Origin of the sequence: Thalassotalea sp. Y01 (genome assembly GCF_012932945.1) — a bacterium.
Classification (GTDB): Bacteria; Pseudomonadota; Gammaproteobacteria; order Enterobacterales; family Alteromonadaceae; genus Thalassotalea_A.
Genome location: NZ_JABBXG010000010.1, coordinates 1 through 115,343 on the forward strand (window position 1 = coordinate 1; position 115,343 = coordinate 115,343).

Sequence of the window (115,343 nt, forward strand, 5' to 3'; positions counted from 1 at the left end):
ATTCGGACGCGGGATGGAGCAGCCTGGTAGCTCGTCGGGCTCATAACCCGAAGGTCGTCAGTTCAAATCTGGCTCCCGCAACCAATTCTCTATATATATCAATCACAAGATTATTATAAACCTAGCAATGTTAGTTACTGCCGTGTCAGTTCGCTAATTCAGACCTAGGGCTCCCGCAACTAATTCTCTCTATATATATCAATCACAAGATTATTATAAACCTAGCAATGTTAGTTACTGACGTGTCAGTTCGCTAATTCAGACCTAGGGCTCCCGCAATCAACATGCATTTTATTCAGTTTATTTTTTGCTAACGTTACGTTTAGTTAGGTAGTGCATATAGAACCCTATGCCGATAATAATGAGCCCTACCATGGCATTAAGCGCCAATATATTGACGCTACAACCAACCATAATCACCCCGTGGCCAGCAATAGAAAAGCCAACCTGACTTGATGGTTTTGATTTTTTAGAATACAGCAATAAAGCCCCTACTGCCGCATAACAAAAAAGTACGATATAAAATAAATTAAGAAATGACATGACCATATCGCCTGTCTTTGTTAATAATATAAAAAGTTTAGTCGTGTAAGGTCGCTATGAAAATATACAGTCATGAGAGTCTTTGGCAGGTTCACCACCTTAAGAATTTGCTTGAAGCAGAAAACATAGGCTGCTTTATTAGAAATGATAATATGACAAGTCTCGCCGGTGAAGTACCGGCAACTGAATGTTGGCCAGAACTTTGGCTTAAAGATGAACGTCAATTAACGATCGCAGAATCGATTATAAAGCAATTGAATCAAACACCAGACCCGCAGCTTACCAAATGGCGGTGTGAAAATTGTCAGGAAGTCAATGAAGGTCAGTTCGCCATATGTTGGCAATGTGGTAACATGGCGCCTAAAACTATAACGACGTAATTTTATATGTTAAAAACTGGAACATACCGCCATTTCAAAGGCCAATTATATACCGTTCTTCACACAGCGAAACACAGTGAAACCGAAGAATATTTCGTGGTTTATCAACCACAATATGGAAATCGTGAGGTATGGATACGTCCATTAAGCATGTTCGACGAGACCATTGTTCGAGATGGTAAGCAGCTTAAACGTTTTACCTTTGTAGGCTAATGTAAAATAGCTAATTACGTTGCCTAATTAATTATGTCAGATAAAGTCGGACGCGATGGTTGCTCTTTAGGTAAGGCTTTGTAATCAATAACTAATTGTTCACAAGCTTGTCTTTTCGCCCCACACGTTGTCGTAATTCGTGTTTCTATCACGTCATTGACAACCCGTTTGTCGGTTTTAATATACGCAGGATACGCAATATGGTTTTCCGGAGCGAAACTCCATGTTGTTTTTTCATCATTGGAGTAAGCGACTAACCAACCTTGTTTCTTCGACATAGATACGGTTGCATCTAAAGACAAACGCTCTATTAGGCCTTTAATCACATAAGGTTTTGTTTTCGTGGTTTTTGGGAATGGATCGACAACGTCTTCGCTAGTAATACCGGTATAGGCAAAGATTGCTCCTAGCAAAACTAATATAAACATCCCTATTTTCATTAACACATCCCTATTATTCTTGAACCATACAAAGTTTAACAACAATTGATTTTAATTCACCTCAATTAAAAACCACCCGCGAAAACACGATAGGTAGAACATACATCCGCATACCTATCTTATTGGAGTGGTTATATATTAACCTATTCTAATGCTCTATGATAGCCATTTGTGATGATTAGCTTCTCTCCCATCCGTTATCCCTGCGTGGTCAAGATATACTTACCTATATTGCTATTGCGACTCATCAGTTGATGCGCTTCATCAGCCTCTTGCCAAGCAAACACACGATCTATGACCGGGCTTATTTGACCGTTTTGTAAGGCCTCATAAAAACGTTGCTTAAACCCTAAAACAAGGTCAGCTTTGTAAACATCGCTTCTATTTCGTAACGTAGATGCTTGTACTTTCGCCCTTTTAAACAACATTTTTGCAATATCTAACTGCTCACAAAAACGTCCGCCAAGGATGGCAAGAATAATGATTCGACCGTCAACCGCTAAAACATCAATATTCTTATTAACATTGTCGCCTCCAACAATATCGATAATGACATCAAACCCTTTTGGCTTATGCTGCTTTTTCCAATCGACAAAACTTTCTTGCCTGTAATTAATAACCTGATCGGCACCCAGCTCAATACACGCGTTTGCTTTAACATCACTGCTTACGGTTACTGTAACGTTGGCATTAATAGCCTTGGCTAACATGAGTGCCGCACTGCCAACACCGCTGGCACCACCGTGAATTAATACCTGTTCGTCAGGTTGTAAATCAGCTAGGCAAAACAAACTTTGAAAAGCAGTGAGATAAACTTCAGCAATGGCCGCACCTTGCACATAACTATAATGGTTGGGAATAGGAATGATATGATCCGCTTGGATAGCGACGTATTCTGCATAACCGCCACCGGCAACTAATCCACAAATTCTGTCACCGAGAGAAATGTTTGTAACATTCTCTCCTATTGCGACGACTTCGCCAGAAACCTCAAGGCCGAGGATATGAGATTCACCCACTGGTGGTGGATACTTACCTTGACGTTGCAGTAGGTCTGCTCGATTTACACCAATAGCGTGAACTTTGACTAAACACTGTTCTGCACTGATTTGTGGCTTATCGCAGTTAGCGAACACCAATTGCTGATTGTCATCTACGTTTATATACTGCACGACACGCTCTTTTTATTGTTTTCTATGAGTGTGGTACTTTACCGTGATTTAACCTATTGCAAAATGATTTATGTCCCTAGGATGGGTTGATTCTATCGCGACATTAGAAACATCGGCATCAGATGGGCCCTGTTTTAGCCAATCAAGCATCTGATTTACATTATCTTCTTCACCACACACCATGATTTCAATGCTGCCATCTTCTTGATTGTGGGCATAACCGCTTAATGCTAAATCAATCGCCATACTCTGTGCACTGGCTCGAAAATATACGCCTTGAACAACGCCAGTAACCTTAGCAATGTAACAAACTCTCATTTTTGATCCTTTTGTTATTTTCGCCTGAAAGTAAAATTGTGAAAGCAAGAGTCTTTGTTTACAATCAGTGCACTTATACTTGCTTAAGAAAATATAGTATGTCTGCACGAATTTTGTTAAATCCGGCCAGAGAAAAATCTCTACTTCGGCGTCACCCATGGGTCTTTTCAAAAGCGATTCAAAAAGTGATTGGTAAACCCATGAACGGAGAGACCATTGATATATATGATAGTAGAGGAAACTGGATTGCAAAAGGCGCATGGTCACCAAATTCACAAATTCGTGTGAGGGTTTGGAGCTTTGACCAAGAAGAGTCTATCGACCGCGAATTTTTTCTCCGCCGCATTAGCCAGGCGCAAGCCACGCGAATCAAACCGATTAGTGATGGTGGGCTTACAGGTTACCGTCTTATTGCCGGAGAATCCGATTATTTACCCGGTATAACCATCGATGTGTATAACAACATTATTAGTTGCCAACTGTTAAGTTCTGGTGCTGAATTCCATCGTTTTACCATCATCGATGTACTAAAAGAGCTATATCCCGATTATGCCATTTACGATCGTTCCGATGTCGATGTTCGTAAAAAAGAAGGCCTTGAGTTACATAAAGGTTGGCTACATAACGAATTAGACAGCACTGAAACAGAAATCATCGAGCACGGCTTGAGTATCAAAGTTGATGTTGAAAAAGGCCACAAAACTGGCTTTTATCTCGATCAGCGAGATTCTAGGGTTGCTGCGGGCCGTTATGCAAAAGATAAATCGATATTAAATTGCTTTTCTTACACCGGTACGTTTTCATTGCATTGTGCCAACGCTGGAGCGCGTTCCGTCGACAATGTCGACGTATCACAAACTGCACTAGACTTAGCCAAGCAAAACCATCAACTCAACAACTTAGATGATGGTCGTGTCTGCTTTATCAAAGAAGACGTGTTTAAATTGCTACGCCAATATCGCGAACAGGGAAAGACATACGATATGATCATTCTCGACCCGCCAAAATTCGCCGAATCTAAAGCGCAATTAAAAGGCGCCTGTAGAGGCTATAAAGACATTAACTTATTGGCTATGCAATTACTGAATCCTGGCGGTATATTATTAACATTCTCTTGCTCAGGTTTGATGGAAGCTAGTTTATTTCAAAAAATAGTCGCGGATGCCGCTTTAGATGCCGGTAGAGAAGGTAAAATCATAGAAAGACTGCAACAAGCGGCCGATCACCCTATCGCACTCTGTTACCCTGAAGGCTATTATTTGAAAGGATTAATTTGCCAAGTCGACTAGACTGTTCGAGCAATCATAGCAACGCGTAATGACTGGGTATAAAAAAGGCCGTTAATACGGCCTTTTCTTGTTGAATTATTCTGTATCTATTATTTGTGCGGCAAGCACGAACAAATCATTATTTTCTTGCTCACAGCGAACCACCTTCGCTCGACAGTCGGTTAGAGGAACCGACATTTGGTCATCATTATCGAGATGAATTTTAATTATCGTACCAATATCAACTGGATGGCCGATCTCCAGCGCTAATCCCGTTTCACTTATGTCACGGCAATTTGCCGTGGTGTCTATACTACTTTCTTCATCGATTAACGTGATAGTTATCTCTTGGTTAACCATCGTTCGAAAGCACATTCTGTGATCATCAAAACCTTGCTCAAATTTGTGCATAGGTACCTCATTTGATTAAATTGTGTTCTCAAAGCCTGTTTTATTTTTATACTTATGTACAAATCAAACACAAACCATAGCGTAATCATGTTATAGGTAGTTGTATCGTTAATGTCAATAACTTAACTAGGGTTTTTATAAAAATCTCTTACCTGCTTGGTTTAACAATGTATATTCAAATGACCATTAACATGGCCGCCTAAGTAATTATTTCCCTTGAAACTCAGCAACTTTATTCTTAATACGTTTATAGGAAACAGGCATATTAGTACCCAGATTTTGCGCAAATATAGACACTCTAAATTCTTCTATCATCCATCGTATCTCCAATTTAGTCTCATCTATCGGTCGATTTTTTGGTTGCTGCTGCAGTAAGTTTTTATACAAAGTCTCGGATTTTTCAACATCAAGCATTTTTAACCGATCTGAGTTCGGATCGACGGGTAATTTCTCCAAACGACGTTTAATTGCGTTTAAGTAACGCAGAATATCATCCAATCGATGAATACCACTGTTACTAACAAAGCCTTTAAATACCAATGCGTCCAATTGCTGTTTAATGTCGCCATGGGCCTGAATCATATTAAGTCCAACATTACCTTTGAGCTGCTTTGCGATTTCATGTCGCATCGTTAAAACTGTCTCTAACTTAATCGCAGCGGCTAACACGCTATCAGCAATTTCTGCACGAATAAAATCACGCGCTTTAGCGTATTCGGGTTCGCTATAAGGCACCATATTATGTTGCTTTAACAAATGTTGTGCACTGGCAACAATACAATCGTCAAGTAGGTCTGAGATTTTACCGAATGGATTAAAATACAAACCTAACTTTGCTTTGTTTGGTAATTTTGTCTCTAAATATTTTACCGGAGAAGGGATATTCAACAAAATAAGTCGAGTCGCGCCTTTAAGCATCGCATCAGCGGCACTTTGCTTATCTTCAAACAGTTCAATGGCGACGTCTTTTTTGTGATCCACTAACGCAGGAAACGCCTGAATGCTAATATTGGCCAGTTTCTTCTCATAAGACTTCGGTAGCGCGTTAAAATCCCATTTTACGATGTGTTGCTGTTCAATACCTTTTTCTGCCACTTGTTTAATAGACTCTTTAACCTTACCTTGCAATTGCTCTTGCAAAACCGTTAAATTACGGCCTTGTTTCAATAACTTACCTTTGTTATCTAAAATCTTAAAGTTCATACGCAAATGCGCATCAAGCTCATCAAAGGCAAAGCTTTGTTCAGGAATACGGATACCTGACATACGCAATAAATGCTTTTCTAAAGCGCTTATCATGTCACCTTGCTCAGGTGAAATCGCATCAAAACACGCCTGCGCATAGTTCGGCGCCGGCACAAAGTTTTTTCGAACTTGCTTGGGTAACGAACGTATTAATGCCGTTATTAACTCCATGCGCATAGCCGGTATTAACCATTCAAACCCTTTATCTTCGACTTGGTTTAACATACTGACAGGAATATTAGCGCTGACGCCGTCGTCGTCATTACCAGGTTCGAAGTTATACGTTAAGGCAATGCTAATACTGTCTTGTTGCCATACCTTAGGATACTCTGCTGTGGTTAACACCTGTTCAGAATTGAGTAATAAAGCCTTGTTAAAATGCAGTAATTTTGGCTGTTTTTTTGACGTGACCTGCCACCATTTATGCAATCCAGTCTGGTTAATCACATCATCAGGAATATGCCGTTGGTAAAATTCAACCAACACGTGCTCATCCACCAAAAAGTCCTTACGACGGGCTTTATCTTCCAGCGCTTCAATCTCTTTAACCAATTGCTGATTGTGCTTTAAAAACCCCCAATTCGCGTTAATATCACCGTGCACCAATCCTTCTCGTATCATCAGTTCACGACAGGTGTCTGGCTCAATTTTGGCAAATGCGACTTTACGTTTGGGAATGATCACCAAACCATACAAGCTGATTTGTTCAAACGCCATGACTTGGCCTTGCTTTTTATCCCAATGTGGTTCGGAATAGTTGCTTTTAAACAAGTGACCGGCTAAAGGCTCAAGCCAATGTGGCTCTATCTTTGCGCACATACGGGCAAACAGTCGACTGGTCTCAACCAGTTCCGCAGCCATTAACCATTTTGGGGTTTTCTTCGCTAAGCCCGAACCGGGAAAAATATAAAAGCGACTGTTACGGGCGCCCTTATACTCTCTATTTTCATCTAAGTTACCAATATGGCTTAATAACCCTGACAATATCGCTTGATGAATCAATTGGCTGGCACTATCGTGCTCCATATCAACAGACGAAAATCCCCAATTTTGCTCTTTGCAGGTTAACCTTAATTGGCTGATTATATCTTGCCATTCACGGATCCTTAGATAACTTAGGTACTCACGCTTACAAAGATTACGAAACTGGTTATTACTTAACGCGCGTTGCTGTTCACTTAGGTAATAGTAAAGGTTTAGCAAGCTGATAAAATCAGACTGCTTATCCTTAAAGCGCGCATGCTGTTGATCTGCCGCTTGCTGCTTCTCCATTGGCCGCTCTCTTGGGTCTTGGATACTTAATGCTGCAACGATTATCGCCAACTGTTCAACACAGCCGGTATCTATGGCGGTCATCATCATTTTCGCCAAACGAGGATCAACTGGAAATTTCGACAACTTGCGCCCAGCGTCGGTTAATTTTACTTGTTCTGCGTTGCCATCTTTAATAGCAGCAATCTCTTCAAGCAAACGCATACCGTCGTTAATATTACGTTTATCAGGTGCCTGAACAAACGGAAATGCCTCAATGTTACCAAGGCCTAGCGCCAGCATTTGCAAGATAACCGTCGCTAAATTCGTGCGTAGGATTTCAGGATCGGTAAATGCCGAACGAGATAAGTAATCTTCTTCAGAATATAAACGAATACAAACGCCAGCAGCAACACGGCCACAACGCCCAGAGCGCTGATTTGCACTGGCTTGCGATATTGCTTCGATTGGTAACCTTTGAACTTTGGTGCGATAACTGTAGCGAGAAATACGTGCGGTACCGGGATCGATGACATAGCGAATGCCTGGTACGGTTAACGATGTCTCTGCGACGTTTGTTGACAGTACAATGTTGCGACCTTTGTGTGGTGCAAATATCTTATTTTGCTCGGCAACGGTAAGCCGAGAAAACAAGGGCAATATTTGCGTATCTCGGTAGTTTTCATGCTCCAACGCCGACATCACATCTCGAATTTCTCGCTCACCATTGAGGAACACCAAAATATCCCCCATAGGTAGCCCAGACAGTTCATCTACAGCGCGTGTTATGCCTTCGATATAGTCGCCATCAACATCATCGAGAGGACGATAATGAATATCTACCGGATAGGTCCGCCCCGAGACTTCAACAATTGGCGCGTCATTAAAGTGCTTAGAAAAGCGTTCCGGGTCAATGGTCGCCGAGGTAATAATGACTTTGAGATCTGGGCGTTTCGGTAATATTTGTTTTACATAGCCTAAGATAAAATCAATATTTAAACTGCGTTCGTGGGCTTCATCGATAATCAAGGTATCATATTGTCTTAATAAACGATCCCTTTGCATCTCCGCCAGCAAGATACCATCGGTCATTAACTTAACATAAGTGTTGTCGGATACTTGGTCAGAGAATCGCACTTTGTAGCCAACCTGGTGACCCAATTTGCTATTCAGCTCTTCGGCGATTCGACCTGCTACCGTGCGTGCGGCGATACGTCGTGGTTGTGTATGGCCAATAAAGCCTTCAATACCCCGACCTAACTCTATACATATCTTTGGGATTTGTGTGGTTTTACCGGAGCCAGTTTCACCCGCGATGATAACCACCTGATTTTCACCAATGACTTTCTTAAGCGAATCAACAGCCTGTGATACGGGTAATTGTTGTGGATAGGTTACCTTTGGCAATCCCTGTAACAACAACCGTTTGCGTTCAATAGAATGTTCAATGGCTGCTTCTATAGTGGTTAGTGCGGCTTGTTTTTTATTATCTTTTTGAATTTTGTTCACGCCTTGCAGACGCTTTTTCAGTAAAAAACGATCACATAACCGAGTTTGCCCCAGTTTTGAGTATAATGAGTTAAGTTGAAAGTCTATCGCGGATGGCACTAATATATCCGAAGGTGTCGCTAAGAATTATCGCTCGATTTTAACAGTTCTTACCCAAATTGCATACGCAAGCCACTGTCTTCAATAAAAAAAAGCAGCTTATCAGCTGCTTTTTCTTTATCGTCTATAAAAACCTTTAATTTTGAACCTGATACAGCGCACTTATATGCGTATCGATGGCACTTAATACGTCGCTGCGACTAATGGTACCGAGTAAATTACCATCATCGTCAACCACAGGATAAACCTTAGGTTTATGTTGCAACATCGTTTGTGCAAGCTCAACAATACTGTCGTACGGTTTAACCGTTAGCACGTCTGTTCGCATTAAATTTTCAACTTCACAACAATGCTCTCGAAAGTAACCGGTTTCAAGTATCTTTTCTAGCACATCTGATTCAGATAAAAAACCGACTAAATTACCGTATTTATCCAACACTGGGCCACCAATCTCATGAGTTTTGGTTAACAAGCCGCTAGCCTCTTCAATTGGCATCTTGCGTCGAAACGTAACTGGGTGCGAATTTAAGTAATCTTTAACCTTTAATGACTCCATATCCCCTACCTCTGTCGTTATTATGGCTCCCCTTACTTTTAGATTAGCGCATTATTTGGAAATGCCTAATTTTCTTATGAAAATTATTAAAATACGGCACCTAATAAGGCAACTAATTTTATCCTAGAATAACCACGAATTAAGGCAAATATAAAAAACAAAATGTACTTAGTCTTTAAAAAATTGCAACCTGTGCCTGCTCACCTGCTTTTTGAGAGGCTCTATACATGCCTTTTGAGTTAAATGGCATCGAGATATTGCCATTTGCATCAATGGCGATAACGCCGCCACTTCCGCCGGCCTCGACTAATACATCATTGATCACCACATTTGCCGCTTTATCTAGCGTGATACCTTGATATTGCATACGCGCACAGATATCAGCAGCAACATGATAGCGAATAAAATATTCACCATGGCCTGTCGCTGATACCGCACAAGATTGGTTGTTTGCGTACGTACCGGCACCGATAATTGGTGCATCACCTACTCGACCAAAACGCTTAGCTGTCATACCGCCGGTTGAAGTACCTGCCGCTAGATTACCTTGTTTATCCAGAGCAACAGCGCCAACTGTGCCGTATTTATATTTGTTATCCAGACTTTGGTGTGCCGCTTGAAAGTTTTTTAATTCTGTTTCTTGCTGCTTAAGCTTTTCTTTGGCGTCTAATAATTGCTGGTATCTGTGCTCACTGTCAAAGTATGTGTTGTCCACTAACGCTAATCCTTGTTTTTTGGCAAACTGCTCCGCACCTGTACCACTGAGCATGACGTGTACAGAATTGTCTTTTACCTCATTGGCTAATGCTATAGGGCTTTTTACGGTTTTTACCCCACTGACCGCCCCAGCATTTAATGTTTTACCATCCATGATCGATGCATCTAATTCGTGCTGACCATCATAGGTATAGACGGCACCTTTACCGGCATTGAAGAATTCAGACGCTTCCAAAACCTGAATGGCAGCGATAATCGCCTCTGTGCTTGAGCCGTTGTTGTTGAGTATTTTATAACCCGCATTTACCGCTTGTTTTAGCTTGGCCTCATAGGCCTGCAGCTTTTCAGGTGTGAACTTACTTTTTTCGATGGTGCCCGCTCCGCCGTGAATCGCGATGGCAAATTGCTCGGCATGAGTCAAACCTGACAGCGTGATAGCCGCAGCGAATATTGAAGACTTAATAATAAAGGATTTTGCTCGGGATAATGTTGCCATGTGAACGTCTCTCGTTGTCTATCAGAAGATAATAATCGACTGTCAACATACCGCTTTTTTAGATAACAAGCAAAACCAACAACCGACACTTACCATAGTATCGCATGTACAGTGCATAAATATTCATCACTACAATTTATTTAAGACATAAACTTTTACATTTAGACACAACATCATGTGAACTAGATAAATAACACACCAATTACACACAATCGACACACACAAGCCATTAACTCGTTGTTATTTAACGTTTCTAATAGATATTAATTAAATATTCATCATGTTTTCATCAGGTTTTTAAGGTATGTATAGGCTTTAATTAAAGGGTCTTCAGCGCACAACTGAAAACAAACAAAACAAGTTGATGAGATAACTACTTATTCAACTTATATAAAGAAACAACAGATAAACATTAAACGGTAATTAAGAAAGGAAAACATCTCATGAAAAAGTTAACTTTAGCACTAGGTTCAGCAGCTCTATCAACCGCATTATTAGTTGCACCAGCAAGCGCAAATTCAATGTCTAGCTATATGGAAAATGCGTTAATCGATGTTTGTAAAGCAGCTAAGTCAAACAATACTATTCGTTTTAGCAACACTGTTGATAGCTATCGTTTGAAAACCGAAACTGTTGCGTTGAAAGTGGTATGTAATGGTGAAAATATTTCAGATTTTGCAGCGACACATGGCGCATATAAAACTGCAGATCGTTTAAATGAAGCATTAGGTGATGTAAGCATTGAAGATGTGGCATTAAACGAGACTGAAAAGTTTTATGTTAATTTCTAATTCAAACCTAAACAAATGCTCGCTTAGGTCTTAAAATCACCAGTCAATGACTGGTGATTTTTTATTGTGGTTTAGATTAAAACCTTGACGATAAATTTTGAAACCATACTAAGGCCATTAAGAAAATTCAGACCATCCTCAATCAAATGTTTAAATCACCCTCAAGCCAAGTTTTAGACGCTTTTTATGTGTCATAGGTATTAGACTGTCAATCAAACAGTATCAATGATAGGGTACGATTACTGAGTTTGAGCAAGCCAAATGCTAAGCGCGTCATTCAACAAAATTATTAATAACCGCGTCTAAGCTGTCGTGGTAACTTTTCTCAATCAGGGAATGAGGGAATCAGAGAATTAGACAATAGTGGAATATCAACCTGAGAGACTAAATGTTTATTAGCAAACAGCAAGTTAAATAACAGTTGATAACCAAAGCATTGGTACCACAGCCATTAAGTGACCGTGATTAAGGGTATGTTCAGCTCAGGCAGCGCCAACAATAAATGATAACAGCTATTATAAGAGAACCACCAAAAATTACTTTATTCCGCAACAGGATGTTGCTTAAGCTCACCATTAACGTTATTACTTTGGTCCACTATGGCTTGCTCTATATAGTTCTTCCATTGATTATAGCGTTCATCCGTAATTAACATTTGCAGCGCAGGATGCGGTCCTCCGTAACGATAATCATACCAATGCAACCAACCTTGGTTTAGTGCTTGGGAAAATAAGTCACCGGCTTTTTCGAGATCACCTTTAGCAATCCATAATATAACATCACTGATGCCATACCCTAAGTAGCCCATACGATTTTGGTTTTGTAATTGTTGTAACATGGCATCTGCTAACATTTGTACTTTATCGCTTTGCTCTGTTTGGCTAAGCGCATAAATATAGTCAATCTGCTCAAACAATAATGCTCGAGAGTATTTACCTTTGATATCATCAATATTTGCGAATGCGGTCTCGTAACGTTGCACAGCAGATCGAAAGTTACGCGTTAGCAATAATACTCTGGCGTAATGAAAGCGGCTGCGATAATTGTTATCGGTATCGGCCATTTGACAGCTTTTCTCAGCCTGAGAATACTGTTTTTGTAAAATTTCAACTAGGCAGTCACGCTGAAATGACATAATTGGCGATCCGGTGATATCAATTTTTTGATAATAGCGAATTGTCGCTTCCGGTTGATTTAAAAAATAATAACTGTCCGCTAGAATTTCTAACAATTGCTGGTTCGATTGATCCATGTCGATTTTATGTAAATGATTAATCGCTGGCGCAAATTTACCACTGTCGATGTACAGCTGCACTAACAGTTGATTAATGCCAAAATCTTGCGGATTACGTTTTACATAGTCCTCGAGCAGACTGATGCTTTGTGGTGTTTTATTTTGCTGGCTTTGTAATTTAGCCCATTGAAATACCGCAGCCGAGTAATCTATGTTATTGGCGATAACTCCACTTAATAACTCCCCGGCTTGTTGGTATCGACCATTAACCCGATACAAGGTTGCCAGTCGGGTGATTAGCTCAATATTATCCGGCTCTGCCTCAATTGCCGCTTTAAACTCGTTGATCGCTTGTGTCAGAGTAATGTCGTCATTTTGATAACGATACAGAGTGTTTGCACCTAAATACATCGCATCCTGTGTCGACTCTTGGCTTTGCTCTTCGAGTAATTGTTGCACCCGTTGTTTGCTGTCACCGTTTTGAATATCACCAACGCCTTTTAGATAGGTCCAAGCCAACTCTGATTTAAGGCGAGTTTCTTTGGGATAAGACAATAACGCGTTTTCCAACAAATTTATTGCCAGCGCATGATTTTCCTTACTATTAACCCGACGCAGCTCTCGCGCCTGATGTATTAAAATGGCCGCCTGTAAGCTTTTTAAAGACAAATTATGTAAATCCAACTGATCTTTATATGCAACGGTAATAAAGTAATTGATGGTTTGACTGATGTTATTTACCAATTGGTGATAAGCATCTCTATCGCCAGCAAAAGACTGGCTCCACAGTACATCGCCATTACTGCCATTAATAAAATGAAAGTTAACTTGATATTCATTAGCAATCTCTTGCACGCCGCCGCGAATAATAAAATCAATGCGTGCATCGCTAAGATCGAGTAATGAGTCATGATCAACAACCACATTGGCAGATTCAGAATTGCTTAGTGTGGTCATCAAGCGTTCAGACAATACTCTGGCAACCATCTCACTGGAGCCTCGGTTATCAACCGCAGTAAATTGATCAATTTTTAAATTAATTTTGCCATCAGTAACCGCGACGACTTCGGTTTTAAATAACTGCACACTAAACACAACCACCAAAACAATCAGTGTTACTATGGCGATTGTCATAGCGATAATAGGATTAATGCCTTGTTTTGCCGATGTTGACTGGCTAGATGCCAAGCTACCATTAGCCTCATCAATTGTGGGGTCGCTAACGTCTTCTAGCTCAAGCACATAACCGTGCTTGGGAATGGTTTTAATATATTTATGAACTTTGCCAGTATCGCCCAGTTTTTTACGCAATACCGATATAGCACGGGTGATCACCTCATCAGAGGTATAATTAGATTGCCAAACGTTTTCAGTTAGCTCTTCTCTGGAAATAACTCGATTAGCATTTTTCAACAGGTACACCAAGACATCCATAATCTTTGGCTCCAGGTGAATTGTCTGGCTTCCTTTCGTTATGGCTGACTTCTCGTGGAGGATGATCCACCCATCTAACACCAACGGCTGTTCGGTCGATTGCACGTACTATCCTTATACCACTCGCATGCAAACAAACAGATCGCCTAAACGGCGAAAGAGTTCAAAAACCGACGACTACTTGAACCAGATGTTTTTACCGAAATAACATGCGAGCTAGGGTATTTATTTCAGACGATACAAAAAACGCATCTGTAACTTTTATTACAACACCCTTAATTTTAGACCCTTGCCGCCTATTTTTCCCAAATAAAGCGCGTTCGTTGTTAAATGATTTTCCTATAACTCATTACCAAGATCATAAAAACGCCAAGTATTAAACAATGTTTAGTAAACTTGTATCATACTGACTTGCATTTAATTCAAGTGAAAGTGACTGTAAATGTTGCGCTAATTTATCCTGTTCTCGATTTAGAGAGTCCAAGGTAATGGTATTATCATCGAGCTCATACAACTGTCTGCAAGCCTGATAATAGAAGGTTAAAATAATCATAGCGTCGGTATTATTATCATCAAATGCCAGTGCTTTGATGGCTTTTAACTTGCGATATATTAGATTGATTTGCTGTTTAAGGCGCCATACATAATATACCTCGTGCATAAACTGGTGATGTTTGAGCTGATTAATCACGCTCAAACATATCATCAACGCCAACGCGACACCGAATAAATTCAACCAAAAATTATCCGCACCAGGCGCTGATATGAGTACGATAAGTGCTTGACCAATGCCTAACGCTAACAAGGCAAAGCTAATGATAAAAGCGATAATCACTTTGTTTAGGTGGGCTCGATATCGAGATTTGTTTATCTGTTGCAGTTGCATGTACGGTTAAATTTCCTAGTTATCTTCAATGGATTTGAGAATGCGTTTTGTTAAGCCTGATGCGCGACTGACTTTTATCGACACCGACTTTGTGAATACCGATTTTTGACAATACAATTCGATGTGTCTTTTAGCACGAGTGATCCCGGTGTACAAGAGCTCTCTTGACAACAAACGTTGCTGCCCTTCGCTCAATACCATAGCGACATTGGCAAATTCCGACCCTTGAGTTTTGTGGATAGTCATCGCGTATACCGTTTCATAAGCGGGTAATCTGGCCAATGGAATACGTCGAAAGTTTGACTGCTCTGGGAAATAAGCCACTAACGGCTGCCCTGGTTGCTGCCAAATAAGGCCTATGTCGCCGTTAAACAAACCAGTTGTATAATGATTTTCACTGATCATTATTGGCTTGCCATGATACGGCTTGTTGACATCATCAATGACGCCAAGTCGTTGCAAGGAGTGTTCAATATACTCATTTATAAGTTCAACACCCTGCTCCCCTTTGCGACTTGGGGTTAGGATCCTAAAACGATCCAAGGCCGCAAATGCTTGTTCAACTGTCTCGGCTGAAAATAGAGCTAAGTAGTGTCGCTTTATTAACGAGTACAAGAAGTCATTGAAATTTTTACATTCAGCCAATGAAACTTCACCGTCTTGATTACCACTAACCAATTGCCAAGCTGACTCCGCTTTAGAATCGATCATCATAGATGCCAACTTACCAATGCCACCGTCACCACTAAAACGGCGGCTTTGAGTTAGATAGCATAAGTAATCCAATGCGGGTTTGCTCTCAGTTAGACCATTAAAGTTCGCTGACATATTGCGCAAAAACGCTACATTCGTAGCACTTAGTTGTGTTTGACCAAAAGGCGCAATGTCGGCCAAGACACTGCCCGTTGCTACTGACGGCAATTGATTGGCGTCACCTAACATGATTACCCTAGCGCCATCTTTCAAGGCACGAAACACGCGACACATCATCGCCAAATCAACCATAGAGACTTCATCAATCAATAACACATCGGTGGTTAATTTATTGTCTTCATTGAACTTGAAATTAACGGAATTTGGGATCACCCCTAATAATCGATGAATCGTTGCAGCCTGCTCTGGGATGCGCTGCATTAACCCCTCATCAAATTGGCCACTCTGACGAAAACCATTAACCGCATTGGCTATTGATTCACTCAATCTTTGCGCCGCTTTACCAGTTGGTGCGATCATGTCGATTTGTAAACTATCGTCTAGCATCAGCAACGCCAACAATAATTTGGTAACCGTATAGGTTTTTCCCGTACCCGGCCCCCCAGCAATAATGGCCAAGGATTTATTCATCGCATTGGCTACGCTGACCGCCTGCCAGTCGATGTCATCCGTTGATTGCTCAAATAACGTGGCAATAATGCGCTGACAGTCGTTAACATCAACGGCAACTAACTCCTTACGTTTACGCTCTATAAAATTGGCCACCTCGGATTCAAAGCGCCAATATCGACGCAAATAGAGGTTTTCATTGGCATAACATATCAGTGCGCTGTCATTGTCACGATTAAAATAACCTTCAAGAAGTTGGTGCAAACTGGTAAAATCAGCAAACACAAAGCCAGTTTTAGGTGATTGCGGCGTGCTAGCAACACTATCTGACTCGGCATCAATAAACTCATGTCGATTTGCTAAGTCACGTATTCGAACGCAACTATGGCCACTACGATGTTTACTACTTAACGCCATAAACACGTGAAATAACTGGCTAATCTCCGTTTGCGTGTGTGCAGTGATGCGTTGTTTTAGTGAGTCTAAAATACTGCAAGCCAAGTAGTAATCGATGGCTTCTATGTCTGCCAGCTGTTCACTCGCCTGATAATAACTATCATAAGGTAAGGATGTTTTATTGGCCTGTAAAAAAGGTGAAATAAGCGTCATTTAACTATCCAAATCAAACAAGTTTAATTGTTGAGTGTTAGCCGCATCTGATTGTTGTGTAGAACCCGTATTGCGGTTCGCATCAGCATCAATTTGTTCAGGCTGTTGTTGCTGTTTTGTCACCGCCTGTAAGCGGGTTTTATCTGCGTCACTAAGCGATTCACCTTTAAATACTCGATCTAAACTTTCTATTAGCTGCTCAGATAATGGATTAAAGAATACCCCCTGCCGTTCAGTATTTGCACGACTCATCCCTCTCAAATACAAATAAAACACACCGCCAAAATGTTGCTTGAATTGATAATCAGCAATACGCTCTTGCAAATAACGATGTAACGCCAATGCGTAAATGAGAAACTGTAAATCGTAATTATGTTGGCTAATATGCAAACTTAGTTTCTCGGGATGATAGTCAGCCATGGTGTTGCCCAAGTGGCTGGATTTATAGTCACACACATAAAACTGAGGTTCTCTGTCTGGGGAGTCTTGTTTGGTAAAAATCAAATCAATAAAGCCGTGCATCATACCTTGTAGATCTTTACTTGAACTTAACGCAAACGGCTTTTTAATGGATGCTAATGTCGTTGTAGTATTTGCCGACACGGTGACCAAATAATCTTGCCTAAAATGATTAACCAACCATTGTAGAGATTGCGTATCAACGGTTTCCATTGGAAAATAAAATTCTGCTTCTTTTAGCGTTTGCGTCGCTGCAAGTGACGATAAACTGGTTTGCTGACGGTCAATCGGAGTCGCTAATACATCGTCCATCCAATCAAAAAATGCTGGTTCACTGTACTCGTTTGGTAGATTTACAATCTTACTCAACCTTGGACTGGCAACAAGTGGCCAATTGGGCTGGGTAAAATCACTGTACTCTAATATGTCATGCAGCAAATTACCGGTATTAGCGCCTTTAGGAAATGAAAACCTAAGATGCGATAGCCCTTGTTGGCGTGATGCCTGTGCGATTTCCGTTTCATCGCGCTCTGAATTGGCGCGACCAGAATGGCGCATATTTCGAGTTAAAGCCGAAAACGAGCTCAACCACCAATCTCGCTCGATGCGACCGGCAAAAACAGGTACGCTCAATTGCTCTTCGATAGCTTGTGTTATCTTGCCTTCAACAGGCACTATACCTGCTTGTAGGCAATAGTCGATACCACTTTGAGCGTTAAGCTCAAACTTGCTCAAAGCCGACGCGAAATCCTGATTTTTTTGCAATTTCAATGTTTGTCCAACAGGCGATAAATGATAGTCAGAAAACTGGACCAAAGGCATATAACATCGGTGTTTGGCCCGGGTTATGGCGACGTACAACAAGCGAATATCTTCAGCATAACTTTCGTTAGCCATTTGTTGTCTTATGCGCTCATCATTACCAACATGCCAACGAATGCCGGATTGTTGATCATAATATTTAAGGACTTGTTTAAGCGATGTGCCCTGCTTAGTTGGGTCTTTATGACGACTTGAGAAAGGGACAAAGACGATTGGATACTCAAGCCCCTTAGAACCATGTTGAGTTACAATTTGCACCAAATTGGCATCACTCTCTAAGCGCAACTCGGCTACTTCTGATAGCGGGTTGTGACACTGCTCAATAAGATATGATAATAATTGCTGCGGCAAGCGCATACGCTGCCAGGCCAGTTGCAACAACTCCAACAAATGAATCATGTTGGTTAATTGACGTTCGTTAACACCTGAGTTTTTCGGTAGATAATCGTGTAACAGTTTTAACCCCATGGCCATAAAGCCACGCTGCGACCACATTCGATGTAACTGTGAAAACCAACTTTTCACTTCTTCATAACGATTTTCATCGTGTTGTAAATCGGCAATTTGCTTTGCGTGAAAGGCAAAATATTGTGTCGCCAAGGCACTGATAAAGCGACGATCATCTTGATAATGAATGACCGCATCTAACACCGTTATAAATTGACGGGCAACATCTGAGTTAAACAGGTTGTCTCGCTGTGACTTATACACACTGGCGATACCCAAATCATTGAGGGCCTGCTGAATCTCACTTGCCTCAATAGAATCTCTAACCAGTACCGCAACATCCGCAGCTTTAATCGGTTGCTCACCTTGTTCAGCACGGATGTGCGCATTAAGCAACAATCGTTTGATTTCATTGGCGCACCATGCACTGATTTGAGGTCGAAAATCCCCGGTAACAAATCCAGAACGCATGTACTCGTCGGTATCAGTAAATTCAACAAATTGCAGTGCTTGGTAGTCACTATGTGGATCCTGCAAGCATTGTTTTGTTGCCAACACCGACGCCTTTACCGGTTGATAATCAATATCAAAACCAAACACATTTTGGTATGGCTTATCCAGTTGCCCACCATAAAACAAATGATTGTAGCCACTTATCATCTGTTCACTGCTGCGCCAGTTGGTGTCCATAACCCAGCGTTTAGACACTTGGTTCGCGGCATCAAGATAAGTAAATATATCGCCACCTCGAAAGCCATATATTGCTTGTTTCGGATCGCCGATCAGATATAACGCATACTGTTCAACGTTTTGCTGCGTTAAATATAAGTCTTGAACAATACTAAATTGGCGCGCATCAGTATCCTGAAATTCATCTATAAGTGCCACAGGATATTGCTGGCGCAACAACTCTGTAAGCGGCTTAGCAACAGCATTTCGCTCCGCTAACAAAGCTTTTTGTAACTGCTCTATCAAATCATCAAAGCTGAGTAGCTGCAATTGTTCCTTTTGCTTTAAAACACTGTTTTTTATCATCTTTATTGATATAAGCAAGACTTCAAACGCCTCAACCTTTGGTAACGCGGTACCAAAGCTCTTGATGATTTTCTCGATTTTTAGGGGTGTTTGGAATATGTCTTGCAACTGTGCCTTGATGTCTTTTTTATCTGCGGCCTTTGGCCAGCGACTTGATGATACAAACTTAAAATCAACGCTCTGCTCAAGGCAATATTGCAGTTGTTCTATTAACTGTTGTTTATTACTCGCCGTTAATGTCATATCGCTGTTTTCATCAACGGGCAGCGCCATCAATGAATCTAAAAACAACAGTAAATCTTGCCACTCATTTTGACGTTTCGCTAACTCTTTACCCTTTTTTGAGCTGATAAGGTGTTGGTCAATAAACGCCTCATGCGTTAGCAATTGATGTTTTGCCTGTTGTGCTAGTCGCACCAAGTTCAATGTAAAGTGCGCTATCGTTTCAATGCTCGGCAAGGTCTCTGCTCTGAGCAAGGGTAAAAACTCTTTAATATAATTTTCTGGTTCGGGCCAAAATTGCGTTAACAATTCAAACTCTGTTTGAGATTGTTTTGCCAACACCCGATAGGCATCTTGTACCGCTTGTAAGTACAGGCCACTGTCATCGGTTTCCATTTGTGCGGAAAAACTAAGACCTGAGGCGAACGCTTGCTCCGATAACACTCGTGAGCAAAAACCGTGAATGGTATAAATGGCCGCCAGATCTAGGTTAATCAATGCATGTTTAATCGCCACTTGTGCAAAGCTTTTATCAACACGTTTACCTAAAGCATAGAAATAGTCGTCTTCGGCATCCGTTGTATAGCGATCCCAGTTCGCCAGCGCGTCTCTTAGAAAATGATCTATGCGGCCGCGAATCTCTTCTGTCGCGGCTTTGGTAAACGTCATAACCAGAATATTCTCAACGCTTAATTGTCGCTCTAATAACATGCGCAAATACAATCGAGTGATATTAAAGGTTTTACCTGTACCGGCGCTGGCTTCAATTAAATGTGAGCCTTCAAGGCCAATAATGTGAGCTTGTAGATTTTCCACTAAAACCGCTCCTCAACATCATTCACTTGTGTCAACGAGACATTTTGCAATTGTAAGTGTTGAAACAAAGGACGAAAATGATCGATAAAGTCAGGCCATATACACTCAATATCAGGACACTCTGGAAAGAAATAGTCAATATATGGGTCGTCGGAAAAGCCACTACTATAGCCAAAATCATCCTTTTCCCATGCTTTACTAAAGACACTTTGCACAGGCATTTTATCGCTAAATTTCTGTCTGTTTATCATGTATTTAAATGCGATTTCAGGGTCGAGTAACAACGCCTGGTGCTGCCCTTTGATGTACGTCGCCAACCATTGGCTTAACACTTGTTTAGCATCATCCACCGCAGATAAGGTCGCAATATTGAGCTTGTCTTCTTTGTCCTGTTTGCCTTGACTGAAATAATAACCATAACTGGTGACATCTTTATCAGGGTGTTTAACGCAGGCAACCAAATGATTTAGATAGAGGCGCACCAAGTCTTTGCCTTTTAAACGGGCATGTCGATAGTCAACACAAACTAGCGAGTCTGCAACATCGAACGTTGCCATGTTAGCGTCAAGTTGTAACGGCAGAGTATCCCTCGCATCGTCAAGCTCTTTGTCGTCACTATAACTGTCCTTAATGTCGACACAGAGCACTAATTGCTGCTGGCCAATGTTATCTGGTTGATCTGGATTAACCGTTTCTCGCTGTAACGAAGGCGCCAAATGCTGTTCAATACTCAATGCGAAACTGAGCATTTGCTGTTGCCATTCCTGCATGGTTTCAGATGTGGTCGGTATATCAGGAAATTCTCCTGATTTGATGGCAAACTCTTTTTGCAAAGCGAGGTCTTGGCTAACATCGCCCTGCAATGACAGCTGCAGCGCCTCGCCCATAAACAGGTATCGACTTAAGCCATCAGCAGAAAACGGTTCAACGTCTTCAATTAAGGTATTGGTTTCATTAAACATTAACTTTAATTGTTGACGGGCAAAGTAACGACAAGGGTGTTGATAAAAGCGGATTAAATCATCAAGAGCCAAAGTCTCCGCTATAGTGACGTTCGACAAGGCGGAACTCGCCTCTTGCTGTTGCTCTGGCACCGAATCGAGTTTGGTTAACGCCAACCAGTTTTTATCGAAACTTGGAAATCGAGTGCTGGCAATATAGTTTTCTTTAGCAAATGCTTGCAACGGCAATTGCCTCAGTTGACTGCTACTTGCGTCAGAAATGTCCCATTTGTAGGCCGCGTGTAAATACTCCATCAACTCTCTAAGCACGATCGATGGTTGGCGTTCGTTATTGTTCTTTATGTCTCGGCCTTGATAACTTAAATATAAATGTTGCCGTGCCGAGATCATCGCTTCTAAAAACAGATACTTATCATCACCACGTCGAGACCTATCACCGGCTTTGGCATCACTTAATTGCATCAGATCAAAGCCAAGCGGGGTACGTTGTCGAGGGTATTCGCCATCATTTAGGCCTAGCACTGCAACCACCTTAAATGGGATGGAACGCATCGGCATCATCGAACAAAAGGTGATCTGGCCAATCATAAATTGTCGCCCAGGATCTGGCTGAGAAAAATGCTGATTTAAAAACTCTCGTATGACGTTTAACTCAATTGGCGTCTGATATGTTGCCTGCTCGGCGTATTCTTGCAATTGCGCTAACGCATTATTGATGATTTCAAGACCGTAGTCTCTGTCACTCGGTGCGAATAGCCGTTGCACTTGATTAGTGAGAAATTCAAACCATTGATTCGGTGTTTTCTTGCTATTTAGAAGGCGCTGCATCACCTGAAGTTGTTCAAGAAACAGAATGATTTTGCCGAGCAGAACCGCGTCATTACCTTCGACATTAGAGAGCACGACAGATTCATCTAACAACATATCTTGGTCAACGAACGCAAAGCCTTTTATTAACTTGCTAAGACCTTGCTGCCAGGTAAACTGATCCGTCTGTTGGTTTGATTCGAGTAAATGCTTTTTATGCTCGGCATCTAAGCCCCAATAGATATGTGCTTTTTGCAGCCAATCACTGACTTTATCAATGTCGCCTGCATGTATCGAGAAACGCTGCTGCACACTTTCTAATTGCAATAAAGACAATATAGAGGCAACAGAATAACGACCATCAGCCATGCTCAGCAATTCGCTAAACGCATGCACCAGTGGTTCGCTTTCTTTGCTGATGCGATCAGCGATAGAACATGGCAGAGGTGGTACTCCTTCGCCGACATCCTCCCAGCCACGCACAAACACCGAATCAATATAGGCCGCATAAGACTCGACTTGTGGGCACATCACAATCACATCTTTTGGCGTTAATTGCGGATCATCATTAAACAACTGCAACAGATAATCATGTAAGCCCTGCACTTCTCGCAAAGCACTGTGTGCGCTGGTTATGACAACCGAATCATCAACGATTGCTTGTGGTGATTGGCGTTTATCATACAGCGTTAAGATGTCTTTTTGCAGTCGCAACAGTAGCGACACATCACCCTCGGGTGACTCTTCACTAGTCTCGTAAAGTTCATCATAAAGCGGGATCTCGATGTTATTAATGTTGTGCAACAAAGAAAGAAATTCGCGCCCCTGTTGGCCTAAATTAGCCAACAATGGATTAACGCCTTCACTGCTTTGTATGGTTTCTGGCCATTTGCCTATATGCTGCAAGTACTGCTGTTTCGCCAACGCCTTGTCGGTTTGGATATCACCCCAGAATTCAAAACACGGGTTTAAATGAAACACGTGCACATCGATATGCTCAGACAACAAGTCTAAGAATTGCAACCACATCGGCGCCAACGCATTGATGCCAAACAAGGAAACTCGCGTAGGTAAAAGGTGCTTTAAGTCATCAATTTGTTGTTCAGCAATGGTCATTAAATCTTGCGGATCGTAGCTGATCTCTTGTTGCAAATGTTGCCATATCGCCATCTGCCATTGTTCGGTCTTAGCGAACAAGTGATCACTATCGGCAATGGCTTTTCCGTCACGCCAATTGCTCAACCATTCTGGTCGATAAATTAAATACTGTTCATATAAATCCCCCAGTTGGCACGCCAGTTGATAGCGCTTTAACGGTTGGCAACCTAAATTATCCTGCCAATAAATATTGGCGTCACGACAGCGCTCGTCAGCCAATACCTGATCAGATTGCAATAAGTTGTCTATTCGCCAGCTTAGGACTTCTCTGGAATACGGCGTTTGTTCAGGGAATTTGTCCTCACACAAGTTGCGCAACAATTTCCACAAATACTGTGCAGGTAACACAAAATCGCTGTTCATACTGATTTTATTGGCGTTTGCAACTTCCATATTAAGCCAATGCTGTAAGCCCTGACTTTGCACCATGACCACTTCTTTAGCCAATATAGGTAATGGCTTGAGATGTCGAATCTTTATAAACAGAGTCAGCAAATCTTCCATACGATTTGCCGGATATATATAAAACAAGATTTATCCTGAACTAAACAACAGCTTATGATATTGATTTAATCATAAAGCACAGCAATGCACTAGGCTAAACCTTCAGCTTATGGCATTAACTGCACAAATGTGCCGGTCATTGGTGAAGAACTCTGCAATTTTGCTAAGACAAACAGACTTATAGGGACAAGCTGGTCAGCAAAACAATAGATAAAGATGATCGGGTGTATTAAACGGCTCGACGTCGAATCAGGCTATTAAGACTGTCATCAAACAGCTTGCCGAGTAATGGAATAAAGGTAAGTTGATTGGAACAGGCGTAATACAAGCCAAAACCCCATAAAATCCATAATGGAATGGCAAGTGCCCAGCCTATAACCGGTATAAAACTTAAAATAACCCAAGTAAGAAACATACCCAGAGATTGGCGTAAATGAAATGCCGAAAAACGAGACGGGTTTTGCCCATGAAAAATCAACGCGATCACCCAACCAACAATGGTTAAATAGCTAATAATGGCAATGGTTCGCCCTTCTAGCTTGAACATATCATTGCCTGATGTTGCGTGTGGCATAATAACTCCCGAGGTTGCATTTCAATACCTTGTATCGTCATAATCAAAACAAGGTACTATAACTATGGAAAAAAGTGCCAAGATTGCAAGTGACAATGTGATGAAATAAATAAGAATTCGTAAATGACCGAAGACAAAACAATCTATATCCATCCGCTAGCGCGACGAAACCGCCTGTTTTTGATGACAGTCGGCAGTTTGTTACTGGGTTTTTGTTTATTGTTAGATCTGCTGTTTTGGCAAGCCTACAAACTGCAATTGATCATAGTTAACATGGCGGCATTGATTGTGTTTTTAGTCGGTTATTTGAAACATTTACAGCCTAAAATCAGTTATACCATCACACCTGAATGGCTTAGTTATCATCATTCATGGGGTCAATGGCGTTTACCATGGCACTCGATACGTCGTGTCGGCGAGATTAATGTACAGCTTCATATGCAAGCGCTGCATCTTCCCTTTGTCGGCATTGCCTTATCTGATGTTAGCCACTTAGCAAATTCAATATCGCCTCGTTTAGCGAACAAGCTTATTCATGAACAAAAGAATCTACTTATCACCGCAGTAAAAGCCGAACTAATAACTCAACAACAAGCGATTATATGCTTTGAGCCTTTTAAAATTAACGGGCAACGAATTACTGGCCCGATTGCGGCATTTTTACATCAATGTACCGTATTACAATCTGCGTATGGATTTCATTTGTATTTACCCCAAGACAGTTTCGATCGAGAATTGCCATCATTTATTGCGTTGCTGCAGCAGTGCCAGCGATATTCATCAACAAAAGCCTAATCTCACGGTGATTGAGTATTGCTTAGGCTCAATAGTTTAATGGTGTAATGGTTTAATCCAATGAGCTTAAATGTTCAGCATGGAAGGCAATATGCTGCTCAATAAAACTGCTAATAAAGAAATAGCTGTGATCATAGCCTTGTTGCATTCTCAGTTGCAGTGGGTAATTTGCCTTTACACACGCTTGTTGCAATAACTCAGGTTTCAATTGTTCAATTAAAAAATTATCCGCGGTGCCCTGATCGATAAGTAATGGCAATACCTTATTAGTGTGCTCAATAAGATAGCAACTGTCATATTGCTGCCACGTACCTTGCTTGTCACCTAAATAGCCCGCCAATGCTTTGTGTCCCCAAGGACAACGCATTGGACTGCATATTGGTGCAAACGCCGACACACTCGTGTATTTGTCGCGGTTTTTCAAGGCTATCGTAATCGCCCCATGCCCTCCCATTGAATGGCCAAATATAGCAGCCCGATTTCCGTCGACGGGAAAATGTGCATTAATCAAAGCCGGCAATTCATCAACAATATAGTCGTACATATTGTAATGTTCTGCGTATTCTGGCTCCGTCGCGTTTACATAAAAACCCGCTCCTAAACCAAAATCATAAGCGCCCTGTTCGTCATCCTTAACATTGTCGCCTCTAGGACTGGTATCGGCAGCAACAAGAGCAACCTGATATTTTTCGGCAAATTGCTGGGCGCCCGCCTTAGTGACAAAATTTTCATCGGTGCAGGTTAGCCCAGACAGCCAATATAATACCGGCACAGACTTTTGAGTCGCTTGCGAAGGTAAAAAGATCGAGAACGTCATCTCACAATTTAGTGTTGCTGCGTCGTGTTTATAGCGCAATTGCCGACCCGAAAAGCATTTAATGTCACTTAGTTTTTCCATAACTTATTTCTCATCATACAAAACAACGGATCGTATCGATTTACCTTGATGCATTAAATCGAACGCTTTATTAATATCATCTAATGGCATTGTATGAGTAATCAGATCATCAATGTTGATTTTATTGTCCATATACCAATCAACAATTTTTGGTACATCGGTGCGACCGCGAGCGCCACCAAACGCACTACCACGCCAACTTCGGCCCGTCACTAATTGAAACGGACGGGTTGCAATCTCTTGCCCTGCACCGGCAACGCCTATAATCCAAGACTCACCCCAACCTTTGTGACAACACTCCAACGCTTGGCGCATGACATTCACATTGCCAATGCACTCAAATGAGTAGTCCGCTCCCCCGTCAGTTAGCTCGATAATGGCATCAACGACATTGTCGACTTTGCTTGGGTTAATAAAATGAGTCATGCCAAAATGCTTGGCTAACGAGGCCTTGTTTTCATTTAAGTCGACACCAATTATTTTATTCGCGCCGACCATTTTAGCGCCTTGAATGACATTAAGGCCAATACCGCCGAGACCAAATACGACAACATTGCTACCGGGTTCAACTTTGGCATCAAACGCCACAGCACCAACGCCGGTTGTCACCCCGCAGCCGATATAACAGACCTTATCAAATGGCGCATCTTTACGGATTTTTGCAACCGCTATCTCTGGTAACACGGTGTAATTAGAAAAAGTAGAGCAGCCCATATAATGTAAAATCGGTTGACCATCTAACGAAAAGCGTGAGGTGCCATCTGGCATCAAGCCTTGCCCTTGAGTAGAACGGATTTTCTGGCACAAATTGGTTTTAGGGTGAAGGCAAAAATCACATTCTCGACATTCGGGTGTATAGAGCGGAATAACATGATCACCGGGCTTTAATGATGTCACACCGAGACCGACATCAACCACAACACCCGCGCCCTCATGGCCTAAAATAGCAGGAAAGGCACCCTCGGGATCATCTCCAGACAGGGTGAATGCGTCGGTGTGGCATATGCCTGTCGCTTTTAATTCGATAAGCACTTCACCGGCTTGCGGGCCTTGTAAATCGACTTCGACAACTTGCAATGGTTTTCCGGCAGCAAACGCTACAGCAGCTCTGGTTTTCATATACTATCCCCATAATGATGTATTTCACCCTATCTAGCTTAGTAGAATAAACATGGTTCGTACGATTAAATAAGCTGACTTTATGGTGAAATCGCAGCGTTTATCTTTAACCAATATCAAGCAAAATCAGCCAAACTAAACACTCGCCGATGACACATCAACAGCAAACCTATTGCCTAACAAGCAACAAGATAACGACTAACATGGGTATTATGGTTAATAAAAAACCTATAGATGTCATGAATAGCGAAAATTACGCAGATTTTTTGTTTATGATTAGACTTTTACAATCAGCAATTTACAATAACGCCATTAACCGTTTCAGGCTGACATATCAGGAAATACATTAAACATGCCACAAACAGATTCAAATAAGATAACACGTTATGATTATGACGCCATTGTTATAGGCACAGGCCCTGGTGGCGAAGGTGCAGCGATGAAATTGGCAAAGCACAACAAAACCGTTGCCGTTATCGAACGTTATAATCGTGTTGGTGGTGGCTGTACGCATTGGGGGACAATCCCATCAAAAGCCTTGCGCCAATCTGTCAGCCAACTTATACAATATAATTCAAATCCTTTGTTTACCGATGCGGAACAACCTAAACATTTGACCTTTCCGGATATATTGTCCCATGCACAATCGGTTATCGATAAACAAGTGCGCTTGCGTTCCGGTTTTTACAATCGCAATCGTGTTACAACATTTCATGGTCAAGCTGAATTTGTTGATGAACACAGCGTAAAAGTGTGTTTTGAAGACGGCTCTTGTGAAGTCATTTCAGCGGAAAATATCATTGTGGCTACAGGGTCTCGCCCTTATCATCCACCAGAAGTCGACTTTTCGCATCCTCGTGTTTACGACTCTGACAGCATATTGTCGCTTACTCATGATCCTCGTCATATCATTATTTATGGCGCAGGTGTTATAGGCAGTGAGTACGCCAGTATATTTAGAGGTCTCGACGTTAAGGTCGATTTAATCAACACCCGTGATCGATTATTAGCATTTTTGGACGATGAAATGTCAGAGTCTCTGAGCTATCACTTGTGGAATAACGGTGTCGTGATTCGTCATGGCGAGCAAATTGAAAAAGTCGAAACAACCGATAGTTCGGTTATCGTTCATTTGCAATCGGGTAAAAAAATGAAAGCCGATTGTTTACTGTTTGCCAATGGTAGAACCGGTAATACTGCTGAACTAAACTTAGACGCTGCCGGCTTAACCGCCGATGGTCGTGGCCAGGTCAGCGTCAATGAGGTATACCAAACTAAGGTAGATAGCATATACGCTGTCGGTGATGTCATTGGCTACCCTAGCCTAGCAAGTGCCGCCTACGATCAAGGTCGTCTTGCCGCCGGTGCAATTATCAACAAAGGCAAGACCAGCCGTTTGATCGCCGATATCCCGACCGGTATTTATACCATTCCAGAAATAAGCTCGGTGGGTAAAACTGAGTCGGAATTAACCGAAGCGAAGATCCCTTATGAAGTCGGACGCGCTCAATTTAAACACTTGGCACGTGCCCAAATATCTAACTCTTTAGTTGGCTCATTGAAAATATTATTTCACAGAGAAACCAAAGAAATACTCGGTATCCATTGTTTCGGTGAAAATGCCGCGGAGATCATTCACATTGGTCAGGCGATCATGCAGCAGGAAAATGGCGGCAACAATATCGAATACTTTGTTGAAACCACCTTTAACTATCCGACCATGGCCGAAGCATTTCGAGTCGCCGCATTAAATGGATTAAATCGTTTGTTTTAATGTTTTAGTCAGCTCGTGAACGCAAGCTGCGTTGATGATGTACTGCGTTTAATGACGAAATTGGTATCAATTTTTGTCAATAACACGAATTAATAACCTGCCAACAAAGCGCCGATTATCGGCGCTTTGTTGTTTTATAGAGCTAAACACGTCTTTATCTTATCTTCTGCTTACTTTCTTCTTTTCCTACTTTACAACTTTCCTACTTTCAGACGTTCCAGTTTGCTCTTAAATAAACTTCCTATTAGCCGCTAACTGGCAGGCCAATACCCCATCAGTGGCGGACATTAAGATTTACAACAATAATTAGGTGTAATTTTTTAACGTTGAGTTGCTCAATTTACGCCATGAACAAATCCAACAAGATATTATTACTGTTCGCCCATCCTTCGCAACGAAAATCCAGCGTCAATGTACCCATATTTAAAAAAGCAAAAGAGTTAGATTTTGTTACTGCCGTCGACTTATATGCAGAGTATCCCAGATTTAACATCGACATTTCCAAAGAGCAACAACGTGTTAAAGAGCATCAAGTCATCATCTTCCAGTTTCCATTTTATTGGTATTCGACCCCGTCGATATTGAAGGAATGGCAAGATCTGGTATTAGAATGGGGTTGGGCTTATGGTGCAACCGGCAACGCCTTGCGCGAAAAAACCTTTATGTGTGCGATAACAACCGGTGCCAAGGAGGATGCTTATAATCATGATGGCTTAAATCATTACACCATACGTGAATTATTGCAGCCTCTTAGGCAAACGGCGCGACTCACACAAATGCATTATTTACCGCCCTTTATGTTGTTTTCCAGCTTAAAAGCCAAAGATGAACAGCGATTAACGCCACACTTACAGCAATGGCAAAACCTTTTATTAAAGCTCCACCAAGGTGCATTTGACGTTAACCGCTTTAACGGCGTCAATATTATCAACCCGTTAATCGACGCCATGGCAACGCCAAATAGTGAGGGTAAGTCATGACAGGTTATTTTATTCAAGGTTTTATATATCTTGTTGCAGCGGTCATTTTTGTACCATTAGCAAAACGCTTGGGGTTAGGATCTGTACTCGGTTATTTGATAGCCGGTGTCATTATCGGTCCATTAACAGGCATTGTTGGTCAAGAAACCATTACCATACAACACTTTGCTGAATTTGGTGTGGTGATGATGCTATTTTTGGTTGGCTTAGAGCTCGAGCCTAAGAATCTTTGGCAGATGCGCAATAAACTGATTGGCCTAGGCGGTATGCAAGTTGTTTTAACCACCCTTGCTGTAGCATCCATTGCCTATTTTATCTTTTCCTTACAAGCGCAAACATCGCTCGCCATTGGCTTATTGTTCTCCTTATCATCGACTGCGATTGTCTTGCAAACCTTCAGTGAAAAAGGCTTAACCAAAACCATCGGCGGTCAAAATGCGTTTTCCGTGTTATTAATGCAAGATATCGCGGTGATCCCAATGTTAGCATTCATTCCTTTACTTGCGTTACCTGAGTTAGTCCAAGCGAGTCAATCATTGCAGCAAGCCGCAGAGCACCATGAAGAGATCAGCTTGGTGGCACACCTTCCCGGATGGGCTTATGCATTGACCATACTCGCCAGCATCACCGGCGTCTGCGTCGGAGGTTACTATTTAAGTCGACCGCTATTTCACTACGTGGCCAAATCTGGATTACGTGAAATTTTTGTCGCTACAGCATTGTTATTGGTGGTAGGCATCGCGGCATTAATGAGCTTAGTCGGATTATCACCAGCACTTGGTACATTTTTGGCGGGTGTTGTTCTTGCCAACAGTGAGTTTCGCCACGAATTAGAAAGTAACATTGAGCCTTTTAAAGGGCTGCTACTCGGCTTATTCTTTATTACCGTTGGCGCCGGTATCAATTTTGGCTTGTTATTCAATAATATTTTTACCATTGTTGCTATCACATTGACCTTGATGTTGCTAAAAATGGCGATTTTAGCAGGTCTGGCAAAAACCTTTAAAATCCATAAATCGGATACCTGGCTTGTCGCATTGAGTCTTGCTCAAGCCGGTGAATTTGGTTTCGTACTATTAAGCTTTTCGATACAAAACCACGTGCTACCAGCCGATATTGCCAGTACCTTACAGTTGGTTGTTGCCCTATCGATGTTTCTTACACCGTTACTGTTTATTTTTTACGATAAAGTTATTTTACCGCGTTATCAGCAAGCCAATCAGTCAGAAGATTTTGATGATATCGATACCAGCGGTTGTGTGGTGATTGCCGGAGCTGGCCGTTTTGGTCAAATCGTTAATCGCTTAATGATCTCCAATGATATCACCACCGTTGTTATGGACTATGAGGTTGCACAAGTCGAAAATATCCGCAAAATAAACGTCAAAAGCTATTTTGGTGACGCCACTCGTCCAGAGCTTTTGCACACCGCTGGCTTAGAAACCGCGCGGTTATTTGTTATTGCCATAGACCGCAAAGAAGAAGCCGTTGAATTGACCAAATACGTTACACATACCTACCCACATGTAAAAATATTAGTCCGCGCCTTTGATAAAGGTCACAGCTACGAGCTAAGTCAAGCCGGTGCAGATATCATCGTTCCCGAGGTATTCTATTCTGCGGTGGAAATGGGCGCACAAGCCCTAAGAGAAATGGGCCATCATCCGTTTGATGTCGAGCAAAAACGCAATGCTTACATTCATATTGACGAGCACGCATCTCGGCATTTATATGAAAACTGGTTAAAGCGCAGCGAAGGCGAACAGTATGGCAATGACTTCATTCAACTGTTTATCGAGTTTGAAGACAACATTATTAAAGCGATGAAGCATGATCGCATGGAAAATCATGATGTTACGGAACGTGGTTGGACACCACCTCCTAAAGATTATCAGGATGAACTGGATAAGCAATAAAATCAGTAGCTTACAAAGGAAATATCGAGGCACAGCCGAAACAAAACACGGTAACGCGTAACTGATATAGATCATGTGAAATGGTCAAATCACAAAAAAGCCAATAGTGATTCAACTCTATTAGCTTTATTGGTCTTTTAGCTTTAGCAGTGCAACATGATTGGCTTTATGGTTTTTGTCTATGTAAAAACATAACCGTAATACCCGCGAGAAATGACCCTGATGCCATGATCAACGCCACGGTTGTCAGCTCAAATCCTGCATTAAATAGAAAGCCTGGGATCATAGGCCCTAACACCGCGCCTCCACGACCAATACCTAACACTAAACCAGAACCAGATCCCAACACTGATGATGGAAACGATGACGCAAACAAGCCGAAAAACCCTGATATCGCTGCAAAGATAAACGCACCAGTAAAAAAGCCGATTTGTTTCATACTCGACAAAGTCTCGGTAAAGTAAGGGAAACTGGCTACGCCTATTGCAGCAGCGATCAAACACAAAATCATCAGTGGCTTTATCGCCACAAACCTTGCTATTACCCCCATACCGACGGAGCCAAGGACGCCACCTAAACTGATGACACCGAGCACTTGAGTCGCACTAGATGCTGAATGACCGAGGTCTGAGACTATGGTAGGTAACCATTTTACAAAGTAGTAATAGGTACCAACATTGGCGAAATAGGCAAAAATTAAAATACAGGTAATGAAAATCAATGAACCTTTAAACAAGCTTGCCGCGCCTACTGGTTCTGAATATTGTGAGTCTCTGATTTGTAACGCTAATGGCACGGAATGTTTTAGATTAGCCATAATGTTTTGAATACGTAATAGTGCCCCATCTGGGCGTTTACGTTCTAAAAAACTGATGCTTTCAGGGACAAGCGCGTAGACTAACGGAATAAACAATAGACTCATTGCCGCGCCTAGGTAAAAGGTAATGCGCCAATCGTATGTTTTGAGTAACGGTGCTAAAAAGGTTGCCCCTAGATAGACACCAAAAGCAAATCCACCAGCCACCAGAGTGACCGCCAAAGAACGGTTCTTATTATTACAATAATCCGATGACGACGCGGTTGCCGTTGCCAACAAACCACCAATACCGATACCGGTAAAGACTCTTGCCGCGCCCAATACCCAAACATTCGGTGCTAAGCCCGCGACAGCCATACCTAGTGTGACGATAGCTAAACCAATAAGCATGGTCGGTCTTCGCCCATGAGAATCCGCTATCGCGCCAAGAATGATTGAGCCTAAGGCCATACCGACTAATTCCAGTGGCAAAATAATGCCGAGAACCGCTTTCGATAAGCCCCATTCTGCTGTCATACCCGGTGCGGCAAAAGCAATCGCCAATACATCATAGCCATCAAGCGCCAATATACCGACGCAAATAGCGACTATATACCATTGTCTTAGTTTCATTGGCTCTTGCTTGATAATATCAAGAGCACTCGCTCGTGTTGTCATAACCTCTCCCATATAACAATTTTTATTTGCCTTCGGTTTGGTACCTCAGGCTGTGCGCGTTTTATTATTCGTTTTTAATATTTATTTTTATTCGTTACGCACAATTAAAAATTCATCATAGGGTTATTTTCATTAAAGAAACTGGTTATAAACGGCAATTATGATGCTAAAGTAAATGCAAACATGGCGACAGATGACCATGTGAAAGCCAAAAACCTTGGCGACAAACGTAAAAATCCCCCAACCATACATGATTGAGGGATTAAAAAATAACAATGTTAACGCTTAGCTCTTAGCCTTTAGCCCTTAGCCCTTAGCCCTTAGCCTTTAACATTAACCAATGACGAGCCAGCAATATCATTAATAGCCACAGCATAAATTGCCAACTAAAACGGCCACCAGAATCATCATCATCGACCTTTATGGACACCGCCGCTGTCGACTGACTGCCAGCATTGTCTTCTATGGTATAAGTAAACGTTTCAGTGCCACTAAAACCTGACACAGGTGAATATAAGAACTCGCCATTATCGGGCGCTAAAACGCCTTGTCCTTGATAATCAAATGAAACGATTCGCAGCGCGTCATTTTCACCGGCTTCGATATCGGCATCGGTATCATTCGCCAACACATTAAGACTTATATTGTTAACGTCTTTATCAATACTGTAGCTGTCTTGATTGGCAACAGGGATATCATTAACCGGTTGGATGTAGACACTGATCGGATACGTTGGGCTATCTTCCTGACCATCGTTTACTTTTACGGTAATGGTTACATAGCCATTAACATGTTCGTTAAACGTGATATTATTGTTGTCCACGCTATAAACATCGCCCGCTAATATGGTTAAGGTAAATTGTTGTGGGTAAGAATTGTCCGCATCTTGCACGTATAAATCATTGAGATCGATTTCAATTGATTGATCTTCAATAATAGTTATTTTCTTTTGACCAATAATTTCTGGCACGTCATTGCGCGCTGAAGAATTTGATAAGGTGAACGCTTTCGACAAGGCAAAGAATGATGGCGTTGAACAAGCGACTTTAATGTGTGCTTGGTCAGTATTAATGTTTGGCACGATCACCATTTCACTACCATCATTGGCTGTATCACGTGCGAGAAGGTAGTCAAAACTATTACCACCATTGGCAGAAAATAGAATATTCACTTGCTTGCATTGCACCTCACCCTGATCGGTGTTTGCAACTTGCCATTGTACAGGTGTCTCTCCTTCATCACTCAACACGGTTGACGCGTTTGGCATATCAATTGTAAACGGGCCTGCATTATTATCGACTCGAACCTGGATATCCTCAATGGCAACGCCACCACGTTGATCACGTGCTGTCACTTTAAAATTTAACGCGCGGCGAGTAGTTGGGTAACTTTCACCAACCATCAAGGTATTGCTGGTAATGCTTAACAGCGATGGAAAATAACGGTATGACAGCGCCGACGGCTCAATCGAACGAAAAATTGGTCGAGAACCGTCATCTTTCATACCATCTCGGTCAAATGACCCATTGCCTAAATCAAATTGTTCGAAGCCATAGGTGATTAAATCGCCATCAGCGTCGCTCGCTTGCGCCTCTATCATAAACGGGGTTTGTTTGGGGATCACAAAACTAGATGCGACTTGTAGTTCAGGTTGGTTATTGCTTTGTTGCCAATCAACGCCGCAACTGTTGCCAATATCATATGGATCATCTGTCAAATATTGGCGTATTTCCAAAATCGAATTAACGTGAAAGTAATCATCTGAATTTTGCTGTAAGTTGGTATCATCACAAATACCCGCATAAGACATAATGGTAGAGCCACTGCCTGGTTCATAGGCTGATTGTGAATAACGATTACCAGAGCATGAACCACTCAAACTATTAAAGCTATGTTCAGCCCCTAACTGATGTGCCAACTCGTGGGCAACAAAATCGATATAAAAACTGTCTAAGCTCGGGTTATTGTAGCCGCTCACCCCAACCGCCTTCCAAGCGCCTACATCGTGATCAGATAAACTAAACAAGTCATTATCACAAACCACTCCTACCCCTGCTAAACCACCTGCGCTGGTTGTTAGAACATGACCAATATCAAAATATTGATTACCAACCATAGTGGCTAATACTTTAGGGTTTTCGTAGACATCGCCATCGTCATTTTCAAAAGGATCATGGCTATGATCGTAGTTTCCCGCTTGATCTTCTGGCGCAATATAGAAACCGTTATCGATACGCTCAGATAAGACAAAATCGACCGCTAATTCACGGCTGTAGATCTCATTTATACGACTCACTAAATTGACAATAGCGACCAACACTTGTTGCTTACTGTTGCCAAAATAAGCGCTGTATTCAGATGTTGTGGCAAAGGCAATTCGATAGGTTTTATTGACCGGTTCTAGACTGTCTTTAGCGGCAAGAGCGGCATCAACGCCTACTTTATTGCGTAGCATTTCATCTTTGATCAAACTCGATGTCTTGGCACCGTTACGTTTTTCGCTGACTCGGTAGTAACCCGCCTGTTGCATCGGATCTATATAGGTTGTCTGGCCTTGGTGACGAAGGGTTGCGTACAAACCATTGGGGCTTTGGGTTATTGAACCAAGTTTGACACCGGTTTTGATATTGACCGCATCGAAACTGCGAATATCAGGATATTTTTGTTGCAAATTTGCCGGTATCAGCCTATTCGATTTCAAACGGACATCGACAATAGCGCCATTTATTAACGGCACACTAAACACAGCATCAGCATGAATTGACAGGCTTGATTGATGTAGAGACAGCTGATAAACACGACTATCGGTTGCTTCAGCAAGTTCTGCTTTTGCCGATGTTTGTTCAACCCAAACGGGTCCAGTGTCGCTGGCTGCGAATACATTTATTGAAAAGAATACAACAAACACAATGGCACAATTATTTTTTTTAAATGACATAGAGTTCTACAAGCAAAATAACACGAGAAAATGGATACAACTTGCTTTAAAAAAGCTCAAATATTTGAGCCTTCTTGTTATTCAAGTATTGGCCAAAGCCGCGTATAACACAAAGTGCAGAGCAGACTATTATTTAAACCTGTTATTATTCAATCGTTTAGACATTATAAAATGGTCGGTGGGTTAACCTGTCGCAGATCAACATTGACTCGTTAAAAAGCAAGCCTTAATTAGCGATTTTAAATAGACAGTATGATAGAGTTACAACTCAGCATTTACGTTGGTTACCATCCAACGGACAAAAACAATAATGATAAACCAACAAGTTATAACAACCGATGCAAACAGTACCCGAGCAATCTCAGCCAACCCTGCTTTTCCATGACTATGAAACATGGGGCGTATCGCCTAAACTCGATAAGCCATCGCAATTTGCCGCCATTCGTACCGATCTTGATTTAAACATTATTGGTGAGCCTGAAGTATTTTACTGCCAACCGCCAGCAGATTACTTGCCTAACCCAGTTGCCTGTTTGGTCACAGGGATCACACCGCAGAAAGCGCAACGTGACGGCGTAAGCGAGGCGGAGTTTGCGAAACGTATTCATCAACTCTTTAGCGTAGCCAATACCTGTGTGGTTGGTTATAACTCGATTCGTTTTGATGACGAAGTATCTCGTTATCTGTTTTATCGCAATTTCTATGACCCGTATGCCCGCGAATGGAAAAACAATAACAGTCGTTGGGACATTATTGACATGGCACGCATGTGTTACGCGCTTGCACCAGAAGGCATAGAATGGCCAGTTGGTGATGACGGCAAGGTCAGTTTTCGACTCGAGTTATTGACCGCAGCGAATGGCATTAGCCACGAAGCAGCCCATGACGCGATGAGCGATGTCTATGCGACGATTGCTTTTGCTAAACTCATCAAAGAAAAGCAGCCTAAGCTGTATAATTTCATTTTTTCTATCAGAACCAAGCATAAATGTGCCGAGCATATCAATGTCTATGAGATGGCACCTTTTCTGCACACCTCAGGCAAAATCGCTCGAGATCAGCGTAACACCAGCTGGTTTATGCCAATCGATGTCGACCCAGTAAATAAAAACGCCATCAGTTGTATCGATTTATCTAAGGATATCTCGCCATTATTAGAACTTGATGCTGAACAGATCAAAGAGCGTTTATACACTCGTCATGATGACTTAAAGGCTGAAGGCAAATTGCCTGTTGGGCTAAAACAAGTGCACATTAATAAATGTCCTGCTGTGGCACCAGCCAAAGTATTAACACCGGAGCGTGCAGCGTTAATCGGTATCGACAGAGAAGCCTGTTTAGAAAATTATAAACACATTAAACAACACGCAGAAGAGATCAAAGATAAGTTACAACAGGTCTTTGTTCGAGATTTTGACGGCGTAAAAGACGATCCGGAATACGCCTTATATTCTGGCAGCTTTTTCTCTGCCGGTGATCGTGAAAAGATGAATGAAATTCTGCATATGCCAGCGGAGCAATTAGGCAGTTACCCTTTCAATTTTGCCGATGAACGACTCGATACCTTGCTGTTCCGTTATCGCGCTCGTAATTACCCTTGGACTTTGTCCGCAGAAGAACAACAAAAATGGCAGTTGTATTGTCAGAACAAACTGCAGTTGGGTGAAAATGGCTTAAGCCTTGACGAATATATGATTGAAATTGAGAACCTAGTGCATGAGCATGAAAGCGATAGTGGCAAAATAGAGATATTAAAAGCGCTCTATCAGTATGTACAAGGTTAATCTGGCAAATTGATACCTCAAGCTACGAGCCTTATTATTTAGAGTTAATTGTTTAGATCTACATTGTCGAGATGTATCAAGCTCGTGGCGTGTTTAAATAAAAAAGGCAGCTCTAAGCTGCCTTTTTTATTGTTGATATTATTTATCTTTAAGTAATGCTATCAAGCTTGATGTATCCCACCGATTACCACCCATGTCTTGCACTTGTTGATAAAAGCCATCGACCATTTTTGTCATCGGTAACTGAGCATTGTGTTTCTGCGCTTCTGCAAATGCGATAGACAAATCTTTGCGCATCCAGTCTACGGCAAAGCCAAATTCATATTCGCCGGAATACATGGTTTTATAGCGATTTTCCATTTGCCAGCTACCAGCAGCGCCTTTAGAAATGGTTTCAACCAAGGTATCCGCATCCAAACCTGCTCGTTGGGCAAAATTTAGCGCTTCACTTAAGCCTTGTACCACACCTGCAATGCAAATTTGATTGGCCATCTTAGCAATTTGACCATTACCTACTGGCCCCATTAACTGGCTAAATTTGGCGAATGACGCCATAACCGGCTGCGCTTGTTCAAACACCTGTTTCTCACCGCCACACATTACCGTTAACTGGCCATTTTCTGCACCAGCCTGACCTCCCGAAACCGGCGCATCTATAAATTCGACACCTTGCTGTTTTGCCGCTGCAGACAACTCTCGAGCTAATTCTGCCGATGCAGTGGTGTGATCGACTAAGATAGCGCCTTGTTGCAGACCAGCTAGAACGCCGTCGCTGCCCAATACCACTTGACGTACATCATCATCATTACCGACGCAAACAAAGACAATATCGGCCTGCTCACTGGCAGACTTAGGTGTATTTGCAAATTTACCCCCGTATTGTTCTGTCCACTGTTGTGCTTTGGCTGTCGTGCGGTTATATACAGTCACGTTATAACCGTTGTTTTGCAGGTGACCTGCCATTGGATAGCCCATGACGCCAAGACCAATAAAGGCAACGTTTTTCATAGTTTTTCTCTTACATGATATTCAGGTTTGAACAAAGCGCGTTAAGCTTTATCAGTTGTTTATATGTCAATGATAAATACGCACGAGTGTGCTAGTGTAATTGAAACAGTGATCAGACAACAATAAAAATATGAGTCAATTATACGATTTTAGTGTTACCAATAATAAAGGCGAAACCGTCCCGTTATTAAATTATCAGAACAAAGTACTTTTGATCGTCAACACCGCTAGCGCATGTGGTTTTACCCCGCAATATGACGGTCTTGAGAATCTCTATCAGGCCTATAAAGACAATGGTTTAGCGGTATTGGCTTTTCCTTGTAATCAATTTGGTGAACAGGAAAAAGGCTCAGACGATGAAATTCGCAATTTTTGTGATTTAAATTTTCATATTAACTTTGATTTATTTGCCAAAGTCGATGTCAATGGTGACAAAGCAGACCCCTTGTTTGATTATTTGACGCAACAGGCGAAAGGTATTTTAGGCAGCAAAAAGATTAAATGGAATTTCACTAAGTTCCTGGTCAATCGCCAAGGCGAGGTGATCAAACGTTATGGTTCGATTGTTAAGCCTGAAAAGATTGCCAAAGATATTGAGCAACTACTATAGATGCCCTACTCATTATTTTAAGCATTTTTTTGAGCACTGCTCTATGGCTCGTTAACAATTGACAGCAGCTTACGCAAAAGAAAGCCAAGCAAAACCCAAAAAACGCCTCACTTTGTGAGGCGTTTATTTATTAAAGTTAAAGCTCATTATTTAGCATAGGCTCTACTCTACATGAGATTAGCTCAGTTGTAGAAACGCTTTGCCTTACATAAACAATTTGTCGTGTAGGGTTTCAACCACTTGATTTGCATCGTTTTCTGCAACCAAGAAACACAGGTTATTGGCGCTTGCGCCATGACAAATCATGCGCACGCTGACATCTTCAATGTGGTTAAACACGTTACTGCCTAGTTGTGTCGTCGATTGTAAATTATTGCCAACAATGGCCACTAGCGACAGCCCATGTTCTACGGTAACCTCACACAACTGCTCAAGTTCTTCTAACACTTGCTGATTAATCAAAGCTTGGGTAGAACCTGGTGGGTTATCAAATGTTAAGGCTACTGAAATTTCTGACGTGGTGATCAAGTCGACACTTAACTCATGCTTAGCCAATATCGCAAATACTTGCGCCAAAAAACCACTGGCATGTAACATCGCTGGACTCTTTACGGTAACCAATGTTTGTTCTTTGCGCAGTGCAATCGCACGATAGGTTGGTTTTGATTCAACATGTTGACGGATTTGCGTGCCACCGGCTTGCGGTTCACGAGATGAACCAACAAACACAGGAATGTCCGATCGCATCGCAGGGATCAAGGTTGCAGGATGGAGAATTTTGGCGCCAAAGGTTGCCATTTCCGCCGCTTCACCAAAACTGATTTCAGGTATGGCACGAGCCGAGCTGGCTATGCGTGGATCGGTGGTAAAAATACCTACCACATCGGTCCATATCAATAAGTCATCTGCCTGACATGCTTCTGCTAATAGTGCCGCCGAATAGTCTGAACCACCTCGCCCTAACGTTGTCGTATTGCCTAATCCGTCTTGACCGATAAATCCTTGTGTAACAATTACATGCTGTTGCAATAACGGCAACAATTGCTGCTCACAATTTAACGCCAATGCCTCAATATCAACCACAGCTTTACCGTATAGACTGTTAGTACGCATTACTTGACGAACATCAAAGGTCAAACCATTAACGCCAATACTGCGCAGAACTTCGGCAAACAAAATCGAGCTCATGCGCTCACCACAGGCCAAAATAGAATCCGTGGTTTTTGCTGTTTGCACTGTATTTTGTTGCTCAACAAGTGCCGTTAAGTGCTCTAACACCTCGTCAATTTGACGATTTAATTGCAACTCTGCTGATAATTGTTGCGTAATATTGTATTGAATACCGCGAATTTGATTAATGATGTCTTGCTGCTCTTGGTGCGATAGTAATTGTTGCGACAAAGTCACTAAATGATTGGTAACTCCAGCACTGGCTGATACCACAACAACTTTGGTGCTTTGGTTATCTTTGATGATGTTGGCGCAGCGCAACATAGCATCGTAATCGGCAACACTGGTACCGCCAAACTTGGCAACATTTAACATTTGAAATTCTCCCTAATTAACAGAACACCCTATTGCAACGTCAGTTTTTTAATACAATAACAGACTTCTAAAGCAATTGGCGCTGTTTATAAACTACATAAGGAAGAGCATGACTGATAAGCAAGGAATAGGAATCTTGACGTTTTCAGCCAGAAGCTCTCCACCATCTATTGGTGACAGTCATCAGGATTCAACCGTAATGACCGAATGTACTTTAACCACCTAAAGTAACACCCTCGGCATTAGTCCCCCTCAATGATTGTCATAAGCTGATGGTGCTTCAAATCATTTACCTGGCTAATGCTACCTCTTCTGGTGTTGTGTAGATAATTTGAGTAATAACTCTACAGCAACGCAAGCTATTAAACCGCAAGGGCGATACAAAAGCAATATGGTATCGACTAAAAATCTGCAAAATTAACATATTTTTGCAATTTTTCTTCGAGTTGTTAGGCAATTAGCGAGATTTACTTAGGTGCTTTATCAAAATTTCGGTTATGCTAAAAATAAATTTTTGATGGGCTTTTCATGGATTGGTTTTTACTAAAAAAACTTATTGGTCAATTACTGCAACCAATGATCTTAATTTTATTTTTGATGCTGTTAGCGTTGCTTTTGTTTCATAGTCGACGACATGTTGCTCGCGTTAGTTTATTTCTTGCCACGTTGTTTTTGTTCGGGTTTTCCTTTATTGGTGTCAGCAACTCACTCATAGCCCCTTACGAGCAACGCTATCCAACCTTTAGCCAGCAGCAACAACGTTTAGACTATATTGTCATCTTAGGTTGCGGGCATACCAGTGACGACACACTTGGCGCCTCGCAACAATTACAAATCTGCTCATTGCAACGTATGGTTGAAGGCATGCGTGTCGCCAACTTGCACCCAGAAGCAACCATCATTACCTCCGGTGCGGCATTTTATGATAGCACCAGCAATGCACAAAAGGTGAAACAAGCTCTGATTGAATTAGGGTTTAGTGGTGACATAATCACTAATGACCAAGCTAAAGATACCGAAGACGAAGCGATGTTATTAATGCCGCGGTTAACCAACACCCATTTTGCCCTTGTCACCAATGCCAATCATATGCCGAGAGCAATGACCTATTTTGAGCAACAAGGTTTGACCCCTATCGCTGCTCCTACCGGTTACTTTGTTAAACAAGGTCCTCTAAATTGGCAGGACTACTTTCCTGACGCCAATCAATTGCATAAAACCGAGACGTTTTTTTACGAGTTTTTCGGTCAGATATGGCAATGGCTTAAGTCATAACACACTGACGGTACGGCGCGCCCGTTCAAAGCTACAGATTAATCACTAAGAGGTTTTTCGCTCATAATACCCACTAGATTGTCACTTGGATCGCGAATAAAGCCGATCCACAGTTGATGATCTGACATGGTGGCGGCTAAGGCTGGGGCTCGCTCTATAGCGACATTGTGCTGTTGCAAATGCGCAAATGCTTGCTCTATATCATCGACTTTGTAGTAAATCACCGAGGTATGATGGTCGCGTTCTTCGCCTTGTAATGTGGTGAGCATCAATCGAATATCGTTTAATTGGTAAAACGATAAGTTTTCACCGGCATCAAACAACAGCGGTAGTCCCATGATATCTTGGTAAAACGCTCTTGCCGCGTTTATATCAGTACAACAAATCGCAACCTGGCCGATGGCGTTAATATGTAAACTCATCTGTTTTCCTTATAACGTATCTTTGTTTTAATGGATCTAGGTTTTAACCAATCTGTCGTTTTGCCAACCAGTAACTTAACCTATTAAGGTATAGACGCTGTCAACAATTGCTCGCACACCATTACCCCGTGATGGACTTAAGTGTTGCATCAACCCTAAGCTTTGAAAAAACTCTGGCACCTTAGTTTTTTGAATTTGTACGGCGGTCTTACCTTGAAATTGGCTTAAAATCACCACCATAAGACCACGTATTAGCCGAGCATCACTATCACCAATAAAATAAAAGCGATCGTTATACTTAACGACGTCTAACCAAGCATTGCTTTCACAACCAGAAATTAATATATCATCACTGCGACGCTGTTTATCTAAACGATGCAGTCGTTTAGACAATAGCATAATCACTCGATGCTTTTTATCCCAAGAATTTGCGTCGCTAAACTCTGCCAACACATCTGCTTCGCTAACAAAATCAAACGGTTTATCATGCGTCACGGACGACTTAGTATCTGTTTTAGTCCAATCCACATCGCTACTGTCTGCTTGTTGTAAGTTGCCATCGGCTTCAATACACGCCTTTAACGCGGCCAATAAACGATCTATTTCAGACATACTATTATACGGTGCAAGCGACACGCGAACGGATCCTTGCAAGCCCATCCCCGCCAACAATGGCATAGCACAATGATGCCCCGCTCTCACCGCAATGCCTTTACTGTCGAGAAAGCTGGCGACATCCTGATGATGTATACCATCGATAACAAAGCTTAATAAAGGAATATCAGGTGCGTCTGCAAATAATGGCGTGAGCTTTGCCAAGCTGGTCAATTGCTGATGCAGATAAACAGCAAGTTGAGATTCATAATCAGTGAAATTTTGGCTATGACCAAGCTCTGTTATCGCGGTTGATAAGCCCAGTACACCGGCAATATTCGGCGTGCCCGCTTCAAATTTGTGTGGCAGTTCATTAAATGTTGTCTGTTTGAATGACACCTGTTTGATCATCTCGCCGCCAAATTGATACGGCGGCATACTCTCGAGTAGCTCGCGTTTACCATACAAGACACCAATGCCTGTTGGCGCAAACAATTTATGTCCAGAGAACACATAGAAGTCACAGTTTAGCTGTTGTACATCAACGTTAACATGGGCAATGGCCTGAGCACCATCTATTAATACCTTGGCACCATGTTGATGACCAATGTCAATTAACGTCTTGATGTCGTTTATCTTTCCGACAACATTTGAAATGTGATGGACGGCAAGGATTCTACACTTATCGGTGATCAAACACGTTGCTTGTGCAATATCAATGATGCCTTGTTTATTAACAGGAAGCACCACTAAATTAGCACCTTTTTTTAGCGCCAGTTGTTGCCAACAAACAATATTAGCGTGATGCTCTGCGGCAGAAACAACAATATCATCACCACGCTCGACAATCTGTTCGCCGAGGCTACTTGCCACCATATTAATGGCTTCGGTTGTGCCTTTGCTCCAAATGATCTCCGCCACGTCTTTGCCATGAATAAATTGCCTGACATTTTCTCGAGCAAGTTCATAAGCGACTGTGGCTTGTGCACTTAACATATGAGAGCCACGATGCACATTGGCATTTTGCGTCGCGTAATATGTTTTTGCGGCATCAATGACAGCGTCGAATTTTTGCGTAGTCGCAGCGTTATCAAAGTAGATACTTTGATGTTTGCGCTCTAGCATTTCTATAAGAGGAAACTTTTTTCTAAATTCGGCAACATTAAATGACGTCATTAACTTGGCTGACAATACGCTATGAAACATGATTACAGGATTATAACGCAGAACTTCTTATCGTTAACAGAATCTTTGCAATAAGTTTTTTAATTCATTTATACGCAAAGCAAAGGATCCTTGACTATGCTATACAGTCCAGACGGAGATATTTATTCTGGCGTTAATATGCTGTTTTCGAATGCGAAATTAAATATAAAGCCAAAACACAAGTCTGGTTAGTCGCACCGTTCAAACGCTGTAGACGAGCGATTAAATAACGTTTTATGAAATGTAATATTAAGGAACAGTATGTCATTATTCTCTTGGTTCACTTCGAACCGAAATGAAGTGCATACGACATTCACCAGTAGCGAGCGCCAACGAAAGTTGGCAATAAACAATAAGTCGATGTGGCCTGTAGCTAGGGTAAACTACGTACACTCGAAGTATCAGGCTTACAGTCTGTCAGAAGGTGAACTGATTGACTCAGAACCGAGTATAAAATCGGTAAAATAGCAAAATAGTCGCTTAGGCGACTATTTTTTTGGCCAAAAAAACGACCTATCCTTGGCTAGTCATGCGCCGCATCAAACCAAGTTTTCGCTTTAGATGATTGCCCTTGCGACATCAGATAACGCCCCATATTAACGTGAAATGATGGCATTAATTTTTTATCTGATGCCTGCTCAAATACCTGCATATATGATTCTGGCAACGGTTTTTCAAAATACTCCAGACTCGATAATCCATAAATGGGTTTAAAACTGCTAGCAGAGTGGTATTGGCATGTACGGCTGGGAAACAAACCAATTTGGTTATTAAACTTTGCCGGCGTTCCCAGGTGATGTTGGCCATTAACGAGATGTGTAACCGGTGTCGATGCTTGAATTAGTGAATACCACGGCAGTTGATCTGTTAAAAATGCTCGCGCGTCTTGATCGCTGGCAAATACGCGGGGCGTTATATTGACAACATTATGGGCGATCGCCCCCTTCTCATCACAGGCAGCATGGTTAATAGGCAAAGGATATTCGTCAATAAAGCCGAGAAAATGATTGAGTTCATGAGCTAATACTTGGCTACTATCGCCAGCATCCACAAATACCATGCCATGATTAACATTGGCAATGCCCTTATCCGTCATGACACCGATATAGCGAATCGCCTGAGGCAGTGCCTGTAACAACGCCTCATCAAACTGACATTGAATTCTAAGGGTTGCATTATTGGTGCAGTTTAGCCACTGAGGCGCGGTGTACTGTGGTTCTAGTAAACAAAACTGCTGTTGATAAAAAGGCTCTAGTTGCGCCATCATCTGCTTAAGCGTTCGTAATTTAGTTAAAGAATCGGCAAAAAACTGTATTGGATAACGGCATTGCTGAGTAGCAGTTATCGCATCAGTCAATGTATCTATGGTCTGGGTACTTTGCGCTAAATGCGTATATTGCTGACCTGCATCGGGTTTCAATAACACCGCGTGGTCAGCGCCTATCACCTTAAAACGAATAAGCTCAGCAATAAGAGAAGCAGGGATAATTGCGTGACGTTTTTCTAATAACGAGGCTATCGTCGAAAAATCCCCCGCTGCGACCGCCCACTCTAGCATCAGGACGGAGATTTGTTGCGCCTGTTTATGCCCTTCTGGGCTGGCAGTTTTATCGACAAATGCGACTAATCGTAACTTGGCAAGTGCTTTTTGGTATTGACCACGGCCTGCTAATTGTTCCGCCTGTACTATGATGGCCTGTTTACTGCCTTGCTTTAAGGCCAAATCAAAATAGTAATCTTGCTCTCTTGTTTGGCCAATTGACTGGTAATAACGACTTAATTGCAATGCATAATGCCCATCGCTGCGGGCCAGATTGCGAGCTAATGTCAGCCAATGACTTGAATACTCAGCTACCCGAGTAATGGCAATGCGTTGCGCTTCGACAACCCTTAAAGTTAATGCCTGTTGCAGTTGCGCTTGATTATAGTTGTTATCTTGTAAGCGCTGTTGCAAATAATCATGCACAGAAAAAGAGCTTGTCGTTAACGACAAGCTCAATACTAAATAAATCAGATAATACCACCGAGACATAAATTAAGGTGCGCTAAGTTGCGCCTCAATAAGGTCGAGCTCTAATTCCGCATACCTATGTTCAATAAACTCGTAAACATTGGTGCTTAACGCCAATTTAAAATAATCAGCAGAGGTATTAGGACGATCAACTAATTGATTGTATTTACCTAAATAAAAATACGCTTCACACAAGCGATCAATTAATTGTTTATGATCAGACACGCCAACAGATACTGTTTGAATCAACTCCTGTTCACTGATGTCGCCTAAGAACAAGCGCAAAACGTTATTCGCCCAACTGTTATGATCTAGGCCATCTAGATGTTGTCTAAGGTTGGCTTTTGCCAATTCTGGATCAATTTCATATTCAACCAAATACAACCAGGCGATTCGATAAGGATCATTTTGTTGTTGCAATTGAAAACGTTGCAAATCAGCCAACGCTTGTTGTGGTCGCTTACCATAATACAAGGCAATGCCTCGATTCAAATACGCGTATTCATGATTCATATCCAGTTCAATGGCCGAATCAAAGGCATCGTAAGCTTCAACGAAATTTTGCCGCTGCGTATGGTGAATTCCCATAAAATTGTACGCGTCGACTAAATCAGGCTGCAAACGCAGCGCGCGTTGAAAATCAAAACTGGCTAAGCCGCGCAGACCGACGCTATCATAAATCACACCGCGATCGTAAAACAACTTGGCACGTTGCTCTTGGGTAATCTCCATTTTGGTTAAAATTTCCGTTAACCTAGCCAATGCCAACTCACTTTGTGGATTAACAGGTAGTGGTTTTGCAATCAGTACTTTTGCTTGTGAATAAGACGCAGCGGATTGGTCTGTTGTGGTCGAACATGCGCTTAGCCCTAATACTGCCAAACTGGTGAAAATAGCGAGGGAAAATTTCACAGAGAGTCCTAAGATATTGAAATTAATATAATCAATTAGGGTTAAGTATATCGCAATGGCTGACAAACACAAAAGCACGATAGCTTTTAAACAATTAAATTTAGCCAACTGGATAAAAATACATCAGGCAAAAAAAATGCCGGTCAATGACCGGCATTTTTGCTAATGATTGTTAACCATTACTCTGCTGAATCGCCTTTAACGTCAACTTCTTTCATGCTTAAACGAACACGGCCTTGACGGTCAACTTCAAGTACTTTAACCGTAACTTCTTGACCTTCAGACAAGTGATCTGACACATTGTTCACACGCTCTTCAGCAATTTGTGAGATATGTACAAGACCATCTTTACCAGGCAATACATTAACGAATGCACCAAAGTCAACGATGCGCACAACTTTACCGGTGTACAGCTTGCCCACTTCGATTTCAGCGGTAATCGCTTCGATACGAGAGATAGCGTCTTTCGCTTGTTCACCAGATGTTGCTGCAATGCGAACCGTACCATCATCTTCAATTTCGATGGTTGTGCCAGTCTCTTCTGTCAATTGACGGATGGTTGCACCACCTTTACCGATAACATCACGGATCTTATCTGAATCAATTTTCATGGTGTGGATACGCGGTGCGAAATCAGAGATATCGTCACGAGCTTCGCTGATCGCTTCATCCATAACACTTAGGATATGGATACGCGCGCCTTTTGCCTGATTAAGGGCAATTTGCATGATCTCTTGGGTAATACCTTCGATCTTAATATCCATTTGCAATGCAGTGATACCACCTTGAGTACCAGCAACTTTAAAGTCCATGTCACCTAAGTGATCTTCGTCACCTAGGATGTCAGAAAGAACAACAAAGTTCTCACCTTCTTTAACTAGACCCATTGCGATACCAGCGACAGAATCTTTAATAGGTACACCAGCATCCATAAGTGCTAATGACGTACCACATACTGATGCCATTGATGATGAACCATTTGATTCGGTGATTTCAGAAACCACACGAACTGAGTATGGGAAATCTTCCGCATCAGGCATAACAGCCAAGATACCGCGTTTTGCTAAACGACCGTGACCAATCTCACGACGCTTCGGTGAACCGATAAAACCAGTTTCACCAACACAGTATGGAGGGAAGTTGTAGTGCAACATAAAGTTGTCAGTCTTCTCACCCAAAATGGTTTCTACACGTTGAGCGTCACGTTGTGTACCCAAGGTCGCTGTTACTAGTGCCTGAGTTTCACCACGGGTAAATACCGCAGAACCGTGCGTACGAGGAAGAACACCAGTCATCACGTCAAGCGCACGAACCATTTCTGGATCACGGCCATCAATACGAGGAGCACCTTGTGTAATGCGCTCACGTACGATTTTCTTCTCTAGATCGTGAATTAAGTCTTTGGCATCACCGGCATCAAACTCTTCGCCTTCAGCAACGTTGGCTGAAAGTTGCTCAATAACGCGGTTTTTAATTTCACCAATCGCATCGTAACGTTTGGCTTTTTCAGTAATTTGGTAAGCGTCAGTAATATCAGCTGTCGCTAATTCTGCGATTTGAGCAACAAGAGCTTCATTTTTCGCAGGTGCTTGCCAGTCCCATGCAGGGTTGTTTACTTCAGCAGCAAACTCTTTAATTGCATTGATAGCCGTTTGCGATTGCTCATGACCGTATACAACGGCGCCTAGCATGACTTCTTCAGAAAGCACGTCGGCTTCTGATTCAACCATAAGTACTGCAGATTCAGTACCGGCAACAACCAAGTCTAATTTGCTTTCTTCAAGTTCTGATTGAAGTGGGTTCAATACGTATTGATCGTTAACGTAACCAACTCGAGCGGCACCTACAGGGCCATTAAAAGGCATACCTGAAATAGCTAGCGCCGCAGACGTACCTAGAAGTGAAATGATATCAGGGGCAATTTCTGGGTTAGCAGAAACAACCGTGATAACCACTTGTACTTCGTTGGTGTAGCCGTCAGGGAATAGAGGACGAATTGGACGGTCAATAAGACGTGCAGTTAATGTTTCTTCTTCAGAAGGACGACCTTCACGTTTGAAGAAACCACCAGGAATTTTACCTGCTGCGTATGTTTTTTCTTGATAGTTTACTGTTAGTGGGAAGAAGTCTTGACCAGGTACTGCTTCTTTTTTACCTACTACAGAGACTAGTACGCTCGTGTCGTCCATTGATGCCATTACAGCAGCCGTTGCTTGACGAGCAATAACACCTGTTTCCAGTGTTACTTTATGCTGTCCGAATTCAAATGTTTTCGTGATCGGAGTCATTGATTTTCCTTAGTATTATAGAGCCCTTGCTCTAAGTTCTATTTCATATTTAATTTCGCGCACTATTATACCCAATTAATTCTCTATTGCTACTATATAGCGTATGAAATTTGTGATCCTTTAGTGACATTTTGATTCGCCTAAACTGAACAAAAACAGTTAATAAATTAGTTACTTACCGTGCTTTCAATTCTGTCTCTATTAAGATCACTGTGGTTGCACCGCTATTTTTTACATTATGTTGCATTGCTGGTAAGTAAAGTACGCTGCCGGTTGCAACCTGCAACACCTGTGTTTTACCGTCATGGTTAATCAACGTAAGCTCACCACCGGCCAACACATATACGGTTCGGTTTGGGTGTTGGTGATTATGCATCCCTGATTCGCTATGAGGTGGATAGGTTAATCGGATGACTTCTACTTTTTCGTTGTCTAACAGTATTTCTTTTTGCTTTTTTAAATCCGTTGCATTCGCTACAAACGATAAGATAACGGACAACATGGCAATAATCGTAGATACTCTTTTCATCTTTCGCTCCGATTGTTATTTTTCTGCTAATCCTTTTCTAACATCAAAAGTAAAGCAGCTGCAAATTTGCTGACATAGCTAGGCGATAAAACTGTGGTCTCATAATTTACAGCTACTCCAAGTTATTAAAGCTAACAATTTCAAGGCACTGCCTTTTGCGCAAATTGGTAGAACCGATGTTTGTCTCCTACACTTATGCCATCATTTGCGCCTTCCAGGTGCCATTATTCACATCGCATAAGTCGGTTAGGCTTATCTCAGCCACAACCGATTAACTCAGCTAAAATAGGGATCATTATGTTACGTCGTCAATTTATTAGCCGTATGGCTGCCATTTTTGGCGGCAGCGTGCTATCAACTCAAGCACTATCAAAGGCCGCTCTATCGGGTACCTCAGCGTCTACCAGCAATGCCTTAGCCGCCGCAGCAACATCGATCAGCCCGGGGGATTGGCAAGCGTTAAGAAAACTCTTCCCGTTAACCCATGACTACGTACAACTGTCGACGTTTCTGTTAGCGTCGCACCCCAAACCCGTCGCTGACGCGATCGCCGAACATCGCAAAGGGCTAGATGAAAATCCGTCTGATTATTGGCACGACAGGTTTCTCACCGTAGATCAAGACATCGCAAAAAGCGCTGCAAATTATATGGGCGGTAAAGCAGAGAATATCGCCCTTACCGATAGCACAACCATGGGCCTTGGTACCATGTATAACGCGCTTGCGCTCGACTCGGGCGACGAAATACTGCAGACAACCCATGATCATTATTCAACGGATATGTCGTTAGCATTTGCGGCAAAACGTGCAGGTGCGAGCATTAAACGCATTGATTTATATGACGATCCTGCCAAAACCAGCACCAAAGATGTGTTGCAACGATTACGAGATGGCATAGGCTCAGAGACAAAAGTTATCGCCGTAACTTGGGTACATTCTTGTACCGGCGTAAAACTGCCCATCAGAGCAATGGCAAACACCATTGCCCAAGCGAACAAACAACGACGCAGTGATAAACAAATTCTATTTTGCGTAGATGGCGTACACGGTTTTGGTATCGAAGATGAAAACATCGACGAGCTAGGTTGCGACTTTTTTGTTGCTGGTACCCATAAATGGATTTTTGGTCCACGTGGTACAGGTGTTATTTGGGGAACAGATAAAGCCTGGCAAATGACCGCGCCTGTGATCCCAAGTTTTAGTGAGTCTTATGATGTCTGGTTAGGATTAACCGAACAGGACAAAGTGTGGAACGGCCAACATATGACGCCAGGTGGCTTTCATTCATTTGAACACCGATGGGCTCTGCCTAAAGCGTTTGAACTGCATATGCAACTGGGTAAAGCCAATGTGCAAAAACGTATACATCAACTCAATACACAAACCAAACAAGGGCTGGCGAAAATGAAACATGTCAAGCTCTACACACCAATGTCCAGTAGCTTATCGTCTGGTCTGGTGGTGTTTGATGTGGACGGCTTACCAGCGGAGCAAGTGGTAAAAAAACTCCATGACAAAGGCATTATAATGAGCGCAACCCCCTATCGTAATAGTTATTCGAGATTTGCGCCGTCATTAATCAATAACGAAAATGAAATCGAAGCAGCCCTTGCCGAGATCGCGCGTTTAGCCTAAATCTAAATTCCTTCATATAATCTAAATAGCATATCTAAGGTGATATACGAGATACGTATATCACCTATAATAATTGGTAATTGGTAATAAAAACCAGCTCTATTAAAATGACAATCAATCAGCAAACGGTCAAAAATCGAACGATGTAATTTTGACTATAAAGCACCCTTTGAACCAGTTTTTAAATTAAGATAATCGGACTTTGTTATGAAAAAATTAGTATTGGCAACAGCAATCAGCCTCAGCTTTTTAACCGTGCCAGCAATGGCAGCTACAACAGTCACCAGCTTAGATAATTTCTTTAGCAAAGCTGGTGTCGTCGTTGATGAAAATAACTACCCTGTAATGGAAACATCGCGTCAAATGTTAAAAAATCAAGACTTAGTAGGTGTTAATAAGCTATTGCATAAGCGCGAATTAACACCAACAGATAAGCAACCTGTAGTGCGAATGAATCGCGATACCTATTACTCAATGGCATTGGTTGATGTATCTAAAGGGGCGACTATTACCCTACCTGAAATCCCAGACGGTAAATACATGTCATTAGAAGTGGTTACTGAAGATCACCGTGTTCAAGCGATGAAATACGGCGGAGGTACCTACAACTTATCAACTCATAGCGGCGAACACGTCTATCTTATCGTGCGCTTAGATGCCACATTTACTAAAGACGAAGTACGCAAGTATCAAGATCAAATCAGCATCAGTGCTAACTCAAACAACAAGTTTGATGCCGTTGCCGTAGATAAGACATCATTCTATAAAACTGAAAATACATTGAAAGCACAAGCGCCATTAATGCTAAAAGAAAACCCATTGGATGCGACGTTCGGTATGTTTACCGATCCACGTGACGATTCAAAAGAGATGTTTACTAAGAAAAAATACGCTGTTGGTGCAGCGGTTGGCTGGGGTGGTGCTCAATTGCGCGACAACATTTATGAGCTATCACCAAATTTTGCCGATGATAAATGCTATCAAATGACCTTTGAGGATCCGCAGAACGATGCATTTTGGTCAATCACGGTTTACGACCAAAAAGGTTTTATGTTTAAAGATCTAGCGAATATCAGTTCAAATACTGCGACAGCTAACGAAGATGGAACGTATACGCTAAGCTTTGGTTGCGGCGCTGACGCACCAAACAACTTAGAAATTGACAACCCAACGGGCAAGTTCAATATGGCTGCGCGTCATTATATTCCAAGCAAGATGGTTCGCGATGAAGGCTATCGTCTATTACCTTTCTTTAAAGAAGTAAAGTAATACTGACATACACTGTCAATTAGACACACATTAAAAAAGGCTTTAAATCTCAGATTCAAAGCCTTTTTCGTGTAATGATGTGTTTTGTGCACAGCTGCGCTTTATTGTTATTCGATAAATGCTTGCAGAATATCTTCATCTAGCATACTGAACTCAGCATAAGACGCCGTTTTAATATTTGCATTGATGGCGATCACCATATCGAGCTCAGGAAAAACGGCAAGAAAGCTTTGTGCTCCGCGAGACACACCGCCATGATTTATATTGCGAGCCAAACCAACACCGTCTGCAGGCCACTCACCATAAAGCCAAGCAAGCGCATAGTTTTGCTCATTCACCTCACCACTTTCCAATCTTTGCGGTGTAGAAAACTCGCGGCGAACCTGTTCTGACAAATAGTTATTATTTAAATGCGCAAGTCCCATTCGTACCAGATCCGAAGACGTTGCAAAAAATCCACCACGGGGTAAGCGATGCGATAAGTCGACCGCTCGCCAAGGGTTGATTTGATGTTGACCATCAACAACACGATTTAAATACGAGATGGCAATATTGCCGGAGCCATCACTGTTGTTTGGCGCAACAATCGTTGAGTGCATGTTATTGGGCGACAAAACCTGCTCGTTGATTTTCTACATATACGGTTTGTTCACCTCCGCCGCCATCACCGCTGCAAGTAACACCGTACCTTGAGATGAATAATAAAACTCCGTGCCGGATTTTGAGCGCATGGAGGTTCCATCAAACACTTCCAGAGCGCTACGCATATCATCGTAATGCTTGCTTAGCGACAATACCAGATACAGGCCGTAATAATCTTTTTCAAGGTCACGCTGTGGATAATGCGCTATTCCCGACATATGAGATAACAACATACGCGGTGTTATTTCTCGCCAAGCAGGGTTGGGCAAGTCTGCTAAATAGTTATTGATTGGTGTATCCAATGCAATCTGTTGATTATCGACAAGACGCGCCAATGCGGTTGCGGTAATCGCTTTTGAAGTACGGCCAATTCGGTAAATGGTATCTGGGGTGGCTTCAATGTCACGTTGCAGATTAGCTCAGCCTATTGCTCCTGCCCACACTAATCTGTCATTGACACCAACCGCAACCGAATAAGAGGCTGCGCCAGTTAATGCGCGTCGACTCTGCATCGCTTTTAAAGTTTGATCTGCGGCGTCTTTATAGCGAGGGTCGTACAATGATTGCGAAACAGACGCATCAGTCGGTACGTTCAGCCATTGCCGCGTCAGCACGGGCACCGCCCCCCGATGACTGTAAAAGTCATAAATGTGTTTGCCCAAATAAACAAACACAGCGATAAACAATAAAGCCAACCATTTGAATTTATGTTTGATTACCACGTTATTAGCCCGCTCCCTAGTTAGTTTGTTTTCACAGCGCGTCAAAGCTACATTGCTGACATTGTGTTTCACATAATGTAGAGCATAAAAAAAGATTGCCCGTGTGTACTATTCTGCGTGGTTAACAGCAATAATATCCACCCAAGCGTTTAGAAAAAATAGTAATGATATTAGATAGCTAGCCTTAGCTTTACGCATCAGAATACTGCATAGATTAGCCATGCCATAGGCAAAGGCCAGTAACCACAAAACGAGAAGTGCCTAAATGATGAAATGCTTAAACGAAGAAATGCCGGAACGAGAAAACGCTCAAACCGAATAGTCCGATTTGAGCGTTTTAGATAAACTGAAATTATGCCGCCGTAGGCTGAGACTATTTATGAGAGTTTATTTTCATTGAAAATTTAAAACCTTTATTACCAGTGCTATCGTTGGTTTGATTGGCACTAAGTACCGCCTGTAACAGCAAATCGACATCCTCTTGGCTTATCCCGCTTTTAGCACCGTTGTTAGCATAAGCCTTTGCTTGCAGCTTTTGTAAAACAGTCAACGCTTTACCTGATAAACAAGATGATAAGTTACCGGCATTACCCTGCGCTTGATTAAGGCGATACAATACATCAACAGCACGTTGATAGTCGCCGCGGTTACAGTGCATAGTAAAGTCTTTAGCCGCCTGTTTTCGAGTTACGTAATAGGAATGTTTATAGGATTCCAGCAACGCATGGCGATGCACTATCAGTTGCCTAATGCAGGCGATAATAAAAGCAACAACCAGGAGCCCATATAGCCAAGCAACTTTAAAATCGGCAATGACGTCAGCCTGTTCACCGTTTATGCTGGCTTCGTTTGCTGCACTTTTGACAGTAAACACGCGTTCAGAATCACCAACCACAACGGTTTGTTCAGCAATGACCTCTGTTTGCAAGCTATCGGTTTTCAAGTCCCACCAACTAATACGTTGCTCTGGAAAAACATAGCTGCCCTCTTGTTGCAAAATGTAGGTCACTTGTTGGCTTCTTGTGGCAATATTAAACTTTTTAAAGCGCTGGAATTCGTCCTCATCAACCACTGGTTTGACGTATTTTTCTGTTGCTGGCAGCTCTTCAATAACAAATTTAGGCAGCATCAAAACATGTTGCTTGTCTGCCGACAACGTATACGTAAAGGTAACTGCAGAACCTAGGCTGAGCGACTTTTGTTTATCTATATTGCTGCTAACCGTAAAACTCACATTTGGGCTGGCCAATACGGTTTGTCCTTTATTTTCAAGGTTTTTATCGGTTACCTGAAATGACGGTGATGGTGTCTTTAACACACGAGTTTGCAATTGACCTTGCTCATTTCGCAGCTCGGCATTTACAGTGATCATTGGTAAGCGAAAGTCACCAGATTCAAGCGGATAAACAATGACATTGCGACGTTGTACATTCCAAGTTTCACCATCAACCTGTGCAACCGTAGACTGCGCAGCGCCGGTAGGTTGAATAACAACACAGCCTTCGATATCTATGTATGATACTGAAAAGTCTTGGGCAAACGGCATTTGACTGCGCAACTCAATCGCAAACACCACTTGTTGCGTGGCAACTAGAGGTTGCTCAGTCTTTTGGCTAACCGCGACGGTTACCTCGTCTTGACTTGCAAATGCCTGTACTTGATTAGACAGCGTCATCAAAAACAAACAAATCACCGCGAATAACGATATAACAAACGCTTTAGCAAATACGTTAGCGAAGCCATTAACACGGCGCTGAAATAAACTACTTACTGGCATTGATGTATTCCTGTTGAAACTTTTTACGTAAAAACTTTTCCGGATTGGTTTGCACTTGCTTAAGCCACAAACTGTCCGACATCACTTGCTGCCCCGCCCCTTGGCTTTGCATCTTTTTATTGCTGCCCTTTTTTTCGGTGTCTATCTCATCGGTATCTATCGCTCTAGGTTTACCAGGTTTCGCATTAGCTAAGATTTTTTCTAATATCTGCAGGTTCTCTTCTGCGCCAGGATAATCAGCTTGCGTTTGTAGCACCTGCTTATACAGTGAGATGGCTTTGACGATATTGCCCATATATGCATGGGCACTGGCTTCGCTAAATCTGGCATCAACGCCATCCAGTTGAGCGAACATAGTTTGTGCTAGGTCATACTCACCTGCAACAAAATAACTGTATGCCGCCCACTGTTTATCGGCGAATACCGTTGCAGCTTGGTCTGCTTTACCTTGCTGTAGATAAAGTGCCGCTTGCTGATCTCGGCTCAGCCATAAATTCATAAAACCTTGCGGGCTTACGTAAATGGCGAGAGCAAGCATTAACACCAGACCCGCTATTATGGCGGTTTTATGTTTCTGGTAAGCCGCATATAAGTTTACGCTGACACGCTTTATGGTATTAAGCCATCGTGGTGTTGCAGCCAATGTTTTTGTATTTACCATTGCATTGTCCACCCACGTCGAAACCAAAGCGCTTGTAACGGCAATAATACAAACAACAACCAATACCCTTCGTCGTGCCATGGTTGCGCCGAATCATCACTGGCAAATAGATTGTTTTCAATGTTATTAATTACCGTGTCGATATCGTCACCATTGTGAGTAAATGGCACCATACGTCCGTGACCGGTATCCGCCAATTGTTGCAGCTGTTGCAGCTGTTGACTTGATAAACCATTAGCCGCAGGCAAGCCACTGTCGGGATTTTCGGCAATAGCCCAAACCAATAATTGATGTTGTTGCTCACTGAAAAACGATTTAAATTGATTTACCGCGTCTGAATCGGTCTTATCGGTTAACAGTAATACCGTAGATGCCGTTGTTGTTTGCTTGAGCAAACTTGCCAATGGTTTCAGTGTCGAGCTTTGCTGTGGCGCTTTATCTGGCAACAAGTCGGTATCAAGCACATCCAGAAAATGTCGGATCATTTGCCTATCTTTAGTAATTGGCATGGCAATATGCGCGGTTCCTGAATACACCACCAGCGCAGTTTTTGCGTCACCACGTTGGTCGAGTAAGGCATTAATTTTTTGTTTCGCGCGCAATAAGCGGCTCGGTTGCAAATCGGTCGATTGCATCGAGCTGGAAACATCCAATGCAATGATCAGTACCGACTCATCGACAAAAAACTCTGTAGCTTGCTTTTTCCACGCAGGTCCTGCCATAACTAACGTAGACACCACTGCGAACACCGCAAACAAATGTTTTGGCGTAAACATACGTTGTTGTGTTTCATCGATGCTTAAGTGGACAATCATCTTGTCAGACATGACAACACGCCATTTACTCAAAGAATCATCTTTTGTGACAACAAAACGATAAAACAAAAACAATGGGATTAATGACAGTAACCATAATGGGCGAATAAAATGGAAGTCATTCAAATAACCCAAACCTAATTCTTGCATAACCGCTAAAGGGTTCATTACTGGCCTCCTTTTACAACAGTGCTTGGTTCAGTCTTTGGCTTATTGTCTGACTCATTAATCATTGGCAATGCTTTCCTGCCGATTAATTTAACGGCAAATAACATAACGATAACCAGCAAATTGGCAACAAAATAAATCGCAAAAGCGAGATGATGCAAACTGTGCTTTGGTCGATAAGACAGAGTCTCATATTGCTGCTTTTCCAAATCATTAATCTGTTGATAAGCCTGCTGTAACTCTTGGCGGTTAATCGCAGTAAAACTTTGCCCACCACTGACTTTGGCAACCCTTTCAAGTGTTTGTAGATCCATTTCATATTCACCTTTATTACTCGGATCGCCAACAGCAATGGTGTATATTTTAATATCATGCTTAGCAGCAATTTGGGCGGCCTTAATAGGCGGCATTTTTGAGCCTGTATCCGCGCCATCGGTGAGCAAAATCAATACTCTTTGTTTGCTTTTTTGTTGTTCGAATACCGCAATCGTTAAGCCTATGGCATCACCAAAGGCGGTTTGATAGCCCGCGTAACCAAGTTGTGATTGATTCAATAAGTCCTGCCAAGTTGCAATATCATCGGTAAATGGTGCTTGCAAGTAGGCAGCGTCAGCAAACAAAATAAGCCCTAAGCGGTCATGCTTACGTTGCTGCGCAAAATCATTTAACACCTGTTTCGCGGCGCTAAGACGATCAATTTTTTGCCCTTGTTGATCAACAAAATCCTGCTCTTGCATTGAACCAGATAAGTCCAACGCCACCATAATTTCTCGCGCTGACTTTTTTTGCTCTATCGGCTCGCCAACCCACTCAGGTTGAGCAATGGCGCTAATCAATGCAACCCAGCCTAACAACAATAAAAACTGCTGCAATCGACGTCGAAGCAGCTTAACGGCACCTTTTTTAGGAGTTTCTCCGGATACTTTTACCAAGCGAGCGAAGTACGGCACATGGACCGAGGCTCTTTGTTCTTTATATTCTGGCAATAACCAATAAACCAACACGGGAATAGGCAAAAACAACCAGGCTAATGGATGCGCGAACTCAATCATATTGCCCCCTATGGTGTTTTATCCAATGTGCGATGTGTGCTTTTAATGCGCGAAATTCGTTATCCGCCATGGTCTTGCTCTCGGCGTACGATAACTGTGCTAATTGCGCTGCGTGGTGCTGAGCAAAATGACTGCCTTGGCACTGGTTATCTAACCATTGTGCCCAATCTTTACCGACATGAGCCGTCACGTCGGTGCGAGGAAAACCGTATAAGGCGGTTTTACGCAACAACAAAGGCAATAGAGCCAATTGCTCTGGGTTATTACCGAGCTGCTGTAATATAGCTAATGCTGCCCGTCGATAAGCATTTTGCACATAACGTCGTAGCCGCAAATAGCAACGATAAACAATCGCTGCGATGGCCATGAACAGTAACAATTTCCAGCCTAGGGTTTGCGGAAACCAACTAATGTCTGCAGGAACAGGAATATCGTTAAGACCGTCAAGCATCGGTTGTGCTTGACCTGACGTCGATGCTGATAATAAAAGAAACATATTCAATACCTTACGCTCTAACCACACCAAACGCTTTACGAACCTGTTTATCTGTAGGCAGCAAGGTATCAAAGGCGATCATTGGCATGCGATATTTGTGCGCAACCGATAAAAATTTAGCAATGGCGTTTTCAACATCATGGCTGAATCGCTGTTGCAATACTTCTTTTTTGGTTGTGAGTTCGATCTGCATGTCGCCATCACTGACCACCATTTGTGACATGGCAATAAGTTGACGCTCTAATGGGTCGGTCACATGGCACAGCATGATATCGTTATGCTGGCTGATGCGTTTAACGTACTCTCCACACTTGTCACTCCAGCCATAACCATCACTGATCATTATCAGTAAAGCATCATGGCCGATAATACGCATCACTTGCGCAAACATGTTTTCAAATGATACATGGTGCTCTGGTTGACTAGCACCTGAGGTCAATTTGTGGTTGTAGCGACAAATTTCACCGATGACTTTAACGACCTGGTTTTGACTGCGTTTGGGCGCTATATGAGTCACATGATTATCGTTAAATACCACAGCGCCGATTCGATCCGTGCTCGCCACCACTTGCCATGCCATTAATGCCGCTATTTCCGCTGCGATAACGGACTTGGTTTTACCTTTGCTGCCAAAGAACATGCTCTGTCGTTGGTCGACCAACAGTATGACATTGCGTTCACGTTCTTCGCTGTACACTTTAACGTGGGGTTTCTTGGTGCGCATAGTGACTTTCCAATCCATGGTGCGAATATCGTCACCAACCTGATATTGACGCATTTCTTCAAAATTAAGCCCTCGGCCACGAAGTTTGGAGGCATTTTTACCCGACAATATGCTATTGATGGGTTGCTCCGCCACTAAGCTGAATCCTCGCGCTTTAAACTGTAAGCGACGCAACGCATCAATACTGGTGTATATGTCTTGATCATGATTCATTGAGTTCATGCGAGCCTCACTCCCCTTTAAACAACAGCAACCTGTTTAAGGATTTCATCTATAACCATGTCAGCGGTGATTCCATCTGCCAGCGCATCGTACGACAACACCAAACGATGCCTTAATACCGCGTGCACAATCTGACGCACATCATCAGGATCGACAAAATCTTTACCGTTCAGCCAAGCCATCGCTCGCGCACTCTTATCCAACGCGATACTGGCTCGCGGACTTGAACCTACCGCTAACCAGTTGGCTAGAGGAGAATCAACATACTGTTCTGGCTGACGTGTGGCGATAATGATCGACACCATGTAATCAAGTACGGCATCAGAGCAATGGACTTGACGAACTTCATCGCGAGCTGCAAAAATCACTTGCGGGTCGACTTTGATTTGCTCGCCATTAATTTCCATTTCTTCACCACGAACTAACTTAATGATTTGAGCTTCTGACTCTGCATCAGGGTAATCAAGGTTAATTTTCATTAAAAAGCGGTCCATTTGCGCTTCAGGCAAAGGGTACGTACCTTCTTGTTCAACTGGGTTTTGAGTTGCCAAAACCATAAATAGCTCAGGTAATTTATAGGTTTTACCAGCAACGGTAATTTGTCGCTCTTCCATCGCTTCTAACAACGCTGCCTGGACCTTGGCCGGGGAGCGATTAATTTCATCGGCCAATAATAAATTATTAAATACAGGGCCTTGTTGAAACGTTAAACAGGGTTTGCCATCAATTTCTTGATACACCTCGGTACCAGTAACATCAGATGGCAACAAATCTGGGGTAAACTGCACACGCCCCAAGTCAACAGTTAACGCCTCGGCGAGTGCTTTAATTGAGCGCGTTTTCGCCGTCCCAGGTAACCCTTCTAACAGCACATTGCCGTTAGTAAGCAAGGCGATGATCAGTGTTTCAACCATATGTTTTTGACCAATAACTGAACTTTCAACCTGAGATGTTAATTGTGATATGGACTGTCTCGTTTGATTCATTGATGTTCCTTAAATGATGGACGACGTAGCATCTGGCGCTATATTAACGATGCCAACATATACTATCCAATGATACCTATTTATAAGTGATATACTTAAGGAGTATAGCAGCTGACAGAGAGACAAAAGACATGCGTTCAATAGCTCAAAGACTGGCCCGAATTGACCTTAACTTGTTAGTCACCTTACTGGTGTTATTACAAGAAAATAATGTCAGTCGGGCAGCGGAAAAGCTGTTCGTGTCGCAACCGGCAGTGAGTCGAGCATTGCAAAAACTAAGAGAGATATTTGATGACCCACTGTTTGCGCGCGAGTCCAGCGGTTTGCGGCCAACCAGCAGAGCTGCAGAGCTAAAACAACCTTTGACGGTACTGCTAAATGATGTCTATGGTTTGATTGACAACAGCGATTTTGATCCTAAAACATGCCAACAAAGCTTTACGATTGCCATTCCTGGCTTGATGAGTCATTCCTTGTTGCTGCCAGTTATTGACACCGTCAGCGCACTGGCACCGGATGTGATCATTTCCCAACAACCATCCTCATTAACACAACAAAAACATCTGTCGACCGGCAGCTTAGACTTTGCGATTTTTGTTGCACCAATTAACGAAGAGCCTTTTCAATCAACGTTATTAGGCTATTCCTATCCGGCAATTTTTGCTCGCAAGGACCACCCTATTTTTGCTATAAGCAACCCTAGTATTGACGATTGTTTGCATTACAAATTCGTAGATTTTAATGTTGAAGTGCAATCAGAGTCGCTTATCTCTAATCCGGCCTTACGATATATTGACGATCATAACTTACATCGTCAGGTTGCTTTTCAAAGCGGTCAGTTGGGCATGTTAGCAGCGGTTATGAAGAAAAATGATTACTTACTTATAGGCGCACATCATTTGATGGAACAGGCGGTTTTGCAACAGGACTTTAAACAAGTGATGTTAATACATGACAAAAGTTATGCTGTGCCAATGTATTTAAATGATCACATCATCACTCACAACAGCGCAGCGCATAAATGGCTGAAACGAATTCTAATTGACGAGCTTAAGGCGGTAATTGACGGGTCGTTAACGGTTAAATAATTCGGCGAACATCACGCCTCTTTATGGCCTTTAGCGTAGCGAATACGTGTGATGATTTATTGCATTTTAGAATTAAAAAAGGCCAGTATAAACTGGCCTTTTTTGCGTTTTGGAAACTGTCTTAGCGACGGATACCTAAACGTTGGATTAGATCTTGATAGCGAGTAACGTTCTTACGCTTAACATAATCAAGAAGTTTACGACGTTGGCTAACCATACGTAGTAGACCACGACGTGAGTGGTGATCGTGAATGTGCTTCTTGAAGTGACCTTGTAGGTGATTGATTTGAGTAGTTAAAAGAGCTACTTGAACCTCTGGAGAACCAGTGTCACCTTCTTTAGTTGCGTATTCTGCAACGATTGTTGCTTTTTGTTCAGCTGATAAAGACATAATATATACCTTAGTGTTAATAGTGTTTAATCAAACCCGCTAAGCCAAACACTAATTCAGCATAGCGGAAAAGAGCGCGTATCATAGCAAAATCCGCCTGCTATGCAAGCAATTTTACGTATTGCTACAAATGCTTACTGTTCGTGTTGTACAACCAAGCGTTTCGGCGCTAACATGCCGTCGCTATTGATATGGCCAACACCGATAAACTGTTTGTTATCACCGACGGTGATTTTAAGCAAACCATCTTCGCTGACACCTGGCATCATTACCGGATTACCATGTTTAAGATAATGTGCCGCTTCGTCGTCAACATTAACTTCGCTTAAGCCAACCACAGCAGTATCCATTGGTAACAATAATGGATCGAGTAACTCAGACGGTGCTATGTCTTGCTCTCGAGCCTGCTCCAATAACTGCTCTAATTGCTCCAAGGTGACCATGTTTTCTACCGGGTAGCTACCAACAGTCGTACGACGTAACATGCTTACATGCGCGCCACAACCGAGTAACTCACCTAAGTCATCAACGATGGTACGAATGTACGTACCTTTAGACACGTGAATTTCCATGTCCACTTCATCGCCTTCAAAACGCAATAAATCTAAACGGTAAACGTCAATATCACGCGCTTCTCGCTCAATGGTGAGACCTTCTCGCGCATACTTGTACAAAGGTTGACCTTTGTGTTTTAGCGCTGAATACATCGACGGTACTTGTTTTGATTTACCACGAAATGATTCCAGTGCTGGCAATAACTCAGCATCACTGATGTTCACCGGCTTTTCGCTCACTACCTCACCGTCCGCATCACTGGTTGTGGTGCGAATACCCAACTTAGCAGTGACGATATAGGTTTTATCTGTATCGAGTAAAAACTGAGAAAACTTAGTCGCTTCACCAAAACAAATAGGCAACATGCCGGTTGCTAGCGGATCTAATGCACCGGTATGCCCTGCTTTATTGGCAAAATAAATGCGTTTTGCCGCCTGTAATGCATGGTTAGATGACATTTCATAGGGTTTATCCAACAATAAAACGCCATCGACTTGACGGCCTTTTCTGCGTCTTGCCATGAATTAGTCTTCCTGCTCGTCGTTCGTTTTGCCTGACTTTCTTTCGTCTTCAGCAATGACTTTATTCACTAGGTTGGTCATGCGAACACCTTCCACCAAAGATTTGTCATATTCAAATCTAAGTTGCGGCATAATGCGTGCACGTAACACTTTTGCTAATAACGAACGAATATAACCGGCAGCATCGTTTAAAATGGCTAACGCGTCTTTAATTTTGCTGTCATCATCGTGGAAAAAGGTAACGAATACTTTGGCGTACGCTAAGTCGCGGCTAACCTCTACCGCGGATACGGTTACCATGCCCAAACGCGGATCTTTTACTTCACGTTGTAAGATTACCGCAATTTCTTTTTGGATTTGTTGTGCCACCCGATCAGTACGGGAAAATTCTCTGGCCATTCATTGCTCCAATATATAAAAATGCCATTAACGCGCGTATATTTAGCGGTTAACAGGCAAAAATAGGGGCTAAGCCCCTATTTTATTCACTAGGCTGTTATTCAAGAGTTACAGTGTACGTGCCACTTCAACTGTCTCGAATACCTCAATTTGGTCACCAACGCGTACATCGTTGTAGTTCTTAACACCGATACCACACTCAGTACCGTTACGAACTTCTTGTACATCGTCTTTAAAGCGACGTAATGACTCAAGCTCACCTTCGTATATTACAACGTTTTCACGAAGTACACGGATTGGCGCGCTACGTTTAATGATACCTTCAGTAACCATACAACCAGCGATAGCACCAATTTTCGGTGACTTAAATACATCACGAACTTCTGCAAGACCAATGATCTCTTGTTTGAATTCAGGGGCAAGCATACCGCTCATCGCTGACTTCACTTCGTCGATCAGTGCGTAAATAACGCTGTAGTAACGTAAGTCTAGGTTTTCAGCTTCAATAACCTTACGCGCAGACGCATCAGCACGTACGTTGAAACCAACAACAATTGCGTTAGATGCGGCAGCTAGTGAAGCATCAGTCTCGGTAATACCACCAACACCAGAACCAACGATTTTAACTTTAACTTCGTCAGTAGATAGTTTGGTTAGTGAGTCTGAAATGGCTTCCAATGAGCCTTGTACATCAGACTTAAGTACCACGTTAACTTCTGAAACGTCACCGTCTTCCATGTTAGCAAACATGTTTTCAAGCTTCGCTTTTTGTTGACGTGCAAGTTTCACATCACGGAATTTACCTTGACGGAACAACGCAACTTCACGAGCTTTCTTCTCATCTTTAACAACTGTCGCTTCATCACCTGACTGAGGTACACCAGAAAGACCTAAAATCTCTACTGGAATTGACGGACCTGCCGTTGTAATGGCTTTACCATTTTCATCACGCATGGCTCGAACACGACCGTACTCTAAACCACAAAGCACGATATCACCTTGCTTCAACGTACCTTCTTGTACCAATACTGTTGCTACAGGACCACGGCCTTTATCAAGTTTAGACTCAACAACAACACCGTTCGCCATCTTATCAACAACCGCTTCAAGTTCTAGAACTTCAGCTTGCAGTAGTACAGCATCAAGCAATTCATCAATACCTAAACCAGTCTTAGCTGATACAGGACAGAATTGAACGTCACCGCCCCACTCTTCAGAAAGAACATCGTGTTGTGAAAGTTCACTACGTACACGCTCAACATCCGTGGTTTCTTTATCCATTTTGTTGATTGCGATAATAATTGGCACGTCAGATGCTTTAGCATGCTGAATCGCTTCAACTGTTTGTGGCATAACACCATCATCGGCAGCGACAACAATGATTACGATATCTGTCGCTTTCGCACCACGTGAACGCATTGCAGTAAACGCGGCGTGACCCGGAGTATCTAAGAACGTGATCATACCGTGACCAGTTTCTACGTGATAAGCACCAATATGCTGGGTAATACCACCAGCTTCGCCGTCAGCAACTTTCGCTTTACGAATGTAATCAAGTAATGACGTTTTACCATGGTCAACGTGACCCATGATGGTAACAACCGGTGCACGGGTGATTGACTCACCAACATGACCGCGATCTTCAAGAACCGCATCTTCTAGTGCATTTTCATTTACTAGAACAACGTTATGACCCATTTCTTCAACAACAAGTGCCGCAGTTTCTTGGTCAATAACTTGGTTAATGGTTGCCATAGCACCCATTTTGAACATCACTTTAACGACTTCAGCACCTTTAACCGCCATTTTATCGGCTAGTTCAGCAACAGAAATGGTTTCACCTAAACGTACGGCACGGGTAATGTCTTTAGCTGGCTTTTGGAAGCCGTGCTGTAAAGACGTAGGTGCACTAAGTGTACCTTTCTTACGACCGCGAGCACCACGACCTCTGGCACCACGATCGTCTTTACCTGGCTTTTTCTTTTTCTTACGACGGTTTTTAGTTTCGTCGCGCATATCAGCTTGGTCTTCAGCTTCTTGAGCATAAACAGAAGATGTTACGTGAACAACTTCTTGCTCTTTCTTCTTACGTTCAGCTTCTTGCTCTTTCCAACGTGCTTCATTTTCTTCAGCAAGTTTGGCCGCAGCGGCAGCCGATTGACGAGCTTCTTCTTCAGCTTTTGCGGCAGCTTCAGCTTCTTGCGCTAAACGTATCTTTTTCTCTTCTTCGTTTTCTTCTTTCGGCTCAGCTTTTTCTACTTCTTGCGCTTTTTCTTGTGCTGCTGCTTTGGCTTTGGCTTGCGCTTCTGCACGAGCTTTCGCGTCTGCTTCTGCTTTAGCTTTCGCTGCGGCTTCTGCTTTGGCGCGTGCTTCGGCATCGGCTTTGGCTTGCGCTTGAGCTTCTGCTTGCGCTTGAGCTTCAGCTTCTATGCGTGCCTGCTCTTCTGCTTCGGCTTGGGCTTTAAGCTCAACATCACTGGCTTTCACGTAGGTACGCTTTTTACGCACTTCTACCTGTACCTGTTTGGCTTTAGAACCAGAACCAATAGATAAAGTTGATTTCTTCTTACGGTTTAACGTCATACGCGTAGGTTGCGAATCTGACGTATCACCGTGCTGCTTTTTAAGGTGTTCAAGCAAGCTTTCTTTCTCTTGCTCAGAAACGCTTTCTTCAGCGTTCTTTTGGATACCAGCATCGTCTAGCTGTTTAAGCAAACGATCGGTATCTGTACCTATTTCGATAGCAAGTTGTTTTACGGTTACATCGGTCATTAAATATTTTCTCCTTGCTAAGCTTATTCTTCGTTAAACCAACAAATATTACGGGCCGCCATAATAAGTTCTGCTGCTTTTTCTTCAGTTAGCTCTTCAATATCTGAAATTTCATCAACACCTTGCTCAGCCAAATCTTCCAGCGTGATTACGCTGCGGCTTGCAAGTACGAATGCAAGGTGTTTGTCCATACCTTCAAGATTTAATAAATCTTCTGCTGGCTCTGCATCTTCTAGTGATTCTTCGCTAGCCAGAGCAGCAGTTGTTAATGCTCCTTTAGCGCGCTCACGTAACTCTTCAACGATGTCTTCATTAAGGCCATCGACGTCTAGCAATTCATTAACTGGAACATAGGCAATTTCTTCAAGTGAAGAAAAGCCCTCTTCAACCAACATAGTGGCGAAGTCGTCATCGATATCCAGTTTTTCAGTAAACAAGTTAATAACCTTGTCGTTTTCTGCTTCATGTTTTGACTTCATGTCTTCAATAGTCATGACATTAAGTTCCCAACCGGTAAGTTGGCTTGCCAATCGAATGTTTTGACCACTTTTACCAATCGCCATAGCTAAATTGCTTTCTTCTACGGCGATATCCATGGTGTTGGTATCTTCATCTACGATAATTGAGGCAACTTCTGCCGGCGCCATCGCATTGATAACGAATTGAGCTGGGTTGTCGTCAAATAAAACGATATCAACACGCTCACCACCAAGCTCACCAGATACCGCTTGTACACGTGAACCACGCATACCAACACACGCACCAACTGGGTCAATACGTTTGTCGTTAGACTTAACGGCAATCTTAGCGCGGCTACCAGGATCACGAGCAGCGCCTTTTATTTCCAACATTTCTTCACCAATTTCTGGCACTTCAACGCGGAACAATTCGATTAACATTTCAGGTTTAGCACGAGACACAAATAATTGTGCGCCACGAGCTTCTGGGCGAATATCAAACAACAAACCACGAATACGGTCACCAGGGCGGAATACTTCGCGCGGTAGCATTTCATCGCGGAAAATAACCGCTTCAGCATTATTACCTAAATCTAGGATAACTGAATCACGGCTTGCTTTTTTAACCACACCGGTGATGATTTCACCTAGTTGATCACGGTACTCACCAACGACTTTAGCGCGTTCTGCTTCACGTACTTTTTGTACGATAACTTGCTTCGCCGTTTGTGTAGTAATACGGTCAAACTTGACCGACTCAATTTGCTCTTCAACAAAATCACCCAAACCAAGTTCAGGTTCATCATATTGTGCAGCCGCTAAGCCGATTTGTGCGTAAGGGTTTTCCATTGGTTCGCTGCCATCTTCAACAACTTCCCAACGACGGAATGTATCAAACTCACCGGTTTCACGGTCAATTTCCACTCGTACTGCGATATCGCCTTCATATTTCTTTTTTGTGGCTGTCTCAAGTGCAGTTTCCATCGCCTTGAATATATCTTCGCGTGGTAATGCTTTTTCATTAGAAACCGCATCAACGACCAGTAGTATTTCCTTGCTCATGCTTTTAAAGCCTCACTTCTTATTTCAATTTCCACTCATTTCGCTACATTACAGCACAGCGAAATGAAAAATCAGTTTAAAACTTGGCGATTAAGTTCGCCTTATCGATATTGCCAATCGGTAACTCATAGTCCTGGCCATCAACGATGACAATCAAAGTGTCACCTTCGATTGCTTCAAGTTCACCTTTGAACTTGCGACGTCCGTTAATAGGCATCGACAGTTTTACCTCTATTGTTTCACCAACAACACCTTCATAATGAGGCTTTTCAAACAACGGTCTGTCTACCCCAGGTGATGATACTTCTAAGTTATATTCAGTACTGATTGGGTCTTCCACATCCAATACTGCGCTGACTTGTCGTGACACTTCGGCACAATCGTCAACGTCTATGCCATTCTCATGATCAATAAATAAGCGTAAAACCGAGTTATTTCCGGCACTGATGTATTCAATACCCAATAATTCTTTGCCAGTCATTTCAACAGACGGACGCAGCAACTCAGTTAATTTTTGCTCAAACTTACTCAAGAATATTCTCCAAAAACGAAAAAAGGGCCTCTTGGCCCAATAGTGTAGCTACCTGGCATCGTCATCTATCACCGGAAGGCTCGGACAACAATCAGTAGTATTGGTGTCGTTCCGTAATCTGCTAACAAGCGATCTACAGATACGAAAAAGCCCCAATTCACACGGGGCCCTCAAAAACAACCCTTTGTGAACAGTAAAAGACTAAGACCATGAGGTGCAATTTATCTAATACAGGCCGTGAAAATTAGCGATTTAGTACCCTAGAGTTGTAAGTAAAAAATCATTTCACGTCAAAGCTGTGCAAATTATATATGGGTGCGCATAAAAGAGCAATATAAACCTAGGCTAACTTTACAATTTCACACTAATTTGCGGAAACATTAATGTACTAAGAAAAAGTTTGATGGGTTGCCAAACCATTGCTTAAGGTTTTCGGATCACTATTTAAGCGATAACCTTTGAGCAACATTATTGTTTATCGAGCGCTAAACGAAAACCAATATCGGGCATTCGCACATTACTGGTCGCTCCGTCACGACGATATACATAAGACTCTTTATCGGAAAACTCGTAACCGCCTCCACGCAGCACTTTTAGTGACACTTGCTTGATATCGGTGGTAACAATATACATCGGGTTGTCGCGCGGTTTGTCTGAGTATACTGTGCGGCTCATATCATCTTGGCAAAATTCCCACACATTTCCGGTCATATCATGTAAACCGAGTTCATTACCACGCTTTAATCCGACAGGTTGCAGTTTACGGTTAGCGTTACCGGCATACCATGCGACGTCATCAATGGTGTCAGAGCCACTAAACAAGAATCCCTTTGATTGATTACCACCTTTAGCGGCGAATGCCCATTCAGCCTCACTGGGTAAACGAAATACTTTACCTGTCGCCTCATTAAGACGGTTAATAAACTGCTGCATATTAATCCAACTGATATTGTTCACTGGGCACAAGTCGCAGGGAAAATAACTGAAATTCCACCCCATCACCGCTAAGAATAATTCTTGAGTGACTTCGGTGCGGCCCATATAAAATCCATCGACCGTCACTTGATGTGGCGGTTTTTCTCGACTGTTGGCGTCTACATGGTCTGAGCCCATGGTAAACTCGCCGCCTTCGACCCAAATCATATCCTTCATTAAACGCTCTACCATGGCATCTGAAAGCTCTGCAGGTTGTTGAAGTGATTTATCTTGTGCACTAGGGTCTTCAATGGTTTCTTCTGATAATGATTGTTCCGATATCTCTGCAACCTTGTTTTGCTCTGGCTGAGTTTGTTGCGCGGGTTCTTGCTGTTGAGGTTTTTGAGGATTCTGAGGTAGTTGAGTTAGTTTTTCTTGTTGCTCCTCAACGTTTGACAATGCATTTACGCTGAATGTGCAGCTAAGTAAGCAAACACCGAGTAATCGGCCTTTCATTTCAACATATCGATATGAGTGTTGCATATTGCCTCTCTCAATTGGTGTGAATTCACAAATAAAAAAATATAGCTGGTGAACGACTTAAGTGATGACACCAACATTAACCTTGCTTATAAAACTAACGTAAGCACCTTTTTAGAAATAACCCGACACGCATATGCCGCATGCATATTCTTCCATACGCCGTAACCAATCCTTGCGTTAAAAAGACGCTAGATATGTAACCAATACCGCTTCAGAACCGGGGTTTTGGTTACCTATCCCGCCGTTAGAAATATGACCTAGTTCGATACGAATACTCGACTGCGTGTTTAACTTATAGGACGCCATAATGGCAGTATAAAACTCAACCTCATGGCCAAGTTCATCGGTATTGTCGTTTGAGTCTTCATGATAATAGCCAATCGAGGTCATCATTCCCCAACGCCATTTCGGCCATCGAGCAACAATTTTAAATTCTTTGCTCAGTCCAATGGAGGCATAATAAGCGCCGTAGTCATTAACCATAATTTGCATGAGCGGCCGTATACCCCAATACTCCTCCCAAGGCATAAATTCGTAACCTAATTTGATTGTCGAAATCTGACCTTTATCAACCGCACCAAATACACCAAATCCGGCAGTTACTCTAGGTTTATCCTGAATAGCAACAACAATTGGTGTTACAAAACATAAAGACAAAACAACTAAAATACTTTTGGTTCTTACGTGTTTCATAGTGGTCCATAGCTAAGTATATAAAAGTATAGACATATTTTTGGAGTTGAGGGGATGAATATAGGCACATAATGCGCGGCGGTTTGTACTTTTGCTAATTCAAAACATTGCTGACTAAAAGTAACGCTGAACAGTTTGTTTGGGTTTAAAAAAACGCCATCCTAGTGAGATGGCGTTTATCACATGCTTTACATGGCATGTTACATCAATGATGCATTTTCGAAAACGTTACATGCCGGCTAATTTAACTAAATTAAGGTAAGTTAAACTAAATTAAATTAGACCGTTAATTGGTCATGCATTGAGTTACACTGGCGCCTTGTTCAACCGCTTGTTTGATCAGGCTCATGACATCTTCACTTTTCACTTTTTCGATCAGTGTATTGACCAAATCCGTCGCTTGTTCGTCAGACGACTTGTCCGCCATACAACTATACGCATTGGCAATACTGTCTTTTACCTTATTGACTGCATCAGGGTTACTAAAGTCTACATTGATTGCATCCTGTACCGATAATGCTAACGCTTTAGCTTGCTCGGCAGCACCGCCGAATTGATCTAAATTGAGACTTTCCACATCAAATGACTGAACCGCTTCTTGTACTTGGTCAGCGGCTTTTTTCGCGTCATCACAAGCAAAAAGCAAAAAACACAACAGTGAAGCGATAAGCAAACGTTTCACCTTAACCTCCAAGGCTTGAAAAATAAATGTAAGTATAGCAGCAAGGCAAAATATGTTGCTGTTTTAAACCAAATTACACTTTTTATCTGATTTCGAGATGAATTAAGGGTATTGAGTTCACAAAAGTCCTAACAGGCAATGCATTATTTTTATTTCGTCCTTTGTGTCTTATTTACCCTTTCAAAAAAAACAGCATAAAGAACTGGTCATACCAGGCAGGTTTGTTAGTATAGGTTTAAATTTAGTAATTAAATAACAGACAATGTCAGATTATAAAGCCCCACTTGAGAACATTCGTTTCCTAATGAATGACGTTTTCAATTTTGAAAAACATTACGGTCGATTCCCATCCTATCAGGACGCCAGCCCTGATATGGTCGAAGCCATCATCAGCGAATGCGCAAGATTTTGTGAAAACGAATTAGCACCAATCAATCACATTGGTGATAAAGAAGGTTGTACTTTCAACGATGGTGAAGTCACCACACCAATAGGTTTTAAAGACGCGTATCAAAAGTATATTGACGCTGGTTGGCAAGGGTTAAGTTTTTCAACCGAATATGGTGGCCAAGGCTTACCGCAAAGCCTTGGTTTGGTTAAAGCTGAGTTTATGGGCACCGCAAACTGGTCATTTGGCATGTACCCTGGCCTTAGCCTAGGTGCCATGAATACTATTTTAGCGCACGGCAGTGACGAGCAAAAAAACACCTACCTACCGAAACTGACCAGTGCCGAATGGACCGGCACTATGTGTCTTACTGAAGCCCAATGTGGTACCGACTTAGGTCAGATAAGAACCAAAGCTGAGCCGAATCAAGATGGCAGTTACGCCATCAGCGGCAGTAAAATATTTATTTCTGCTGGTGAGCACGATATGGCAGAGAATATCATACACATTGTTTTAGCTCGCCTACCCAATGCACCAAAAGGTACCCGAGGTATTTCTCTGTTCATCGTGCCAAAATTTAATGTCGACGAGCAAGGTAACCTGCTTGACCGTAACACGGTTAACTGTGGTTCTATTGAAGATAAGATGGGCATTAAAGCATCCTCTACCGCCGTATTAAATTTTGATGGTGCCAATGGCTATTTGATTGGACCTGAAAATAAAGGCTTAGAATGCATGTTCACCTTTATGAATACAGCACGTATCGGTACCGCGCTGCAAGGGGTTTGCGCCGCAGAATTTGCTTATCAAAAAAGTCTGTATTACGCCAAAGACCGACTATCGATGCGCTCTCTTACTGGCTCAAAATTTCCAGATAAAATCGCCGATCCTTTGATTGTTCACCCAGACGTTCGTCGTATGCTATTAACTCAAAAAGCCTTTGTTGAAGGTGGTCGAGCAATGATTTTATATGCGAGCAAAGCGGCCGATAAATTTGCCGACGCCGATAACGAAGATATTCGTCAACTTGCTGATCAAAAACTGGGCTTTTTAACGCCAATCCTAAAAGCCTTTTTGACTGAACGAGGTTTTGACTCGGCCAATTTAGGCATTCAAATATATGGTGGACATGGCTACATCAAAGAATGGGGTTTAGAGCAAAACTTACGGGATGCTCGTATTGCAACCTTATATGAGGGTACAACAGGCATTCAAGCGTTGGACTTGATTGGCCGTAAAGTGATGCTAGATAGAGGTAAGCAGATCACTGCGATTGTCAAAGAGATCCTCGGCTATTGTAAAGATCACAGCATGATTTCATCTAACCCACAGAAAAACCGCATGCATAAATTTGTTTGGCCACTGAGTAAAGCAGCCGCGAATTGGCAACAGTATACGTTTCGTTTGATGCTTAAAGCGAAAAGCGATCGTGACGTTGTTGGTTCCGCATCAGTCGATTACCTGATGTATTCCGGCTATATTTTGATGGCATACATGTGGGCACAAATGGCACAAGCCGCAAATGAGAAGCTGACCAGTGGCGAAGGTGACAAAGAGTTTTACAAAGCCAAAATACGCACTGCAGAGTTCTACTTTGAGCGGATTTTCCCACAAGCGAAAGTCCATGCCTCACTGATGATGAAAGCGCCAACGACATTGATGAAATTAGAAGCTGAAGCGTTCTAAGCGACAGTGGTTATACAAGATATACATCTTTTATTTGTAGCTGGTTCGAAACTAATGCAACGCTCAAGGACGTACAATTGCCACTAAAAATAGGTATTATTAACGGTTATATTGAGTCAAATTAGAGACTTTAAAGTAAAAAATAATTAGGCCGGTTTCATAACGAACCCGGCCCTATTATTTTGCATGTTAGATCCAGTCTTAGCTAATATAGCTAGGCTTGTATAGGGTCGACGGAGCCAACAATACTCACCAATAATGACGTAACGTACTAGCTGCTAACTTCTACACCATGGCATTTACTGCTATACTCCACGCCTTTGTTTTACTTCGCGATTTTCTGCTAATGCAGCCCGTTGCTCACTCAAATAACCGAGATTTTATATGCCATTTTCAAAACTTGGATTATGCGATTCTATTGTCAAAGCCCTAGCCGAGCTTGATTATAAATCTCCTACAGCAATACAGGTTAAGGCGGTACCGGTAATCTTATCAGGTAAAGACGTCATTGCCGGTGCCCAAACAGGCACAGGTAAAACCGCCAGTTTTGTATTGCCGTTACTGCAATCGTTAAACAAACCACGCAAGCTGCGTGGCAAACGAATTCGAGCACTTATTCTCACACCAACACGTGAGCTTGCCGTTCAGGTTGAAGCGAGCATTCGCCAATACGGTAAATATCTAAATCTGAGCTCCATGGCAATGTATGGTGGTGTTGATTCAGCGCCACAAATACAACAGTTGATCTGGGGCGTAGACATTCTAGTTGCCACGCCTGGAAGATTGTTAGATCTGGCGCACCAACGGGCATTACATTTTGATGAACTTAAAGTGCTTGTCCTTGATGAAGCGGACAGAATGCTAGATATGGGCTTTATCGATGACATAAATAAAATTATTGATCGCTTGCCCACTGAGCGACAAAATCTATTATTTTCAGCCACCATAAGCGATGATGTTCGCACATTGGCAAAACGAACGCTGCACGATGCGGTAGAAATATCGACAACACCGGATAGTAGCTCCGCGCCGAAAATTACTCAGTGGCTGATCACGGTAGACAAGGGTAATAAATCAGCCTTGCTCAGTCATTTGATTAAAGAACAAGAGTGGCAACAGGCACTTATTTTCATCGAAACAAAACACGGCGCAGCCAAGCTGGTCAGTCAGTTAGAGAAGCGCGGAATTAAAGCAGAATCCATTCATAGCGGAAGAACCCAAGCAATACGTGAACAGATTCTCAGTGAATTCAAATCCGGCGCAATCAAATTTTTAGTGGCGACCGGTATTGCTGCCCGCGGCATCGATATTGGTGAGCTTACCCGCGTGGTTAATTATGATTTACCCGACAAGGCCGATGATTATATTCACCGTATTGGCCGCACTGGACGTGCAGGCTTAATGGGAGAAGCGATATCGTTTGTATCCAAAGATAACTTTAGAAATCTATGTGCCATTGAAAGTCGTCTCGGCCATATTATTGAGCGTAAAGAAATAGAGGGGTTTGCGGTCAAAAAAGTGGTACCTGTATCTATTTTGAATTACGTACCGAAGAATAAGCCACAGAGAAGATAGCTGATCGCACCGTATCATAAGCCTAAGAAAAGGATTAAGTGAATAACTATACGGGCACTTAGTTGCTAAATACGTGTCCCACAAAATCTTAAAAGTCCAACTCACTTTTATATTAGGCGTAATACATCTTTGTGAGTACACTAAAATAAAACTATTTATCTGTAAAATATTCTCCATTGTTCAAATACAAAAAAACCGGTCATAAGACCGGTTTTAATATGTTTTGGTGCGGATGGAGAGACTCGAACTCTCACGGCCGAAGCCACAGCCCCCTCAAGGCTGCGTGTCTACCAATTCCACCACATCCGCAAAAACGTATGAGGCGAATTAGTTTGGTACGTCGCTCTCTTTTTTGTCGTCGCTTGCAGGCACATCAGACGCTGGTGTAGCGCTTTCTACTTGTTCTGCGCCGCCCAAGTTATTCCATTCATCGGTTGCTTTGGTACGCTGTGCGGTCAGGTTACCAAGAATCAAGCTAGTAACGAAAAAAATCGTTGCCAAAATTGCCGTGGTTTTGGTCATAAAGTTACCAGAACCTGATGAACCAAAAATGGTGGCTGACGAGCCTGCACCGAATGATGCGCCCATGTCTGCACCCTTACCTTGTTGAATTAAAATAAAACCAACAAGAATCAAGGCAATGATTAGATAAACAACTAACAATACTTGATACAACATTATCTTTAAATCCTATTCTGCTGAGCAGATATTACTAAATTCTTCAATTTTTAAACTCGCCCCGCCAATTAGACCACCGTCTATATCAGCTTGGGAGAACAATTCTTGGCAGTTACCTGCGTTAACACTACCACCGTACAAAATTGCCGTTGTGTTGGCAATATCTGTGTCAAACGATGCTAGATAACCACGAATAAACTCGTGGGTTTGTTGCGCGATTTCAGATGAGGCAGTTTTGCCTGTTCCGATTGCCCATACAGGCTCATAAGCAACAACGACATTTTCAAATGCCTGGATACCAATTTGATTGATAACCGGATCTAACTGCGACTTTAACACTGTTTCGGTTTCGCCATTCTCGCGTTCCGATTCAGTCTCACCAATACATAAGATGGCGGTAAGGCCATGGCCTAAAACATGCGCTACTTTATCGGCAACTAGCTCAGAGCTTTCACCGTAAATCGCACGTCTTTCTGAATGCCCCAAGATCACGTATTGTACCTGTAAATCTTTCAGCATTAAAGCTGAAACTTCACCGGTATAAGCGCCCTTGTCATGTTCGTTCGCATTTTGCGCACCAATCGCAATGTCTTGGTTTGAAAATACACTTACAGCATTGGCTAAATAAGGTGCCGAAGGACAAACAATGACCTGTTTGTTTTTTAAAGTCAACGCGTTAAGCGCTTCGCTCATTTCGAGTATTAACTTCGAATCGCCGTTCATCTTCCAATTCGCGGCCACAATGGTCTGTCTTGTCATAGCAATTCCCTATTAGAAAACGGCGAGATATTAACAACTGTCAATTAAAGATACAAGGAAATATCTCGCCTACCAGTTTGTTTGCTTAAATTAGCAACACATTTATTACAAATTCAACACATTAGCTTTGGCTTGATTTACGGTTCACCAATACCCATGCCGAAGATAATATCACTTAGTGTTCAGCACCTGCGGCTTTAACAGCGTCAGCAATAACATTCGCTAAGCGCGACACTTCTGCCACTTCAGGTCCTTCCACCATAACGCGGATTAACGGTTCAGTACCGGATTTACGTAACAGTACTCGACCTCGTCCAACTAATTCTGTTTCTACTTCATCAACACTTTGCTTAACTCTGTCATCATTAAGCGGGTCAGTGTATTCATTGAACCTAACATTAACCAATATCTGCGGTAACTTAGTCATACCAGATTTTAACTGAGCTAAAGTCTTACCTGACTGGCAAATGGCTTCAAGCACATTAAGGGCGGCAACGATACCATCACCGGTAGAGGTGCAATCTAGATTAATGATATGACCTGAATTTTCAGCACCAAGCTTCCAACCTTTTTGTTTCAGTTGTTCCATGACATAACGATCACCAACTTTGGCGCGGCTAAATTCAATATCAAGTGATTGTAGCGCCAATTCTAGGCCCATATTACTCATCAGAGTACCAACCACACCGCCGACTAAGGTTTCGCGATCCTGTGCGTTCTTAGCGATTATATAGATAAGTTCATCACCATCAACGATATCACCATTGTGATCAACCATCATTAAGCGGTCACCGTCACCATCAAGGGCGATTCCTAGATCGGCTTGTTGCTCAAGCACTAACTTGGCAATATTAGAGGTAGATGTTGCACCGCAATCGTCGTTAATGTTGATGCCATTTGGCTCGCACCCGTATTCAATCACTTCAGCGCCCAGCTCACGAAACACCGCAGGGGCGATATGGTAAGTGGCACCATTGGCGCAATCAACAACGATTTTCAAACCATTTAGAGAGTATTCTGATGGGAAGTTACTCTTACAAAATTCAATGTATCGACCGGCTGCATCATCGATGCGCACTGCCTTACCAAGTTTTGCGGAATGGACGCAATCCATGTCTTCATCGAGCATACGTTCGATTTGTAACTCGACCTCGTCAGGTAGCTTTTCACCAGACGTTGAGAAAAACTTAATACCGTTATCATAAAAAGGGTTGTGTGAGGCGCTGATAACAATCCCCGCTTCTGCGCGGAATGTTTTGGTGAGATAGGCAATGGCCGGTGTTGGCATTGGTCCCATCAAACCGATGTCGATGCCTGCTGCTGAAAAACCAGCTTCTAGTGCAGACTCAAGCATATAACCTGAAATACGAGTATCTTTGCCTATCAGTACTTTTTGCGTGCCTTGTGTTGCCAAAACTTTACCAGCAGCCCAACCAAGCTTCATAACAAACTCTGGAGAAATTGGCGCTTTGCCGACCAGTCCGCGTACACCATCGGTACCAAAATATTTTCTTTCAGACAAATTACTGTCTCCTAATTGTTTTTAAAATTGTAGAATAAATCTGTGTAACTTATAAAATTATTATCGTCTAAATTGCAGCGTTTTATTCAAAACCGCTAACGCATCGACGGTTTCTTTGACATCATGCACTCGAATGATATTGCCGCCATGCAATGCAGCAATGACTGCTGCCGATAAACTGCCGGCAAGACGTTGTTCCAGCTCGCAATTCAGCAAATTGCCAATCATCGATTTACGTGACATGCCAGATAGTATTGGTAACCCCATGCAAGCTAGCTCCTGTTGTCGAGCCAGTAATTCATAGTTTTGTTCAAGGGTTTTACCAAAGCCATAGCCCGGATCGATAATGATTCGCTCTCGTTCAATACCTGCTGCAACACACTGTGCTATTCGGTCATTAAAGAAATCGAGGATATCGCCAATCACATCACCGTATTGCGGATCATGTTGCATGGTGCGTGGCATGCCTTGCATATGCATTAAACAGACCGGTAATTCACACTCAGCAACCACTTCTAGACAACCAGGGTTTTGCAGTGCTCGCACATCATTAATTAAGCCCGCCCCCGCAGCAATGGCTTGGCGCATAACTTCAGCTTTGCTGGTATCGACTGAGACTATGGTATTAAAACGGCGTGTAATCGCCTCGATAACCGGAATGACGCGCTGCAACTCTTGTTGTAATTCAACATCAGCTGCACCAGGTCGAGTAGACTCACCACCAACATCAATAATCGTCGCGCCGTCGGCTAGCATTTGCTCAACTTGCATTAAGGCATTTTCAATCGAGTTGAACTGCCCCCCGTCGGAAAAGGAGTCTGGCGTTACATTAAGAATCCCCATCACTTGTGGTGAGGTTATATCGAGTTGTTTTTCAGCAAATAACATGGTTTAAGGCAGTGTCTTATCGAGATTGTTATTGGTTTTGCCATATATTATAGAAGAGGCTGTTATTCAATGACAACGACTTCCCGCTAACATTATCAATATTTTACTCATCGGACAATAACTTACACATTTGCCAAAGCTCAAAAAGCGGCGATTTTTGCGAGGCGCAAAGACTAATTTTCGGACAAATAAAAACCCGCCATATAGCGGGTTTTCATATGTTGACCTAGAAGCTAAATTTAGCTTTTAGTTCGCTGGTTCATCAGCTGGATTATTAACATCCGGGTTGCTTGGCTTAACCGAGCTTGCTGGTGGTGTGCTGTCGTTACGATTTTCATCACCATAACCTTTCGGTGCACGGACATCGACACGAGCCATCAAATCATCAATTTGATCAGCATCGATGGTTTCGTATTTCATAAGCGCGTCTTTCATTGAGTGCAAGATATCCATGTTGTTTTTAAGAATATCTTCTGCTCGTTTGTAGTTGCGTTCAATGATGGTACGAACTTCATCATCAATATCTTTGGCAGTCTCGTCAGACATATGCTTGTGTTGTGCAGCGCTACGTCCAAGGAACACTTCGCCCTCTTCTTCTGCATACAACATTGGTCCCATCTTGTCAGATAGACCCCACTGGGTAACCATCTTGCGAGCGATTTCAGTGGCACGCTCAATATCGTTAGATGCGCCTGTTGACACCTTGTCAGAACCATAGATGACATCTTCAGCAATTCGACCACCGTAAAGTGATGACACCATGCTTTCTAGATGCATCTTGCTGTGACTTACTCTATCTTTTTCTGGCAAGTACATGGTTACACCTAAGGCGCGGCCACGAGGAATGATACTTACTTTGTACACCGGATCATGCTCAGGCACCATACGACCAACGATTGCGTGACCAGCTTCATGATACGCAGTCATTTCTTTTTCTGACTCGCTCATCACCATGGAGCGACGTTCTGCGCCCATCATGATTTTGTCTTTGGCTTTATCAAACTCAACCATAGACACCATGCGACGACTGGTACGGGCGGCAAATAATGCAGCTTCGTTTACCAAGTTAGCAAGATCGGCACCACTAAAGCCTGGTGTACCACGGGCAATAACCGCGGCATCGACGTCATCAGCAATTGGCACTTTACGCATGTGTACTTTAAGAATTTGTTCACGACCACGAATATCAGGTAGACCAACAGTAACTTGACGGTCAAAACGGCCAGGACGTAATAAGGCCGGATCCAATACATCAGGACGGTTAGTCGCGGCAATCACGATAACCCCTTCAGTACCTTCAAAACCGTCCATTTCTACCAACATTTGGTTCAATGTTTGCTCACGTTCATCGTGACCACCACCAAGACCGGCACCACGTTGGCGACCTACCGCATCAATTTCATCAATGAAGATAATGCACGGTGCAGATTTTTTCGCTTGGTCAAACATATCACGTACACGCGATGCACCAACACCAACGAACATCTCTACAAAGTCAGAACCTGAGATAGAGAAGAATGGCACTTTCGCTTCACCGGCAATCGCTTTGGCCAATAGGGTTTTACCCGTACCAGGTTGACCAACCATTAAAATACCTGAAGGAATGCGACCACCTAATTTTTGGAATTTCGATGGATCACGTAAGTAATCAACCAACTCCGCAACTTCTTCTTTTGCTTCGTCACAACCGGCAACGTCGGCAAACGTTGTTTTAATTTGATCGTCAGATAACAGGCGCGCTTTAGACTTACCAAAGCTCATGGCGCCTTTACCGCCACCACCTTGCATTTGGCGCATGAAGAAAATCCAAATACCAATCAATAACAACATTGGGAACCAGTTGATAAAAATACTGGCAAGAAGACTTGGCTCTTCCGGTGGAACACCCTGTACTTTGACGTTATTTTGAATCAAATCATTGAGCAAATCTTTGTCATATTGGGTAGGGATCATTGTCGTGAATGTTTGACCATTGCGCATTTTGCCATTGATAACACCATTGGCTTCAATGTTCACTTCACCGACCTGTCCCGAACGGGTATCAGAAATAAATTGGGTATAATCAAGCTTTGCGTCAGCCGTGTTGCTAGGCGTAAAGCTTTGAAAAACCGACATTAATACTATAGCTATCACTAGCCATAAAATAAGATTTTTAACCATATCGCTCAATGTGAGGACCTCTTGTATAGCTTACTTTGCGATGATTCTTAGACTTGTTTACTTTTTTAAATAAGGGCTTTAATTCGTAATTTCAAGCTCTTATTATAAAGTATTGCTAATGTAACTCTACTACAGTTTGTAACCTGTAGCCACTATATATACTTCGCGAGAACGTGGACGCGATGATTCAGGTTTACGGGTTTTCACCACGGTAAAGCAATTTCGTACGTCTTTCATGTACTGATCGAATCCCTCTCCCTGAAATACTTTGACAACAAAACTGCCATTTTTCTTCAAAACTTGATGACACATATCCAATGCCAGCTCGACCAAATACATGTTTCGAGCCTGATCGGTGGCTTCGTTACCACTGAAGTTGTGTGCCATATCTGACATCACAACATCAACGTTTTTGCCATCGATACGTGCCAATAAGGTATCAAGTACCTCATCTTCACGAAAATCGCCTTGCAAAAACGCAACGCCAGGTAATGGTTCCATTGGTAAAATATCACAGGCAATCACGTCACCATTATCACCAACAACTTTTACCGCGTACTCAGACCAGCCGCCAGGTGCTGCACCTAGGTCTACGACTTTCATACCTTTTTTGATCAACTTATCTTTATTGTTGATCTCTTCAATTTTAAATACCGCGCGTGACCGTAAACCAAGCTTTTGCGCTTTCTTTACGTATTCATCATCAAAATGCTCTTGCATCCAACGATTTGAACTGACACTGCGGCCTTTTTTTGGTTTGCTCATAAATTAACGATTTGTCACCATTAAAATTAGTATTAATCTCAAGATGGCGTTAAAATGTCTGTAATTCAAGTCAGTTAAACGAATATTTTAATGAATCTTTCAAAAAAACAAGTTAATTATTTAAAAGGTTTGGCGCACAGCCTTAAACCTGTTGTTTTATTAGGCACTAACGGTTTAACCGAAGGTGTGGTTGCCGAGATTGACGGCGCATTAAATCACCATGAGTTAATTAAGGTAAAAATCCCGACAGACGACCGTGAAGTAAAGCAATTGATAATTGACGCTATCGTGCGCGAAACTAATGCAATAAAAATCCAAACCATAGGTAAAACCTTAATTATCTATCGTCAAAGTGACGAGAAAAAGATTGAGATCCCACGTATCTAATACGACTAAAAAAGGTGTTGATAGCCTGCCGCCAACACCTTTTTTTTGTGTCTGATTATTAATTTTAACCGGTCGGTCTAGTTATTTAGGTGTCTTACGTTACTTGTGGCACTTATGTCGCTTATAGCAATGAAAAGAGGTATTCCTAGATAAGGCCTTTCTCTATAGCCAATAATACTGCTCTCGTTCGATCCCGCACACCGAGTTTTGATAAGACGTTTGATACATGATTTTTGATGGTGCCTTGTGATTTGCACAACATGTCAGCAATTTCCTTATTAGAGCAACCGCTGGCCATCAATGACAACACTTCTTTTTCGCGAATAGACAACGGCTCAATCATATCGGGTTTTTCAAAATCTGAGCGGATATGTTGCATACCAGACAATAAACGTTCGGTTATGGCGGGTTGCACTAATCGTTGCCCTGCATGCACAGACTTAATCGCATCAATCAAGGTATCTAACGACACATCTTTTAAAAGATACCCTTTTGCGCCATTAGCAATGCCTTTCAATATCGAGTCGTGATCATCAAATGTGGTTAAAATAATGACCGGTGTGGCTATGTTCTGTTGCTTTAACAGCGCTAACGCCTCTATACCATTCATCACTGGCATCGATATATCCAATAAAATCACATCGATTTCGTGACTTTCTAGGGCGTCAATGATCAGACTGCCATCACTGGCTTCTGCAATAACAGACACCTCCTCACTCAAATCGAGTAAACTTTTGATACCCGCGCGAACCAAGGCTTGATCGTCGACAAGCAATACACCGATAGTCAAAGTTGGACTCCTTTACGAGTAGTATCAAGCAACATGTTTAGGCCTCTGCTTTCACAAACAAACTGGGAAAAGTCATGGTAATCTTTAGACCTTTATCCATATTAAACTGCACTTGACCATGGGCGTTATCAACACGTTCTTTGATGCCATTCAGACCATTACCGAAGTTCAATTTTTTATGTACCTTGCCATTATCAGCCATCTCGACATGTAAACCGTCATCTTGACGCCATACCTTAAGATAGAAATGTGAGGCTCCGCTGTGCCTTAAGGTATTGGTCATCGCTTCAATGCTGCAATGCAGTACGTCGCGAGCTAACGCCACTTCTTCAATATGAAAGTCTGTTTCGATGGATTTCTCAACCTGTAATCCAGGCAAGCCAGCAACTATGCTGTCGAGCATCTCATTAAAGTCCAGTTGCTGGTTTTCTTTAAGCGAATTTACCGCTTCACGGACATCACTTAATAACAATTTCGCTAAGTGTCGACACTCGGCAACACGCTGTTTCGCATCGCCATCACAGGTAAGCTCAGCTACCTGCAAATTAATGCTTAGCGCTGTTAAGTGATGACCTAACAGGTCGTGTAAGTCTCGAGCAATACGACTGCGTTCATTCAAGCGACTGGTACTGGCTAAAAGACGTTGTGTCGACAGCAATTCATTGTTAACTCGTTGCAATTGCAATGAATTGCGCTCCGCTTTTTGTGTTTGGTAACTCATTAAAATTGAAAACAAATGAAAGCAACCAAACAACATGGCTTGGATCACCACATTGCTTTCGTTCCAATAATAACTCGACAAGCCAAACCAACAGACAATCACCACGGTGGTGACCAACATGGTTCGTGCCAACGATAGAAAATAGGACAGCTTTGCCACCCAGATGATGGTTAAAATCGATGTAAAGTTAAGTGGGATCAGCAATAACACCGCAAACGCTGCCGCGAGCATTAACAATAACAAACCTACCTGTAAGGGTTCATTTTGCGTTGCATCGGCACTTTTATGAATAGCAATGAAACAGGCTAAATAGACAGTAAAGGCTAGCATCACCCAATAGCTGCTAGCTTTATATTCAATTGGCGCATCATTGAGCCAATACAAACTAATACCAGCGATAACTAACACCGTGCTTACACCAGCCATCACGCCATGATGTGCACTTAACCAAGTCACTAGCTTTTTCAAACGGAAACCTCGCTAACATGTTCTAGAAGTAAACTTACTTAACGACCGACACGCAATGCAAAGGCACTGCTAAAATAATGTAAATAGTATGACCTAATTCGCATCGTTTAAAAATAGGCCAAAAGTCATGGTTTCAATTAATGACTTTTGGCACAAGGCAAATCACTTACAATTTTTTAACATAACCACAATGATAAAAATGGATTGGAGACATCCTATGTTAAGTGGTTTACATCAAGTGTTACTTTACACCCATATTATTGCTGGCAGTATTGCCTTGATCGTGTTTTGGCTGCCAGCGTTAAATCGCAAAGGTAGCAATCAACATAAAAAAATTGGTCGTATATATCTTACCATTATGTATTTGCTATCCATTTCTGGGGTCGTAATGTCGTTAATGGTTCTCGTTGATCCCATGGCGATTCGTCAACAGGCTCCGCAATCGAGTGGCGAACAAGCTCTATCCTTTATAGAGCAGCAACGTATGGTGGCATTATTCTTGCTCACCTTATCCATTTTAGTGTTAAGTAACGCCCGTCAAGGCTACTTAAGCGTGAAATACAAATCTGATTTAACCCAGTTGCGTACGCCAACTCATGTCGCCCTTATCGTCAGTTTGCCTATAGTGTCTGCCGTGCTAATGTATATCGGCATATTAACGATGCAACCGCTGTTCTTAATCTTTGCAGTGGTTGGCTTAGGCAATGGTATTGGCATGATAAGATTTGTCATGCAACGCCAACACCAGTCAAAAGATTGGCTGATTTGTCATCTTAACAATCTTATTGGTACCGGTATCGGCATCTATACCGCATTCTTCGCCTTCGGCGCACGTCAGTTTCTAAGCCAACTATTGCCTGGTTTATGGATGCTCGTGCCATGGATATTACCCGCGGTTATCGGTATCGTCGTGACTCGTAGATTAACGAAACGTTATCAGCAGTCAAAACCAAAAACACTTTCTAGCCCACAACAACGAGTCAGTAAAAAAGACACGGCGGTCATTTCCAATCAACCACTACCGCAGAAAAGCTCTTAACAAAAAGCAAATAACACTAATAACGTCAAATGAGCGTTGATACGCAATTAAAGTAACGAATTGAGGATTTAAGATGTTAAGAACAACTATTGGACTCACCCTAATTTTGGCAAGCTCTGCTATTGCAACAGAAGCCATTGATGCATTGCATTTAAAGCAATATGACAAAGCCAAGACATTGTTGTTGCAGCAGCCAGATAGCCTAGATAAGCTATTTTACCTTGGTCAAATAGCTTATTTTGAAAAAGATTTAGATAAAGCTGAGCAATATTTTCAACAAGTTGTTGATAATGACAGCGCCAATGCCGAACAACACTATTGGCTTGCCAAAGTGTCACTTAGCCAAGCCGCTAATGCATCAATATTTTCGGCACCAGGGTATGCACGCACTGCCAAACAACATTTTGAAAAATCACTGCATGTCAACCCAAAACACCAAGGCAGTTTAAAAGGTCTTATTCGATTTTATTTGCATGTCCCGGGGATAGCCGGCGGCTCTGTCGATAAAGCTGAGCATTATGCGCGACGACTGCAAAGTGTGGACCAAATAGAAGGCACCATGGCATTGCTTAACATCTATGAGCATGATGACAATGAACAAGCGCTTACGACAACATTGGCGAACACTCTGCAACAACACCCCGACAACGCCAGAGTGCTAACCAAAGCGGGTTTTATTTACCAACAGCGCCAAGATTATCGCTTAGCATTCGACTATTTTAGCCAAGCAAGTGCGCAATATAATCAAAGCCAAGAGAACAGCTATGCCCTATCCGCTTTATACCAATTAGGCAAAACGGCGGTGTTATCAGGTCAAAATTTGAGTGCTGGACAACAAGCATTGCAATCCTATTTAAAACAGCCTAAGTCGCCGATGACAAGCGAGTTACCCAGCGCTGCTTGGGCGCATTATCGCTTAGCACAAGTGTTGGCGTTAACGGACCAAACAAATCGCGCGCAGGCGCATCTGCGTCAATCTAAATTGCGCAATAGTGACGACAAGGAACTTGAAAAGCGATTAAAACAAGAAGCTAAAAAGTTAAACATCAGCTTATGATCAAACCTATAGTGTACAATTGAACAGCACAAGGAGTTTGAGAAATAACAAGTTTTATGACGCAAGTATGGCAGCCTAGATACAATGAGTAGTAAGCACAATCAACAACAAATAACCTTACTTATTGGTCCACCTGGTTGTGGTAAATCGACCTTTGCGAAAAAGCTGCATGGCTTTCACATCTCCTCAGACACCATTGTCGAGAGGCTCTGCCGACAGCATCGTATTAATTACCGCCAGTTTTTTGAGCTTGCGACGAGCCACCCGATTCGTATTCGCCATCAGCGCTTATTTCAAAAACGTATTGCCCAGTCAAAACACCATGATCTCGTGGTGTGGGATTTAACCAATTTAACTCGCTCCGATCGACAACGCGCGATTGGCTATTACCCTGGCGCCCAATATATCGCGATATGTTTCAAAAACAGTGACAATCCAGCTTACCTGCGAGAGGTTAATCACAAAAGGCAGCAGTCAGAACAAAAGTTTATTCCTGACACGGTACTCGATGACATGTTAAAACGTTATCAAGCACCAACAAAAGCGGAAGGATTTAGCGATATTATTTCGGTTTAGAGTGTGTATTGTTAGTCGGTGTTTTATGGTGTCGATAGATATTACGTTTTGGAAAGCTTTTCGAGCGTCCAGTAAATAAAGTGCGGATTATATCAAACAAGCAATCAAGGGTGATCGGCAGTGCCAGAAGTATCAGTTTTACAAGGTCGAAGATCTGCGCATTTTTAGGTGCCGTTATGACTTGTTTTTATTTCATGTAATCTCCCTCAAAGAACGGGGCTAACTTGCTCAGTTAATAATCGGTTAAGTTAATTCAGCTTATTTTGCTATTTTCAGTTGTATGTTCATCGCTAACCAAAGCTGAGTCTGTGACGCTATCCTCAACACTTAAAGCAAAAAAACGAGCACCGAAGTGCTCGAAACATTAGCGTCAAAGTCCGGAAATTTTCTATTTCCTAAACCATTTTATTTCATTGCAACAAACAACGCCTATCACTAACGCCAATAGTCCGATAAAAATCGTCATATCGTTATCCTCCCCAGACAGCTATTTGACAAAACAATTAAATGGTGTGGTTACATTAAATTACAATTAGCGAGAAAAATAGAGATGATTACAAAATGCAAACATACGTTAATAATCTGTTTCCTCAGCTTAAATAAGCCGTGTTAAATAGCCAAATTTAACGTTAATATACATCGCAGGTAGGCAATATAGTGACGACACATGGAAATCTATTTAACAACCAGTCCTAAACCTGAAGAGTTAAAAACCATCAGCTTAGGCATTCAATCATTTAACGAGCAACATCTTGCCAAAGACGTTGTTTATGAACTAGACAGTAAGTTTGCAGTTTTTGCTAAAGATAGCGATGGCCAAATTATTGGCGGTATCCGTGCCAATGCGTTTTGGAACTATTGTATTATTGAGTTGCTTTGGCTCAGCGACCAAGCGCGCGGCCAAGGTGTGGGCAGTAAGCTTATGAACCAAGCACACCTGTTCGCTAAACAACAAGGCTTTGCCTACGTACGTACCGAAACAGTGGACTTTCAAGCCAAACCGTTTTACGAAAAGCTGGGTTATCAGGTATATGGAGAGCTAGTCGACTGCCCTATGGGTCATACGACCTATTGTTTGCTGAAAAAACTCTAGGGCTAAGGGCTAAGGGCTAAGGGCTAAGGGCTAAGGGCTAAGGGCTAAGGGCTAAGGGCTAAGCATGGCAGCGTGCCACGCTTTTGCTTTGGCCATAAAAAAACGTGGCCTTGGCCACGTTTTTATTCAAAAGTCATTTAACTAAGGTCAGTTACACATTACTTGTGTTCAACCGCGATGACTTCATACTCTACTCGGCCACCTGGGGTGTTAACTTCCACTTCGGTGTCCACTTCTTTACCAATAATGGCACGAGCGATCGGTGAGTTGATACTAATACGATTGTTTTTGATGTCAGCTTCATCATCACCAACGATTTTATAAGTCACTTCATCATCCGTATCGACATTCAATAAAGTCACTGTGACACCAAAAATCACTTTGTGATTATTTGGAATTTTAGTAATGTCAATTACTTGCGCATTACCCAGTTTACCCTCTATTTCTTGAATACGACCTTCACAAAACCCTTGCTCTTCGCGAGCGGCGTGATACTCAGCATTTTCTTTCAAATCGCCATGTTCACGAGCTTCCGCGATTGATTGCACAATCGCTGGACGCTTAACGGTTTTCAAATGATTTAATTCTTCTTTCAGAGCTTCCGCGCCCTGAACGGTCATTGGTATGTGACTCATTCTTATTTACACCTTTTATGTAATTCCTGGATAGAATTCACAGAGTTTCTATCATCTGCCGCATGAGCCATACAAGCTGCAAATGCCGCATTAAGTGTTGTTGTATAGGTTACTTTATAGCGAAGTGCGCTACCACGGATCTCTTTCGAGTCTTCGATCGCCTTGCGACCTTCTGTGGTGTTAATAATATAACTGTACTCGCCATTTTTAATTCTATCAACAATATGCGGTCGACCTTCGTGTACTTTGTTAACTAAACGCACTGGAATGTCAGCTTCGCCTAAAATAACTGCGGTACCGTGAGTCGCATCCAAACTAAAGCCCAAATCAATTAATTGACGAGCTAAGTCAACAACACGCTCTTTGTCTGAATTACGCACTGAAATTAACGCTCGGCCTGTTTTAGGAAGTATTTCACCAGCACCTAAGTTTGCTTTTGCGTAAGCTTCTTCAAAGGTATCACCGGTACCCATAACTTCACCCGTTGAACGCATTTCTGGACCGATAAGCGGGTCAGCACCGTGGAACTTATTAAACGGAATAACAACCTCTTTAACAGAGAAGTAATCCGGTATAATTTCATGTTCAACGCCTTGCTCTTTCAATGACGTACCCGCCATTACTCGAGCCGCAACTTTTGCTAACGGAACACTGGTCGCTTTCGATACAAATGGTACTGTACGAGCTGCGCGCGGGTTAACTTCGATTAAGTAAACCTTATCGCCTTTAACCGCCATTTGCGTATTCATCAAACCGACAACACCAAGTTCAAACGCTAATGCTTCCACTTGATCACGCATCACTTGTTGAATTTCATCGCTGATGCTGTACGGCGGCAATGAACAGGCTGAATCACCAGAGTGAACACCGGCTTGTTCGATGTGCTGCATAACACCACCAAACACGACTTGCTCACCATCACAAATAACGTCGATATCAAATTCAATCGCGTCATCAAGGAAACGGTCAAGCAATACTGGTGCTTCATTTGATACGCTTACGGCTTCGTTCATGTAGCGACGTAAATCGTCTTCATCATAAACGATTTCCATAGCACGACCACCTAATACATACGATGGACGAACAACCAATGGGAAGCCAATTTCTTTCGAACGGGCAACCGCTTCTTCTTGCGAGGTAACCGTGGCATTTTCTGGTTGTAATAAACCTAAACGGTCAACCGCTGCTTGGAATCGCTCACGGTCTTCTGCACGGTCGATAGCGTCTGGAGACGTACCAATAATTGGCACACCCGCAGCTTCTAATGCACGTGCTAGTTTCAGTGGTGTTTGACCACCGTATTGCACGATAACGCCTTTTGGCTTCTCAACACGAACAATTTCCAATACATCTTCAAGTGTAATCGGTTCGAAGTACAAACGATCTGATGTATCGTAATCGGTAGAAACCGTTTCAGGGTTACAGTTAACCATGATGGTCTCGTAGCCGTCTTCACGTAACGCTAATGCCGCGTGTACACAACAATAATCGAATTCGATACCTTGACCGATGCGGTTAGGACCACCACCAATGATCATGATTTTTTCACGATCAGACGGGTTTGCTTCACATTCTTCATCGTAAGTTGAATACATGTAGGCAGTATCTGAACTGAATTCTGCAGCACAAGTATCAACGCGCTTGTACACTGGGAAGATTTCACCAGCCACACGCTTACGACGAATTTCAGTCTCAGCAACACCGATGATGTCCGCTAAGCGCTTATCAGAGAAACCTTTACGCTTAAGACGACGCAATACGTCAGGTGTTAGAGACGACAAACCGCCTTCAAACACTTTTTTCTCTTCTAGTACAATGTCTTCAATCTGTACAAGGAACCAACGATCGATTTTGGTTAGACGGAAAATATCGTCAACCGTTAGGCCTAGACGGAAGCCGTCGGCAACGTACCAGATGCGATCAGAACCGGCTTCTTGCAACTCGTGCATGATTTTGGTTTTCGCGCCTGGTTTGGTCACGTCAACCATAGGGTCGAAACCGTTCATACCGACTTCAAGACCACGCAATGCTTTTTGCATTGACTCTTGTTGGTTACGACCGATGGCCATAACTTCACCAACAGATTTCATCTGAGTGGTTAAGCGATCTTCAGAACCGGCAAACTTCTCAAAGTTAAAACGAGGGATCTTAGTCACAACGTAATCAATGGTTGGCTCGAACGATGCTGGCGTTGCGCCGCCAGTGATGTCGTTGCTTAACTCATCTAAGGTGTAACCAACGGCAAGTTTGGCAGCGATTTTTGCAATCGGGAAGCCGGTTGCTTTTGACGCTAGCGCCGAAGAACGAGATACACGCGGGTTCATTTCGATGATAACCATACGACCGGTATCAGGACACACACCAAATTGTACATTTGAACCACCGGTTTCAACACCAATCTCACGCAGTACTGCAAGCGATGCGTTACGCATGATTTGGTATTCTTTATCGGTCAAGGTTTGTGCCGGAGCAACGGTGATCGAGTCACCGGTATGGATACCCATAGGGTCAAAGTTTTCAATTGAACAAATAATGATACAGTTGTCGTTTTTGTCACGAACAACTTCCATTTCGTATTCTTTCCAACCGATCAAAGACTCATCAATCAACAACTCGTTAGTTGGTGAAAGGTCTAAACCACGTGTACAAATGGTTTCAAATTCTTCACGGTTATAAGCGATACCACCACCGGTACCACCCATAGTAAATGATGGACGAATAATACATGGGAAACCGATGCGTTCACTGGTTGCTATGGCTTCATCCATAGAGTGAACAATCTCAGCACGTGGTGTTTCAAGACCAATACTCTTCATCGCTGTATCAAAGCGCGAACGATCTTCCGCTTTATCGATGGCATCAGCTGTCGCACCAATCATCTCAACGCCGAATTCCTCTAGCACACCTTTGCTTTCAAGCTCGAGTGCACAGTTCAATGCAGTTTGACCACCCATGGTAGGTAGGACCGCATCAGGACGCTCTTTTTCGATGATCTTACGCACAACTTCCCAATGAATTGGTTCAATGTAGGTAGCATCAGCCATTTCAGGGTCAGTCATGATAGTCGCAGGATTCGAGTTAACCAAGATAACTCGATAACCTTCTTCACGTAGCGCTTTACACGCTTGCGCGCCTGAATAGTCAAATTCACAAGCCTGACCAATAACGATCGGGCCGGCGCCTAAAATAAGAATACTTTTTATGTCAGTACGTTTTGGCATTTTATTACTCTATCTATTCAGTGGTTTAGCTTATTTGCGTTGTTCAATTAGTTCGATGAAATGATCGAACAGTGGTGCCGCATCGTGCGGACCTGGGCTTGCTTCAGGATGTCCTTGGAAGCTAAACGCCGGCTTGTCTGTACGATGGATACCTTGTAAGGAACCGTCAAACAATGATTTATGCGTCGCTCTCAATGTCGCTGGTAACGTGTCTTCGTCTACCGCAAAGCCATGGTTTTGAGAGGTAATCATGACGACATCTCTGTCTATATCTTTAACTGGATGGTTCGCACCGTGATGACCAAACTTCATTTTCACTGTGTTTGCACCACTTGCCAAACCAAGTAACTGATGGCCTAAGCAAATACCAAATACTGGAATGTCGGTTTCAAGGAATGACTTAATGGCGCTGATAGCGTAGTCACATGGCTCTGGGTCACCTGGGCCATTAGATAAGAAAATACCATCTGGATTCATCGCTAACACCTCTTCTGCAGGCGTTTGTGCTGGAACAACAGTAAGTTTACAGCCACGATCAACCAACATGCGCAGGATGTTACGCTTGGCGCCAAAATCATAGGCGACAACGTGATACTTGAACTGCTCTGGTGTGACATGGCCTTTACCAAGTTGCCAGCTACCTTCGGTCCATTCATAGACCTCTTTGGTGCTTACAACTTTTGCTAAATCCATACCCTTAAGTCCTGGGAAGTCTTTAGCAAGTTCTAATGCTTTGTTTTCATCGATGGCGTCACCGGCGATAATACAACCGTTTTGAGCACCCTTTTCACGCAAGATGCGAGTTAGTTTGCGTGTATCGATGTCTGCAATACCCAAAATATTATTGGCAACCAAGTATTCCGTAAGCGATTGCTCTGAACGGAAGTTGCTGGTTAGCAATGGTAGATCACGAATAACCAACCCTTTTGCAACGATGTCACCAGACTCTTCGTCTTCAGAGTTAGCACCGACGTTACCAATATGCGGGTATGTCAAAGTGACTATCTGTTCTGCATAAGAAGGGTCAGTTAGGATTTCCTGGTAACCGGTCATAGCGGTATTAAAAACCACCTCACCCACTGAAGTACCTTCAGCGCCGATGGCTGTCCCTTTAAATACGGTGCCGTCTTCGAGCACCAAAATGGCAGATTTAGTCAATTTAACCTCCATAATGAAGAAATGTAGTATTAATAAGCAACTGTCTAAAACCTGAGCAGACAGTGGCTATTTTTAATCCGAAAATAAGCCGTTTACGAAATTTTGGCAAATTCCGCGCATTTTACGCATTTAACGGCCTTGCGTCTATAACAATTTTATACATTTTAACGCTTTAATTTTCATTCCGGTGTTAAACCCGAAAAAGCACACATTTCATATGGCTATAAAGCGTCGATATCACGAATCTATTACGGTAAAACTATTTAAGCCCTAACACGTCTTGCATATCATAAAAACCAGGCTCAGCGTCGATTAACCATGACGCGGCGCGCATAGCACCTAACGCAAAGGTCATACGCGATGTGGCTTTATGGGTGATTTCAAGGCGTTCACCCAAATCCGCAAAAAACGCCGTATGTTCACCAATGATGTCGCCGGCGCGAACCGTGGCAAAACCTATCGTGTCTTTATCACGTTCACCGGTGATGCCTTCTCGGCCATAAACCGCAACTTTATTTAAATCGCGACCGAGTGTATCAGCGATGACCTGGCCCATTTTTACTGCGGTTCCTGATGGCGCATCTTTTTTAAAGCGATGATGTGCTTCAAAAATTTCAATATCGGTTTCATTACCAATAATTTGTGCGGTCATTTCCAACAACTTAAACAGCAAATTAACACCAACACTGGTGTTTGGCGCCAATACCACGGCAGTATCTTTACCTATTTGCTGCAATTGTGCGACTTCATCATCACTAAAACCAGTGGTGCCGATAACAATGGCTTTATTATTGGCGTTACACCAAGCAACGTGCTGTTTGGTCGCTTCAATAGAAGTAAAGTCGATAAACACATCCGCCGCTAATAAATCCTCGATGTTGTTGGTTATAGGCGCATCTTGCAGGCCTAGTCCGCACAACTCTCCGGCATCAATACCTTTTAAGGTTGAAGAAGCACGAACGGTACCACCAATCAGTTCAATAGATTGGTGCTCAATCGCAGCTTGCAACAAGTTTCGGCCCATGCGGCCACCACATCCTAAAATAGCGACTTTTGTCATTGTTATTCTCTTACTCAATATTGTCGTTTTTAAACTTACTTTGGCACATCATCTAACGTCGATAATAAGGTTGTAAATTATCCGCCAAAATAAACTATGGGTTATTTACTTAGATCAAAAAAAACGGGGTTAAAAACCCCGTTTCTTAAGACTAGATGATAGCTAACAACTCTACGTCGAAAACTAAGGTCGCGTAAGGAGGAATTGCACCTTGCGAACCACGCTCACCGTACGCCAAGCCGTATGGCACGTGTAAACGCCATTTAGAGCCTACTGACATCATTTGTAGCGCTTCAGTCCAGCCAGCGATAACGCCTTGTACTGGGAATTCAGCTGGTTGACCGCGATCGTATGACGAGTCAAATACTTTACCGTCAATGAAAGTACCGTGGTAGTGTGTACGAACGTTGCTTTCTGCAGTTGGCTTCTCACCGTCACCTTCGACTAATACTTCAAATTGAAGACCAGATTCAGTAACTGTAACTTCGTCACGCTTAGCGTTGTCGGCCAAGTATGCTTCACCTTCAGCTGCAGCTTCTTTAGCTGCTGCGGCTTCTTGCTCTTGAAGTTTTTGAGAAACGACAGTGAATGCTTCTTGTAGGTCATCTTGAGAAACCTGGCTAGCAGCATCCGCTAGAGCATCAGCAATACCTGCTTGTACAGCAGCTACATCGAATTCTTTAAATGGGTTGTTACGTAATTGGTCACCTAATTGGCGACCCACGCCGTAACTGACGCGTTGTTCAATTGAAGTAAATTCAGACATGTTTTGAATTATCCTTATAAAAATCGCGCGAAAGTTTACCACACTATGGCTCAGGCTTTAAGACCTAATACGGAAAAGCCAGTGATATTTCAAAAAAATAATGTTCGACTTTGCAGCATATTGTGTTCAAACGAAACCTTAGCACTTGCTATAGCTAGGATATACAAAAAAGGCGCCGTTAGCGCCCTTTCGTTGCCGTAACCATTAACCTTTTTCAGATTGCTTAGGCTTTTGCTGTTTTTTCGGTTCAGGGATCACAGGCTTTGGGCAATTAGGATTAACATTGCGTTGCGCGTACAGTGGCTCAGACACCATTAAATGTTCGCTTAATTTATTAATTCGCGTTGTGTGAGATGGGTGCGTCGACAAAAACTCAGGCGGCGCACCATCGGATAACTTCGCCATATTTTCCCATAGTTTAACACTGGCCCGAGGGTCAAACCCAGATTTCGCCATCAGCTCCTGACCGATAATATCCGCTTCACTTTCATGAGTACGGCTATATGGCAATTGGAAAAACAATTGTGTGGCAGCGGCAGCGGCGGCAACGGCTACGACACGTTGATCTTTAGACGCTGCAGCACCTGCAGCAATAATGACACCCGTGCTAATGGTATTATTGGACAAGCGCTCATTAGAATGTTGAGCAATAACATGCCCTACCTCATGACCAATAATAGCCGCCAACTGATCTGCATCATCAGTTACGTTTAAAATTCCCGTATAAACACCTATTTTACCGCCTGGTAAGGCAAAAGCATTTACTTGTTCAGAATCAAAAACAACAACTTCCCACTCACCTTCGAAGGTCTTGCTGCTAACATTAGGTGTAATAAAATCGGCAACGCAATGAACAAATTCATTCACCGCTTTATCTGTAGAGATTGGCACTTCTTTTTTCATTTCTTCAAAAGAAGTCGCGCCCATTTTATCGAGTTCGGCACTTGAGCGTAGCAAAACCTGTGAGCGCCCCGTAGGTGATGTAGTACAAGCCACTAACGTCGCAAAGACAGTCGTGGCAATCGCGATAGTTTTAAGTTGTTTGTTCATCACGACTTCCCTTTCAAAATTCGATAGATATACTGATAATATATCAATAAGTTAGCGTGTGGTTAAGGATTATTTATGACAACAAGGTCGCCATTTGGCTGCAAATTACTGCCTATTGCTCTGGTCGTAACGGCATTACTCAACCTAGGGGCTTGTTCTGACGAGGAAACAGTCACCATTAAAGTTGAGACCAAACAAAAGCCTAAGTTAGACGTCCTTGGTGTAAATCAACAACCACAACTCCCCAGTGTCGAGACATTAATGAATAACGGCACCAAAGCCTTTTTCCAAATGCGCCCGCAGTATGCGGCATTGTCTGGTTTAAAAAGTAGCCAAACCTTAGTCGTCACACAAGACAAACTCGACAACTTCGCACCAGACGTTAACGATGATTATCGCCAATATATGCGTGAACAAGCAGTATTATTATTAAAACATGAGCCATTTGCCGACAAAAAAGCCGAAAGTTCAAGACTTATCATGGCCAATATTTTCTTGCATTTGGCGGGCTCTGAAAAACACACTCAAGGCTTTATCGAGGGATACTTCGGTCATCAACCTTATATTATTAATCAAATCAATGGTCCTTTGGTGGATATTATCTATCGTTTTAGCGACGCATTTGAGATTAGCTCAAGCGCTGATGTAAAAAGCTATTTGAGCTTATTGAAAGAGGTACCAGCACAGGCACAGCAAATAAAAGCGAAATTCATTAGAGACGCAAAATCCGGCTGGGTACCACCAAAATCGCTGATGGTGTCGTCGATTAATTTTCTGCAAGGGTTCAGTCTAGTCGAGCCTAAAAATCATATCATTTATCGCCGATTAAAGCAGTTAATGGCGCAATCAAACATAGCAAAGGCAGAACAAGAGCGCCTGCTACAGCAAACGGCAGAAGCATTAAACGAACATGTATTCCCTGCCTATCAAAAAATCATTGACACTATTACCGAATACTTACCGCAAGCCGCACCAGGCGATGGTATATGGGCGCAGCCTGGGGGTAAGGATTTTTATAAATTTGCCATTAAAGATCAGGCTGACAGTGACTTTAGTGCTGACGAAATTCATAAAATAGGTTTGGATGAAGTGGCGCGTATCAGTGCCGATATGGATTCGATTTTATCGCAACTTGGCTACAAATACGGCACCATATCAGAACGTATGGCTGCCTTGGCTCACGAATCGCGCTTTAGCTATGAAAATAACGACAAAGGTCGAGAGAAAATCATAGCGGATTTAACAGGCTACATTGAAAAAATTAACACGCGTATGCCTGAGCAATTTAAAACCCCTATAAAGTACGATGTTATCGTCAAACCATTTGCCAAAGAAATAGAAGACACCGCTTCAGGTGGACAATATTACCCGCCATTTCCTGATGGCAGTAAACCAGGGGTATTTTTGGTCAATTTACGCGATATCCCCTCTATTGCAAAATTTGATTTGCCAAGTTTAACCTACCATGAAACCAACCCAGGCCATCACTGGCAAACATCGTTAAATATGGATATAGCCAATATACCTGCGCTACGTTCATTAGCACCATACAACTCTTACGTTGAAGGCTGGGCGCTATATAGCGAATTAGTGGCCTTTGAGATGGGCATGTATGACGATGACGCGTATGGTAATTTAGGTCGTTTAAAACAAGAGTTATTCCGTTCGGTACGGCTCGTTGTTGATACCGGTATTCATGCCAAACGCTGGACTAGAGAAAAAGCCATTACCTATATGATGGAGCATGCTGGTAATGCCGAATCGGAAGCGACAGCCGAAGTCGAACGTTATATGGCGTGGCCTGGTCAAGCGCTAGGATACAAATTAGGTATGATGAAAATCGTTAAACTGCGCAAGCAAGCACAGAGTTTACTTGGCCCTAATTTTGATATTGCTGAGTTTCATGATGTGGTATTGCTCTCAGGTGCTCTGCCATTAGACATGCTCGAACAGAATGTAAATGACTGGATAGCCACGAAATAACCAACAAGCGATTTAAAACGCTGTAGAAAAACAAAGGTCAGAACCATGAAATCAGCCCATCTATTCTGACCCAGATTAATTGTTCAGGCTTTTGCTTAGGTTATAGCGTAAGCTTGTCTATGTTTCACCTAAGCTGCCATCTATATTGCCTAGTGTAAGCAATAGTTATTTACGGATGCCTTCAATGTGCAGGTCAAATATGATCTCGCCAAAATCCATCTTATAGCCAAAGTCTTTCATCGCAATAGATGTTGTGCCCGCGAAACCGGCACGATAACCACCCCAAGGATCGTCACCTTCGCCAATTTTTTCTGCATCAATGATTAATTCTTTGGTAATGCCCTGCAAGGTAATATCGCCGATAATTTTTAATTTACCATCGCCCATATCCATCACTTTTTTACTAACAAATTTGGCGTTCGTAAACTTGCTTACATCCAAAAAGTCGGTGTCGCGTAAGTGCTTGTCTCGTTCAGCGTGATTTGAATCAACACTGGCGGTGTCAATGTTGACCGTAATTTTTGATGCTTCGATATTTTTTTCATCGTAGCTGAATTGACCGTCAAATTTATTAAAGCGGCCTGTTAACCAACTATAACCAAGGTGTTTAACTTTAAAGTTAATCGAAGCATGTGCACCTTGATAATCAATCTCATAATCCGCAGCGTGTGCTGATGTCATCGCTGTTGATGCTAGTAACAAGCTCGATAGCAATAATTTTTTCATTTTTACTCTCTCTGTTTAAGCGCTAATAGTATTAGGTTTACGGTTTATAACATACGTTTTAACGTATCATCTTTATCTATAACATGGTGTTTTATAGCGGCAGCGCCATGCAATACCACCAAAACTATCAAGCTATAGGCTACGTATTCATGGATAGTCCCTGCAATATCTTCTTGATTGCTAAATAATTGACCCAAAGATGGAATGACAAACCAATCAAAGACTTCAATACCACGGCCGTCAGCGGTTGATATTAAATAGCCCGAAGCAAATAACGTCAGCAATAAAACATACAAAATAAAATGTGTTGCTTTAGCTGATATTTTCACCATCTTGCTGTGACTTTCAATCGGCTGAACGGCAGGCTTAAGGTATTTATAGACCATGCGCAGTACAATCAACAAAGCCAATAATATACCAACACTTTTATGATAAGTCGGAGCCGTACGATACCAACTTGAATAGTAATCGAGCTCAACCATCCATAGGCCAACACCAAACAAGGCGAAGACCACGACTGCAGTTAGCCAATGCATGAGTTTCGCGACTGTTGGATACGCTTGTTGTGACTGCTTTGTGTTCATTTTAAAAGTAACTGTTGTTCGTAAAGAAGATAGGGAAAGGCTATTGTAATGAATATAAACAGAATTAAAATAACGAAAAACGACACATATCATTCTAAAAAACAGAACGAAGGCGATAATGCGTTATCGCCTTTAATGGCTTTATCGGCCAATGCTCATATCAGGCTTTAATTTAAACTGGGTTGTCTATATCGATAAAGCGCACATTGAGCTGATACTGCTGCTCTAGGTATTCGCCGAGTGCTTTGGCACCATAACGCTCAGTTGCATGATGACCCGCTGCAAAAAAATGGATATCCATTTCTCTGGCTATATGCGTCGTTTGCTCAGAAACCTCACCGGTTATAAACGCATCAATGCCCTGCTCTGCAGCCATTTCAACATACCCCTGACCTCCGCCAGTGCACCAAGCGACTGTTTTAATAGGTTTGTTTGACGGTGCAGCGATATGCAAGCATTGGCGATTTAGTCGAGCACTGATTCTATTAGCAACTTTTTCAGCAGGTGTCGCTGCACTCAACTGCCCTTTCATGCTTACTGATAGTGGATTGCCCAGCTCTAGTGGTTCTACCTCGTGGATATCCATCAGCTTTGCTAATTGCGCATTGTTGCCTAAGGTTTCATGAATATCTAACGGTAAATGATAGGCAAACAAATTAATGTTGTGATCGAGCAACGCTTTGATTCGATTATATTTCATGCCAGTTATGGCATAGGATTCATTTTTCCAAAAATAGCCGTGATGGACAATGATGGTATCCGCACCAGCAGCGATAGCGGCATCAATCAATGCTTGACTGGCAGTAACACCGGTAACGATTTTTTCAACCTTTTCTGAACCTTGAACTTGTAAGCCATTAGGGCAGTAATCTTTGATACGCTCAGGTTGTAAAATACCATTAAGGAGATGTAAAAATTCAAGTCTTTGCATAATGAAGTTCTATTAATTTAAATGAAAAACCAACGGACTGACACGATCAGTTACCGCTATAATATGTGTAGCATATTACCTTGCCCACGCATTGAAAACACCTTTTATTCAACAGCGTCGTCTGTTGCTGAATCTACCTCAACAGGCAATTGGCACATATTGGTGACCGCAGATTCTAAACTCGGGTAATGTCCTTGAAAGTACGCCAAACAAATTGCCGCCCCTAAAGCACCGGCTTGTTTTGATTGACTGACAAACAGCGGTTTCGCCAAGCGTCGCTTTAATTGATGGCACAAATAACGGCTGTTACTGCCACCACCACTCACATACACTTGCTGCACGTCACGATTTAATCGAGTCGTTAATCGCGAAACCGTCATGACAATGTTATCGGCAATGGCATCCAGTAATGCGCGATAATGGGCGATGCCAATAGCCTGGTCATCAGAACCTTCCGCATCAAAATCTTTACCATTAAAGTCATCGAGAACAACACTAAAACCATCTTGCCAGCGATAGTGTTGGCAATAGGCGTCGATATCAAACAGAGTCGCAGGTGCTGAAGTTTCGTCCAACGACATGAGTTGTTGGTCCAATCTCGCCAGCAACTCGTCACGGCTTACATCACAGCTTAATTCATCTTGCCGTAAATTCGCAGGTAAACAATCACCAAATTGTTCGATAAAGTCGCTGATTAATTGCATACCTATGGCAAGCATCAATTCACAGACGTACAGACCAGGCTCAACAAATGGAAACGCTGGATAAAATGGCTTTGGACCTTTAAAGCGCTGGGTCAGCATGGATACACTGATGGCTGTACCAAGGCTTATATGTAAATGTCCCGCGCGATAACAGCCACTGCCTATGAGCTCGCTGACCTTGTCACTGGCAAGCGCCACTAAAGGCATTGTTTGCTTAAAACCAATAGACTGGCTAAATTCAGGTTTCACATTGGCAATGACGTCACCGACATCGCAAATCGATGGCAGCCACTGTGGTTTAGTGGCAAATGCTTGATGATACCAATGCCATTTGGGCTGCCATTTTCCGTGTTTAAAATTAAACGGCAGATGACCAATAAGGTTGGCACGGCTATCGATATCGATACCGGTAAATCGGTAATGTAAATAACCTGTCAGATAACATACATGGGCGATGTTGCGGTATTGCTGTTGATGTCTTTGCCTAATTTTATTGATAGCTGCCTGTTGCTGTAACTCTGCGATGTCCTTTTTTAGTGGCACAAACCAATCGGCAATAGTAAACGCCAAGCGGTAAAAGAGATTCAATGCAGGCACGCACTCAGCGTATTTTCGATCTTGCCACACAATGGCGTCAACAACAGGTTTGTGATTGTCGTCAAGGGCAATAAGCGTATTACGCATGCTAGTGATGCCCATACAGGCAATATCAGCGGTTTGAAAACCTTGCTGCGTGTAATCGGCGATAAGCGGCGACAATGCGTTTATACATTGTTGAAAAAACCACTCGGGTTGTTGACTGACAACGCCTTGCTCGGTGCGCTTATAGTGAAATTGATCAACGATCACTTTGCTCACAGTCTGACCGAGGTTATTAATGATCAATGCGCGAAGTGACTGGCTACCAAAATCTAACACTAAATAATGCGGTAAAGACGAGGTTGATACAGAATTGCTCAAGAACGATTTTGCCCTAATGTTGAAACTTTAATGGGTCGAAATTTGGGACGTATTTGCCACTTAGGGCGAATAGGCGTTAATGGATGAACCCGTTTTTTAGCGACAATAACGTAAACTGAGCCAATCGAGCTTAAGTATTTTCCAGCAAAACGTTGGCACATTTTAAACCACCAACCATCCGCATTTATCTTCGGATGCAATGATGAAAACAACATACGTTTGTCATCCAACACTTCATAACCGAGCAAGTTAAGCCAATCTTTAACACGCATTGGTGTAAAGAAGCGCCCTTGCCATGGCAGTACCTGTCGACGATAGGGAATTATTTGGTTTAAGCCTGCCAATGAAATTGGGTTAAAGCCGGAAATAATTAAATAGCCATTGGGGATCAATACTCTATCGGCTTCACGCAAGATATGATGTGGGTCGACCGCAAATTCTAACTGTTGGGTCAATAGACAGGCATCAACGCTGCTATCTAAAAAAGGTAAATCGTCTATCTCCGCAATCACATTAGCACTGTTTTTATCTTCATTAACGCTCACTTGGTGTGAAATTTTTGACGCACTGCAATCAATTTCACCGCTTAAATCACCCAGCTTTAATAAATGATAACCAAACATCCTCGGCCACCAATTGGCCAAATGTTGGTTTATTTGTTCAGCAATCAATTCACCGCAAGCCATATCATGCCAACGCATGGGCTTTTTCGGATTATCAAATGCTAATGCCGGTTTCATCATAGTGTGCTTGCTTGTACCAAAGTCATTGCCCTGCCCGTGTACTTATTTATGTACCGCCACAACGGATTTTCGTTAATTAATCGCCGGCCAATCTTTAGTTCACCTTTGACACAAGGTATACTGCATTTTGCCGCTTAAATCGGCAAGATTACCGATAAAGTCTAAGGAGACTTGAATGTTTCAAGTGCACGCGATTGCCGCATTTAACGATAACTATATATGGTGTATAACCGACAGTGCAAGTGCCAAATGTGCTTTGGTTGACCCAGGCGATGGCGATGTATGTATAGAATTTATAAAGAAAAATAACTTGATCCTTAGTGACATTTTAGTCACTCATCACCACAAAGACCATACCGGTGGTATTAACAAGTTAAAGCAATTTGCACACGAGCAAGACTGGTCAGTGACGGTTTATGGCCCAACGCAAGAAGCACAACAATTTTCTGATGTGCATGTTGTTGAAGGCGATACTGTGCAAATATTGACCAATCAGATTCATTTTAGTGTCATTGAGTTACCCGGCCATACTTTAGGTCATATCGCTTTTCATAATGATCAATGGTTGTTTTGTGGTGATACACTGTTTTCTGGTGGTTGTGGTCGCCTATTCGAAGGCAGTGCGCAACAAATGCTCAACTCATTGCAAAAATTGAGCACGCTTAATGAGCAAACAAAAGTATTTTGTGCTCACGAGTATACGCTGGCAAACTTAAAATTTGCTCGAACTATTGAACCAAATAATGGTCAATTAAAAGATTATTTAAATAAAGCAACGGAGCTTCGCGCCAGTAATATCGCGACCATCCCCAGTACCATAGGTTTGGAAAAGCAAATAAACCCGTTTCTACGCAGTCACTTAGATTCAGTAAGAGTGGGCGCACAACAACAAAGTGGTCTAGAATTAGACAATACTGTCGATGTGTTTGCAGCTGTTCGCGAACTAAAAGACAATTTTTAGCAGGATAAAATATAACTGTTTTATCTTGAATTATAATAACCCTAAAACTGCTAACTGTTTATTCATGAAGAAAATTTTATTTCCCCTGTCGCTGACCGTTTTGGTGGGATGCCAAAACCTAAATCAGCCAGAGCAAGAACAACAAAGTGCGAACATAGTTACTGCGTCAAACAACGATGTTTTTGAAGCACTACATGCAGACGAATCCGTAGCTGTTATCCACCCTAGAGAAGATGTGGAAATACCGTTAACTGAGCAAGATGACATTCAAGTCGTCGACAACATCTGGGTACGTATCCAATCGCAACTTGAATTTGATATTCCAGACAACAGCAAAGTTAGAGCCCATCGTGATTGGTACGCCAAGCATCAACGCTATTTAGATCGTGTTGCTAAACGCTCCGAGCCTTTTCTTTTCCATATCACCGAAGAACTGGAAAAACACAACATGCCAATGGAATTGGTGCTATTGCCTGTTGTCGAAAGTGCTTACGATCCCTTTGCCTACTCGCACGGCAGTGCCTCAGGCATGTGGCAATTTTTGTCGGGCACCGGAAAGCAATTTGGTTTAAAACAAGATTGGTGGTACGACGGCAGACGCGATGTTGCCGCCTCGACTCAAGCAGCAATCAAATTCCTAAAATATTTACACAAGCGCTTTGATGGCGATTGGTTACTCGCACTTGCCGCCTATAACTCAGGTGAAGGTCGCGTCGCCAGAGCAATGAAAGCCAATGCTCGCAAAGGTCGCCCTACCGATTTTTGGAACTTGAAACTGCCGAAAGAAACGCGTGATTATGTGCCTAAACTACTGGGCCTGGCCGCACTTGTTAAAGAACCTGAAAAATATGGTGTGACCTTATATGCGATAAATAATGAACCGGTGATCAGCCATGTTGATATTGGCTCACAATTGGATTTATCTTTGGCAGCAAAATTATCCGGCTTAACCGTGGATGAATTGCACGCACTTAACCCTGGTTTCAATCGTTGGGCAACTCCGCCAAATGGACCGCATCAACTATTGCTGCCAAATAGCAAAATCGAACAATTTAAGAAAAGTCTTTCGTCATTAGATGAAAAAGACCGCTTAAGTTGGCAACGCTATAAAATTAAAAGCGGCGATAGCTTATCGGTGATTGCCAAACGCTTTAATACCACAGTGTCGGTTATTAGAGAAACCAACGACCTAAATAACAATGTTATTGTTGCCGGTAATTACCTGTTGATCCCTACCGCCACACAAAGCCTAGATCGCTACGCAACCTATGAGCAAGTGCGCCAAAGCAAGCTAAGCAAAAAAGGTACCGGTAATAAGGTCATTCATGTTGTCAAAAATGGCGATAACCTGTGGGATATCGGCAGAACGTACAAAGTGAGCGGGAAAGACATTGCCAAATGGAATGGCTTTGCCCCTAAAGACATGCTTAGACTGGGTCAAAAGTTAACGATTTGGACCGCAAACGACAGTGCCGCATCAGGCTCAGGTAATACCGTCATGCGCAATATTCAATATAAAGTGAAATCAGGTGACTCACTGGCACGCATTGCCAGCAAGTTTAAAGTTAAAATTGCCGATATTGAAAAGTGGAACAACCTAAATCGCAGTAAATACCTGCAACCAGGTCAAATTTTAAAACTGTCCGTCAATATCACCTCTATCTAGTGTGTATGCGGGCAACGGTTTGACTGTTGCCCGTAACACATCTCTGTTCATATTTTACACTTGAGTAACGGCATACTTTTGCCGAATCCTTATAATACGCCCTTTAAAATTCAGCTGACCTTCAGCAATCTATTTTGCTTAAAAATAAGGCGTTTATGTTTGTAATTCGACAACATCGCAGCTTTTCTGAGTTATATGCTAGCTCTTTAGCCATGTTTGGCTCTGCCCTAACCTTAATGGTCATACTGAATCAATTCTTGTCATAAGCTGGCAAGACATTATCTGCCGCCAGCAGTCTAAAACAGGCCAAAAGTAGAGGTGCGATTAATATCAGTATCGTTTTATCAGGGTGATGCCGAAGACAAAACGAGAAAGGATTAATTGCCGAAGTAAGATTGAAGATCGCTTCATCTTGCTGGTGTTATTGTCGAAAGAGATAACACTGCCATAGTCAAACCAGTTACGCTGGTAACAAATAACTATGGAGCGCTACGATGAAGTTCTGTCCCTTCGATACAGCATATTCATTTTTAGTAGTGCTTTATAAAACTGAAGTAGTTACACATGAATTTAATTGATTTTTCATCATCATTTGTTTCTTTATTACCCGCTGTAATCGCCTTGACACTGGCAATATTGACTCGTCGCGTTTTATTGTCGCTTGGGGTTGGTATATTGCTTGGTGCAGTCTTACTTAATGACATGTCGATTACCGGTACGCTTGCTTATGTTGGCGCCTCGGTGAGCGGTGTGTTTATTGAAGACGGTGGTATAAACAGCTGGAATATGTCGATTGTGGCATTTTTAATTTTACTTGGCGTGATCACCGCTTTGTTAAGTGTCAGCGGTGCCACGTTAGCCTTTGCTAATTGGGCTATGGGTAAAGTTAAAAATCGCCGAGGCTCTCAGCTGTTAGCGGCATTTTTAGGGGTCTTTATTTTTATCGATGACTACTTTAATTCCTTAGCCGTTGGTACCGTTTCAAGACCGGTAACTGATCGATACAAAGTATCTCGTGCCAAACTGGCCTATATCTTAGACTCTACCGCGGCACCTATGTGTGTGTTAATGCCAATATCCAGTTGGGGGGCATACATCATGGCCTTGATGGCAGGTATACTAGCAAGCCATGGCATCAGTGAATACACCCCGCTTGCAGCTTATGTTGCGTCGATCCCAATGAACTTTTACGCGTTATTTGCCTTATTAATGGTGTTTGCGGTGATCTACTTCGATTTAAATGTCGGTGCCATGACTCGCCATGAACAACAAGCAAATGACGGCGACGATCAGAGCAAACAAGAAAGCCATGAATTACCGATGGTCATTGAAGGCGTTCAAGCAAAAGCACGCGACCTTATCACGCCCATTGTCGTTTTAATTATCGCCACCATAAGCTTTATGGTTTATACCGGTGGACAAGCGCTTAGTGCCGATAATAAAGCATTTAATATCTTTGCCGCATTTGAAAATACCGATGTAGGTATGTCGCTGGTTTATGGTGGTTTAGTCGGCTTGGCGATGACGCTATTTACCATAATCAAACGCGGCATAGGCTTTGCTGACATCTCAAAAGCGGCAATCAATGGCGCTAAATCAATGCTTGGCGCTATTTTAATATTGCTGTTCGCTTGGACCATAGGCACGGTGATTGGCGATATGAAAACCGGTAGTTATCTATCGACGTTAGCTACAGGTAATATCGACATTGCTTGGTTTCCTGTGTTGTTATTTTTACTGTCAGGCTTTATGGCGTTCGCCACAGGCACATCTTGGGGTACATTTGGTATCATGTTACCTATTGCTGGTGATATGGCGGCAGCGAGTGATATAGCGCTTATGTTGCCTATGCTATCAGCAGTCTTAGCAGGGTCAGTATTTGGTGATCATTGTTCACCGATTTCAGATACCACCATACTGTCGTCCACCGGTGCACGCTGTAATCACATCGATCATGTGGCTACACAACTACCGTATTCTTTGTCGATTGCGGCAATATCAGCGATTGGCTTTATCATTATTGGCTTTACCGGTTCAAGCAGTTTGGCGTTGCTGGTAACCAGCCTATTCTTTATTGGTCTTGTTGGTTTGTTGCGAATGATTTGTATTGAGCAGTCACGCAGTACCGCCCCAACTTAAGTAAAACAAGCGCACAGTAAAATAAAAGCCCAGTCGCTATCGCCACTGGGCTTTTATTTTATCTGTAACACGTTAAGTCCGTCATGTGCGAATATCAGACTGTCTCTGTTGTCAGTAAAAACAATCACCTCAACACAAAGAAACTCTTAAGCACCGGTCTCCTCGTCCGGAACATCGGTCGGTAATTCGTAGGGAGTACAGCTTGTTATTCTCTGTTGCCAAACCACCCCGCGACCCGGCTTGTCCACTTCTGCGAACCAGAATATAAATTCGAAGATATCCTTTGCCTGATCTTCTGTGCACGTTATAAATAAAAATTTGACCAGCTCCGACTCAGGTAATTTCCCTTGCTCGGTTTTTACTTCAGCAAGAGCACCGATGCCTCGGCAAGCTGAGCTGCCAGCGCTGGTGACACCAAACTTTTCACGCAGTTCTGCCAGCAGGCGTTTGTCCGTGCCATCGTCCGGCAAATAACAGTAAATGGCCTTACAAGCCGGAAAGTTCGCCATTTGCGCAGCTAAATCGGCCGAGAGACTCATTCTGGGTTCACGCCCAGTTCTTTGCGAACGGCCTCAGGTACATAGGTCGCCACTCTTTCCACTGGGCTGACAAACATATACCCAATACCGGGCACATTCAGTTCAGCGGCTTTATAAATTGCCTCAAACATTAAATCCTGCTGGTCCGAAGACACCATAAATACAATCACGTCTTTCTCAGATTCTACAGCAACACCTAAGGCTCCAAATCGTTCTCGAACGCCCCAGCCGTGTACCGCGTGAACACTGGCAACGCGGGCTCCTACATTACGAGCCGCGAGTAACACAGCCTCTGTACGTTTTTTATCTAATACGCAGGTGATAAGGGCTACATCGGTTAGGTAGATTATTTCACTCATATGATTGTTTGCGCCTCTTGTTCTTTTGAAACCATTTTCGCTTCTTTTGCTGCACGTATCTCAACATTCACCTTGTAGCGCGCCCATAGCCCTGTAATCATCACGGTGATAATAGGGCCAATCGACGCCAGGCAAAGAATACCAAAACCTTCCACCGCATCGGTGGCGTTACCAAATCCAATCCCCATTGCCAGAACCAATGGTACTGTTATAGGTCCAGTTGTCACGCCAGCTGAGTCCCAGGCGACATTAACGAAGGTTTCGCTCGATAACATGGTCAGTACAATAGCGAGCAAATACCCGGGAACGATCAGCCATACCAGCGGCCAATTAAATATCAACTTAGCAAGGCCAAGGGCAATACCAAAGGCAACCCCCACAGATACGGCTGTAATCAAGGTTTTCTTTTTAAATACGCCTTCTGTCAGCGTCTCTGCCGTGACGCCTAGCGCATTCAAAGCAGGCTCAGCAACCGTTGCGCCAAAACCGAGCATCCATGCAAATGCCAACGAAATGACCAGCCCGACCCCGTAAACGTAGATTGGTGAATTGGCAATACTATTTATTTCCATGAATGCCCCTGGAACCAAACCACCAGCATTTCCACCCAGCTTCGATAATCCATACGTCAAACCGATATTAAAAATGCACATGCCGATAATGGTGAGCACAATGCCATAGAATATCTCGCCTTGATGAGCCAGCCGCTCACGCAAGACGACGATAAGCACCAAAAAAAGAAAAACCACCAACGGCGCTATGGCACGTACGCCGGAAATAATCTCCACGCCGGGGCTCTGCTCAAACCAGGACAACTGCGCCTCTTGAGCGGCGCTGGCTGTCAGCGTCGCTGCCTCAATGATCTCAGCCGTTGTTACGGTACTTGAAACATAAATGGCTAGTAGCATTACGCCAAGAACCGGAAACAGCGAGGCAAGTGTGACAATGCCAAAGCCGGATAGCCCGGATTCGCCTTTACCTGCAGCGCTAGCGATACCAATGCCAAGAGAAAGCACCAATGGAACCGTTACAGGTCCTGTCGTCACCGCGCCGGCATCCCATGCAAGCCCAAGCGTATTGCGCAGTTCCAGATCCAGAGAACAATAGATTGTCAGCGCTAACATGGGCACGAGCGCAAAATAGATCAGCGGTTTTAGGCTCCAACCATAAAGAAAACGAACGGTACCGAGTACGGCAGCCACACCAACACTTACCCCCACAACCAAGACCAATGAATCAGCCCATTCAGTGAGCAAAGCATACAGATACGGGGCACGCTCAACAGAGATGTTTTGACCTGCCGCCTGCAGAGCACCAATCGCGGGCTCGGCAAAGGTAACACCAATCCCTAGAAGCAGCGTAATGAATAAAACCAACGGTAATGGTGATTTACGAGGCAACGTACTGCCGATGATCTCACCGAACGGCATCAGGCCTTTAGCCAGTCCTTCCATAAAGATCATCAGACCGACAATAACAGCAATCAGACCTCCTGTAATGACAAGCGAGTCTTCAACCACCTGATTAAGAATCAATAATTGAAACAGTGCTAAATAGAGTGCAAGCGGCACCACTGCCCTTACTTGTTCCATCAACCGGGGAGACATATAGGACTGGATCAAGCTGAGCACTTCCATCGGCGTGAATTTAGTGGGCACCACAGGAATAGCAATCAGATTGCCGTCACTATCAAAATTAGGCGTTGATATAAGACGGTTTGCACTATACTCGTTTTTTACCGAGCGTTGTGCACGCGTATAGTTAGCGTATGGGATTTCTGGCATTCCAGACTCAATAATTCGTTTTTTTTCAGCCTAGTACATTATTTTCAATAACGAAAGTTAGGTGAACGAGAAGAATCAAGTTACTGGCCTCTCGCCAACGTTGGCAATCTAACCAAAATCAACCAATACAGCGCAACATTGAATCGCACTTACAGCGGCAAAACGGCGCCTCGACGTGATTATTAAATACAGAGCCCTATCAAAAGCCAGGACCAATTGTTTGCCATACATGCACTATTGTCATGACGAAAAGCTCGTTCAACGAATCATTAAACATGGCTTACTCATTCAACATAGCTTTAAACTCATCTAAGTATTTCTGATGCTGATTTTGATGCCACAGTACCATAGTGCGCGACTTTTCTAGCGCCACAGTTTGAACCTCTATGGCTTTTTCAATGTTGCCCATGTCGGCATAGGCCTTTGCCAATGACGCGTGAGCATAGGCAGAATCAGGGTATAATTCGGCAGTTTTTTGGTATATCGCTAATGCTTCTTTTGGCTCTTTTGTCTTAGCTAAATTTTTTAATGAACCTTCTGCAGAGATTTCAAAGCCATACTTTTCCCTCGATAAGGTTTGGTAATATTCAATAATATCATCGGCGCCTCGTTGAGAAATATCAGAATCTGCTGGTAAGTTGCTATGAATGTCGTCAAATAACACTTCTATGCCGTTTACAAGCGAAATGATTGGCCGTGACATGTAGTAGTGCTTTTCATCGAAATCGGCAGTCCAATGCAACTGTGTCGTCGCTTTTTCGCTAAGCAAAGCTTTAAACTGTTTAAATTCATCTACATGTGATTTTTCATAACCGTGATCGCCAATACTCATATACAAGGTTTTAATGCCATCGTAAGGCTGAGCCAATTTATCCGACGCATCTGACATAACATTGGCGAAGTTATCATTTAAGCTTGGGCTTGAAATGATGTAGGCATCAAACATACTGGGTCGATTTAACAGGGTATAAATGCCTAAAGCCCCGTTACCCATAAATCCGGTATAAATGCGAAAACCATTGGTGCGATAACGTTTATCGACTTGGGTTAACACACCATTTTGCAAGATATCCAAAATCGTTTGATTATCAGGTTGTTGCACTAAATCATTAAAAACAGTTGCAAATTCAGCGTGATAATCGGCAGGGTTAACAATAATGGTTTCTAACCAGGGCCATTCACCATTATGACTTAACCAATCTTGCATACCGCTGATAAAGGTTTGACTTCTTGGGTGTAAATCGAAGAGAACGAAATAGGTTTTATCCGATTTGGTAGAGTAACTTTGTGGCAGGGTTACATGATAGGTGAGTGGCTCTTTAAATCCTTTATGAACCACTTCTATCGTTTCGATTTGATTTAGCTTGGTGATATCAACAGCTGATGCGTATGTAGAACATACAAAAATCAGTAAAGCGACAATTTGTTTCATACTACTTCCCTGTCAGGTTTCCAGCATATTTGTCTATGCCAGAACGAGGTCTACTCTTAATTGAATAAAGACAGTAACCTTTTCAGAGCGTTATCGTCAACCTAACCGGCGTTTATGTCTTTTAGCCATTCGTATTTTTCACCTAACTGATCTTTATATTCAGGGCATTTTTCACCAACAGGGGCTTCGACTTTAATTTTGCCATAGCCTTCATGCGCCATTTTAGTGACCTTTTCCCAATCCACGTTGTCGGTATTTCCATAGCCTTCCATCATGGCTTTTAAGGCCGCCAAATCTTTAAATTTTTCAGCATCAATTGGCATATCACAATCTCTGCTGAGATAGATCAATTTACTGGCGTCATTAGCAAGTAACTCTTCAAGCTCAGCGGTTCTGTCATCCGACGCCAGGCCTGCTGCAGATACAGTCAAACAAGATGCGGTGATTATGGTAACAATTTTATTCATAAAGCCCCCTAGCATTTCTATTACTACTAACCATAATAGAAATGCTTAATAAGTAAAATTTATCGTTAATAGAATGGTTTAGAGTAATCTGAGTTTTGCTTGCTAAAATTCTAATGTTTACCTTGATTTAATATCAATTGCTGGAAGCTCTCGGTCGCCAAGCTAATAATATCATGGGCCTTCTTATGCCACCGTTTATCCACCCCAATAAACAAAGAATGACCTTCAATTGAAGACTGTATATAGATACTCAAGTTACCCGCTTGTTCCTCGCTCAGTTGCGGATTTAGCTCTTTAATAAGCACACTTAACATTCTTCGATATGTTTCATACATAGCCGAGACTTTTTCTTTGACCAATAAATCATTGCTAGCCATAGCCCAAAGTTCAGGAAACAACTTAACGGCTTTTTCACTATACACATCAGAGAACAATGCCTGAATTAGTTCTTTGAATTGTGCTTCAATCGTATTTGTATTTCTAATCGCATCAAATTGTTGCATGTAGGCGTGTAATATATTGTCGAGTACCGCACTCATTAATTCGTCTTTAGTCGCAAAATAGTATTGTAAATTACCGGCTGTGATCCCCATCTCGCGCGCGACTTTTCGCATCGACAAACCCGCATAGCCATCACGGACGAGTATATTTTCCGTTAATTTAAGGATATCTGTAAGCTTGGTTTCACCCTTTTTGTAGCCTTTTCGCATAAATACAATCTCGCAGTTTAAGAGGGCCTAGTGTTAATGCAGCATAGTTCAATTATGGCAGTCTAATATTCTATAGGTCTAATCATGGATCATTTCTTTGAAAGGAAAAAGCCTCTACCACATGGTAAAGGCTTTGTTTATCAACGGTTCTTAATAATTCGTTTTCGGAGTTACATAAGGGTCAGGTTACCCTGCAGGTATCTTAAGATACTTCTTAAACGAAGCCATTCGTTTAAATTCGGCAGGATCTCGTTTGTAATTTTTGCCTTTTGTCTCTCCTTCAACCGTAGTGTCCACGAGAATGGTCTAAGTAGACAAAGCGGCTCTAGATGCTTTCACTATTCACCTAAAGGAACGAGTTTCCAGATGCCTTGTTTGTAGACTATAGCTTTAGAATTCAAAATATGTGAAAACTCGTTTAAGTTCTTAGTTGTCAAACAATAGGTACAAGTTTAAGTTTAATGAAGTACCAGATAATGATGTATCAGTTGTCTTAACCCAATGCTCTACACCAGCACCAATAATCATTGGTTGACTACCAACGACCATATACTTATTTACTGTAAAGGCGACGGGCACTGCCCAATCTTCTTGCTGCCAATCATAGGTAGCTTCAGTCATCACCTCGTAAGTAATGCCATCAGTAGTTGTGTAATCAACCCAGGATTGCACGGTAGCGACACTAAATTCTTCACCCATTGAACCATTAGCCGAATAAGCTTGTGTTACTAAGGCACCATACATCCAAGCACCATCCATTTTTAAAGCTACAGCACTAGCGCCAACAGCTTCGCCACCGGAGCTAAGCTCTTCGTGTGATGCGGTGTCAAATTGAACGTATGGGCCAGCACCCCAAAACCAACCATCATCTGTAGCTTCTTTAGGTGAGAATAATATGCTTTGACTAATATCGCCAATCCCCTGCTCACCACCTGAGTCAGTAATAGGTGCTATTGTACGCGTGATAATATTCCAATCATCGTTTAACTCAAATGGCACAATAGGTTGCAATGAGACAATATTATGATCACTATCAGTACCCGATTCGAATAACACAGGGACTGTAATAGCTTGTGTTAAAGGGTTAAGCAGGTCTTGAGAAGCTGATACATTATCGTCAGCTTGTGCCGTTGCTGCAAGTATGGCTGTCATGGCTATGGCAATCAGTAATCTGTTCATAATACGTCTCCGTTAGATTGGCTTTAAATAGAGCCACTAATTTTGTTGTCTGAGGGCTATGTTTACTGAATTAGATAGCCGACCAACAGGCGTTAAAAATTCACAGGCTCATTTTAGTACAACTGACCTAAATTACTGTTACATAATCGTTCGAATTTGTACTCAATTAATTTATGACTTTAAAACAATTACTTAGCAGACTTTTTAAGACGGATTACAATCTATTAAACGTACAGGTAAAAAGATTAAACAGACCGCAAACCAGAGGATTGGAGTGTCTGAAACTAAAGATGTGATTAGGTAACAAAAAAGCCCGTAACAATCGTTACGAGCTTTTTAACAGTGAAATTGAAATAACGTTTGTAATGTTAATCGGCGATTAGATCATATTGCTCTTTTAAAATATCAATGATTTCAGCTTTCGGGTCGTCGCTGATAACAATTTTCTCACCCGTAATTTTCTCAGCGATGCCAG

At 42.5% G+C, this 115,343-nt stretch carries 95 protein-coding genes, 2 tRNA genes, 1 pseudogene and 2 riboswitches (1 of these 100 running past the window's edge); of the genes and pseudogenes, 26 read left to right on the plus strand and 72 right to left on the minus strand.

Annotation, left to right across the window (positions count from 1 at the left end):
• Window positions 1-7: 7 nt before the first annotated feature.
• Window positions 8-84: transfer RNA gene (locus tag HII16_RS13750), tRNA-Met, on the plus strand.
• Window positions 85-300: 216 nt separating this feature from the next.
• On the opposite strand, the gene HII16_RS13755 is transcribed toward HII16_RS13750, so the two are convergent.
• Complete coding sequence (locus tag HII16_RS13755; protein ID WP_169130961.1) at window positions 301-543, minus strand: hypothetical protein; 243 nt, start codon at window positions 541-543, stop codon at window positions 301-303.
• A gap of 56 nt (window positions 544-599) precedes the next feature.
• Here HII16_RS13755 and HII16_RS13760 point away from each other — a divergent pair, with 56 nt between their 5' ends.
• Together HII16_RS13760 and HII16_RS13765 are read left to right on the plus strand one after the other, a co-directional pair.
• Entirely contained in the window at window positions 600-923 is a 324-nt protein-coding gene (locus HII16_RS13760) for a DUF2007 domain-containing protein (RefSeq protein ID WP_169130963.1), read from the plus strand.
• Between the two features lie 6 nt (window positions 924-929).
• On the plus strand, window positions 930-1,136 hold the full coding sequence (locus tag HII16_RS13765; protein ID WP_169130965.1) for a DUF1653 domain-containing protein: 207 nt from the start codon (window positions 930-932) through the stop codon (window positions 1,134-1,136).
• Between the two features lie 23 nt (window positions 1,137-1,159).
• Here HII16_RS13765 and HII16_RS13770 read toward each other — a convergent pair whose 3' ends face one another.
• The 3 genes from HII16_RS13770 to HII16_RS13780 all read right to left on the minus strand — a co-directional run bounded on the left by HII16_RS13770 (window position 1,160) and on the right by HII16_RS13780 (window position 3,066).
• Complete coding sequence (locus tag HII16_RS13770) at window positions 1,160-1,564, minus strand: hypothetical protein (RefSeq protein WP_169130966.1); 405 nt, start codon at window positions 1,562-1,564, stop codon at window positions 1,160-1,162.
• A 209-nt stretch (window positions 1,565-1,773) separates the two neighbouring features.
• Window positions 1,774-2,748, minus strand: coding sequence for an NAD(P)H-quinone oxidoreductase (locus tag HII16_RS13775; RefSeq protein ID WP_169130967.1), 975 nt, complete (start codon window positions 2,746-2,748; stop codon window positions 1,774-1,776).
• A gap of 48 nt (window positions 2,749-2,796) precedes the next feature.
• Complete coding sequence (locus HII16_RS13780; RefSeq protein ID WP_169130968.1) at window positions 2,797-3,066, minus strand: acylphosphatase; 270 nt, start codon at window positions 3,064-3,066, stop codon at window positions 2,797-2,799.
• Window positions 3,067-3,164: 98 nt separating this feature from the next.
• On the opposite strand from HII16_RS13780, the gene HII16_RS13785 reads away from it, so the two are divergent.
• A complete protein-coding gene (locus HII16_RS13785) occupies window positions 3,165-4,355 on the plus strand; it encodes a class I SAM-dependent methyltransferase (protein WP_169130970.1) in 1,191 nt (396 codons plus the stop codon).
• A gap of 75 nt (window positions 4,356-4,430) precedes the next feature.
• Here the strand turns inward: HII16_RS13785 and HII16_RS13790 are convergent, their stop codons facing one another.
• From HII16_RS13790 to HII16_RS13805, 4 genes are all read right to left on the minus strand, one after another.
• A complete protein-coding gene (locus HII16_RS13790) occupies window positions 4,431-4,745 on the minus strand; it encodes a PilZ domain-containing protein (RefSeq protein WP_135437143.1) in 315 nt (104 codons plus the stop codon).
• A 207-nt stretch (window positions 4,746-4,952) separates the two neighbouring features.
• Entirely contained in the window at window positions 4,953-8,837 is a 3,885-nt protein-coding gene (hrpA, locus tag HII16_RS13795; protein ID WP_169131147.1) for an ATP-dependent RNA helicase HrpA, read from the minus strand.
• Between the two features lie 148 nt (window positions 8,838-8,985).
• Entirely contained in the window at window positions 8,986-9,405 is a 420-nt protein-coding gene (locus HII16_RS13800; RefSeq protein WP_135437144.1) for a CBS domain-containing protein, read from the minus strand.
• A gap of 175 nt (window positions 9,406-9,580) precedes the next feature.
• Window positions 9,581-10,618, minus strand: coding sequence for an isoaspartyl peptidase/L-asparaginase (locus HII16_RS13805; protein WP_169130972.1), 1,038 nt, complete (start codon window positions 10,616-10,618; stop codon window positions 9,581-9,583).
• A 443-nt stretch (window positions 10,619-11,061) separates the two neighbouring features.
• Here HII16_RS13805 and HII16_RS13810 point away from each other — a divergent pair, with 443 nt between their 5' ends.
• Window positions 11,062-11,409 (plus strand): DUF3718 domain-containing protein, encoded by a 348-nt coding sequence (locus HII16_RS13810; protein ID WP_135437146.1) that lies wholly within the window; start codon window positions 11,062-11,064, stop codon window positions 11,407-11,409.
• 541 nt (window positions 11,410-11,950) lie between these two features.
• Here the strand turns inward: HII16_RS13810 and HII16_RS13815 are convergent.
• From HII16_RS13815 to HII16_RS13840, 6 genes are all read right to left on the minus strand, one after another.
• A complete protein-coding gene (locus HII16_RS13815) occupies window positions 11,951-14,182 on the minus strand; it encodes a winged helix-turn-helix domain-containing protein (protein ID WP_169130974.1) in 2,232 nt (743 codons plus the stop codon).
• A gap of 271 nt (window positions 14,183-14,453) precedes the next feature.
• Entirely contained in the window at window positions 14,454-14,963 is a 510-nt protein-coding gene (locus HII16_RS13820; RefSeq protein ID WP_169130976.1) for a DUF3087 family protein, read from the minus strand.
• Between the two features lie 15 nt (window positions 14,964-14,978).
• Window positions 14,979-16,895 carry an exodeoxyribonuclease V subunit alpha gene (gene recD, locus HII16_RS13825; protein WP_169130978.1) on the minus strand — a complete coding sequence of 639 codons (1,917 nt, stop codon included), beginning with the start codon at window positions 16,893-16,895 and terminating at the stop codon, window positions 14,979-14,981.
• Window positions 16,896-20,696, minus strand: a complete 3,801-nt coding sequence (gene recB, locus HII16_RS13830) for an exodeoxyribonuclease V subunit beta (protein ID WP_169130980.1) — start codon at window positions 20,694-20,696, stop codon at window positions 16,896-16,898.
• Window positions 20,696-24,154, minus strand: coding sequence for an exodeoxyribonuclease V subunit gamma (gene recC / locus HII16_RS13835; RefSeq protein WP_282434748.1), 3,459 nt, complete (start codon window positions 24,152-24,154; stop codon window positions 20,696-20,698). The genes recB and recC overlap by 1 nt, the downstream gene beginning before the upstream one ends.
• A gap of 202 nt (window positions 24,155-24,356) precedes the next feature.
• The gene (locus HII16_RS13840) at window positions 24,357-24,701 is read right to left on the minus strand and encodes a hypothetical protein (protein ID WP_135437152.1); all 345 of its coding nucleotides are present in this window, start codon (window positions 24,699-24,701) and stop codon (window positions 24,357-24,359) included.
• A 123-nt stretch (window positions 24,702-24,824) separates the two neighbouring features.
• Between HII16_RS13840 and HII16_RS13845 the strand changes: the two genes are divergently transcribed.
• On the plus strand, window positions 24,825-25,496 hold the full coding sequence (locus tag HII16_RS13845) for a DUF2982 domain-containing protein (protein ID WP_169130984.1): 672 nt from the start codon (window positions 24,825-24,827) through the stop codon (window positions 25,494-25,496).
• A 52-nt stretch (window positions 25,497-25,548) separates the two neighbouring features.
• Here HII16_RS13845 and fghA read toward each other — a convergent pair whose 3' ends face one another.
• Both fghA and HII16_RS13855 read right to left on the minus strand, forming a co-directional pair.
• Window positions 25,549-26,394, minus strand: coding sequence for an S-formylglutathione hydrolase (gene fghA / locus HII16_RS13850; protein ID WP_169130986.1), 846 nt, complete (start codon window positions 26,392-26,394; stop codon window positions 25,549-25,551).
• Between the two features lie 3 nt (window positions 26,395-26,397).
• Window positions 26,398-27,513 carry an S-(hydroxymethyl)glutathione dehydrogenase/class III alcohol dehydrogenase gene (locus HII16_RS13855; RefSeq protein WP_169130988.1) on the minus strand — a complete coding sequence of 372 codons (1,116 nt, stop codon included), beginning with the start codon at window positions 27,511-27,513 and terminating at the stop codon, window positions 26,398-26,400.
• Between the two features lie 352 nt (window positions 27,514-27,865).
• Here HII16_RS13855 and sthA point away from each other — a divergent pair, with 352 nt between their 5' ends.
• From sthA to HII16_RS13870, 3 genes are all read left to right on the plus strand, one after another.
• The gene (gene sthA, locus HII16_RS13860; protein WP_169130990.1) at window positions 27,866-29,287 is read left to right on the plus strand and encodes a Si-specific NAD(P)(+) transhydrogenase; all 1,422 of its coding nucleotides are present in this window, start codon (window positions 27,866-27,868) and stop codon (window positions 29,285-29,287) included.
• Between the two features lie 347 nt (window positions 29,288-29,634).
• A complete protein-coding gene (locus HII16_RS13865) occupies window positions 29,635-30,267 on the plus strand; it encodes an NAD(P)H-dependent oxidoreductase (RefSeq protein WP_169130992.1) in 633 nt (210 codons plus the stop codon).
• A complete protein-coding gene (locus HII16_RS13870) occupies window positions 30,264-32,183 on the plus strand; it encodes a monovalent cation:proton antiporter-2 (CPA2) family protein (RefSeq protein ID WP_169130994.1) in 1,920 nt (639 codons plus the stop codon). The genes HII16_RS13865 and HII16_RS13870 overlap by 4 nt, the downstream gene beginning before the upstream one ends.
• Before the next feature lie 166 nt (window positions 32,184-32,349).
• Here HII16_RS13870 and HII16_RS13875 read toward each other — a convergent pair whose 3' ends face one another.
• Window positions 32,350-33,657: an MFS transporter gene (locus tag HII16_RS13875; RefSeq protein ID WP_211183522.1), complete on the minus strand. Its 1,308-nt coding sequence runs from the start codon at window positions 33,655-33,657 to the stop codon at window positions 32,350-32,352.
• Between the two features lie 313 nt (window positions 33,658-33,970).
• Window positions 33,971-36,595, minus strand: a complete 2,625-nt coding sequence (locus HII16_RS13880) for a reprolysin-like metallopeptidase (RefSeq protein ID WP_169130996.1) — start codon at window positions 36,593-36,595, stop codon at window positions 33,971-33,973.
• A gap of 338 nt (window positions 36,596-36,933) precedes the next feature.
• Here HII16_RS13880 and sbcB point away from each other — a divergent pair, with 338 nt between their 5' ends.
• Complete coding sequence (sbcB, locus tag HII16_RS13885; protein WP_169130998.1) at window positions 36,934-38,379, plus strand: exodeoxyribonuclease I; 1,446 nt, start codon at window positions 36,934-36,936, stop codon at window positions 38,377-38,379.
• A 138-nt stretch (window positions 38,380-38,517) separates the two neighbouring features.
• On the opposite strand, the gene HII16_RS13890 is transcribed toward sbcB, so the two are convergent.
• Window positions 38,518-39,387, minus strand: a complete 870-nt coding sequence (locus HII16_RS13890) for an NAD(P)-dependent oxidoreductase (protein ID WP_169131000.1) — start codon at window positions 39,385-39,387, stop codon at window positions 38,518-38,520.
• A 130-nt stretch (window positions 39,388-39,517) separates the two neighbouring features.
• Here HII16_RS13890 and HII16_RS13895 point away from each other — a divergent pair, with 130 nt between their 5' ends.
• Entirely contained in the window at window positions 39,518-39,997 is a 480-nt protein-coding gene (locus HII16_RS13895; protein ID WP_169131002.1) for a glutathione peroxidase, read from the plus strand.
• Between the two features lie 204 nt (window positions 39,998-40,201).
• On the opposite strand, the gene lysC is transcribed toward HII16_RS13895, so the two are convergent.
• Complete coding sequence (gene lysC, locus HII16_RS13900; protein ID WP_169131004.1) at window positions 40,202-41,542, minus strand: lysine-sensitive aspartokinase 3; 1,341 nt, start codon at window positions 41,540-41,542, stop codon at window positions 40,202-40,204.
• A 145-nt stretch (window positions 41,543-41,687) separates the two neighbouring features.
• Window positions 41,688-41,862: riboswitch (Lysine riboswitch) on the minus strand.
• A 208-nt stretch (window positions 41,863-42,070) separates the two neighbouring features.
• On the opposite strand from lysC, the gene HII16_RS13905 reads away from it, so the two are divergent.
• The gene (locus HII16_RS13905; protein WP_169131007.1) at window positions 42,071-42,817 is read left to right on the plus strand and encodes an ElyC/SanA/YdcF family protein; all 747 of its coding nucleotides are present in this window, start codon (window positions 42,071-42,073) and stop codon (window positions 42,815-42,817) included.
• 38 nt (window positions 42,818-42,855) lie between these two features.
• Here the strand turns inward: HII16_RS13905 and HII16_RS13910 are convergent, their stop codons facing one another.
• The 6 genes from HII16_RS13910 to HII16_RS13935 all read right to left on the minus strand — a co-directional run bounded on the left by HII16_RS13910 (window position 42,856) and on the right by HII16_RS13935 (window position 50,779).
• A complete protein-coding gene (locus HII16_RS13910; RefSeq protein WP_169131009.1) occupies window positions 42,856-43,239 on the minus strand; it encodes a VOC family protein in 384 nt (127 codons plus the stop codon).
• A 75-nt stretch (window positions 43,240-43,314) separates the two neighbouring features.
• Window positions 43,315-45,009, minus strand: a complete 1,695-nt coding sequence (locus HII16_RS13915; RefSeq protein ID WP_169131011.1) for a SufS family cysteine desulfurase — start codon at window positions 45,007-45,009, stop codon at window positions 43,315-43,317.
• Window positions 45,010-45,562: 553 nt separating this feature from the next.
• A complete protein-coding gene (locus tag HII16_RS13920) occupies window positions 45,563-47,032 on the minus strand; it encodes a hypothetical protein (RefSeq protein ID WP_169131013.1) in 1,470 nt (489 codons plus the stop codon).
• A 42-nt stretch (window positions 47,033-47,074) separates the two neighbouring features.
• A complete protein-coding gene (gene nlpI, locus HII16_RS13925) occupies window positions 47,075-47,962 on the minus strand; it encodes a lipoprotein NlpI (RefSeq protein ID WP_169131015.1) in 888 nt (295 codons plus the stop codon).
• 179 nt (window positions 47,963-48,141) lie between these two features.
• Entirely contained in the window at window positions 48,142-50,250 is a 2,109-nt protein-coding gene (gene pnp, locus HII16_RS13930; RefSeq protein WP_135437168.1) for a polyribonucleotide nucleotidyltransferase, read from the minus strand.
• Between the two features lie 175 nt (window positions 50,251-50,425).
• The gene (locus tag HII16_RS13935) at window positions 50,426-50,779 is read right to left on the minus strand and encodes a cupin domain-containing protein (protein WP_169131017.1); all 354 of its coding nucleotides are present in this window, start codon (window positions 50,777-50,779) and stop codon (window positions 50,426-50,428) included.
• Between the two features lie 297 nt (window positions 50,780-51,076).
• On the opposite strand from HII16_RS13935, the gene HII16_RS13940 reads away from it, so the two are divergent.
• Together HII16_RS13940 and HII16_RS13945 are read left to right on the plus strand one after the other, a co-directional pair.
• Window positions 51,077-52,414 carry an aminotransferase class V-fold PLP-dependent enzyme gene (locus HII16_RS13940; RefSeq protein ID WP_169131019.1) on the plus strand — a complete coding sequence of 446 codons (1,338 nt, stop codon included), beginning with the start codon at window positions 51,077-51,079 and terminating at the stop codon, window positions 52,412-52,414.
• Between the two features lie 207 nt (window positions 52,415-52,621).
• Entirely contained in the window at window positions 52,622-53,683 is a 1,062-nt protein-coding gene (locus tag HII16_RS13945) for a DUF1254 domain-containing protein (RefSeq protein WP_169131021.1), read from the plus strand.
• A gap of 107 nt (window positions 53,684-53,790) precedes the next feature.
• Here HII16_RS13945 and HII16_RS16985 read toward each other — a convergent pair.
• From HII16_RS16985 to HII16_RS13995, 9 genes and pseudogenes are all read right to left on the minus strand, one after another.
• Window positions 53,791-54,738: pseudogene (locus tag HII16_RS16985) on the minus strand (serine hydrolase domain-containing protein).
• A gap of 6 nt (window positions 54,739-54,744) precedes the next feature.
• Window positions 54,745-55,047 carry a hypothetical protein gene (locus HII16_RS13960; RefSeq protein WP_169131025.1) on the minus strand — a complete coding sequence of 101 codons (303 nt, stop codon included), beginning with the start codon at window positions 55,045-55,047 and terminating at the stop codon, window positions 54,745-54,747.
• Window positions 55,048-55,420: 373 nt separating this feature from the next.
• On the minus strand, window positions 55,421-56,824 hold the full coding sequence (locus HII16_RS13965) for a BatD family protein (RefSeq protein ID WP_169131027.1): 1,404 nt from the start codon (window positions 56,822-56,824) through the stop codon (window positions 55,421-55,423).
• Window positions 56,811-57,485 carry a hypothetical protein gene (locus HII16_RS13970; protein WP_169131029.1) on the minus strand — a complete coding sequence of 225 codons (675 nt, stop codon included), beginning with the start codon at window positions 57,483-57,485 and terminating at the stop codon, window positions 56,811-56,813. The genes HII16_RS13965 and HII16_RS13970 overlap by 14 nt, the downstream gene beginning before the upstream one ends.
• The gene (locus tag HII16_RS13975; protein WP_169131031.1) at window positions 57,479-58,468 is read right to left on the minus strand and encodes a VWA domain-containing protein; all 990 of its coding nucleotides are present in this window, start codon (window positions 58,466-58,468) and stop codon (window positions 57,479-57,481) included. Before HII16_RS13975 ends, HII16_RS13970 begins: the two co-directional genes overlap by 7 nt.
• Window positions 58,468-59,520: a VWA domain-containing protein gene (locus HII16_RS13980; protein WP_169131033.1), complete on the minus strand. Its 1,053-nt coding sequence runs from the start codon at window positions 59,518-59,520 to the stop codon at window positions 58,468-58,470. Before HII16_RS13980 ends, HII16_RS13975 begins: the two co-directional genes overlap by 1 nt.
• On the minus strand, window positions 59,513-60,016 hold the full coding sequence (locus HII16_RS13985) for a DUF4381 domain-containing protein (RefSeq protein ID WP_169131035.1): 504 nt from the start codon (window positions 60,014-60,016) through the stop codon (window positions 59,513-59,515). The genes HII16_RS13980 and HII16_RS13985 overlap by 8 nt, the downstream gene beginning before the upstream one ends.
• Before the next feature lie 10 nt (window positions 60,017-60,026).
• Window positions 60,027-60,962 carry a DUF58 domain-containing protein gene (locus tag HII16_RS13990; protein WP_169131037.1) on the minus strand — a complete coding sequence of 312 codons (936 nt, stop codon included), beginning with the start codon at window positions 60,960-60,962 and terminating at the stop codon, window positions 60,027-60,029.
• Between the two features lie 17 nt (window positions 60,963-60,979).
• Window positions 60,980-61,948 (minus strand): MoxR family ATPase, encoded by a 969-nt coding sequence (locus tag HII16_RS13995; protein ID WP_169131039.1) that lies wholly within the window; start codon window positions 61,946-61,948, stop codon window positions 60,980-60,982.
• 131 nt (window positions 61,949-62,079) lie between these two features.
• On the opposite strand from HII16_RS13995, the gene HII16_RS14000 reads away from it, so the two are divergent.
• On the plus strand, window positions 62,080-63,036 hold the full coding sequence (locus tag HII16_RS14000; protein WP_169131041.1) for a LysR family transcriptional regulator: 957 nt from the start codon (window positions 62,080-62,082) through the stop codon (window positions 63,034-63,036).
• 121 nt (window positions 63,037-63,157) lie between these two features.
• Here HII16_RS14000 and rpsO read toward each other — a convergent pair whose 3' ends face one another.
• From rpsO to HII16_RS14045, 9 genes are all read right to left on the minus strand, one after another.
• Window positions 63,158-63,427, minus strand: coding sequence for a 30S ribosomal protein S15 (gene rpsO / locus HII16_RS14005; RefSeq protein ID WP_169131043.1), 270 nt, complete (start codon window positions 63,425-63,427; stop codon window positions 63,158-63,160).
• 134 nt (window positions 63,428-63,561) lie between these two features.
• On the minus strand, window positions 63,562-64,503 hold the full coding sequence (gene truB, locus HII16_RS14010) for a tRNA pseudouridine(55) synthase TruB (RefSeq protein WP_169131045.1): 942 nt from the start codon (window positions 64,501-64,503) through the stop codon (window positions 63,562-63,564).
• Between the two features lie 3 nt (window positions 64,504-64,506).
• The gene (rbfA, locus tag HII16_RS14015) at window positions 64,507-64,902 is read right to left on the minus strand and encodes a 30S ribosome-binding factor RbfA (RefSeq protein ID WP_135437184.1); all 396 of its coding nucleotides are present in this window, start codon (window positions 64,900-64,902) and stop codon (window positions 64,507-64,509) included.
• A gap of 108 nt (window positions 64,903-65,010) precedes the next feature.
• Window positions 65,011-67,674, minus strand: a complete 2,664-nt coding sequence (infB, locus tag HII16_RS14020; protein WP_169131047.1) for a translation initiation factor IF-2 — start codon at window positions 67,672-67,674, stop codon at window positions 65,011-65,013.
• Window positions 67,675-67,697: 23 nt separating this feature from the next.
• Window positions 67,698-69,194 carry a transcription termination factor NusA gene (gene nusA / locus HII16_RS14025; RefSeq protein ID WP_135437186.1) on the minus strand — a complete coding sequence of 499 codons (1,497 nt, stop codon included), beginning with the start codon at window positions 69,192-69,194 and terminating at the stop codon, window positions 67,698-67,700.
• A gap of 76 nt (window positions 69,195-69,270) precedes the next feature.
• Entirely contained in the window at window positions 69,271-69,726 is a 456-nt protein-coding gene (rimP, locus tag HII16_RS14030; RefSeq protein ID WP_135437187.1) for a ribosome maturation factor RimP, read from the minus strand.
• Between the two features lie 468 nt (window positions 69,727-70,194).
• Window positions 70,195-71,184: an SUMF1/EgtB/PvdO family nonheme iron enzyme gene (locus HII16_RS14035; RefSeq protein ID WP_248289636.1), complete on the minus strand. Its 990-nt coding sequence runs from the start codon at window positions 71,182-71,184 to the stop codon at window positions 70,195-70,197.
• Window positions 71,185-71,361: 177 nt separating this feature from the next.
• Entirely contained in the window at window positions 71,362-71,877 is a 516-nt protein-coding gene (locus tag HII16_RS14040; protein WP_169131049.1) for an acyloxyacyl hydrolase, read from the minus strand.
• A gap of 286 nt (window positions 71,878-72,163) precedes the next feature.
• Window positions 72,164-72,559, minus strand: a complete 396-nt coding sequence (locus HII16_RS14045; RefSeq protein ID WP_169131051.1) for a hypothetical protein — start codon at window positions 72,557-72,559, stop codon at window positions 72,164-72,166.
• A 262-nt stretch (window positions 72,560-72,821) separates the two neighbouring features.
• Between HII16_RS14045 and HII16_RS14050 the strand changes: the two genes are divergently transcribed.
• Together HII16_RS14050 and HII16_RS14055 are read left to right on the plus strand one after the other, a co-directional pair.
• The gene (locus HII16_RS14050; RefSeq protein WP_169131053.1) at window positions 72,822-74,633 is read left to right on the plus strand and encodes an acyl-CoA dehydrogenase C-terminal domain-containing protein; all 1,812 of its coding nucleotides are present in this window, start codon (window positions 72,822-72,824) and stop codon (window positions 74,631-74,633) included.
• A gap of 384 nt (window positions 74,634-75,017) precedes the next feature.
• Window positions 75,018-76,208, plus strand: a complete 1,191-nt coding sequence (locus HII16_RS14055; RefSeq protein ID WP_169131055.1) for a DEAD/DEAH box helicase — start codon at window positions 75,018-75,020, stop codon at window positions 76,206-76,208.
• A 224-nt stretch (window positions 76,209-76,432) separates the two neighbouring features.
• On the opposite strand, the gene HII16_RS14060 is transcribed toward HII16_RS14055, so the two are convergent.
• The 7 genes from HII16_RS14060 to rlmE all read right to left on the minus strand — a co-directional run bounded on the left by HII16_RS14060 (window position 76,433) and on the right by rlmE (window position 82,980).
• Window positions 76,433-76,517: transfer RNA gene (locus HII16_RS14060), tRNA-Leu, on the minus strand.
• Window positions 76,518-76,535: 18 nt separating this feature from the next.
• Window positions 76,536-76,883: a preprotein translocase subunit SecG gene (gene secG, locus HII16_RS14065; RefSeq protein WP_211183526.1), complete on the minus strand. Its 348-nt coding sequence runs from the start codon at window positions 76,881-76,883 to the stop codon at window positions 76,536-76,538.
• 15 nt (window positions 76,884-76,898) lie between these two features.
• Window positions 76,899-77,645, minus strand: coding sequence for a triose-phosphate isomerase (gene tpiA, locus HII16_RS14070; RefSeq protein ID WP_169131059.1), 747 nt, complete (start codon window positions 77,643-77,645; stop codon window positions 76,899-76,901).
• Between the two features lie 175 nt (window positions 77,646-77,820).
• A complete protein-coding gene (gene glmM, locus HII16_RS14075; RefSeq protein WP_169131061.1) occupies window positions 77,821-79,167 on the minus strand; it encodes a phosphoglucosamine mutase in 1,347 nt (448 codons plus the stop codon).
• A gap of 60 nt (window positions 79,168-79,227) precedes the next feature.
• Window positions 79,228-80,055 carry a dihydropteroate synthase gene (folP, locus tag HII16_RS14080; protein ID WP_169131063.1) on the minus strand — a complete coding sequence of 276 codons (828 nt, stop codon included), beginning with the start codon at window positions 80,053-80,055 and terminating at the stop codon, window positions 79,228-79,230.
• 246 nt (window positions 80,056-80,301) lie between these two features.
• Window positions 80,302-82,224 carry an ATP-dependent zinc metalloprotease FtsH gene (gene ftsH / locus HII16_RS14085; protein WP_135437211.1) on the minus strand — a complete coding sequence of 641 codons (1,923 nt, stop codon included), beginning with the start codon at window positions 82,222-82,224 and terminating at the stop codon, window positions 80,302-80,304.
• A gap of 120 nt (window positions 82,225-82,344) precedes the next feature.
• Window positions 82,345-82,980 carry a 23S rRNA (uridine(2552)-2'-O)-methyltransferase RlmE gene (gene rlmE, locus HII16_RS14090; RefSeq protein WP_135437212.1) on the minus strand — a complete coding sequence of 212 codons (636 nt, stop codon included), beginning with the start codon at window positions 82,978-82,980 and terminating at the stop codon, window positions 82,345-82,347.
• 90 nt (window positions 82,981-83,070) lie between these two features.
• On the opposite strand from rlmE, the gene yhbY reads away from it, so the two are divergent.
• Window positions 83,071-83,367 carry a ribosome assembly RNA-binding protein YhbY gene (gene yhbY, locus HII16_RS14095; RefSeq protein WP_169131065.1) on the plus strand — a complete coding sequence of 99 codons (297 nt, stop codon included), beginning with the start codon at window positions 83,071-83,073 and terminating at the stop codon, window positions 83,365-83,367.
• A gap of 145 nt (window positions 83,368-83,512) precedes the next feature.
• On the opposite strand, the gene HII16_RS14100 is transcribed toward yhbY, so the two are convergent.
• The gene (locus HII16_RS14100) at window positions 83,513-84,157 is read right to left on the minus strand and encodes a response regulator transcription factor (RefSeq protein WP_169131067.1); all 645 of its coding nucleotides are present in this window, start codon (window positions 84,155-84,157) and stop codon (window positions 83,513-83,515) included.
• A gap of 37 nt (window positions 84,158-84,194) precedes the next feature.
• Complete coding sequence (locus HII16_RS14105; RefSeq protein ID WP_169131069.1) at window positions 84,195-85,346, minus strand: histidine kinase; 1,152 nt, start codon at window positions 85,344-85,346, stop codon at window positions 84,195-84,197.
• Window positions 85,347-85,563: 217 nt separating this feature from the next.
• Between HII16_RS14105 and HII16_RS14110 the strand changes: the two genes are divergently transcribed.
• The 4 genes from HII16_RS14110 to HII16_RS14125 all read left to right on the plus strand — a co-directional run bounded on the left by HII16_RS14110 (window position 85,564) and on the right by HII16_RS14125 (window position 89,111).
• On the plus strand, window positions 85,564-86,385 hold the full coding sequence (locus HII16_RS14110; protein WP_169131071.1) for a hypothetical protein: 822 nt from the start codon (window positions 85,564-85,566) through the stop codon (window positions 86,383-86,385).
• Between the two features lie 73 nt (window positions 86,386-86,458).
• Complete coding sequence (locus HII16_RS14115) at window positions 86,459-87,442, plus strand: tetratricopeptide repeat protein (RefSeq protein ID WP_169131073.1); 984 nt, start codon at window positions 86,459-86,461, stop codon at window positions 87,440-87,442.
• An 84-nt stretch (window positions 87,443-87,526) separates the two neighbouring features.
• Window positions 87,527-88,018 (plus strand): ATP-binding protein, encoded by a 492-nt coding sequence (locus HII16_RS14120; RefSeq protein WP_169131075.1) that lies wholly within the window; start codon window positions 87,527-87,529, stop codon window positions 88,016-88,018.
• 667 nt (window positions 88,019-88,685) lie between these two features.
• Entirely contained in the window at window positions 88,686-89,111 is a 426-nt protein-coding gene (locus HII16_RS14125; RefSeq protein ID WP_169131077.1) for a GNAT family N-acetyltransferase, read from the plus strand.
• 158 nt (window positions 89,112-89,269) lie between these two features.
• Here HII16_RS14125 and greA read toward each other — a convergent pair whose 3' ends face one another.
• The 6 genes from greA to HII16_RS14155 all read right to left on the minus strand — a co-directional run bounded on the left by greA (window position 89,270) and on the right by HII16_RS14155 (window position 97,001).
• Window positions 89,270-89,746, minus strand: coding sequence for a transcription elongation factor GreA (gene greA / locus HII16_RS14130; RefSeq protein WP_135437225.1), 477 nt, complete (start codon window positions 89,744-89,746; stop codon window positions 89,270-89,272).
• Window positions 89,747-89,748: 2 nt separating this feature from the next.
• The gene (gene carB, locus HII16_RS14135) at window positions 89,749-92,967 is read right to left on the minus strand and encodes a carbamoyl-phosphate synthase large subunit (RefSeq protein WP_169131079.1); all 3,219 of its coding nucleotides are present in this window, start codon (window positions 92,965-92,967) and stop codon (window positions 89,749-89,751) included.
• Between the two features lie 30 nt (window positions 92,968-92,997).
• The gene (gene carA, locus HII16_RS14140; protein WP_169131081.1) at window positions 92,998-94,125 is read right to left on the minus strand and encodes a glutamine-hydrolyzing carbamoyl-phosphate synthase small subunit; all 1,128 of its coding nucleotides are present in this window, start codon (window positions 94,123-94,125) and stop codon (window positions 92,998-93,000) included.
• A gap of 259 nt (window positions 94,126-94,384) precedes the next feature.
• Window positions 94,385-95,185, minus strand: coding sequence for a 4-hydroxy-tetrahydrodipicolinate reductase (dapB, locus tag HII16_RS14145; protein ID WP_169131083.1), 801 nt, complete (start codon window positions 95,183-95,185; stop codon window positions 94,385-94,387).
• Between the two features lie 151 nt (window positions 95,186-95,336).
• Entirely contained in the window at window positions 95,337-95,951 is a 615-nt protein-coding gene (locus HII16_RS14150; protein WP_169131085.1) for an FKBP-type peptidyl-prolyl cis-trans isomerase, read from the minus strand.
• A 204-nt stretch (window positions 95,952-96,155) separates the two neighbouring features.
• Window positions 96,156-97,001 carry a M48 family metallopeptidase gene (locus HII16_RS14155; RefSeq protein WP_169131087.1) on the minus strand — a complete coding sequence of 282 codons (846 nt, stop codon included), beginning with the start codon at window positions 96,999-97,001 and terminating at the stop codon, window positions 96,156-96,158.
• A 75-nt stretch (window positions 97,002-97,076) separates the two neighbouring features.
• Here HII16_RS14155 and HII16_RS14160 point away from each other — a divergent pair, with 75 nt between their 5' ends.
• Window positions 97,077-98,984, plus strand: coding sequence for a DUF885 domain-containing protein (locus tag HII16_RS14160; protein WP_169131089.1), 1,908 nt, complete (start codon window positions 97,077-97,079; stop codon window positions 98,982-98,984).
• A gap of 165 nt (window positions 98,985-99,149) precedes the next feature.
• Here the strand turns inward: HII16_RS14160 and HII16_RS14165 are convergent, their stop codons facing one another.
• The 5 genes from HII16_RS14165 to HII16_RS14185 form a co-directional block, all read right to left on the minus strand.
• Complete coding sequence (locus tag HII16_RS14165) at window positions 99,150-99,710, minus strand: YceI family protein (RefSeq protein ID WP_169131091.1); 561 nt, start codon at window positions 99,708-99,710, stop codon at window positions 99,150-99,152.
• Window positions 99,711-99,754: 44 nt separating this feature from the next.
• A complete protein-coding gene (locus HII16_RS14170) occupies window positions 99,755-100,294 on the minus strand; it encodes a cytochrome b (RefSeq protein WP_169131093.1) in 540 nt (179 codons plus the stop codon).
• A 172-nt stretch (window positions 100,295-100,466) separates the two neighbouring features.
• Complete coding sequence (locus HII16_RS14175; RefSeq protein WP_169131095.1) at window positions 100,467-101,225, minus strand: Nif3-like dinuclear metal center hexameric protein; 759 nt, start codon at window positions 101,223-101,225, stop codon at window positions 100,467-100,469.
• 104 nt (window positions 101,226-101,329) lie between these two features.
• Window positions 101,330-102,889: an FGGY family carbohydrate kinase gene (locus HII16_RS14180; protein WP_169131097.1), complete on the minus strand. Its 1,560-nt coding sequence runs from the start codon at window positions 102,887-102,889 to the stop codon at window positions 101,330-101,332.
• Window positions 102,886-103,629 (minus strand): class I SAM-dependent methyltransferase, encoded by a 744-nt coding sequence (locus HII16_RS14185; RefSeq protein ID WP_135440361.1) that lies wholly within the window; start codon window positions 103,627-103,629, stop codon window positions 102,886-102,888. The genes HII16_RS14180 and HII16_RS14185 overlap by 4 nt, the downstream gene beginning before the upstream one ends.
• A gap of 178 nt (window positions 103,630-103,807) precedes the next feature.
• Here HII16_RS14185 and gloB point away from each other — a divergent pair, with 178 nt between their 5' ends.
• From gloB to HII16_RS14200, 3 genes are all read left to right on the plus strand, one after another.
• Window positions 103,808-104,593, plus strand: coding sequence for a hydroxyacylglutathione hydrolase (gloB, locus tag HII16_RS14190; RefSeq protein WP_169131099.1), 786 nt, complete (start codon window positions 103,808-103,810; stop codon window positions 104,591-104,593).
• A gap of 64 nt (window positions 104,594-104,657) precedes the next feature.
• Window positions 104,658-106,259, plus strand: coding sequence for a LysM peptidoglycan-binding domain-containing protein (locus tag HII16_RS14195; protein WP_211183524.1), 1,602 nt, complete (start codon window positions 104,658-104,660; stop codon window positions 106,257-106,259).
• A gap of 305 nt (window positions 106,260-106,564) precedes the next feature.
• Window positions 106,565-106,759: riboswitch (Lysine riboswitch) on the plus strand.
• Window positions 106,760-106,823: 64 nt separating this feature from the next.
• Window positions 106,824-108,398, plus strand: coding sequence for a Na+/H+ antiporter NhaC family protein (locus HII16_RS14200; protein WP_169131101.1), 1,575 nt, complete (start codon window positions 106,824-106,826; stop codon window positions 108,396-108,398).
• Between the two features lie 146 nt (window positions 108,399-108,544).
• Here HII16_RS14200 and HII16_RS14205 read toward each other — a convergent pair whose 3' ends face one another.
• The 8 genes from HII16_RS14205 to HII16_RS14240 all read right to left on the minus strand — a co-directional run.
• Window positions 108,545-108,937, minus strand: coding sequence for a hypothetical protein (locus HII16_RS14205; protein ID WP_169131103.1), 393 nt, complete (start codon window positions 108,935-108,937; stop codon window positions 108,545-108,547).
• Complete coding sequence (locus HII16_RS14210) at window positions 108,934-109,296, minus strand: P-II family nitrogen regulator (RefSeq protein WP_169131105.1); 363 nt, start codon at window positions 109,294-109,296, stop codon at window positions 108,934-108,936. The genes HII16_RS14205 and HII16_RS14210 overlap by 4 nt, the downstream gene beginning before the upstream one ends.
• A complete protein-coding gene (locus tag HII16_RS14215) occupies window positions 109,293-111,080 on the minus strand; it encodes a DUF1538 domain-containing protein (RefSeq protein ID WP_169131107.1) in 1,788 nt (595 codons plus the stop codon). Before HII16_RS14215 ends, HII16_RS14210 begins: the two co-directional genes overlap by 4 nt.
• Before the next feature lie 280 nt (window positions 111,081-111,360).
• Window positions 111,361-112,512, minus strand: a complete 1,152-nt coding sequence (locus HII16_RS14220; protein ID WP_169131109.1) for a tetratricopeptide repeat protein — start codon at window positions 112,510-112,512, stop codon at window positions 111,361-111,363.
• A gap of 101 nt (window positions 112,513-112,613) precedes the next feature.
• Window positions 112,614-112,979: a hypothetical protein gene (locus HII16_RS14225; protein WP_169131111.1), complete on the minus strand. Its 366-nt coding sequence runs from the start codon at window positions 112,977-112,979 to the stop codon at window positions 112,614-112,616.
• 110 nt (window positions 112,980-113,089) lie between these two features.
• Complete coding sequence (locus HII16_RS14230; protein ID WP_169131113.1) at window positions 113,090-113,689, minus strand: TetR/AcrR family transcriptional regulator; 600 nt, start codon at window positions 113,687-113,689, stop codon at window positions 113,090-113,092.
• Between the two features lie 426 nt (window positions 113,690-114,115).
• The gene (locus tag HII16_RS14235; RefSeq protein WP_169131115.1) at window positions 114,116-114,868 is read right to left on the minus strand and encodes a hypothetical protein; all 753 of its coding nucleotides are present in this window, start codon (window positions 114,866-114,868) and stop codon (window positions 114,116-114,118) included.
• A 368-nt stretch (window positions 114,869-115,236) separates the two neighbouring features.
• Window positions 115,237-115,343: the 3' portion of a phosphoribosylaminoimidazolesuccinocarboxamide synthase gene (locus HII16_RS14240; protein WP_169131117.1), read on the minus strand. Its footprint extends 1,000 nt past the window's final position; only the last 107 of its 1,107 coding nucleotides appear in the window; the start codon falls outside the window, past its right edge — the gene reads right to left on this strand; the stop codon is at window positions 115,237-115,239.

Bases quoted from the DNA above. Each gene is read 5' to 3' on its own strand.
- HII16_RS14170 (WP_169131093.1), bottom strand. From the start codon at position 100,294: ATGAACACAAAGCAGTCACAACAAGCGTATCCAACAGTCGCGAAACTC.
- tpiA (WP_169131059.1), bottom strand. From the start codon at position 77,645: ATGACAAGACAGACCATTGTGGCCGCGAATTGGAAGATGAACGGCGAT.
- rlmE (WP_135437212.1), bottom strand. From the start codon at position 82,980: ATGAGCAAACCAAAAAAAGGCCGCAGTGTCAGTTCAAATCGTTGGATG.
- HII16_RS14150 (WP_169131085.1), bottom strand. From the start codon at position 95,951: ATGTCTGAATTTACTTCAATTGAACAACGCGTCAGTTACGGCGTGGGT.
- HII16_RS13820 (WP_169130976.1), bottom strand. From the start codon at position 14,963: ATGCAACTGCAACAGATAAACAAATCTCGATATCGAGCCCACCTAAAC.
- HII16_RS14120 (WP_169131075.1), top strand. From the start codon at position 87,527: ATGAGTAGTAAGCACAATCAACAACAAATAACCTTACTTATTGGTCCA.
- folP (WP_169131063.1), bottom strand. From the start codon at position 80,055: ATGTTATTTGCTGAAAAACAACTCGATATAACCTCACCACAAGTGATG.
- HII16_RS14055 (WP_169131055.1), top strand. From the start codon at position 75,018: ATGCCATTTTCAAAACTTGGATTATGCGATTCTATTGTCAAAGCCCTA.
- carB (WP_169131079.1), bottom strand. From the start codon at position 92,967: ATGCCAAAACGTACTGACATAAAAAGTATTCTTATTTTAGGCGCCGGC.
- fghA (WP_169130986.1), bottom strand. From the start codon at position 26,394: ATGGAAAAACTAAGTGACATTAAATGCTTTTCGGGTCGGCAATTGCGC.
- HII16_RS13805 (WP_169130972.1), bottom strand. From the start codon at position 10,618: ATGGCAACATTATCCCGAGCAAAATCCTTTATTATTAAGTCTTCAATA.
- HII16_RS14035 (WP_248289636.1), bottom strand. From the start codon at position 71,184: ATGCAACACTCATATCGATATGTTGAAATGAAAGGCCGATTACTCGGT.
- HII16_RS13785 (WP_169130970.1), top strand. From the start codon at position 3,165: ATGTCTGCACGAATTTTGTTAAATCCGGCCAGAGAAAAATCTCTACTT.
- HII16_RS13895 (WP_169131002.1), top strand. From the start codon at position 39,518: ATGAGTCAATTATACGATTTTAGTGTTACCAATAATAAAGGCGAAACC.
- HII16_RS13855 (WP_169130988.1), bottom strand. From the start codon at position 27,513: ATGAAAACCAGAGCTGCTGTAGCGTTTGCTGCCGGAAAACCATTGCAA.
- HII16_RS13905 (WP_169131007.1), top strand. From the start codon at position 42,071: ATGGATTGGTTTTTACTAAAAAAACTTATTGGTCAATTACTGCAACCA.
- HII16_RS13985 (WP_169131035.1), bottom strand. From the start codon at position 60,016: ATGTTTCTTTTATTATCAGCATCGACGTCAGGTCAAGCACAACCGATG.
- HII16_RS14195 (WP_211183524.1), top strand. From the start codon at position 104,658: ATGAAGAAAATTTTATTTCCCCTGTCGCTGACCGTTTTGGTGGGATGC.
- HII16_RS14110 (WP_169131071.1), top strand. From the start codon at position 85,564: ATGTTAAGTGGTTTACATCAAGTGTTACTTTACACCCATATTATTGCT.
- HII16_RS13875 (WP_211183522.1), bottom strand. From the start codon at position 33,657: ATGACAACACGAGCGAGTGCTCTTGATATTATCAAGCAAGAGCCAATG.
- HII16_RS13810 (WP_135437146.1), top strand. From the start codon at position 11,062: ATGAAAAAGTTAACTTTAGCACTAGGTTCAGCAGCTCTATCAACCGCA.
- HII16_RS13980 (WP_169131033.1), bottom strand. From the start codon at position 59,520: ATGATTGAGTTCGCGCATCCATTAGCCTGGTTGTTTTTGCCTATTCCC.
- HII16_RS14215 (WP_169131107.1), bottom strand. From the start codon at position 111,080: ATGCCAGAAATCCCATACGCTAACTATACGCGTGCACAACGCTCGGTA.
- HII16_RS14220 (WP_169131109.1), bottom strand. From the start codon at position 112,512: ATGAAACAAATTGTCGCTTTACTGATTTTTGTATGTTCTACATACGCA.
- sbcB (WP_169130998.1), top strand. From the start codon at position 36,934: ATGCAAACAGTACCCGAGCAATCTCAGCCAACCCTGCTTTTCCATGAC.
- infB (WP_169131047.1), bottom strand. From the start codon at position 67,674: ATGACCGATGTAACCGTAAAACAACTTGCTATCGAAATAGGTACAGAT.
- HII16_RS14225 (WP_169131111.1), bottom strand. From the start codon at position 112,979: ATGAATAAAATTGTTACCATAATCACCGCATCTTGTTTGACTGTATCT.
- HII16_RS14160 (WP_169131089.1), top strand. From the start codon at position 97,077: ATGACAACAAGGTCGCCATTTGGCTGCAAATTACTGCCTATTGCTCTG.
- HII16_RS13990 (WP_169131037.1), bottom strand. From the start codon at position 60,962: ATGAACTCAATGAATCATGATCAAGACATATACACCAGTATTGATGCG.
- rbfA (WP_135437184.1), bottom strand. From the start codon at position 64,902: ATGGCCAGAGAATTTTCCCGTACTGATCGGGTGGCACAACAAATCCAA.
- HII16_RS14125 (WP_169131077.1), top strand. From the start codon at position 88,686: ATGGAAATCTATTTAACAACCAGTCCTAAACCTGAAGAGTTAAAAACC.
- HII16_RS13800 (WP_135437144.1), bottom strand. From the start codon at position 9,405: ATGGAGTCATTAAAGGTTAAAGATTACTTAAATTCGCACCCAGTTACG.
- HII16_RS13970 (WP_169131029.1), bottom strand. From the start codon at position 57,485: ATGGTAAATACAAAAACATTGGCTGCAACACCACGATGGCTTAATACC.
- greA (WP_135437225.1), bottom strand. From the start codon at position 89,746: ATGAGTCACATACCAATGACCGTTCAGGGCGCGGAAGCTCTGAAAGAA.
- HII16_RS13770 (WP_169130966.1), bottom strand. From the start codon at position 1,564: ATGTTTATATTAGTTTTGCTAGGAGCAATCTTTGCCTATACCGGTATT.
- HII16_RS14235 (WP_169131115.1), bottom strand. From the start codon at position 114,868: ATGAACAGATTACTGATTGCCATAGCCATGACAGCCATACTTGCAGCA.
- HII16_RS13760 (WP_169130963.1), top strand. From the start codon at position 600: ATGAAAATATACAGTCATGAGAGTCTTTGGCAGGTTCACCACCTTAAG.
- HII16_RS13890 (WP_169131000.1), bottom strand. From the start codon at position 39,387: ATGAAAAACGTTGCCTTTATTGGTCTTGGCGTCATGGGCTATCCAATG.
- HII16_RS13975 (WP_169131031.1), bottom strand. From the start codon at position 58,468: ATGAACCCTTTAGCGGTTATGCAAGAATTAGGTTTGGGTTATTTGAAT.
- HII16_RS13870 (WP_169130994.1), top strand. From the start codon at position 30,264: ATGACAGGTTATTTTATTCAAGGTTTTATATATCTTGTTGCAGCGGTC.
- HII16_RS14115 (WP_169131073.1), top strand. From the start codon at position 86,459: ATGTTAAGAACAACTATTGGACTCACCCTAATTTTGGCAAGCTCTGCT.
- HII16_RS14200 (WP_169131101.1), top strand. From the start codon at position 106,824: ATGAATTTAATTGATTTTTCATCATCATTTGTTTCTTTATTACCCGCT.
- HII16_RS13840 (WP_135437152.1), bottom strand. From the start codon at position 24,701: ATGCCACACGCAACATCAGGCAATGATATGTTCAAGCTAGAAGGGCGA.
- HII16_RS13995 (WP_169131039.1), bottom strand. From the start codon at position 61,948: ATGAATCAAACGAGACAGTCCATATCACAATTAACATCTCAGGTTGAA.
- HII16_RS14230 (WP_169131113.1), bottom strand. From the start codon at position 113,689: ATGCGAAAAGGCTACAAAAAGGGTGAAACCAAGCTTACAGATATCCTT.
- nusA (WP_135437186.1), bottom strand. From the start codon at position 69,194: ATGAGCAAGGAAATACTACTGGTCGTTGATGCGGTTTCTAATGAAAAA.
- HII16_RS13790 (WP_135437143.1), bottom strand. From the start codon at position 4,745: ATGCACAAATTTGAGCAAGGTTTTGATGATCACAGAATGTGCTTTCGA.
- HII16_RS13935 (WP_169131017.1), bottom strand. From the start codon at position 50,779: ATGAAAAGAGTATCTACGATTATTGCCATGTTGTCCGTTATCTTATCG.
- recD (WP_169130978.1), bottom strand. From the start codon at position 16,895: ATGACGCTTATTTCACCTTTTTTACAGGCCAATAAAACATCCTTACCT.
- HII16_RS14155 (WP_169131087.1), bottom strand. From the start codon at position 97,001: ATGAACAAACAACTTAAAACTATCGCGATTGCCACGACTGTCTTTGCG.
- HII16_RS13940 (WP_169131019.1), top strand. From the start codon at position 51,077: ATGTTACGTCGTCAATTTATTAGCCGTATGGCTGCCATTTTTGGCGGC.
- truB (WP_169131045.1), bottom strand. From the start codon at position 64,503: ATGGCAAGACGCAGAAAAGGCCGTCAAGTCGATGGCGTTTTATTGTTG.
- HII16_RS13965 (WP_169131027.1), bottom strand. From the start codon at position 56,824: ATGCCAGTAAGTAGTTTATTTCAGCGCCGTGTTAATGGCTTCGCTAAC.
- pnp (WP_135437168.1), bottom strand. From the start codon at position 50,250: ATGACTCCGATCACGAAAACATTTGAATTCGGACAGCATAAAGTAACA.
- HII16_RS14040 (WP_169131049.1), bottom strand. From the start codon at position 71,877: ATGAAACACGTAAGAACCAAAAGTATTTTAGTTGTTTTGTCTTTATGT.
- HII16_RS14000 (WP_169131041.1), top strand. From the start codon at position 62,080: ATGCGTTCAATAGCTCAAAGACTGGCCCGAATTGACCTTAACTTGTTA.
- rpsO (WP_169131043.1), bottom strand. From the start codon at position 63,427: ATGTCTTTATCAGCTGAACAAAAAGCAACAATCGTTGCAGAATACGCA.
- yhbY (WP_169131065.1), top strand. From the start codon at position 83,071: ATGAATCTTTCAAAAAAACAAGTTAATTATTTAAAAGGTTTGGCGCAC.
- HII16_RS13910 (WP_169131009.1), bottom strand. From the start codon at position 43,239: ATGAGTTTACATATTAACGCCATCGGCCAGGTTGCGATTTGTTGTACT.
- HII16_RS13780 (WP_169130968.1), bottom strand. From the start codon at position 3,066: ATGAGAGTTTGTTACATTGCTAAGGTTACTGGCGTTGTTCAAGGCGTA.
- HII16_RS14165 (WP_169131091.1), bottom strand. From the start codon at position 99,710: ATGAAAAAATTATTGCTATCGAGCTTGTTACTAGCATCAACAGCGATG.
- dapB (WP_169131083.1), bottom strand. From the start codon at position 95,185: ATGACAAAAGTCGCTATTTTAGGATGTGGTGGCCGCATGGGCCGAAAC.
- HII16_RS13755 (WP_169130961.1), bottom strand. From the start codon at position 543: ATGTCATTTCTTAATTTATTTTATATCGTACTTTTTTGTTATGCGGCA.
- sthA (WP_169130990.1), top strand. From the start codon at position 27,866: ATGCCACAAACAGATTCAAATAAGATAACACGTTATGATTATGACGCC.
- HII16_RS14210 (WP_169131105.1), bottom strand. From the start codon at position 109,296: ATGAGTGAAATAATCTACCTAACCGATGTAGCCCTTATCACCTGCGTA.
- HII16_RS13865 (WP_169130992.1), top strand. From the start codon at position 29,635: ATGAACAAATCCAACAAGATATTATTACTGTTCGCCCATCCTTCGCAA.
- HII16_RS13765 (WP_169130965.1), top strand. From the start codon at position 930: ATGTTAAAAACTGGAACATACCGCCATTTCAAAGGCCAATTATATACC.
- HII16_RS14185 (WP_135440361.1), bottom strand. From the start codon at position 103,629: ATGAAACCGGCATTAGCATTTGATAATCCGAAAAAGCCCATGCGTTGG.
- HII16_RS14175 (WP_169131095.1), bottom strand. From the start codon at position 101,225: ATGCAAAGACTTGAATTTTTACATCTCCTTAATGGTATTTTACAACCT.
- HII16_RS13845 (WP_169130984.1), top strand. From the start codon at position 24,825: ATGACCGAAGACAAAACAATCTATATCCATCCGCTAGCGCGACGAAAC.
- lysC (WP_169131004.1), bottom strand. From the start codon at position 41,542: ATGTTAAATGTTGCCAAGTTTGGCGGTACCAGTGTTGCCGATTACGAT.
- HII16_RS13880 (WP_169130996.1), bottom strand. From the start codon at position 36,595: ATGTCATTTAAAAAAAATAATTGTGCCATTGTGTTTGTTGTATTCTTT.
- HII16_RS14205 (WP_169131103.1), bottom strand. From the start codon at position 108,937: ATGAGTCTCTCGGCCGATTTAGCTGCGCAAATGGCGAACTTTCCGGCT.
- HII16_RS14050 (WP_169131053.1), top strand. From the start codon at position 72,822: ATGTCAGATTATAAAGCCCCACTTGAGAACATTCGTTTCCTAATGAAT.
- HII16_RS13915 (WP_169131011.1), bottom strand. From the start codon at position 45,009: ATGACGTCATTTAATGTTGCCGAATTTAGAAAAAAGTTTCCTCTTATA.
- gloB (WP_169131099.1), top strand. From the start codon at position 103,808: ATGTTTCAAGTGCACGCGATTGCCGCATTTAACGATAACTATATATGG.
- HII16_RS13945 (WP_169131021.1), top strand. From the start codon at position 52,622: ATGAAAAAATTAGTATTGGCAACAGCAATCAGCCTCAGCTTTTTAACC.